Origin of the sequence: Rheinheimera sp. NSM, assembly GCF_052380015.1 — a bacterium.
Lineage (GTDB): Bacteria > Pseudomonadota > Gammaproteobacteria > Enterobacterales > Alteromonadaceae > Alishewanella.
This window is the reverse complement of the sequence record NZ_JBQTCI010000001.1, coordinates 230,687-345,020: the sequence shown is the minus strand read 5'-3', so window position 1 is coordinate 345,020 and position 114,334 is coordinate 230,687. Positions and strand designations below refer to the sequence as shown.

The following is a 114,334-nucleotide window of genomic DNA, read 5'->3' as shown; positions in this document are numbered from 1 at the left end:
GCGTAGCCGGTTTTCGTTTAGACGCGGTGCGCTTTGCCATGGAAGGTGGCCCGGATGCCCAGGCCGATACTGCAGAAACCATTGCCTACTGGCAGGACTTTAACCAGTACGTAAAAAGCGTTAACCCGCAAGCCTATTTAGTCGGTGAAGCCTGGGTAGATATTCCCATCGCCGCGCGCTATTACGGCGATGGCACCGGGCTGGACCAGGGCTTTGATTTTGAAGTGGGCTATAAAATTCTTGGCCTGTTAAAACCCGATGCCAGCGGTGAAGCGCAGTTTGGTACTATGCAATCCAACGCTAAACAAGCCGCTGATGCAACAGTGCTGCAGCAGAATGTGCAGCAGCGCAACGATTCTGTCGCCCCGCTAAGCTTCTTCGCGCCGTTTTTAACCAACCATGACCAGGAGCGGATTGCTTATCAGCTTGAGCAGCACGATGCCAAAGCCAAGCTGGCGGCAGCCATGTTATTCAGCTCACCCGGCACGCCGTATATTTACTACGGTGAAGAAATTGGCTTAACCCAGGATCGCAGCGGCCACGATGTGTTTAAACGTGCGCCCATGTTGTGGGATAACAGCAAGCAGGCTGGTTTCACTGCTGCAGATAACAGCTGGGTAGAACAGCTGGAATTGTTTGGTGATAACTTCCCGAACTGGTATCCGGATTTTCTTACCGCCCAGCTAAGCGCAACAGATCGCAGCGTAGCGGCACAGCAGGCGCAGCCGGACTCGATCTGGCAACTGTATAAGCTGCTAATTGCACAGAAAAAGCAGCGGCCGGAATTGGGTACCGATGGCAGCTATGATGTTAAACAGCTGGATAACGGTGTGGTACAGATAAGCCGCGAGCTTAACGGCAGTAAAAGCCTGTTTGTGCTGAATTTAACCGACAGCGCCGCCGATATCAGCGCCATTAACCGCGACGGCTTAAACGCCGGCTGGGCTTTTGATCTGGACGGTAATATGCTGGCTGCATACGGCTTATTGCTACTGCACAGCGCGCCCTGAGATTTAAAAGTTCTCCCTGAAACCGCCGGCTGGTTTAGCGGCGGTTTTTTCTATATATCTCAGACTAATAGCGCATACCGGCACGGCCCCCCATTTGCTAAACTAACACCAACTGTTCTGCTGTAGCGGAGTTGTGGTGTCTGACCGTTCTCACCTGTTTTCCCTACGCCTTGGCCATGCCCTGCGTGATGTGCTGGCCGAAGGCTATGATCTGAATAAACTCAGCAAAGACCTGCTGGCTGGCATTACCGTCGGCATTATTGCCATACCGCTGGCAATGGCGTTGGCGATTGCCTCCGGCGTAGCCCCGCAATACGGCTTATACACTGCTATTATCGCCGGCTTTGTTATCGCACTCACCGGTGGCGCGCGCTACAGCATCAGCGGCCCCACTGCCGCCTTTGTGGTGATATTGTATCCGGTAGCGCTTAAATACGGCTTAAGCGGTTTGCTGATGGCAACGGTATTATCCGGTTTTATGCTACTGCTGATGGCCATGTTTCGCTTGGGCCGCTTAATTGAATATATCCCCGAATCCGTTACCCTCGGTTTTACCGCCGGCATAGCCGTGGTGATTGCTACCTTGCAAATTAAAGACTTCTTTGGCTTAGCCATAGCGGATATGCCGGAGCATTATGTCGGAAAAATTACTGTGTTGGCGCAACATTTACCGCAGTTATCCTTACCCGCCCTGCTGGTTGCAGCCGTTACGCTGGCAGTGATGCTGTTATGGCCGAAACTTAAAACGGTGATCCCGGCGCATTTACCGGCGCTGTTTATCGGCACCCTGCTGGCGTTGTTGTTGCTTAATTTCGGCGCTGAGCTGGACACCATAGGCTCGCGTTTTAGTTACACTATGCCCGATGGCAGCAGTGGCAGCGGCATTCCACCCTACTTACCTTATTTCGACTGGCCCTGGTTACGGCCGGGCCCGGATGGCGCGGTATTGGGCTTTAGCTGGCAGCTGGTAAAAGACTTACTCGCCGCCGCCTTTGCCATGGCAATGCTGGGGGCGATTGAATCGCTATTGTGTGCAGTGGTGTTGGATGGCATGTCCGGCCGGCGCCACAGCGCCAATAGCGAATTACTTGCTCAGGGCTTAGGTAATATTATTACGCCGTTTTTCGGCGGCATCACTGCCACAGCGGCGCTGGCGCGCTCATCGGCAAATTTTAAAGCCGGCGCGCAATCGCCCATTGCGGCTATGGTACACGCCCTGGTGCTGCTGCTGGGTTTAGTGCTATTAGCTCCGGTATTATCCTATGTGCCGATGGCGGCACTGGCTGCCTTGCTGCTAATGGTAGCGTGGAATATGAGCGAAGCGCCCAAAGCAGTACATTTACTGAAAACGGCCCCGCGCAGCGATATCTGGGTGTTTATCACCTGCTTTAGCCTGACAGTGCTGTTTGATATGGTGATCGCCATTACCACCGGCATTCTGCTGGCGGCGCTGTTGTTCGTTAAAGAAATTGCTGAGATGAGCAAGGTGACGGATATCAGCAACAACCGTAAACAGGTAGAACAGCCGATACCTGCCGGCTGGCAGGTGCTGAAAATTAGCGGGCCGTTGTTTTTTGCCGCTGCCGAGCGTATTTTTGCCGATATCGCCCGCTTAACCGACCATAGCCGCGGCATAGTGCTGTATATGGACGGCGTGCCGCTGCTGGATGCCGGCGGCCTGGCGGCGCTGAATAAACTGATTAGCAAATGCACAAAAAATAGCACAGAGTTGCTGATCGCCGATCTACAATTCCAACCGCTGAAAACCTTAGCCCGCGCCGGAGTTAAGCCACTGCCCGGCGTACTGAGCTTTTACCCGACATTGCGCGAAGCAATGGAAACACTGTATCAGCAAGCTGCAGACACAGACGAGCAAGACGGCTGAGCTGCCGGCTGTAATACGCTGCCCAGCAGTGGTGATAACGGCAGGCGGTTAAGCTCACGCTGGGAAAAGCTTACCGCTGTCCAGACTATGCCACTTAATGCCAATGCCAGTGCCAGCCAGCCAAATACCCCCAGCCAGCGCGCCAGCTGCGGCTGTTTATGTTTGGTCCGCAGCCAGTGCATACGCATACCACCGGCCACCAAAATACACAGCCCGCTACCAAACAGCGCATAAACCAGCTTAACAGTCAGGCCGCTAAAGTTACCAAAGTGCAGTGGATCGGCCATATCACTTAGCCGCGCCAACAGACCCAACTCAGCTGCATATTGCCGGCCCAATAGTTGCCCGTTGCTGTCGAGATAAATCCGGTTAGCACGATCGCGTACCAGCACAGTATCATCCTGACCGCTCAGCACTATCGGCGCTTTAACATGGCTGTTATATAACACGGCGCGGATATCCAGCTCCGGCCGCTGTGCCTGCGCTATGGCAGTAATGCTGGCCAGCGATAAAGGCCCGTTAGCCGCCGTTGCCGGCGGCGCGGCGCTAAGCGCCGCTGTGGGTGGCGGCGGATAATACGCCAACTCAGAGCGTAACAACCAATGCTCGGCAAAGTACCACAACCCGGTAACGGTCATCAGCAGCACAAACCACCAACTCCACAGGCCAATCAGCTTGTGCCACGACGCCCAGCTGTTGCGCACCGCCCAGCGCCATGTACCGGGGCTGCGAAACCATTGCCGCCACCAGTTACGGTAGACAAAAAAGCTGGAAATGAGTGAGATTAACAGCAAAAAGCTCAGCGAAGTAACAACCACTTTGCCGCTGCTGCCCATGGATAAATACATATGCAAGTTACGCAAAAAACGCGATAGCCGGCCCCAGTCGCCACTGCCGGTTAAGGCACCGCTGGCCGGATCAAAATAGGCAAAGCGAAAACCCGCAGGCGTAGCCAGCGCCGCTTCGCCGGCCAGATAGCGCTGTTGATGCACCTGTGCACTGATCAGCTGGCTGTCCGGGTAGGCCGCCGCCAGGTTTTGCTCTAACTGTGCCCAGTTTACTGCCGCACTGCGTGGTGTCAGGGCGCGGTATTTGCTGTCACTCAGATATTGAATTTCATAGCTGAGCGTCGCCAGTACGCCGCTGATGCACACCAACAGCAGCAAAGCACCGAGCACAAAACCTGCCCAGGAATGCAGGGCAAACCACTGCCGGTTAGTCATATCAGAAGCTGTAGGTAGTAGTCAGATACAGCCGGCGCGGCTCGCCCGGAAAATGCCCGGTGCGGTCGATAAAACCGCTGCTGGCATAGGTTTTATCAAACAGGTTTTTCACGTTCAGTTGCACCAGCCAGCTTTGCCACTCGGTTTGCCAGCTGATATCAAACACCGTATAGGCTTTTACCGGCTGGCCGCCAATACTTTGCTGCTCGCTCACATAGTCGACTCCGGCGGCAAAAGATGAGTGCAATGCCGGCAATTCATAGCGGCTCCACAGGCCCAGCTGATGCCGCGGCGCATTGGCAAAGCGGCCGTTAAACGCATTGGTAATGCCATTATTGTCCTACATTACCCGGGTATCGTTATAGGCATAGTTCAGGTTCATTACCCAGTTGTCGGCTAAATCACCTAACACATCCAGTTCAAAGCCGCGGCTGCGCACTTCGCCTAAGGCCCGCAGCAGATCGGTATCTTCTCCGCCGAGAGGATCGGCCTGCAGAATATTTTTCCGGGTAATTTCATACACAGCGGTATTAAGCCGGACGCTATCATTTAGCAACGAAAAACGCACGCCGGCTTCATATAAACGCGAGGTTTCCGGCTCGAACGGCCCGCCCACTGCCTCTGCCTGCGACGCTGCCGCCTGCGGCACAAAGCCGGTAGCAGCAACCAGATAACCACGGGCATAGTCGGTTAGCTGATAAGTGGTACCCAGCCGCCACGAGGTATCGTTACCCGATACTTTGCTGCCATCACGCTTGTCGGTGTCTTCAAAGCTGTCCCAGCGCAAGCCCAGCAGCAGGTTCCAATTGTCCGACAGCGTTAACTGATCCTGCAGGTAAAGGCCCTTACGCACGGTTTCGGTATCGGTAATGTTTGGTGTGACGGCGTCAAGGTTATAATCAGCACCGCTGGTTAAACCGTATTGCGGGTTAACCAGGCTCAGGCCGGGCACCACACCACCGCTTTCAACCGGCTGCGCATTGCGGCCGGAAAAAAAGGAAGCCTGCTGCAGGTAGTCAGCTCCTACCAACAGTGTATGCTCAACACCTGCAGTGCTTAGCTCAATAATATTGTTCCAGGTCACACTGACAGAATCATTTTCGCGGTTTTGGTCGCGAAACTGCCGAGCGCAGTAATCAATAACACCATCACCATCGCGATCATAACTGCAAAACGGCTCATGATAGTTTTGCAGCTCCTGGTTTTGGTAACCGCGCACGGTAACATCGCTACTCCAGTAAGCGTTTATCTGCTGTTCCAAACGAGCCTGATACACTTCGGCGCTGAGTAGCTGAAAGTCGCTGCTTTCATTATGGTTCCAGCTGCGATCGGCCAGAAAGTTACCCTTAGCATCCACCACCACACCACGTAAACGCGCACCGGCGTAGTCTTGCTCTACGTCGGTGTATTGCAGTGTCAGCGTAGTGTCCTGCGTCAGGTCGATGGCATAGCCAAAGTCAAGGATCTGGTTTTCCACGTCGGTATTTTGCCGGAACGGCTGTTCGCTGTCTTTGTATATGCCGGCACGATAACGCTGGGCCGCATCGTCGGTTAACGGGCCGCTCAGCTCCAGCGAGCCACTGTAAAAACTGTCATTACCCAGCGCCAGTTTTAACTGCCTCTGCGCTAAGGCGGTCGGTTTTTTTGTGCTGTAGTTGATCAGGCCGCCCGGCGCCATACTGCCATACAGCGCACCGGCTGCGCCTTTTAGCACCTGAATTTCTGCTACGTTAAATAACTGCGGCACCGCGAAGCCATTAAACGGGTCGCCGCGTACACCATCATATAAGATTTCGTCCTGGCGAAAGCCACGAAAGGTCACGCCGGAATAACTAAAGCTGCTAACCCCGCTCATGCTGCGATACAAGTCGGTAATTTGCCGTGCCGCCTGATCGCGGATCAGGGCTTCGGGCAATACCTGAATATTCTGCGGCACTTCATCCAGTGCAGTATCGGTGCGGGTGGCCAGGCTGGAAGAATCAACCCGGTACAGGGTTTGCGCGCGGCCTTTTACTTCGATGTGCTCCAGCGCCGCGCCGGCCGTGGTTTCAGTATTGGCATGAGTAGCAGCAGAGAGTGCCGTGGCGCAGAGCAGACTGACAGCAGAGAGACGGAACTTCATAACACAACCTGTATCGCAAGAGGGATTAAACAGGTCGCGAAGTGTAAATGATAACAATTACCATTACAATAAAATTGAACTAAAAACTGTAAGGCAAAACGCTGCTACCATTGCCGGCAGCAGCGTTGACGGTGTTAGCCTTTATGCTCGGTTTTAATCAGTTTGCCGTGCTGATCAAAGTACTGCCAGTCGCCGGACGGACGGTTGCTGATATAGCCGCCCTGAGTACGTACCTGGCCGTTGGGCCAGTATTCCAGCCACTCGCCTTCTTTGCGATCGCGCAGGTAATCGCCCAGCTGCAGCGGTTTGCCGTTCGGATGAAAGTATTCGGCTTTGCCTTCTTTTAAGCCTTTAACATAGTGTTCCTGTTGCTGCGGCCGGCCGTTTAAATGGAACAGCTTATAGTTGCCATGCGGCTTGTCGTACTCGTACTCAATTTCGCTTTTCAGCTGGCCGTTGTCGTAATATTCCCGGGCTAAACCATGCTTACGGCTGGCATCGTAGTGTACCGCCTGCGCTAAAGTGCCGTCTTCAAACCACGACTGCCACAAGCCAAACCACTCGCCCTTTTGCAGTTTACCGGCAATTTTCGGCTCACCGTTGCTAACATAAAACTCTTGGTAATCACCGCTTTTTTCGCCGTTTTGCCACTGTTCAGCTTTATACAAAATGTTTTTCGCGGTGTAAAACTCCGCCTTGCCGTGTTGTTTATTGGCCTGCCAGTGTGTTCTGTATCTGATGGTGCCTTCCGGAATAAAGCCGTACGTCGGATCATCGGCCTGATAATAATATTCCAGCCACTCCCCGGTTTTTTGGTTGTTTTGGTAATAACCACTGTTGCGGCGCCGGCCCTGGTAGTAAGTCACAAAACGGCCTTCGGTTTTGCCGTCAACAAACTCCTGCTCTTTGCTTTTTTCACCCTGTGAATAACTGATCCAGTTACCATGGCGTTTGTTATTAACGTAGTTGCCTTCTTCGGTCAGATCGCCATTACTGGCCCAATACTGGTATTTGCCGTGCAGGGCAAACTTATACTCTGACGGCTTTTTCTCCGCGGCATAATGCTCCAGCTTTTGCGGCTTACCGCTATCGTAAAAGCTTTGGTAGCGCCCGGTCAGTTGGCCGTCTTTGCGCTCACCTTCTTCACGCAGGGTGCCGTTAATATGCCAGCTTTTGAAAGGTCCGCTGAGCTGGCCGTCAACATAGCTGTTTTGCTCGCGCGGCTCACCGGAGGAGTAAAAGGTTTTACTCAAACCATGGCGCTTACCGGCCTTATACTGCGATTCTTCTACCAGCTTGTCAGCCTGAAAGCGCTGATGCACGCCATCACGCTCACCCATAACATAGCCGGATAACTCTATTGCCCGGCCATTGTCCTGAAAACGCTGAAATACACCATGCAACGGGAACTGACCGTTAGCGCTGCGCTCTGTGGTGTGGTAGTTAATGCGCTGCGCCAGTTCACCGTTGCTGTGATAGTGCAATTGCTCGCCGGCTTGCATGCCGTCAATATAATGCAGCTTTTCCAGCAGTTGCCCCTCTGCGCTCAGCCGTTGCTGTTCGCCGTGCAATTTGCCCTGCTGATACAGCGATAACGCAATCAACTGGCCGTTAGCGTGAAACTCGCGGCACTCGCCGTGCTGTACGCCATGCTGATAATTACAGCTGCTGACCAGAGTACCATCAGTGCTGAACTGCTCACTGTTGCCATGACGCTTGCCGCTGACATAGTTAACCTTTGCAGCCGGCACCCCGGCGGCGTGAAACTGCTGCCACTGGCCGTGTTGCTGGCCCTTTGCATCGTACTCCCCCTGCAACAGCACGTTGCCCTGCTCATCGTTACTTTGATACAACCCGGTTAACTGATTATTGGCATAGGTCCACTGCTCGGCTACTGCACCGTTCAGGTGGAAGGTTTGCCAGGCGCCGTGACGCAGGTTGTTCTGATAGGTTTCAACACTCTGCAGCTTGCCGTTATCATAAAAGCGGCTGACATTAATTTTTTCGCCGCGCTCAAAGCGGGTAGTTTCCACTATTTGGCGTTGGCTGTTAAAGCGTTGCCACTCACCGCTGGCAACACCGGCTTCATAATGCTCAATTTGCTCAATGCTGCCATCGACAGCAAAGTATTGCCATTGGCCATGCTGCCGTCCGGCCTGGTAGTGGCCGCTAAGCACAGGCTGATTACGCTGATCAAATACCTGCCAACTGCCCTGTACCAGGCCCTGGTCAAAGGTGGCCAGAGTGTAACCCTGGCTATCGCGCACCAGCCGGTATTCGCCCTGCAGCGGCAAGCCGTTGCTAAGGTTGTAATACACATCGACGCCTTCAACCTGGCGTACGTCCAGCATCCGGTTGGCTAAGGTTTGGCTGGCCATGGACGGTGCGCTAACAAACAGACACAGCAGTAGTACAGCAGAGTAAAAACGGGCGGGCATGCTTTTGTTCCTGATTTACTGAATATTCCGGCGCGGAATATTAACACAAAGCTGCAGCAAGGTAAGCAGGGTTATGATTTGGTAAATGATGCGGTGCCGGCTGCAGCGGCCGGCCACTTAATTCAGATAAAAGCCGCAAGATTGGCGAATAATCAGTTTCGGTTCTATCTGGCTGACGCTGATAGGTTGGTTGTTGATCAATTGCAGCAGGTTGTTCACCAGCAACTCGCCGGCTTGGGTGGTATCTTGTTGAATCGTGCTCAGCGCCGGAGTAGCAAAAGACGCCACCGGAATATCATCAAAGCCCATTACGGCGATGTCTTCCGGCACACGCAAATTGCGCCGTTTCAGGCAACGCATTACGCCAATGGCAATAAGATCGCTGGCGCAGAAAATCGCATCCACCTGGTGGCCGGCGGCCAATAACTGTTCGGTGGCGCTATCGCCGGCGCTTTCGGTTGATATGGCATCAAAGTGCGGTACTTGCGCTTCTTTTATGCCGGCCATATTTAACGCATCAATAAAGCCCAAATAACGCGCGCTAAATTCCGGGCTGCCCTCAGAAGCATTGCCGATAAAAGCGAATTTCTTATGCCCGGTAGCTAACAGGTGCTCGCCGGCTAAGCGGCCGCCTTCGCGGTTATTGCTGCGCAGGGTAAACTCGGGATGGCCCAGCACTTCAGCGCCCCAGCAGACAAAATGCGTTTCCTGCGCCAGCAGCTTGGCCAGTTTTTCTTCGTAATCTTTATAATCGCCGTAGCCAAGCAAAATAATGCCGTCGGCTTTATTGCTGTCTTCATAGTCGGCGTGCCAGTCGTCGCTTAGCTGCTGAAACGACACCAGTAAGTCCTGGCCGCGTTTGGCGCAGGCACGGGTAATGCTGCCAAGCATAGATAAGAAAAACGGGTTAATCAGCGACTCATCTGTGGTGGGGTCTTCAAACAACAGCAAAGCCAAGGTGCTGCTACGCTGCTGGCGCAGATTACTGGCATTTTTATCGACTTTATAATTCAGTTGCCGCGCTATCGCCTGCACTTTTTCACGGGTGGCTTTATTTACCTGCGGGCTGTTACGCAGCGCGCGTGATACGGTAGACTGCGACACACCGGCCATATAAGCAATGTCGAATGAAGTGGCTTTGTCTTTCATCTGAGTGCTCTGCTGTGACAGCGAAATTACTGCATAATACAGCGCAGTCGGATCGAACTCTGACAAGCGCCTTATAATTGTTATGGCGGTATCATAGAGGGAATTGACGCTGGATTCAATTTCGTTCTGTGCCTGCCACCTGCAGTTATACCATACTGCACGCCGGCCCGATCACCCTTTGCCGTTAACAACTGATCATTTGTGGCTGCTCTGTGATGGCCAGAGGCTTATTCACTTTAGGAAACAGTACTAACAACCAGGGCTGCTGTACTATGGCAGGCTGCGGACAGCCTTCGGCGGCGTACTGCGGCTGCAGCGTAATGCTAACCTGCTGCGCCACGGCACTAAAGCTAACTGCATCCAATGTTAAAGCGGCAGGCTGCGCTCCTGACATCACCAGCAATACCTGATAATTGTTAAAGTCAAACGTCTCCGGCATACCGCTGCGGTTCAGTACACGGTAAAAAATATCGTCGTACGCGCTTTGGCTGCCAATCACCTGCAGACGTTTATCATCGCTTTGGGCAGAATTGCCTGTGGCAATAATCTGATATGCACTGGTGTCGTCTGCAGTCAGATCCTGCACACAACCACTCAGCAGGCATAACAACGGCAGCAATATGGCCGGCAAAACAGCTCTCATCAGGTATCCTCGATGCTTTTTTCCCAGTGTAGTCAGGCGGCTCTTGACTTACTGTGACTAATCACAGCAAATTGTGAAACATTGTTATGCCGGCTTATGTCCGGCGGTACAACTTGCTACACTCTCACAGCTGAAATTCTGTCTGAAAAAAGGTGCACCTTGCCATACTTGTTACTGCTACTTTGTCTGCTGAGTATGACGGCTAATGCCGATACAGCCGATACAACAGTTGGCTGCGATTTGGAATCGTTGTGCGCGACGGAGCAACAACTGCATTTAAGCTTTGCGCTGGGCTATGGCCAGCGCAGCAATCCGCTGTATGGCGGTGAAGAGCTGCCGCTGGTGCTGTTACCCGATATTTACTACTACGCCGAGCACTGGTTTTTTGATAACGGCAAGCTGGGGACCGGTTGGGCCTTGTCGGAGCAATGGCACCTGAGCCTGCTCGGCCAGTTTAATCAGGAGAAAGGTTATTTCCAAAAATGGTTTGGCGGCAATGCGTTTCAATTCAGCAGTGCCACACCGGGCCTCAGCATTACCGACGAGCGCTATGGCCCGCTGCAAGCCTCAGTGCGGGAAATCAGCAAAAGGCCCACCGCCTTTGATTTGGGCCTGCAACTGGACTGGTTTGCTACTAACTGGCAGCTGCAAGCCGTGCTGTGGCAGGATGTCAGCAACACCTACCAGGGCCAGCATGCCACTGTCAGTATGGCGCGTAACTGGCAAAGCCGGTTTGGTAATTGGCAACTGGGCGCTAAATTACACTGGAAAAGCGCCAAACTGATTGATACTTACTATGGCATTGATAATAATGAGCCTTTCTATCTGCCGCGCTACAACGGCAAGGCCAGTTGGCAACCGGAATTGCGCCTGAGCTGGCAAAAGCCGGTATCAGAGCGTGTCAGCCTGCTAACCTTTTTGCGCTATTTATCACTGGACGATGCCATGACTGACAGCCCGCTGGTTAAATCAGACAACGTTACCACCTGGTTCCTCGGCATAAGCTACCGGTTTTATTAATGCCCGGATTTTGGTTGTTGCTACTGCTTAACGGCGTAACACCACAAGTGCCGGCGGCGGCTTGTGCCGCCGCGATATGCTGGGATGTCAGCCCGCAAATTTGTGTCACAGAGCAACGCGATCAAAGCTGCCGCACCCAACTACAATTAAGTTGGCACAGCCATACCCCGCTTAGCGCCTGTTTATTCTTGGCTGAGCAAAAACTGCATTGCTGGCACGACGAAACCGTTGGCCACTGGCAACAACTGTTGGCCTGGCAAAACGCAGCCTTAACACTGCGTACTGCTGATAACCGGGTACTGCTGCATACCGATTTACAGGTATTAAGCCGCAAACCTGCCCGACGCCGATTAAGCAGCCCCTGGAGTATATTTTGATGGCAAAAATACTGTTGGTCGAAGACGATATCCGCCTGGCCTCATTAGTACAAAGCTTTTTGACCCAGCACGGTTTTGTGGTGCAGCTGCAAAGCCAGGGCGATGCCGTGGCAGAGCATTGCCGCCAGTTTCAACCGGATTTAATTGTACTGGACCTGATGCTGCCCGGCTTAGACGGCTTTGGTGTATGCCGCCAGATCCGCCCCTGGTTTAAGGGCCCGGTACTAATGTTAACGGCCAAACAAAGTGATATTGATCAGGTGTTAGGGCTGGAACTGGGCGCCGACGACTACGTAGTCAAACCTGTGGAGCCCCGGGTACTGGTAGCACGCATTAACGCCTTACTGCGCCGTACCCAAACTGCCAGCAAAACCGAGCAGCAAGAGCTGCAGTTTAACCGCTTATGGCTAAAGCAGCGCTCGCGCGAAGCCTGGTATGACAACGAACGGGTGGAGCTGACCAGCTACGAATTTGATTTACTCTGGATGCTGGCGAAGCACGCCGGCCAAACGGTTAAGCGCGAGGCCATTCACCAACAAATTATCGGCCGTGAATATGACGGCCTTGATCGCACCGTGGATGTGCGCATTTCGCATTTACGCCGCAAACTGGGCGACAACGCCGAAACACCGTTCCGGATAAAAACCGTGTGGGGCAAGGGCTATTTGTTTGTTGCTGATGCCTGGCACTAGCGCGGTTTGAACCGATAATATGCAGCGGCTGTTCTGGCATTTCTATTTATTTTTGTTTTTGGTGCTGCTGGGTATCGGCTGGGCCGTGGAACAATTATGGCAGCAATGGCAACCAGCCGCGGCACCGCCCTGGCTTGCCAGCTACACCAGCTTGCTGCAACAGCAGGTGCAACAACCGCAAACCAGCTGGCCGGCTACCATTCAACTGCCTTACACTGCCATAGCAGCAAACAGCATTGGTTGGCTGGAGCAGGAGCAACAGCAACTGCAACGCGGTGAAGTGCTGGCGCTGTTTGAAGATAACCAGGTGTATTTCTATTATCTGCAGCAACAGCAGCTCTGGCGTTTCGGCCCCTTGCCGTTAACGCAAAACGACGGTGCCACCTGGTTTACCCTGTTGTTCTTTTTGCTGTTGGCCATTGCCGTCGCCCTATGGCTGGGGCCGGTAGCCCGTGATATCCGCCGGCTGCAGCACAGTTTACAGCGCTTTACCGATAATCGAGATACTGAATTAACCTTACCGGCGCGCTCCTTTATCGCTCCCATAGCAAAAAGCTTTGCCGATATGAGTGAGCGCATCCGCGACTTGTTGAACCTGCAGCGCGAAATGACCCATGCGGTATCACACGAACTGCGCACCCCTATCGCCAGGCTGAGTTTTGCGCTGGAAATGGCGGAGCAGTTGCCGGCACAAGAGCGTCAGCTAATGCTGCAGGACGTGCGCGAGCTGCAGCAACTGGTCGATGAAATTCTGGATTATGCACGGCTGGAAACCGGCCAGTTGCCGCTGCAACTGCAACAAATTAACTTAATTGAGTTAATTAACAATGTACGGGAAAAGCTGGCCCCGCTGCCGGGCGCCGATATCAGCTTGCAGTTACCCGGCAGTGCCATCCTGTACGCCGATGGCCATTATCTGGAACGGGCGTTACAAAACGTGCTGGTGAATGCGAAAAAATATGCAAAGCAACATATCTGTTTATGCCTGACACAGCATAAACAGCACTGGCAAATTAGCGTCGACGATGACGGCCCGGGTATAGCACCGGAGTTACGGCAACAAATTTTACAGCCGTTTTTTCGCATTGAAGCCAGCCGTAATAAACAGGCTGGCGGCTTTGGTTTAGGCCTGGCGATAGTGCAACGGGTAATGCAGTGGCATCAGGGCAGTGTCACAGTGACAGAGTCAGCGAAGGGCGGCGCCCGTTTTGTGCTTAGCCTGCCGCAACGCCGCCCCGCTCAGTTATAAGCCCAGGTTCTTCATAAAGTCGTCGTCAACATCCATATCAACGCTAACGGTATTTTCCGGCTTGTATTGCTGCGCATTGGCCAAAATATCGTCCGGATGCTCCTGCTCGGCTTTGTCAAACTCATGCAATTGAATAAATTCGGTTTTATCCATTGCCAGCTCAAGATAAAAAATATTATGTTCCGGCGTACTGAAAGTGACCCGGCGCGCCTGCGGCTGGTCCAGTTGGGTATTAATCAGAATTTGTACCTGCTTATTTATCGCCATCATTTTCGGCTGGCTCTGATTAATTGAGGTTTGTAAGTCGTAACGCACGGTGTTGGTAAAGTCACCGACGATCTGGTTCATCAGCTCACCCATCACATTACCAACCTCGTCCGAGGTATGGAACTGTGCCAGCTCATCTTCCGGCATGCCCATGCTCATCAGGTATTTTTTATAGATTTCCATCGCCGCGGGGGCTGTAAAATTAATAATCACCAACCCGGAGAAACCGCCGTCAAACAACACAAAACAGCCAAGATCAGGCCGCAGGCAGGTTTTTTGAATTTTTTGCACCATCGGCGAGTAAGCAACATTGTGGTTACCGGCACCGGACAGTACCTTGGTAACAGACTGACATAGCGTCAGTAGTATTTCATCTGTAGTAATTATCTTGGTTTTTTTCATTCTGGCATCCTAACCTGCTTAGTTACATTAGTATAAGCGCAATGCTTACCGTTAAGCTATTTTGTTGCTACTGCAGCAGGTGCGTGCCACTGCAGAATAGCGGTTAACTCACCGCTTTGCGCCAGCTTTGCCAGCCCATGATCAAACGCCGCGGCGTGTTCCGGCAGCCAGCAGGCCGCGGGATAGGATTTGGCGTCAAATATCGGATGGATAGCGAGCCTGATGTGGGGTGCCAGCTTGGCCGCCAGATACAGCAGCACCCGTTGCTCCCCCACCACCAACTGCACTCTGTCACTGAACAGCAATTCCAGTTGCAACTCCCGCTCAGCCAGTTCCAGGTAAGCCGCCGTACTGACGGCCTGCGCAAAGTCTGCGCCCAATACCTGCTGCGCCTGTTGGTAGGCGGCGATACGCTTATCACGCAAATCGTGCAGGCTATTTACCGTCAAGCCGGTATCTTGCCGGCTAATAGCAACATCCTGAAAGGGTAAATAAGGTTGTGTATAGCTGGCCCCATCTACCGGTATCGCCACCGGTGAAGCGCAATCGAGTTTTTTATCGGCAAATTGCTTTAACAAGCGGCTGTAACTGTGAAACTCATACTGCACCTGATAGCCGGCTTCACTAAAGATGCGTGACACCAGCCGGTATTCATAGCCGTCCGGCTCACCTTGCGCATCGAAAAATGACCAGGGCGCGGACAAATGCAAGCCAACACGCAGTGGCTGTGCCGCCTGCAGTAACGGCAGCGGCAACAGCATGATCAACATCATCAGGTAGCGGCAACATTTCATAAAGGCACAACAGCTTTATCTAATTTAACGCATTACACTGCTTTGGGCCGGCAAATGCAAATTACGCTGCCTCTGACAGACATATTTAGTAACCCATTTTTACATTGCGTTGTTAGGCGGCAGCAGCAAAACCGCGTATTATATAGCGCCGCTGAATTAAGAGCCTGAAGCCCATGCCCCAAAAACCCGCCGGTTGGATCATTATATTACTGGCCGCTGTCGTTGCTACTACCCCTTTGGCAATAGATATGTACCTGCCGGCTATGCCAATCATGGCGCAGCAACTGAATACCTCTATTGGTATGGTGCAGCAATCGCTGAGTATTTTCCTCGCCTTCTTTGGTATCAGTATGCTGATCTGCGGCCCGCTGGCCGACAGTTTCGGTCGCCGGCCGCTGGCTATTTTCGGTTTAACCGGTTTTGTGCTGGCCAGCATAGCCTTAAGTTTAGTGAGTACCATAGAGTGGTTTTTGTTCTGGCGCGCGCTGCAAGCCTTGTGTGGCGCGGCGGCAACAGTAGTGGTGCCCGGCATAGTACGGCATATTTATCAGGAGCATACCGCTAAGGGTATGTCTTATGTATCAATGATCATGATGCTGGCGCCCTTGCTGGCCCCGGCTATTGGCAGCGGCGTGCTGTGGCTGGCTAACTGGCAGATGATTTTTGTCTCACTGGCGGCCTATGCCGTCATTATTTTACTGTTAAGCTGGCGCTACTTGCCGGAAATCAAACCAGCCGGCACAGTACAGAAAATGGCCTTTTTTGCCGGTTATAAGGTGGTATTTTCCCGTGTTTCTGCACGGCCGGATATTGCTACCTCAATGTTCGCCTCATTTTCCTTTTTTTGTTTTTTAACCGCAGTGCCCTTTGTCTATATCAAATTTTTTGGTGTAGACGAGCAGCAATTTAGCCTGCTGTTCGGCTTTAACGTGCTGATGCTGATGTTGGCTAATTTTATTAACAGTCGGCTGGTAACCCGTTTAGGGCCGCAACGTATGCTGCGTGCCGGCCTGGCGCTGGCAATAATAAGCGCCAGCGCGTTAACACTGTTTAACTTCTGGCAATTTGAATTGGTCTACACTGTGCTGTCAATTGCCCCGCTGATGGCCAGCTTAAGCTTAATTGCAACCAATGCCGATGCGATGATCCTGATGAAATTTCCGGATAACAGTGGCACGGCCACGGCGGTTATCGGCACCTTGCGCTTTGGCATCGGCGCCTTGGCCGGGCCATTGCTGGCGCTGTTTTATAATGGCACGCCGTTGCCGTTTTCATTGCTGATGCTGGCCGGCGTATTGTGTATTGCAGTAAGTCAGTTATGGCATAAACCGGTTAGCGCCGGCACCGGTTAAATCTTACAGGCGCCACCACTGCACTCGTCGTCTTCGTCGCCATATTGTGGTTCGTCAGCACGGTTAAGCTCATCCTGCTGCTGACGCTCTACATTTTGCTCAGCGGCAGCAAAGTCCAGATGATCCAAATCAAAATCCAGCTCAGACATAGTATTTCTCCTGCGTTAAACGCGTTTAGTGTAGCAAAGGCCGGCGGCAGACTAAAGCGGCCAGAACCATAAAAGTGCCGGTACCGACACCGACACCACCAGTATTTCCAGCGGCAAGCCCAGCCGCCAGTAATCACCGAATTTAAACCCGCCCGGCCCCAAAATAAGCGTATTATTCTGATGCCCTATCGGCGTTAAAAAGGCACAAGATGCGCCTATGGCTACCGCCATTAAAAAGCTGTCGCTGCTTACATCTAACTGCCTGGCAATGCTCACTGCTATCGGGCACATTACGGCAGCAGTGGCAGCATTATTCATAAAGTCGGACAAGGTCATGGTTAACACCAGCAGCAGGACCAACGCTATTACGGCGCTGCCCTGCGATAAGTATTGCAGCATAAACTCCGCCAATAAACCGGCAGCGCCGGTTGTTAACATCGCTTCAGCGACCGGAATTAATGCCGCCAACAGCACCACTACCGGCCAATCAATCGCCTGATACACCTTACGCAGCGGCACGGCTTTGAACAACATACTGGCCAGCACCCCCGCCGCGAACGATATCGCCGCCGGCACTAAACCCAAAGCCGCACCGCCTACAGCAAACAGCATAATACTGCCGGTTAACCAAATCCGTTTTTTATCCGGCACCTGAATAGAACGCTCGGCCAATGGCACACAACCAAACTCACTGGCAAAGGCCGCCAGCACGTCCATATCGCCCTGCATCAGTAACACATCACCGGCCGCCAGCTCAGTACGGCGCAGCCGTTTTATCGAGCGGTTGCCCTGGCGCGATAAGGCCAACAAATTAATACCAAAACGGCTGCGCAAGCTAAGGTCAGCCGCCGAACGGCCAATTAACTGCGCATCCGGCAATACCGCCAGCTCCAGCAAAATTTCTTCGCCACCACTCGAATTTACATTGCTCTCTGCGCCGCTGCCGGCCTCCGCTTTAACGTTCTCTTCCAGCGTCAGCCCCAGCTCTGCAAGAATATTACCGAGGGACTCGGGTTCAGCTTCTATTACCAGTACATCATCGGCTTTTAGCATGCGATAGCCGGTAGGCGCCGACACCCGCATTTTATTGCGCACCAGGCCCACTACCTGGGCATCGGCTTCTTCCAGCAGTTGCTCTAATGCCGCCAGGCGTAAACCATCGGCCTTGCCCTTTGCATCTACCCGCACTTCGGTTAAATAGCTGGCAGTATCAAAACCTTCCGCTCCGCTTTGCTGACGCTGCGGCACCAAACGCCAGCCTATCAGCGCAATAAAAGCCACGCCGGCAAGCGCCACCAGCACCCCCACCGGGCTGAAATCAAACATAGCAAAGCTACTGCCCTGGCTGCTGTGGCGAAAACCCGACACGATCAAATTCGGTGGCGTGCCAATCAGGGTAGTCATACCGCCGAGTATTGAACCAAAGGACACCGGCATCAGTACCTGGCCGGGCGTTAAATTCAACCGCGTCGCAGCCTGAATGGCCACCGGCATCATCAGTGCCATGGCACCAACGTTATTCATAAAGGCCGATAGCACGGTAACCAGCGCCGTTAATAGGGCGATGCTGGCCATCACGCCGCTGCTCGCAGGCAATAATTTACGCGCCAGTAAATCTACCGCGCCGCTGTGTTGCAACGCATAACTGAGCACCAACACACAGGCCACAGTAATCACTGCCGGATGGCCAAAACCGCTGAATGCGGTTTCTGCCGGCACCAAACCGGCCGCCACCGCCGCCATCAAGGTTGCCAGGGCTACGGTGTCATGGCGCCAGCGGCCCCAGATAAACAAGGCCACAGTGCTGAATAAAATAGCGAATAACAATCCTTGTTGCAGGGTCATTAACGGCTCCGTGTCGGCTAAATGGCAATACTGGCTAAGCTACGCTGAACCGGCACTTACTACAATAAGCCCCGGCGCAATTTCAGCGCGGCAGGGCGCAGTGCTGATTACTTAGCGGCCGTTACTTGATATCATAGCGCCACTTTTTTCGCCGCAGCAGCTGCAGGAGCGCCCCAATGACAACTCTTACCTTACAAACCCCGGATGACTGGCACTTACATTTTCGTGACGGCGATATGCTGCGCGAAACCGTGCCGGCCACAGCCCGCCAGTTTGCCCGCGCTATTGTTATGCCTAATTTAGTGCCGCCGGTAACCACGGCCGCCATGGCTTTGGCCTATCGCGAGCGGATTTTAGCGGCACGGCCGGCCGGCAGCGACTTTCAGCCGCTGGTAACCTTGTTTTTAACCGATAAAACCAGCGCTGCCGATATCAGCGCCGCCAAAGCCGCCGGAGTGGTAGCCGCCAAGTTGTATCCGGCCGGCGCCACAACCAATTCCAGCGATGCCGTCAGCGCGCTGGGCAGTTTGTATCCGGTGTTTGAAGCCATGGCAGAGCAAGGCATGTTGCTGTTAGTGCATGGCGAAGTGACTGATCATGACATTGATATTTTCGATCGCGAAAAAGTGTTTATCGACCGCTACCTGCAGCATATCGTGGCGCGGCTGCCAACACTGAAAGTGGTGTTTGAGCACATTACTACCGCTGATGCCGCCAGTTTTGTTGCCACGGCTTCTGCCAATGTCGCAGCCACTATTACGCCGCAGCATTTATTATTAAACCGGAATGATTTACTGGTTGGCGGTGTACGGCCACACAACTACTGCCTGCCGGTACTAAAACGCCGTACGCACCAGGAAGCTCTGCGTGCTGCTGTAGCCAGCGGTTCGACTAAGTTCTTTTTAGGCACAGATTCCGCGCCGCATGAAAAACACCGTAAAGAGTCAGCCTGTGGTTGCGCCGGCTGTTACAGCGCCCACAGTGCAATAGAGCTGTATGCCCAGGTGTTTGATGATTTAGGTTGCCTGGATAAGCTGGAAGGCTTTGCCAGCCATTACGGCGCCGACTTTTACGGCCTGCCGCGCAACAGCGGTACGGTAACGCTGCAAAAACAGCAGTGGCAGGTGCCACATGAAATTACCCTGCCAAACGGTAACCCGATAGTACCGTTTTATGCCGGCGAGACCCTGAACTGGAAACTACTATAACCCTGAGGCGCTGCAGCATCAGTTGAATGCTACAGCGCCTTTTCATACTCCAGACAAAACTGATCAAATTCGCTGGCAGACATCTTTATTACTTCATCTGCTGCCGAAAAATACAGTTCGCCTAAATTTTCAAAGTATATCGGTTGGCCAACATCTGCTGGCGAGACAACCCGCTTGGTTTCGGTGTGGCACAATAATCCGTTCTGTCTAATCCACATTTATCTGTCCTTAGATAAAACATAATTCTTTAATAACCGCCGTCAATATTGTTTTGCTACCGGCGTGCCTAATGCTAAAGCCAGATTATTTTACCCAATAACGTCACAATGTAAATGTTATGATGCCATTTAATATATTAAATTAACTTTTAAGGTAACTTAGTAGTCGCTCCAGCGCGCGATAACTTAATGCCTCCATTAAATGCGCGCGGCTTATTTGCGCTTGTTGCTGTAAGTCTGCAATGCTGCGCGCGACTTTAATAATCTTATGGTAGGTGCGCGCCGACAGCTTAAAGCGGTGAATAGTATCTTCCAAAAATTGCGCGTCGGCTCGCTGTAACGGGCAAAAATCGGCGATTTCGCTGCCGCTTAAGCGGGCATTAGCCTTACCCTGGCGCGCCAGTTGCAACTGTCTGGCAGCCAGCACCCGCTCGCGCACACTGGCACTGCTTTCCTCCTGCGTCTGCTGGCTTAGCATACCTTTAGGCAATAGCGGCACTTCAATTTGCAATTCAATGCGATCGATAAAAGGCCCGGATAAGCGGTTTAAATAGCGCATTACTTGCTCAGGTGTAGCACGGCCGTCCTGATGGTGCCCCGTTGGGCTGGGGTTTAGTGCTGCCACCAGCTGAAACTGTGCCGGAAACTCGGCCTGGCGCGCTGCGCGGCTGATATGTACCACCCCGGTTTCCAGCGGTTCGCGTAATACATCCAGCACCTTACGCGGAAATTCCGGTAACTCGTCTAAAAATAAAATACCATGGTGCGACAACGATATTTCGCCCGGCCTGGGTACAGAACCACCACCTACCAATGCCACTGCAGAGCTGGTGTGATGCGGCGATCTGAACGGTCGTTGCTGCCAGTCAGTTAAATTACGCTTTAACCCGGCAATAGAATAAATGGCCGCTGTGGCCAGTGCTTCCTGTTCTGTCAGCGGCGGCATAATACCGGGCAAACGCTGCGCCAGCATTGATTTACCGGTACCGGCCGGGCCCAGCATTAGCAGGTTATGCTCACCGGCGGCGGCAATCTCTAACACCCGTTTGGCATGAGCCTGGCCTTTTACATCAGCCAGATCCGGCAAATGTTGTTGTTCGCGTGCCGGTAAGACGGGGATTGGCGGCAGCGGTTGTTGTGCCAGCAAAAAGCTGTGTACCTGCAGCAAATGCTCCGCGCCATGCACCGCCACCTTGGGCACTTGCTGCGCCTGCTGTGCGTTTAGCATTGGCAGCACCACTTCGCGGCCGGCATCACGGCAGGCTATAGCCACCGGAATTTCGCCTACTATGCTGCGGATCTCACCGGACAGCGCCAGCTCGCCGCAAAACTCATAGCCGTGCAGGCTTTTCTCTGCCAACTGGCCGGAGGCAACGATGATGCCCAACGCTATCGGCAAATCAAACCGGCCGCCTTCTTTGGGTAAATCGGCCGGGGCTAAATTTACGGTAATTTTACGGTCGGGAAAGGCAAAACCACTGTTCACCATGGCACTGCGCACACGGTCACGTGACTCCTTTACTGAGGTTTCCGGCAAGCCGACTAACTGAAATGCCGGCAAGCCATTACTGATATGCACTTCCACCGTCACCAGGGGGGCATCCAGGCCATGGCGGGCGCGGCTGTAAACAACGGCCAGTGACATCCTGTCTCCGCTAGCAATCAAAAGATAACTAATATTTATTCAATTGTTAAATATATGCAAGCAAATGGGTGATTTATTAGCTTGTTATGCCACAAAGAAGCTTAATCTGCCGGATCACAGCGGATAAAAACGGTTATGCTAAGCTTGTTGCAGCAAACCCGCGGCAGCCGTTTTTTGCCGTACCCCCAACACCCATAATACGGAGGCCGGATGACATCGCCAGGCTTACACCGCTGCTTGCGCCACCCCTGGTGGGCACTGTTTTTCTCACTGCTGTTAATCGCATTGTGCAGTGTCGGCATGGGCAAGCTGTACTTTCGCGGTGACTACCGTATTTTCTTCTCGCCCGAGAACCCGCAACTGCTGGCATTTGAGCAAATGCAGTATGATTTTAATAAAAGCGATAATTTGCTGATTGCCGTAGTGCCAAAAAGTGGCGATGTTTTTAGTCCTGAGACCCTGACGCTGCTGCAACAACTGACGGAAGCAGCCTGGCTTACGCCCTACACCATCCGCGTCGATTCCATCACTAATTACCAGCACACCGAAGCTGAAGGCGACGATTTGCTGGTAGCCGATTTACTTTACGACCCGGCCAGCTTAACGCCGGACAGCATAGTACGGATTAAACAAATTGCCTTGCACGAACCGGCACTGGTAAACCGGCTGGTCTCCGCCAGCGGCGCCGTGGCGGCGATTAATATTACCGTGCAGCTACCGGAGAAAGATCAAAATAAAGAAGTACAGGATGTGTGGCAGTACGTACGCCAGCAAACCGACGACTTTGCCACACGCTACCCCGGGGTAGAATTTCACCTGACCGGTGTTATCGCCATGAACCACGCCTTTGCTTCCGAGGCAGAGAATGATGCGAAAAAACTGGTACCGCTGATGTTGTTGGGTATTTTACTGATGCTGGCCTGGCTGCTGCGCTCGGTTGCTGCCTCTTTTGCTACCCTGGTCATTATTATTGTTACCGTAACCTCAGCTCTGGGTCTGGCCGGTTGGGCCGGCATCTTCCTCAGTACCGCGACTATTAATGTGCCGACTATTTTAATGACACTAGCCGTGGCCGACTCGGTGCATATTATTGCCTCGGCACAATTTGCCCTGCGCCGCGGCGACACTAAACTCAGCGCGTTGCACTACAGTATCCAACGCAACCTGAAACCGGTATTGATTACCAGTGTTACCACCGCAATAGGCTTTTTAACGTTGAATTTTTCTGAAGTGCCGATCCTGCGCGATCTGGGTAATATGACCGCCGTGGGCGTTATGCTGGCCTGCCTCTACAGTCTGGTACTGCTGCCGGCGCTATTACTGTTTTTGCCGCTTAAAGCCGGTAAGGCCACTGCCGACACGCACGGCGCCATGGACTGGCTGGCCGACAAGGTTATCCGCTATCAGCGGCTGCTATTGCCGGGCCTGAGTATCTTTATTCTACTTTGCACTGCCCTTATCAGCCTGAACAAAGTCAATGATGAAGCCATTAAGTATTTTGCCAAATCGACAGAGTTTCGCCAATCGAATGACTATCTGGAGCAAAACCTCAGCGGCTTTACGCTGATGGACTTCTCCGTTAACGCCGGGCAAAGCAATGCGGTAAACCAGCCGGCGTTTTTAGCGGCGGTGGCCGATTTCAGCCAATGGTTATTGGCGCAGCCGGAGGTGACCCATGTCAATACCATTACTGATGTGATGAAACGGCTGAACAAAAGTATGCACGGCGATAGTGAAGCTTATTACCGCCTGCCGGACAACAGCGAACAAGCGGCACAGTTTTTATTGATGTACGAGATGTCGCTGCCGTTCGGGCTGGATCTCAACAACCAGCTTAATATTGATAAAAGCGCTACCCGCATCAGTGCTACCTTGCTTAACCTCGGCAGTAAAGAGCTGACCGGGTTGGAGGCGCGGGCACTGCAGTATATGACAGAGCAGTATCCGCAGTATCAGGTCAGCGCTGCCAGTGCCGCCCTGATGTTCGCCCATATCGGCGAGCGCAATATGGCGTCGATGTTAAAAACCTTGCCACTGGCTTTAGTGCTGATTTCATTGCTGCTGATCCTCAGCCTGCAATCTTGGCGGCTGGGCTTGCTCAGCATAGTGCCGAACCTGGCCCCGGCACTGGTGGGTTTTGGTCTGTGGGGTTTGATCAGCGGCGAAATTAATCTGGCATTGTCGGTGGTAGCCGGTATGAGCTTGGGTATTATTGTCGATGACACTGTGCATTTTCTCAGTAAATATCAGCATGCCAGACAAGAAGGCCGCGATGCCGAAGCCGCCGTACGTTATGCCTTTCACAGCGTTGGCCGCGCGCTGTGGATCACAACCCTGGTACTGGTGGCCGGCTTTGGCGTGCTGATGTTTTCCGGTTTCCGGCTAAACTCAGATATGGGCATGCTGACGGCACTTATTATCTTTATCGCCTTAATTATTGATTTTCTGCTGCTGCCGGCTTGCCTGTTGCGCTTTGATAACACCACGGAGAAACACCATGTATAAGCCACTTTGCCGCACCACTGCTCTACTGTGTTGCCTGCTGCTGACAGCAACGGCGCTGGCAGACGATGCCGCCAAAGGTCTGCAGATAGCAAAGGAGCAGAAAGCGCGCGACAGCGGCTGGGGCGACAGCGAAAGTGAACTGATTATGGTACTGCGCAATGCCGCCGGCCAGCAAACCGAGCGCCGTATGCGCACCCTGGCATTTGAAATGGCAGAGGATGGCGATAAAGCTCTGACCATTTTTGATGAACCGCGCGATGTGCGCGGTTCGGCCTTTCTTACCCATTCGCACCCCACCGCAGAGGACGACCAGTGGCTGTATTTGCCCAGCCTGCGCCGTACCCGACGCATAGCCACCCGCAATAAGTCCGGCCCCTTTATGGCCAGCGAATTTGCCTATGAAGATATGACCTCGTTCGAGCTGGAAAAATTTGCCTTTCGTTACCTGCGCGAAGAAGAGTGTAATGACCAGCAGTGCTATGTGCTGGAGCAAACCCCTACCGACAGCTTCTCCGGTTACAGCACTACCCACGTTTGGCTGGACCAACAGCATTACCGCGTCCAAAAAGTCGATTACTACGACCGGAAAAACAGCCTGCTGAAAACCCTGACTATGCACGACTATCAACAGTATCTGGATAAGTACTGGCGGCCACACAAAATGACCATGCACAATCACCAAACCGGCAAAAGCACCGACTTGCTGTTGCAAAATATCCGCTTTGGTACCGGCCGCACCGAAGCTGACTTTGATGTTAATGCGCTGGAGCGTGTGCGGTGATGCACAGCACAGCCATAATTAACCGCCTACTGTTAACCCTGCTGGCTGCCGGCCCGGTATGGCCGCTTAACGTTACAGCACAAGATAACCCGGCGCCCTGGTATCAGGACATCAACGCCGATTACAGCCTGCAACTGCAGCAGCGTTATTACCCGCAGCAAGGCGAACCACCGCAGGCACGGCACTACAGCAGTGCCGCCTTTAGCGCCGACTGGTATTGGCAAAGTGCTGACCGCCGGCATCAGTTGGCGCTGCAGCCTTACCTGCGTTGGGATCAGCGTGATAGCGAACGTAATTTGCTGGATTTACGCCAGGCTTACTGGCAATACGTCGGCGACGGTTTCGACATTAAAGCCGGCGTCGACATAGTGTTTTGGGGCGTGACCGAATCACAACACCTGGTCGATGTAATTAATCAAACCGATGCTGTGGCGCATATTGACGGCGAAACCAAACTGGGCCAGCCGATGCTGAACTGGAACCTGCATGGCAGCGGCGGCAGCCTGGCGTTGTTTTTGCTGCCGTATTTTCGTGAGCGCAGCTTCGCCGGGCCCGATGGCCGCTTAAGGCCGCCGCTGTTTATCAACCAGAGCCAACCGGAATACGAATCGGCACAGGCAGAGCGCAACCTTGACTTCGCGCTGCGCTGGAGCCAGCGTTTTGATGCGCTGGAGCTGGGGTTGAGTTACTTCGAAGGCAACAACCGCGAACCGTTATTACAACCCACAGCACAAGGTACGCTGCAACCACTGTACCTGCACATGCAGCAGCTGGGGCTGGATAGCTTATGGCTTAGCGGCAGCTGGATTTGGAAACTGGAAACGATTTATCGCAAAACCCGCCGGCAAGACTTTGTTGCCGCCACCGCCGGCTTTGAATATACCCATGTCGGCCTGTTTGGCAGCAATTGGGATTTGGGCTGGATAGCCGAGTACCAATACGACAGTCGCGGGCAACAAGCGCCGCTCCCCGGCCAGAACGATATTTTTATTGGTGGCCGCTTTGTGGTCAACGACGCCGCCGGCACTGAGATCTTGCTGGGCGTAGCGCAAGATCTGGATAACGGCAGCAGCCAAAGCGGCAAACTGGAGGCGTCAACACGGCTTGGCAACAGTAGCCGCCTGAGCCTGGATGCATGGTTTTTCCGCGCTAAGCACAGCGAAGATCCGCTGTACTTGCTGCGCCGTGGCGATTTCCTGCAACTCAGCCTGGATTACTATTTTTAAGCCGGCGTATAACAATGTTAAGGCACCGGCGCTTCCAAAATCAGTTTCAGGTTGTCTAAGCCTTGCTGTAAATCGTCGGCGATCATGCTTTCGACATCAATAAACAACAGCATTAAATTCATCGGGTACGGCATATGGCCGGCAAAGCCCCAGCGAACCAGGGTTTGGTTATCGTTAATGGCTTCAGTTTGCATATAAGCCGGCGACACGGCAGTAAAAGGCTCATAAAAGCGCAGCTCCAGCTCTATTCGCTGCCCCTCAGTGATGGCGATAATTTCCTGTTCACCGGTGCCGACATCCGGGTTCTCACTGTGCCATGATGAGACAAAGCCGACTGTGCCATCCACGCCGCGTGATGCTGTTTGCATATTCGGGTCCAGCGCCGCCCAGACACTGAAGTTTTGTTGATTACTGACAAAGCGCACATAGTCAAATACCAGCATTACCGGTTGGTTAATCTGCACCCTGGCTTCAACCTGATAATCCTGTTTGACAAACAATGCCGCCAGCAAGGGGATCGCCAACAACGCTACCACTACAACCAATACTTTCTTTAACATAGTGAACAATCCTTATTATGCTGCGACATTATTCTGCTGTAATGCCTGATGGCGCTGTTACCCTTTGTTTAAACAGCGCATGTTTAAACCCGGCCCGCTTAAACATAGCCCGCTTTTTGTTAACACTCCAGCAGTGGCGGTTATTGTTAGCAAAAGCCTAACCGGTATCGTCAATTCAGCCATATAGTGGTCACAATCGCCAAGCTTTAATGCCACTTTAAAATATAAATGTTTAATTACAATAACTTAAATTCAGGCATTTATTTTGCACTGCTGTTGTTAAACGCTTTGGCAAACTTAGCCATTATTGAACAAACCAGACAAACAACAAGGAAATCATATGAAAAGCACTGTTATTACTGTACTCGCTGCCGGCTTACTCAGTGGCTGTGTTATTTATGTTGGCAATGGCCACGCCGGTGACTTACAACATGAAGAACGCAAACTGACATTAGATGGCGCAGCCTTAACACAGCTGGTGGCAGATACCGGCGCCGGGAAACTGGATATTATTGGTGAAGCCGGCCGCAGCGAAGTGGAAATGGTCGCCAACATTTATTACTACAAGGCTGACGATATTCGCTTGAGCCTGACAAGCCGTGGCAACAATGCGGTGCTGGAGGCCGGGTTCGATAAAGCCTTTTACAGCGGCAACAGCCCCTATATCGACGTGGTTGTTAAAGTACCTGAACACTTCGGCCTGACGCTGGATGACGGCTCCGGCGACACCGACATCCGTGGCCTGCAGGGCGATTTACAGGTAGAAGATGGTTCCGGCGATTTACGCATTAGTGGCGGCGCCAATGTGAAGGTGGAGGATGGCTCAGGCAATCTGCTGATTGAGCAGGTTAGCGGCAAACTGACGGTAGATGATGGCTCCGGTGATCTGACTATCCGCAATGTGGCCGGTGATGTAACCATTGAAGATGGTTCCGGCGATATCGTCGTCAGCGCAGTGGGCGGTATCGTTACTATTGATGACGGCTCCGGCGATATTAACGTAGACGGTGCCGGCGGCCTGACCATTCTCGACAGCGGCTCCGGTGGTTTAAAGCTGAATGCCATAAACGGCCCGGTAAAAATTAACGATTAAGCCGGTTAACCAGACAAATTTTGTTTATTTCACGCTACCGCATTTGGCTTCAGGCAAAACTGCGGTAGCATTACGCCTTTGTGCTTAACATTCAGGCGTTATGACAACAGATACAGCGTTTCCCCTTAGCCAGCAACAGTTGGAACTCTGGTTTGACGCGGTGACTTTTCACCGTGCTCAGGCTTACCTGCAGGCCGGTAAAGTGGTAAAGCTGGAATACAACAGCGACTTATCCGATATCAGCGCCCAGGTGTGGGGCGCTGCTTTTACGCCGTACCGGCAATATATCAGCCTGAAACAACACAGCGACGGCTGGCAACTGCAAAACCGCTGCACCTGTCCGGTGGGCGCCAACTGCAAGCATGTGCTGGCGGTATTGCTACGGCTGCAGCGCGACTACCAGCAACATAAATTACAGCTGGAGCAGCAACCGCTGCGCGCAATAAACCAGTGGTTTGAGCAGGTAGAACAGTCGCTGGCACCGCCACAGCAGGATAAAGACATAGTGCTGTATTTGCTGTCTTACGGCCAGGCGGGCTTGCAGCTAAGCCCGCGCCGCGTGCGCGAAAGCAAAAAAGGCGGTTTTACCAAGGGGGTGGCTATTGGCAAGTACGATTTAGTCAGCCCCAGCGTGCCTTATTGGATAGAAGAGCAGGATTACCGCCTGCTGAGTTATTTCCGCGCCCAAAGCCTGCGCGATTTGCCGCTGCTGGAAGGCGACTGGGGTTACCAATTGCTGCAACAGTTGCTGCAAAGCGGCCGCTGCTTTTTCTCTGAAGCGCGCTATGCGGTTGAGCGCGGGCCGAAAAGGCCGTTAAACTTTAGCTGGCAAGACAGCGCCGGCGGCCAGCAACTGGGTTGGCAGCTGGATGATAACGAGCGCGATTTTGAGCTGGTGTACACCGATCCGCCTTGCTACCTCGACACCAGTTATTACCAACTGGGCGAGCTGGACACCACACTCAGCAGCCAACAGCTTAAGTTGCTGAATAAAATTCCGCCTATTCCGCAGCAGGCCTTAGCCGGCGGCATCAGCCGTTTGCAGCAGTTGTTTAAGCAAACCAGCCTGCCGCTGCCCAAAGCAGCCGGTATCAAGCAAGTCAGCACCGCCCCCAAGCCGGTATTGCAGCTGAAAATGCTGCCGCACAAAGCCAAAGGCCGCAGCGAGCCCACTGCCGTACTGCAGTTTCAGTATGCCGACTATTTGCTGCCGCTGGATTTAAGCCAGGCGCAAACCGAGCTGACGCGCGACAGCAACACCATTTTTATTAAACGCGACCGCGCCACAGAAACCACGGCGCTGGAGCAGCTGCTGCAACTGGAGTTGTTGCAACTGCCGCCGCTGCCACCGCCTTATGCTGAACAAAGCGCCTTTGCCGTGGGCGAAGGCCCGGACAACCCGTTGTTATGGCAACCGCTGCTGGATGCGCTGCCTACGCTTGAGCAGCAAGGCTGGCATATTGCACGCGATGAGAATTTTAACCTCGACATTTTAACCGGTAATCCGTATTTACAGGTGCAGGACAATGCCGTGGGCGGCTTTGCGCTGGCGATACAGGTAGATATCGACGGCACCCAGGTACCGCTGCTGCCGCTGATCAGCCAATGGCTGCGCCAGCACGGCCTGCCGGACGCGGACAAACCGATTTGGTTGTCGTTACCCCAGGGTAAACTGGCTTTGCCGCTGGCGCTGATCCAGCCGTTTATTGATACCATTATTGAACTGCTAAACCCGCATAAACCGCAGTTCAGCCTCGACTTACCGGCCTTTAAAGCGGCGCTATTGCCGCCGGAAACCGCCAAAGACATTCAGTTTTTAAATGCCCAGCGCGTACAACGCTTAAGCAATTTGCTGCACAATTTTGCCGGCATTACGCCCTGCCTGGTGCCGCAGGGCCTGCAGGCATCGCTGCGCGATTATCAGTTACAGGGCTTGAGCTGGCTGAACTTTCTGCGCGAATATGGTCTGGGCGGCATTTTGGCCGACGATATGGGCCTGGGCAAAACGCTGCAAACCTTAAGCTTGCTGTTGCTGCAAAAACAGCGTGGCGAGCTGCAACACCCGGCGCTGATTATCTGCCCTACCAGCGTATTAGGTAACTGGCTGGCCGAAGCCGCCCGCTTTACGCCGCAACTGCGGGTGCTGCAAATTCATGGTAATAAGCGTCAGCCACTGTTTAATGAACTGGCCGATTATGACTTGCTGGTGACCAGCTATCCGCTGGTAGTACGCGACCATAAGTACTACCAAAGCCAGCCGTTAAGCGCAGTCATTCTGGATGAAGCCCAGCATATTAAAAATGCCGGCAGCCTGGCCGCCAAGGCTGTGCGGCTGTTAAAAGCCGACATGAAACTGGCGCTGTCGGGTACGCCGCTGGAAAACCATTTGGGCGAGCTAAAGTCGATTTTCGATTTTGTCTTGCCCGGCCTGCTGGGCAACGATGCCCACTTTAACCAGGTGTACCGCAAACCGATTGAAAAACACGGTGATGCCGAACGCGCCCATGCGTTAAAGAGCCGCATTGCGCCCTTTATGTTACGCCGCACCAAGGGCCAGGTTGCCGCTGAGCTACCGGATAAAACCGAGATCATTCAACTGCTGGAACTGGAGAGCGATCAGCGCAACCTGTACGAAAGCATCCGGCTGGTGATGGAAACCAAGGTGCGTGAACTCTTTGTGCAAAAAGGCGTTGCCGCCAGCCAAATTCAGTTTTTAGATGCCTTATTAAAACTACGCCAGGCCTGTTGCGATGCCAGACTGGTGCCGGTAGAGCATGCCCGCTCGGTGCAAAGCAATGCCAAGTTACAATGGCTGCGCGATACCCTACCGGAAATGCTGGAAGAAGGCCGCAATATTTTACTGTTCAGCCAGTTTGCCAGCATGCTAACGCTGATAGAAGACGAGCTGCACGCGCTGGGCATCAGCTACAGCAAACTGACCGGCCAAACCAAGCACCGCCAGCAGCAAATAGATGCCTTTCAAAGTGGCGAAACCCGGGTGTTTTTAATCAGCTTAAAAGCCGGAGGCACCGGGTTAAACCTCACTGCCGCCGATACGGTAATTCACTACGATCCGTGGTGGAACCCGGCCGCCGAAGCCCAGGCTACCGACCGCGCCCACCGCATTGGCCAGAAAAAAGCCGTGTTTGTGTACAAGCTGATTGCCAGCAATACGGTAGAGCAAAAAGTACAGTTGTTACAGCAGCATAAGCGCCAGCTGGCTTATCAACTGTTTGCCGGTGGTAAAGGCCAGCCGTGGCAAGGCAGCGCCGACGACTTACTGACGCTGTTCAGTGCTGACTGACGCTGAAGCACAGTGTTAATCGGCGTACCACATTCTGGCCTGGCGTGCCGGAATGCTGAAGTTGTAACTGCCGCCGTTGATATACACCAGGTTGGCGCCGCTTAGTACGTCGCGGTAATTGCGGTACCAGTAAAAGCGGCCATGAGTATTAATATTAAAGCTCTGGCTGCTGCCGCATTTATTAATGCCCACTACGCCTTCCTGGCCACGGCGGAATAGTATGGCGCAATCATTCCACGCCAGCATTTCCATGCCCTGGCCCTGCATGCGGTTATGAAAGTTCAGCATCTTACTAATATGGTCTGCCTTATAGGCGTTAACCCAACGGCCGTTATCGGTGCCGGTGCTGTCACTGAAAATAAGCGGTTTACCGCCGTCGCGCCCCATTACATAGGCATAGGCCAGATATTCGTCGGTCGGGTCCATGATCAGATAACGAAAGCCATCATTGGTAGGAATATCATGCGTAACGGTAAAGGTCACAGCGCGGCTGTTTTGCAACGCCTGGCCCGCGCTTAGCGGGTTAACCAACTGGCTTAAACTGCCGCCGAAACCAAAGGCACTGCGAATGGCGCTAAATAGCGGGAAGTCGTAGGCTTTATGGTCGGTGTAGGCTAAATAAGGTGCTAAAAAGCTGTCGTATTCGTTATTCCCGGCGCCGCCGCTGGTAATAATTTCACCAAACAAATACATACCGTTTTTAATGCCGGCGGTGAAGATTTCATTAATATGCCAGATGGTCATATGTTTGGCGGCATCCACGCGAAAGCCTGCAACACCCAGGTTTTTCAGCGCCGTTAAGTAACTGCGTTGCTGCTGTACCACCCAGCTGTTCGGGTTGAGATCCGGCAAACCGGTATCACCACCACCGCCGCACAGCCGCCAGTTTTGTACCTGCCACACATCGTTATAATTGCTGATGCAATTGGCCGGATTAAAATCACTGCTACCAAACAAGCCCTGGCTTAAATTGCCAAACAGGCGTTGGTTGTTCCAGTAGCTGCTGTTATTGCCATAATCATTCAGCGCGCTTTGGCCCGGAAAGTCCGTAGCGCCATTACGCTCATTCGCCATATGGTTCAGTACGATATCGGCGTACACCGCTACCTTACGCGCCGGGTTGGCATCGTTCAGCGCATTAATCATATTTACAAACGACTGCTTATTGCCTTTGCAGTGATCAATCACGCGGATATCCTGCGGCTGATAGCGTTGCCACCAGGCACAGTTAGCCGCATTAGACTTCAGCGGCGGCGCCACCAGCACGGCTTTGTAGCCCAGATCTTTTATTTCCCCGGCTTTGGCAGCCACTTCATCATAATGCCAGTCGAAGGCATGCAAAATAGCATCGGCGCTGGCGCCGGGTGTAAATAGCGTTGAACTAACAAGCAGCGCCAGCCATACCAGCCGACGCTGTAACAAGGTACTGATTACTTGCATGAGTCTATCCTTTATTTTCATTAGTTTATGCAAGTCATCCGTGAGTGGGCAGCAGTGCGCTAATCGCAGCACCACTAAGTGTTATTGACTACCAGCTCCGTTAACACACAATCAGCCTACGCCTTTAACCGCACAATTTATTGCCCATATACGCCAAATTTACAACTTAGCTACAACGGGAACAAAGTATCTCATTGACCCCGTGCTACAGTGGATTTAGGCTTAGTAATTACTTACTTTATATCGTACAACTGCAGGTAACATAAGCATGAAAAACCTGACCGAACATTTAAGCCAGTACGCGCGCTACCACCGCGACGAGCGCAATATTCTTACCCACTATGCCGGTATACCGCTGATATTGGTGGCGGTATTTTCACTGCTGTACTGGCCGTTATTCAGCCTGGCCGGTATTGTTATTACCCCGGCGTTAGTACTGTTTATCGGCGGTATGGCGTTTTACCTGCGGCTTGATCTTCGCTTTGGCCTGGTGATGTTTATTTTCAGCGGCATTAGCCTGCTGCTGGCGGCACAACTGGCAGCTTTGCCATTCTGGCTTTGGCTTGGCAGCTCTGTCGCGTTATTTGTCGTAGGTTGGGTGTTGCAGTTTATCGGCCATTACTACGAAGGCAAAAAGCCGGCCTTTGTCGATGATTTAGTTGGTTTGCTGGTTGGCCCGTTGTTTATTGTCGCCGAACTGAGCTTTAAACTCGGGCTGCGCAAACCGCTGCAGCAGGATATTGAACAAAATGCCGGTAAAACGCATTAAGTCAGTTGCTGTTCAGCGCGATTAACTAAGCTACAGCAAATTCTGGCTGTTCTCACTGAAGTAAGTGGTAGTGAATGAAGTTTTTATCCTTTTGCACCGGCAGCTTTTTGCTGCTGTTTTCTGTATTTGCTTTAGCTGCACCCGCCAATTTTGACCAGGCCAAACGTTTAGCCCAGCGCATTCATGCCCCGGAGGCAAAAAGCTTTTATTGCGACTGCGACATTCGCTGGCAAGGCAATAAAGGCATCCCCGATTTAGCCGGTTGTGGTTATCAGGTCCGTAAAAACGGCCCGCGTGCCAGCCGGATAGAATGGGAACACGTAATGCCGGCGCACCACTTTGGCCACCAGCGCCAGTGCTGGCAAGACGGTGGCCGCAAGAACTGCGTAAAAACCGACAGTGTATTTCGCGCCATGGAGGCCGATTTATACAACCTGGTACCGGCCATTGGCGAGGTAAACGGCGATCGCAGCAACTACCGCTTTGGTGTATTACCCTCCACCACTGCAAAGCACGGCGCCTGCCCGGTAAAGGTCGATTTTAAACAACAGGTATTCGAGCCCGCCCCGCCGGTGCGTGGTGATATAGCACGTATCTACTTTTACATGGCAGACAAATACAACCTAAACCTGTCCCGCGCCCAGCAGCAGCTGTTTATCGCCTGGCACAAGCAAGACCCGGTAACAGCGCAAGAGCGCGAGCTAAACCAACGCATCCAACAACATATGGGCCACGACAACCCCTTTGTCAGCGGCAAGCGCGAGTGGAATTTAGGCTATAAGCCAACGGGTTATGGGCTAACCGCCAGCCAGTAGTTGTGACAGTGTTATCCGGCCAAGATTAAATAGTGCGGTTGACAATTGCAGTTTACCGGCGCGATGTTACTGCAACCCTGCTTTTACTAAACCGGTAAACTCCGTTTTGCTCATGCCATTGGCATGAACTGTCAAAATGTATTCAGATGCTTTGTATTTTACCACATACGCCAGGCAGCGCTGTGTTTTGCATAAGCTGTAAAGTGTCCAGCCCTGCAGTTGTTCAGTGCTGACATCAGACAAATCGAAGCTGTAATTAATCTCTTCTGCTGTGTTGCTAAACAGCAGCGCATTCTGTGCATTTAAGCCGCTGACAGCTTTGAGCTTCAGCACATATTGCGGATATAACTGCATATCAAAGTCGGCCGGTAACTGCTCAGACTCAGCCGACAGCACTTTGCCGGAAAACAACTGCCCGGACGCTGTCTTGACTGACAGCCCATCTGCTGCAAACACCGTAGCGCCGGCAAATACCGACGGCGGTAAAGCAATTTTAAAATCAGCACTAAAAGACAAGGTCGTTGTAGCTTGCGCAGCACAAGCAGCTAAGCTGCCAACCAGCATTAGCACAGATAGTTTTTTCATACACAATTCCCTGTTACAAAGCAGGCATAATAACCATTATTCATCAATAAATTACCATGCTGGCGAAAAGCCAAAAGCTGATCTTGTCTTGAAATACCCACTAAAAGCATGCAGAGTTGCAAACAAATAATAAGCAGCATCAATTGCGCCGCATATACAGGATACGTACGATGGACATTATTCACATTGATGGTGTGGCAGTAACCCCGGCGTCGCTGCGGATATACGAAGAACTGATAGATATTGAATTGCGGCATGCTGAAGAAAACACGGTATTTCCGAAAAAGGCCAACACACTAAGCTATGCCTTTGCCAAAGACGGTATTGCCATGGGTTACTATAAAATACTGTCTGCAAAAGCCTCTGAAGCAGAAGGGCTGACATTATTTACGCTGCATAAACAGTAACAAAACCTGAAAATTCTTCTATGGTTTGTCAAACTACGCCTCAGCCGTTTATTTATATGGTGAGAGCCGGCAATGACGCCACAGTTGGAGACTGACAATGACAGATCTGGTCCTGACAACTTTTGATTGGGTTCCTGAGCTACCACGCGGCTATGTGCGTGACCTGCGCATTCGTTGGGCGCTGAAAGAGGCCGGATTGCCCTACCGCGTTAACAGCGTGCCATTTCGCCAGCGGACCGCCGGCCATTTCTCCCACCAACCATTCGGTCAGGTGCCTTGGCTGACAGACGGTGATATGTCCATCTTCGAAAGTGGCGCTATTCTGCTTCATCTGGCCGGACGCAGCGAGGTACTGATGCCGGCTGACGCGCGCCAGCGCAATGATGTTATTACATGGTTGTTTGCAGCACTTAATTCCGTTGAGATGGCCAGCCTGCCCTGGTCTATATTTAAATTCTCCGGTGACAATGAAAGTACGCAGGGACGGCAACAGCTGAACAAGTTTTTGGCGTCCAGGCTACAGCAGCTGGAGTCGGTTTTGGCCGGACGTGAATGGTTAACCGCCACCTTCTCAGTTGCCGATATTGTAATGGCGGATGTGCTGCGGTTGGTCGACCGGTTCGATGGATTGACAGAGTACGCAGCCTGCCGACGCTATGTTAACCGCGCAACAGCGCGCCCGGCTTTCGTGTCAGCGCACGCAGAGCAGATGGCCCATTTTGCAGCAGCCGATTAGTCAGCAGTATTACACCCAATATTAAACAGCATGGATACCGTTAGCATTGTTTTATGACTAAGCACGACATCTCAGGAGGAATATGATGCAACGTTTTGACTCTAAGAAAGACTTCTTGTTGGTCTTTATCCTAATTGCAGTTGCCATCGTCTGTACGCTGGCTGCGGTAAATGTAATTACCACCAGCGCCAGCTCGTATCTGTTATTTGCCATTATCAGCATCATGGGGGTACTGCTGCCGCTGTGGCTGCTCACATCAACTTACTATCTGGTAGATGGCACAATGTTGAAGGTAAAAAGTGGCCCCTTTCGCTGGACGATTCAGCTGTCAGAAATAGCTGGCGTTAAACCGTCTGATAACCCAATTTCAAGCCCTGCTTTATCTTTGGACAGATTAGAAATTAGCTATGCTAATGGCAAAAAACTCTTGGTATCGCCGAAAGACCAACCGGCTTTTATCAACGCCCTGCAGCGTTAACAGCCTGCTGTGTTGTTACATACTGCATAATATTCAGAAAGGTATCAGTCCAGTAAATATCGCGGTTGGCAGCCAGATAGGCCAGCAATTGGGCGTGGGCTTCGGCCGACACACTTAAGTGATCGCCCCCGACGCCATGAAAGGTAAAATTAACCATAGTGCCGTACTGCGCGGCCTGTTTAACCAAGGCGATTAACTCTGCGCCACTGCTGCCCACCGGTGCTATTACTTCTACTGCATGCACATCCAACTTTGCCATATCAGCGATAATAGTGCCTGTTTTGGCCTTTATCGCCACAAAATCATGATAAATTAACGGCAAATATGGCTGACCACCGGCAAGCTCGTCACCGCAAGGTGCGGTAAAGGTGCGCCCGGTTTTGCCGTCGATGGCAAATAACATGCTGTTGGCTAAACGAATTTGCTGTACCAGCTGCGCAGCGCTGAGGTTGTCTAAGTCATTTTCTGCCGCCACCCATTCTCGGCCGGGTTTGGAGGCCGAGCATTGATGAAACAAGGTATGGTTACCCAGCTCATGGCCCTGCGTGGCAGCAGTGCGCCAGTCGCTTAAACGCGCCGTTAACAGCGGGCTGGACAACTGCAGGTAAAAACTGGCTTTAAGACCGTGCGCATTGAGTGCCGGAATGGCAATATCCAGCTGCGAGGCCAGCGTATCGTCATAGGCCAGGCTGACAGCCGCTTTAGCGCCATGCGGCCAGCTGAATTCCGGCTGTGTCTTACTGGCCGCACTGTTCAGGAAGGCACAGCAAGCTAACAAAAAAATAATCCGTGCCAGCATATTCAAGCTCCGAAGTGTAATACATCAGCCTAAACCAGCTGGCGTCAGCAGTAAATACCAGCAAGCGCGGGCATTATTTCAGCGCATGTAACAGCGCTGGCCAGAGTGAAATTACAAGCTGGCGATACACTCTACTTCTACTTTGGCGTTCAGCGCCAGGCCGCTGGCGGCAAAGGCGCTACGCGCCGGCAGCGGTGCGGCAAAATAGCCTTTATAAATCTCGCTGGCTTTGGCCCAGTCGTTGATATCTGCCAGCATCAGCGTGCATTTTGTTACATTTTGTGCTGTTAGCTGGTGCTCTTGCAATACCGCCATAATATTGTCCATTGTCTGCATCATCTGACTTTCGATATCAGCGCCGGCCAGTGTCATAGTACCGGGGAAATTACCAATCTGCCCCGACAACCACAGCATGCCGTCAGCTTTACGCGCAGCAGAAAACGGCAGCCGGTTGTCATCGCCGCGATAAACAAAGCGGCCATTTTTCAGCACATGAGCAATATCGCTGCTGTTGCTGATATCGTCAAATGGGTTGGTATTCAGGATCAACAAATTGGCCTTTTTAGCCACGCTAACAGTACCCACTTCGTCGTCGATACCTATGGCTTTTGCACTGTTCAGCGTAGCGGCCTGCAATGCCTGCGCCGGTGTCAGGCCGGCCAGTTTTACCAGTAACTTTAACTCGTGGTGTAGTTCAGGCAACGGCGCGGCATCATCAAAAGCATCGGTGCCTGCCGCTATGGCTATGCCGTATTGTACTGCCAGTTTGGTCAGAAAGATGCCGTGCTGAAACATCAGTTCGCGGTTAGGGCCCTTATCACGGTGTTGTTCAAATACTGTCAGAGTGGCGTCCAGCACTATGCCTTGCTGCTGTATGCTGCGCAGTAAACTGTGGTAGTTATTGCTGTCAAACGATGCCGTTTTAACGGCTTCACTGATAGTGCCATCTTTGCGCCGCCAGGCTTTATAAGCCGGAATAACTTCAGCTGATAAATCCGGTACATGTGATATCGCCTCAACCCCGGCTGCCACCACTGCAGAGGGTTTATCCGGGCCGATATAGGCATGCGACCATACTTTTATACCGGCCTTTTTCGCTGCTGCAGCCAGCTGCCTTACCTTACTGGCCGGGACATCGGCATAAATTTTAATACCGCTGGCACCGGTGCCGAGCGCACGCTGCATCAGGGCATCAAAATCGGTATTATCATCCACCGAGCGCATCCAGTCGGTGTCACCGGGCGTTTCGCCTTTTGCCGCTGCTGCGGTTCTCGGGTCGCTGAAAAATTCCGGCCCACCCAGAATAACAGCATAGTAAATATCCGGTGCCTGGATCAGATCCAGCTGTGCGCTGCGTTTTAACCCCGCCAGCACGCGCACATCACCGGCCATATCCCGTACCGAGGTTACCCCGCCGCGCAGCAGTTTTTGCAGGCGCTGACGTGTGATGGCCGCATTGTTGTAGCCTTCCGGTTCAGTCGCATGATGCACATGAGCATCAATTAGGCCCGGCAGCACATACTTGCCGGTCAAATCTATCTGCACATAGTCTGCCGGTACCCGCTGGCTGCCGGACAAAATGGCGCTGATTTTGTCATCGTGCAGCAAAATAGCCTGATCGGGCTTTACGGTCAGGCTTTCCACATCGGCCAGATTGACGTTAGTTAACGCGATCTTAGCTGCCAAAGCCGGCAAACTAATCAGAGTAGTAACCAGTAAGCTGGCACCGGACAGCCATTGAAGTAGGCGCATATTGTTATTTCCCGCTGTTATTATCATCAACACTATATAACCGGCCATACGCGCTTAGTAGGGTATTTAACCGTTAAAAGCTGTCGCCAGTCGATAAAACAGCCGGCTTTAGCCGTAGCTGCTTATGCCACTGCACTAAAGTACTAAACCACTTTTGCTATCAAGCACCTATAGTTTTTACCACGCTGAGGCCTGCTGCTGCGGTTGCCATAACACAGACAGGGAGAGGCTGCGTCGCTTCGGTGTTCAATACAACAATAATGATAAGGAACAGACGACGTGAAAAAACTTCACTACAACCTGGCCGCCATCCTGGCGCTGGGTATAGCGGCCACACCAGCTTTGGCCGGTAGCTGGCAGCAGAATGTCGCCATTGGCGGCTTTAACAAAGTGCATTTGTATACCCCGGATTCAGTATCCACTGTCGGCCAGGGTCGCGGCTTGCTGCTGGTGTTGCATGGTTGCACTCAGTCGGTGGATGCCTATTTAACTGCTAACCTGGCGCAGGCAGCCGAACAATATGGCCTGGTTATCGCGGTACCGGATGCGATGAACAAAGCCGGCTTTAGCTGCTGGTCTTACTGGCAAGGCACTAAAGCCCGCACCGCAGGTGACTACAAAAACCTGATTAACCTGGCCGGCGCACTGACGGCCAACAGCAGTTATCAGATAGACCCGAACCAGGTGTATATTGCCGGTTTATCCTCCGGCGCGGCTTTTGCCAACACGACCGCCTGCCTGGCACCGGATGTTTTTGCCGGTATGGGCATTAGCGCCGGCCCCAGCATAGGCACAAGTTCCGGCGGCGCTATAGGCCCTTGTGAAAACGCCGACGTGGCCGCGCGCTGCGCTCAGTACGCCGGCAGCTACGCCAGCCATTTCAGCAGCCAGATTGCCTCTGTTGCCCATGGCCGCAGCGATACTACGGTGAACCTGTGCTACAACGAGCAAAATGCTACCGGCATGGCCGGTTTGTACAACGTAGCGCGGATTAGCGGCGAAAACCTGATTAGCGAAGGTGCCGGGCGCAGCGCCGATGAGACGCTGTGGCAGGACGGCCGGGTATCGATGCTGTGGTTTAATAGTGTCGACCATGCGTGGTCCGGCGGCCAGGGCGCCAGCGGCTCTTACATCAATGGCAACAGCATCAACTACGCCAGCTATTTAGGGCAGTACTTTCGTGATAACAACCAAAGGGTTAACCGCAACAGTGCACCAGAGCTGAGTAACGTCAGCATCAGCCAGGCGGCTAATCAGATCAGTATCAGCGGCAACGCTACCGATGCTGATGGCGACAGCATCAGTATCCATGCCGGCTTTACTGACAGCCTTAACCAGACGCAGACTGCCAACAGCACACCAGACGCTTCAGGTGATTTCAGCCTGGCCAGCCCGCCGCTGGCCGATGACTGGTATCAGGTGAGTGTCAGTGCCAGCGACAGCAATGGTCTGGTCAGCGAGGTGTACAGCACGTCGGTGCTGCTTGGCCCACCACCAGCGGCAGCTGCGCCCCAGCTGAGCGATCTTGCTGTAAACATTGACGGCCAATGCGCCACGGTAAGCGGTAGCGTATTTGATGTAAACCGCGATCTGGCGTCGGTAACGGTTGAATTCGACACTGCTACTGTCAGCGCTACCTTAAGCGGTGATGTGTTTAGTGCACAGCGTTGTAATTTAGCCGGTGGCACCAACACCGCACTGATTACCGCTACCGATGCTACCGGTCTGTTCAGCACTGAACGGCTTAGCTTTACCATTGATGCCGGACAAAATGGTACCCTGGACCAGCATATCAGTGCCGGCAGGCTCGATTACACCAATTACGCTAACTGTTATCTGGAATACAGTACAGCCAGCTTTATTTTACGCGAACAAGCCCTAAGCGGCGGCCAATGCCGTTGGCAGGACGATGACGGTAGCTGTTTTGGCCCTGGCCAAAGCTGCAGCACTGGTGGCGGTGATGGCGGCGAAGAAGAGCCGCCGGCACCGGCAGACTGCGTGCAATTCAGCACTAACAACTACAGCCATAAGGTGGCAGGGCGTGCCTACAGCACCGGCAATCCTTATGCACCGGACTACTTTGCCAGCGGCAGCAATGCCGCACTAAGCGGTTCTACCTGGGGCATCAGCCTGTTGTCCTCAACCAGCAGTGGTTACTGGCAACCAGGCGCCTGCCCACAGTAAGTTGCTGTAAATTGGTTTAAACAGCGCTATGCTAAAGCCCGTTCCGGTAGAACGGGCTTTTTACTAATAGGGAATACTATGATCACAGCTTTGTATGCCGCCCTGCTCGGGCTAATGTTTATTGCGCTAAGTATTAAAGTGATAGCTAAGCGCCGGCAGTTTCAGGTTGGCATTGGCAGCAAAGGCGAAATGGCGCTGGAACGTGCTATTCGGGTGCATGGCAATTTTGCTGAATATGTGCCCTTTGCGCTGCTGTTGCTATTTTTGGCCGAATACAGCGGTTTAGCGCCGCTGTACCTGCATATCTTAGGTATTACGTTGCTGCTGGGCCGGTTAAGCCACGCCTGGGGCGTACGCCAGCTGAAAGAGCCACTGAAATTCCGGATGTTTGGCACACTGGTGACATTCGGCGTTATGCTGCTGTCTGCGCTGGCAATTATTGCACTGTACAGCTTAAAGCTTTTAGTTGCCTGAGCCGGCAAAAGCAACCGGCTTTAACCGATACTACAAGACAGCCAACATAAGAGCCCGGTATCAGTCTACCGCTATCGCTTGCTGCCGCAGTAGTTCCAACTCCTCTGAACGCTGCCGGTAGATGATGTATTGCTCCGTGCCCAAGCTATTAAGCAGCTTGCCAAGCGGGTTATATAACCAGCTGTACCACGGAGGTGTTGGCGCAATATCTCCGTCAGCCTGCGCCAGCAACATCCGGGCCCGCTCATTACTGGTAGCTTGAATTAACAGCAAAGGCTTTAGCAGCATTAAACTGAGCCGTTCTGTAGCGGAGCTTTCTGTAGCATCCGCCGCTGGCTGTAACACAGTTTGTATCACATTATTACCAAATACCCACTCGCCGGAGAATGCCCGTAACATACTCAGCTCCTCTGCAGTAAAGGGCGCTAACCAGCTTTGCGGCATCATAGCGGCTTGCTGTTGGGGTGCAATCTGTTGTTTTAATACAGTGGCAAATCTCAAGTGTCTTTTCACCGCTGCAGTGCTAATCATTTTGCTTAGTAAAAGGTTATTTCTCTGCAACTGTGAGCGCCAAAAATGCAGATCTTGCTTCAACACATGCTGTGCCGTCACCATATCCTGCTGCTGCACCGCCAGCCACGCTTGCAGTAATAGCAGTTGCTGCGCGTGTAACAGGCTTTGATAAGACGGCATAGCTTCAGCTGTATCAACCGGTATCGGCTCATACCAATGGCTGTAGCTGCGTACCTGCTGATAAAAATCTGCCAGCGCCCGATGCTGCTCAACAAGCTGAGCTAACTGCGGCTGTGCCATTAAAACCGCATGGCAGTCTGATACGTCGCACTGACGCATCAACAGGGAGAAATCCTCTGACACCAGGTGTTCGGCAGAACCGGCATGTTGGTGAAAATATAAATAGCCATTGTTGTCAGCATTCATATCTGCAACTGGCTGCTGCAGCGCCTGCATAGTTAAAGCAGCTGCTGATGGCGTCTCATCCTGCAAATTAATAATCAGTAGCAAAATATAGATCACCGTTACGACTGACAGCAGTATCGCTAACGCCAGACCCAGCACTTTCGTCAGTTTTAACAACAACTGCATCCTTGGCACCCTGCTTTGCTAAATCAATGAATTACGATGTTAATACTCTTACTATTTAATAACAATATCCGCCGCACTGAGGGGGTGCTACGCTTTTCACAGATTTTTCTTTGTCTGTGCTTCGCCGCATATTCCCTGCGATGCCTAACTAAGGTATAACGGCGCAATGAAAATACCGAAACGTATTCAGCCGCTGGTCGACGAAGGCCTGGTGGATGAAGTAATCCGCCCGCTGATGAGCGGCAAAGAAGCTTCTGTGTATATCGTCCGCTGTGGCGAGGATATCCGCTGCGCTAAAGTGTATAAAGAAGCCGACAAACGCAGCTTTAAACAAGCGGTGTTATATCAGGAAGGCCGTAAAGTACGCAGCACCCGCCGCAGCCGTGCGATGGAGAAAGGCTCGAAGTTCGGCCGTAAGCAACAGGAAGAAAGCTGGCAGAATGCCGAAGTAGACGCGCTGTTTAAACTGGCCAAAGCCGGCGTGCGCGTACCGCAGCCTTTTGGCTGCTATGACGGTGTACTGTTGATGGAGCTGGTGTGCGATGACGAAGGCATGGTGGCACCGCGCTTAGCCGATGTGGCAATGGATGCCGATCTGGCCCTGGCCGACCACGCAACCATGCTGCACTACATTGTCATTATGTTGTGCGAAGGCTTGGTGCACGGTGATTTGTCGGAGTTTAACGTGCTGGTAGACGACCACGGCCCGGTGGTGATTGACCTGCCGCAAGCGGTTGATGCCGCCGCCAACAATAACGCGAAATGGATGTTCTGCCGCGATGTAAACAATATGCGCGATTATTACGGCCAATATGCTCCCACGCTGCTTAACACCAACTACGCCGAAGAAATATGGGCGCTGTATGAAGCCGGTGAATTACACCCGGAAGTGGAGCTAAGCGGCGAGTTTATTGCCGACACCAGCGAAACCGATGTCGATGCCGTATTAGAGCAAATAAAAGCCGCCTTTGCCGAAGCTGAAGAGCGCAAAGCACGCGCACTGGAGCAGGACGATTAACACCCACGGCTAACCTCCACAAAGCTGTTGCCTGGCAGCGCATTTATGTTTAGCTTAAATAACGTACTCAGCGCCAGGACACTATTTTGCAGCAGGCCCGTTTTCTTAGCGACAAGCGTTTAATTAATACCTCAGACTACCTCAGCGCAGCAGAGCACTATCGTGGCCTGTTGCTGTGCCCGCTATGTGGTGAAAAAGCCTGGTTTATTAAAGCGGTGAACAGCGACAACATAAATCGCGCCGCCTGCTTTGGCGCGCACCATCAGCACGGTTGCGAGGCCGCCACCTTGCGCCTCAACGCAGAAGAAGACACAAGCCAGGCACCAAAAGCAGATACCGTACGTGAAGCCGCGACCCGCTATGCCCCGGCCGGCTTGTGGCAAGGCATCAGTGCGCCGCAACTGGGCGGCAGCGACGGCTACGAGGTAAACAGCGCACTGCGGCAGTTATTAAGCCATCTATGCCGCAATGCGGATTTTGCCGCTCAGGGCCAGAAACTCCGGGTGTTGGCCGCCTCCGGCCGCGAGTTGATGGCCGGCAAACTGGCCGATTATGTGGTGCATGTAAATGACATCAGCGATAAGCATTTAGAAGCGTTGTATATTTTTTGGGGCCAGATCAATAACGTTAACGAGCGCGAATTTGACAACCCGGATGACGACGAGCTGTGGCTGAATATCGGCGACTACCGCAAAGAGCCGAGCATTTTCATCGACGCCGACCTGCGCCGCAGCCTGGTCAAACGCTTTAACCTGACCGACTTAGATGCCCTGTGCGGCGCAGATTTTATTCTGCTGGGCCATGCCGGCAAATCGGCACACGGCAAATTTACCCTGCATATTGCCATGAGCAAATATATTGCCTTTCGGCTATATGGAGTGGGTTAAATATAACAGCTTGTCCGGCAGTAACACCGGACAAGCTGTTATTTCATTGCTATGCCACCATAGCATGGCAGGCCTGAGCACAGTCACGGCAAGCCTCGGCGCACTCCATACAGTGATCATGTTCATGCTTAGCGCATTCAGCAGCACAGGCCTCGCACAAGCAGGCGCACAAGCGGCAAATATCGCTGACATGCTCACTGCTACGTGCCATGGCTGCAGCAGCGAAGCGACACAAGGCCGCACAATCAATATCTAAGCGGATACAACGCTGCATCCGCGCGACATTATCTTCCTGCAAACACGCGGTAGAACAGTGATCACAAGCGTTAGCGCAACTGCTACAGGCATCAATACAGGCATGATACTTTTGGTGGGACATGAGTGTTCCTCCCTGGCTTGCTGTCAGTTAATGGCCGCTGAATTTCATCGAAATATCATTCAGCACTTTACCCGCCGTTTCCGGCCGTAAATACTTAGCAATGTCACCCAAACTGACTACCCCCACCAGCCTTTTTTGCGCATTAACTACCGGCAAGCGCCGCACCTGCTTCTCGCCCATATTGCGGGCCACCTCTTCCACATCCTGCTCTTCACGGCAATACAGCAGGTCATCTGTCAGTATTTCATCTACGCTGGTGTTTTCGATATCTTTTCCGGTCGCCACAGCGCGCAATACTATGTCGCGGTCGGTTAAGGTGCCTTTTAGTTCGTCGTCCTCTCCGGCCAATAAAAAGCCGATACCTTCACGGGCCATGCAGGCTGCAGCGTCTTTTATCGTCGTGGAAGGTTTAATTAATACCGGATTGGTAGTCATAATGTCTTTAATGTTCATGCCAGTCTCCTTTAGTCGTAGTTTGATTGAACTGTCAGGCTTCGCCTGCCAGGGACAACGGAAACTAAGCGAACATCATGCCAATGCCGGCCCGGGTGGCTAACGTCACAAAAAAACCGCTGGATGCTTAAAACCCACCGCTGAAACGCCGGTGGCACCGCCCGCACCAACCACGCCGACTGTATAAAATTTACCGCTCCCGGTAAAAATTACGTACGCCGGCTATACTCCTGCCATACCTTGTCAGCAGTAAGCGTTACTATCTTTTTCAGGCTGACATGTTGTCGGAGAAGCAGCTGCCCTTAACCAGACAAAGGAGATACCAATGAAACAAACTTATACCGGCAGTTGTCATTGCAACGCCGTACAGTACGAAGCAGATATTGATTTAACGGCCGGCAGCGGCAAGTGTAACTGCTCTTTTTGCACCAAGATGCGCAATTGGAATGTGGTGATTAAACCGGCAGATTTTCGCCTGCTAAGCGGTGAAGACGCGCTGAGCGATTATCAGTTTGCCGGCAAGTCCTGCCATCATTTGTTTTGTCGTCACTGTGGCATTCATCCGTTTAGTAAAGGCTATGTTGAAGCAATCGGCGGCGATTTCATTTCAGTACAGTTGGCCACGTTAGATAACGTTGCGCCTGAACAGCTGATCCACGCTGAGGTACGTTATGCCAATGGCCGCGATAACCTGTGGTGGCAACCACCGGCAGAAACCCGTCATTTGTAAAACCGCCGCAGTCAGCAATTCGTCATTTTCGCTACAATGTGGCGAAAATGACAGTCCACCGCCAAGCCAGTATAGAATAAACTGATATAATTCAATAAATTAAAACTGGCAAAGCTTTTGCAAAACCTGTGGCAAGCTAACTATAAAAAGGACATCACCATGAAATTATCTCAATTTGTTGCCACAGTAAGTTTAGTTATCGCATCAGGTTGTCTGGTTAATGCTTATGCTGCAGAGCATGGCAGTATTGATAAAGTACTGGGCTCAGCATCAGTAAGCAGCAACCAGCACTACGGCGATATATCACTGGTAAACGGCAGTATTCAAATGGCCAGTAATAGCAGTGCCAAAACCGTTTCTACCGTTAATGGCAGCATAGAGCTGCGCGACAACATAAAGTTGCACGGCGCCAGCACCGTAAACGGCAGTATAGAAAGTGGTAGCGGCTTGCAGGTCGCGGATGAACTAAGCACCGTTAATGGTAAAATTTTACCCGGTAGCAATGCGGTAATTGGTGGCAATATCAGCACAGTGAATGGCGATATTGTGCTGGATAACAGCGAAGTAGGCCAGGATGTCAGCACAGTAAACGGCGATATTAAACTAAGCGGTAACACCGTAGTAAAAGGTGACCTGATATATAAACCGCGCGGTAAGAAAAGCTCCTTCTTTGGCTGGAGCAATAACAGCAAACCGACGCTGTATATCGCTGCCGATGCGGTAGTGCAAGGCAACATTATTCTTGAGCAGGAAGTTGAACTGCAGATTGAAAACCCCGCCATGCAGGCAAAGGTAATCACACGGATTAACGACGGCCGCTAATTGTTGTACAGCAGCGCTGATAGCTCAGTGCTGCTGTGTTTCTTCCAGCAAGCGCCGCATAATTTGGTTATTCCGGTGCTGAATAATAATTTGTGAGCGAAACAATGCCCACAGCTCAACCACGCTGATCAACACAATAAGCACTACGCCCAACCAGGGCCACGGGCTGAATAACAATACCAGCCCGGCAATAAACACCAGCAGGTTAAACAAGCCGCGCCGCCATTGGCCAAGGTAAAAATGATGCAAGCCGGCGAGAAAACACCAGTTCAGTGCCGCGTAGGTATCGGGATCGCGCAGTTCACGCTTTAACTGCTGATAAAACTGCTGACGCTGCTGATCCGGCAAGGCTGCCGCCAGGACGCGCAGCCGTTCTTCTTCGGCATCAACCTGTTGTTGTTCTAACATCTGCGGCCTCCGGCACCGGTTCAATACATTTACAAAAGCTGTCACGATGCGAGCAGCGTTTAATACGCTGCCAACCCATCACCACACCACGCCGTGCACCAAAACGCGCAATGGCGGTATAGGTATAAGCAGAGCAGCTGGGTTCGAAATTGCAATCAATGCCAAACCAGCGCATGCCACCACCGGTATTGCGATACCGGCTTATCGCCCATAACAACAGGCGTTGCACCTTAGCGCCCCAGGGTAACGATCATGGCTTCGCGGCTCCAGAACAACCAAAAACGCTTATGTTCAATCACCTGAAACACCACCTGCCAGCCCTGTGCAGCCTGAGCATTCAGCTCCGCCTCCACTTTTTTCAGCGGCAAGCCCGACGCGCCCAGCAAAATAGTGCCACAGCCGCCTTCGGCAATATGGATAACTTTGTATTCTTTATAAGCTGTAGCCATGTTAACGCTCCTTAAAATACATCAGCAAAGCTTTTGCAGATGTTGCTGATAACACTACTGTTTTACAGCCCGGTTGGCAAGATACAACGCTCCGCGATAGCTGTACCCCAAAACAGGCTGGCTTATCAGCAGTATCCACGGTAATACTATAATAACCATTACCAGTGACACCGGCACATCATAAGGTGCCAAACACGGGAAAACCCACTATGTTGCACAAGGTATTGTTACGCGTGGTATACCTGCACACCATGGTCTTATTGTTAAGTCTTACTGTCTGCGCACACGAGGCAAACACCGGGCAGCAAAGCGCTTTAATACCACTGCAACTCAGCGCCGGTGAATGGCCGCCCTTTCTTAGCGAAAGCTTGCCGCATCAGGGCGTGGCGGCACATTTGCTCCGCGATACCTTTGCTGCCGCCGGTTATCAGGTCAACTTTACGTTTTTACCCTGGGCCAGGGCCTATCACGACACCGCCAACGGCAAGTACGCCGCTACAGCGGTATGGATGTTCAGCGAAGACAGAACACACGACTTTTTGTACAGTGACGCTGTATTAAACGAACAATTTGTGTTTTTTCATCGCAAACAACGCTTGTTCGACTGGCAGCAAATGGCCGATTTACGTGGTCTGCAAATTGGCGGCGGTTTGGGCTACAGCTATGGCCCGGCGTTTGATCACGCCGTTAATTCAGGTGTATTTAAAGTGTCGCGCGTTGCCAGTACAGAGCAAAATTTCCGCCGTCTGGCGGCAGGCCGGATAGATGTTTTCGCCGAAGAAATCAGTGTCGGCTACCATGTGCTGAATCATCAACTGCCGGAGTTGGCAGCAAGCATCAGCCACCACCCCAAACCACTGTTAACCAATCAGAGCTTTTTGCTGTTTCCGCAACAAACGGCAGACAGTACCCGGTTGCTGGTGCTGTTTAACCAGCAGTTGTTGCTGTTTAAACAAAGCGGGCGCTATCAAACTTATTTCGACCGCCTGGCTGAGGGCGAATATCAGTAGTTGCAACTTTGACAGTAACGACACCAAAATGGCGGGCAATCCAATGTCTTGTTTAGTCTGGCTGCAGTGCCGTTCTGAATGCCTCTTTATAACGGCGGGACAGCGCCAGCTGCTGACCGCTTTTCAGCAAAATATCGCCATCACCACTGCTGTCGTAACTAATGCTGTCAATTGCATTATGATTAACCGCCAGACTACGGTGAATACGGCTAAAGCCTTTGCTGCTTAGTTGCGTCAGAGTATTACTTAACGTAGCACGCAACGGATAAATACGGCCTTTACTATGCAAATTAACGTAATTGCCACTGGCTTCCAGCCATTCAATATCATCTACCCGGATTAAAAACTCTTTATCCAGCTTTTTTACCAGAAAATGCTCCGGTGCTTTTAGCGACAGGGTTGCAGCACTGTCTTCAGCATTATCTAACTGATGCGCCTCGCCTTTGATCCGGCTGTAAACAAACTGCGCCAGTTGGTATCCCAGTAAAAAGAACAGATAGCCCCAGGCATCTTTACGGTACTCATAGAAAAACTCGCGCAGCAGTGGGCCAAAGTTGTAATTCCAGCCGTGCCAGTAATAAATCAGCTCGCGCAGGCCAACCATAATGGCCACATGGCAGACAGAAAACACCAGGCTGCCGAATAAATGCAGCAGTAGCTGGCGGCGTATACCTGTTAGTTGCAGCGGGTGGCGGCTAAACCAGCGGAAAAACAGCGGGCACAGTAATAAGGTGCTTACAGCACTACTGTATTCCCAGACTATTGGCTCCCACAACTGCAGCGTATTGTTGCTGCTTCTGTTGTGCTCCATCCAGACGGAGCTGGCGTTAATAGCGGCATTAACAAAAAAATATGCTGCCAGTAGCAGATAGCTGAATAATTGCGGATGCCTGTCAAACCGCGCAAACAGACTTTTTGCTTTACCGTTCGTCACACTGTGCCACCTGTTATCCCCAAACGCCGCCGGTGAGTCATTCTGCGGTTTCTCATGCTAGTGCAGCAACGCACTATAGCGCAACAGTAATAACGGAGCACACTCATGACAACCACACCTTATCAGCGCCACTACGACCTGGACTGGCTGCGCACCCTGGCCTTTGGCCTGCTGATCTTGTATCACATTGGCATGTACTATGTTGCCGACTGGGGCTGGCATATTAAAAGTGACGTGACCAGCGAAGCGCTGCAAAACCTGATGATTTTAACCAACCAATGGCGTATGTCGCTGTTGTTTTTTATCAGTGCCATGGCGCTGGCCTTAGCACAGCAACGCAGCAGCCGGCTCAGCCTGTTTGGCCTGCGCAGTAACCGTTTACTTATTCCGCTGCTGTGCGCCATGTTTATTGTGGTGGTACCGCAGGTGTACTTTGAAGCCTTGTCACAGCAGCTGATTGAACCGGGTTATCTGAGCTTTTGGTGGCAGTATATCAACCCTAATACAGAGCTATTGCGTAATCATCACAGCCCTATTGGCCTGCTAACCTGGAACCATCTGTGGTTTTTGCCGTATTTATGGTGCTACAGCGCACTGGCGCTGTTGTTCGCCGGCCCGTTAAACCGGCTTGCTCAGGCTAACTGGCTGCAAGCGCTAGCCGGACGCTATGCATTTTTACTAATCGTCGGCAGCATGATGGTGGTCTGGCTGACATTACGCGCGCATTTTCCGTCTACCCATGCTCTGCTGGATGACTGGTATAACCATGGCAAATATATGCTGGCGTTTGTTGGCGGTTACCTGTTTGCACAGCAAGGGAACTGGTGGCAGCAGGTTATCCGTTGCCGGCGTTACTTCCTGCTGGCTGCTTTGCTATGCTACAGCCTGATTATTGCTGATCGTAACGGTGTATTTGGCAGTACACCGGACAATGAAATTACCTTTATGCTGCGGCTGGTTTTCTCTGCTGTACTTTCGCTTAATCACTGGTGCTGGATCCTGGCATTAGTTGGTTACGCAGGCCGCTACCTGAACCGGCCTACCAATAAACTGGATAAAGACGGCAGCCTGCTGCACTACAGCAATAACGCTATATTGCCCTGGTATATGCTGCACCAGACGCTGATTATTGTATTTGCCGTATGGTTAAAACCGCTGGCCCTGCCAATAGGTATTGAGGCCATAGCGTTGGTCGCGCTGACCTGTTTCGGCTGCTGGGCCGGCTACGAGCTAATCAAGCGTTTCTGGCTTAGCCGCTGGCTGTTTGGTTTAAAGGTGAAGCTGCCGGCCAGTAGCGGCCGCCAAAGTACTGCGGTGCAATAAAACAGTAAACCTGTAGAGTTAAACCTGCGTATAACTGCCAAATATCGCGGATAAACCGGATAATGAAAGCCTTTATCTTGCTGTTATTTATGCTAATGCCCGCCATCGCCCAAGCATTTTTCCGCGCTCGGGCGAAGCGGCTATTATTGCACTGCCGCTAACACGATCAGCTACCGTGCTGGCTCGGATAACCGAACCCTAACAGCCCGCCAGCACAGAGCCTGACAAGCCTCAACCGCCTCGTTTACTTTATTAATACAGTAATTTACACTCTGGCCAAATTTGACAACGCCGATAACGGACAATGAAACTACTTTTACTCGCGATAATAATGAGCCTGACCGCCTGCGCTACAGTAAAAACGCTGCCTTCAAGCACCACCCATATCAATATTGAGCATCATGGCAAGCGCAGCTATTGCCAGAGCATACCGCGGATATACAGTGGCTTCAGTTACAACTTATGCAAGCTGCACGGTGAGCCCAGTCGCCGGGAGAACCTTGGCGACAGTTTTAATAATGTGCCGTTTTTTATTATCGACGGCGGTTTTTCTTTAGTCGCTGATACAGTGGCTTTGCCTTACACCCTGTATACGCAAAGTAAGCATGGCAGTATTGACGTAAATTAAGCCCGCCAGAAGCCACTAAAAAGTGTAACGCTAACGCTTATGGCTGAGATTGTTTTGCTCTGTATTGTGCCGGTGTCAAGCCGGCGTTGCTTCTAAAGGCTTTATAAAATGACGACCGCGCGTTAAAACCCACTGCCATCGCTATGCATAGCACGCTGTCTTCGGTTTGCTGCAACAGCTGCTTCGCAGCAACAATTCTGGCTTCGTTAATATAGTCATAGAATGATTGCTGCAAAGTTTGATTCAGCGTCTGCGATAAATACTGTGCCGACACGCCAATATGCTCAGCCAGTTTGTATAAGGTTAGCGCCGGGTCCAAATACAGCTGTTCGCTATACACTGCCTGTTGCACCTTAGCAGCAATACGCTGTGCCTGGGCCTCACCTAAGGCCGAGCGCTGATACTTTGCATTATCGGTTGTTGCCTTTGGCTCGTCTGGTTCAGCTGCTTCGGTCTCAGCCCGGGGTATTGCAGTTAGCTCAGCAAAACCAGGTTGCTGATTCAGGCCGCATGAACACAGCAACCATACCAGTAGCAGTGCCAATAACAGCACGCCGGCCTCACTAAGCCAGGGCGATGGCTCTGCCAGCAAAAACACCAGTACGGCATAACTCCAGTTCAGCAGCAATATCAGCATTAGGGCGCTCAGCCAGCCAAGGCGCTTTCCGCTGTCTGCTGCAAATACCTGTTTTAGTTGCTGCCGGTAACGCTTAATTAGCCGTGTGATACGCAGCAAGCTAACCAGGCTCAACACCAGCCATAACAAGGTGGCGATAAAAAACAGCACAGCAGTGAGCAACAACTGGCCCTGTAGTTCAGTGTCATCGGCAAAAAACAGTGCTTGTTGCTGTTCGGCTGGCAGGGTAAGGATCAACAGCGCCAGTGGTATTGCCAACAATTGCGACCAGAACATTCGGATGCAGCGCCATTGCCAACGCCAAGGCGTGCTGGCAGTCAGCGCCAGGGCGTACAAATACAAACCGGGCAGCAATAGCAAAAACGTAACCGGCAAAGTAGCAATGTATATAAAGTTTAAGCCCGGAAACACACTAAAGACTATCGGGCCACTGATAATCAGCGCTAATGCAATTAGCACCAGCAGCAGTGGCTGCAGAAAACGGCGTTGAGTCAATTGCGGCAGCAATTGTTGAATAGTCAGGCCAATAACAGCCAGCGCGGCAGCACTTAAGATCTGTTCAAGCATTTATCTGGTTAACCTGTTTTATCAGCAGCCTCAGTGTACGACGTTTCCGGCTGGTGCAATAGTAAAAACCTGTCCGGGCTTATCGTCACGGACGACATAATGCCATTGCTTACATAGCCTTAAAGCTGACACCGATCGTCAGTTATTTAATGAGGGCTGTATAATGCACAACAGTACAACATCAGACCGGGCTATGTATAAAGCTAGTGGCTACGCCGCTATCGGCATGGCACTTTGCTATATCAGCGTGGCGGTAATTTTCTTTGGCCTGTTAGCCGTGCCAGCGGGGCTGGACAACCTTGGCCGGCTGCAGTTTTACCTGCAGCAGAAATATAGCTTGGTCGCCATCGGCTGGGGCATTGGTTATCTGCTGTTTGGTGTGCTGTTGGCAATTTTGCTGCAAGCGTTACAACAGGCTTTGCCAGCTAAGCAATCTGCCGTGGCAGGTTTAGCAGAGCGTTTTGGCAATGTCTGGCTGGTCCTGATGATGGCATCTGGTATGGTGGCGTTAATTAGCATGGATATGACTTTACGCCTGCTCGACACCAGCACTGAGCAGGCGCTGGCGCTTTATAACACCGGCAACCTGCTTACCAATGCACTGGGCGGCGGCATCGAGCTGGTGGGCGGGTTCTGGGTATTATTGTTCAGTATTGCCGGCTTGCAACAACAGCGCTTTGCCAAAGCACTGCATCTGCTGGGGCTGTGGGTTGGTAGCTTGGGTATTCTCACCGTACTGCATACTGTGCCCTATCTGAAGGATGCTTTTGGCATCAGCCAGCTAATCTGGTTTATCTGGTTAGGTATCACTCTACTGCGCGTCGGGCGCCAAACAGCAAAAACTGAGTTGTGACGCAGTAGCAGACTAAACTTGTCGCTGCTGTGCGGCGTAGTACTTTGTAACCGAGTAAACCGCACACCGTTAACGGGACCCTGCCAGATGAAAGTGTTATGGCTTACGTTGATATTATTGCTGCCGGCAACCAGCCTTGCCGATGGCGACGCTTGGCAAGCCTGGCGTGAAGGTAAGGCCTTGCTGCTAATGCGCCACGCTTTAGCACCCGGCAGCGGCGATCCGGCCGGTTTTGTGTTAGAGAACTGCAGCACACAGCGCAATCTTAACGACGAAGGTCGGCAGCAAGCCGAACGCTGGGGGGATTTGTTGCGTGCGCAGCACAGCGGCGCAATATCAGTTTACAGTAGCCAGTGGTGCCGTTGCCTCGACACCGCCAGGCTAATGGCACTGTCTGCACCACAACCGCTGCCGCCACTTAATTCGTTTTTTGCTGGCCGCGGTGATGTCGATAAACAAACGCAGGCGTTAGTTCAGCAGTTTGCCGCAGCACAACTGCCGCAACCGACAGTACTGGTAACCCATCAGGTTAATTTCACCGCCCTTACCGGTATTTTCCCCCGATCCGGCGAAGCCGTTATTATTGGCCTGCCATTAACACAACAAGTAACCGTACTGGCGCGGATAGCAGCGCCGTACAGCCCGCCGGGTAACTCATCAGGCAGCTTTTAACGCAATGCTGATATCACGGATAAGCAGCAACTGGTTCATGCTGCTGGCCGGCGCTTCATCGCGCATTATGGCAAACATCTGCTTTTCCTCCACAGGCAGTGCCTGGTATTCAGCAATGATTTGATACAGCCAAATTTCGCTGTCCCACTCAAGTTGCTGTTGGGCAAGATAATCCAGTGCACTCAGTTTGCCACCGTGGTCAATTACCCTAAGATAAAAATTCTCGACATCGGTTTTCAGTGCCTGCTGCCGGGCGGCGATGGCTTCATCCTGCCATTGCTGAGCAAAACTGGCTGCCGGGGTGGCGCTAAGCTGCACTGCTTTATGCCGTGGCAGGGCGCGCACTAATTCGGCTAAGATCTGCCGCTCGCTGGCTTTATCCAGCGCTATCGCGGCCTGCGGTTTAATCGCGGCCGCCTGGTTAAACAGTTGTGGCAGCTCGCTGCGATTTGGGTAATCGGCCGGTTGGTACTTCGGATGCTGGCGCAAAAACGCCGCCATATTGGTAATTAACATTGAGCGGGCTTGCTGCTGGCGGAATTTGGCCAGCAGTTCAACCAGCCGTTTTTGCACTTCCAGCAAGCTACTGTGATGCGAGCTGAGCTGGTTTTGCAGCTGGCTTACCAGCAGCTTACGTAAATGGTTATTGCCCTCGGCCAGCTCAATTAATTCGCTGAAATCGAGCAACACCAAGCCATCGAGCAAACGGCGCAATTGCTTTTGCGCCCGCTCGTTTTCGCGGATTTTATCATCCAGGCTGGCGACAAAGCCAAAGTCACTGTTCAGCCGGTGCCATAAACTGTCTATCGCCTCTTCAAACTGGCCGCTTAAATCATGCACATGCTCGGTTAACCGCTGCAGTTGCAGCTCGGCCACGCTGTAATCGCCTTTGTATTGCGCATCACGGTAAGCCTGCACGCGGTTACGGATTTGCTCCAGCTTTTCCGCCACATCAGCGTTAATCTGGCGGCGGTTTTCATCAGCCACCATGCTGGCGATCAGCTCGCTGACCAAAGGCCGCAGCGCCAGCGCTTGCTGCTCGTCCGGCCGCCATAAAATCCGCGCCGCGATCAGTTTTTTCAGCGCAGCTTCGCTAAAGGCGGTTTCATCAATAAAACCATCTAAATAACCCTGCATCAGCGCTTTGTGGTGCTTGCCCAATAAGGCTAAACGCTCAGCGCCGATAGTAAACAGGTTAGACGCTGTGCTGCTGCCCGGATCTGTAGGCGCCATCAGATTAACGCCTCCTGCGTTGGCGTATCGTCCACCGGCAAATGCTCTTCATCGCGGATAAAACGAATAACATCAATTAAATAATCAATTTTACCGGTAACGATATAGTACTGCCGGTCGTGGTGCGGCTGCAGCAGGTAGCCATGCTCTTTTAAACGGCGGAAAATCAGCTTTATCTGATTATCCAACTGCTCGCTCTGGCTGTTAAAAAAGCGGTCGCTGGCCAGCTGGTTCAGGCGCTGACGCAGACTCTGGTTATCTTCGGTGCGCAGGATAAACTCCTGCAACTTAATGGTATCACCGGCGGTTAAGGCGCTGTCCCGCCCCATAGTTTCCTGCACCAGTTGTAACCATTCCAACAATGGCAGCAACGACTGCACCGTTAAGGCAAACTGGCTGCTTAGCTGCTCGCGCGCTTCTTTAGTTAGCTCGTGGAAGCCGAGAAAAAACACGCTGCTGTCATCATTGGCCACTAAACGCCGGTTTAACGGCCGCAGGTAGTGGTTAATCTCCTGTTGGGTTTGCTCGTTGCTTAAACGGCGAAACGCATCTTCGTCAGTAACCTGACAAATAAAATCGCCGGCCAGCAGGCGCTCCAGTAAAGGTCCGTGTTGCAACATCAGCTTGCCTCCTGCTGTTTGCCGGCCAGTCGCTCGGCTAAGCGGCTGATTTTAGGTTGAATACGTTTTAACTGGCGTTTGCTTGGATCTTGCTGGCTGGGCTCAATTAAATAGCGGTGCGAAAACAGCATTAATACGTCTGACTCCGGATTCGGGAAGGCGCCGACAATGACAATATTGTTGCTGCTGCAGGCAGCAAACAGCTTTTCCACGTTGTGATACGCCAGGGTACCGATTTCATCTATCGGCCAGTGGATAGCCACTTTGGCCTCACCACGCAGTAAGCGGGTAAAAGCCAGCAGGTACTTACATAAAATCAGGTAGGCCATACCGTGGCTGGAGGATTCCAGCAACTGGCGATCGTTTTTAATCACCAGCTCAGAGCCACCTTCGCTTAAATGCAGTTCGAGCCGCAGCAAAGACTCAATGCTGTATTGCTCATCGGCGCGCAGCAGCTCAACCACATCGGCCAGCGCATTCAGGTACTGCTCCGACGGCAAGGCTTTGCCTGAGGCGGCCCAGTCGTCATAAAGTTTGGCGAAATGCTTTAACGGCTGCCAGAACCCCAACTCGTCAATGGTGGATAAAATACGCACCTCTGAGCGGCTGATACCTTCGAGCACTAAATCATCGGCTACCGCTTCGCTTAAGCGCCGGCTTTGCAGCGCTATACGGCGATTAATATCGCTGAATACGGTGAAGAACTTTTTCAGGTCGCCGCCAATGTTCTCGCCCATTTCCAACAACTGCTGCTGCGCATCTTTTAAAATCTGCAGCAGGCTGTGCAATATCGGTAACTGCCGGCGTTTACCGGCAAATTCCGGCAGTTGCCGCCTCTCGTGCTGCAGCCGATCTAAAAACTCCGGCCCGGCATCTTTGCTCAGCATGGTTTCAAACTGCTCCAGCGCGGTTTTTAATGCGCTGTCGAGTTTGCTGCGTTGCTCCAGCGCTTCGTTGGCACGGGCCAGCCGTTCGATAATATCGCCCGGGGCAGTAAGCGCGGCCGGGCTGATGCCGGACAAATGCAATTCGTTAAAGCGGGCAAATACCGGCCTTAACTGTGCCAGCAACTGCTCGGCCTGGCCCATCAGCTCCTGCTGTTGGCGTTTTTGCTCGTCGAGTTTTTTCTGGTTAGTGCTGTAATCGGTTTTTTGCTGCTCCAATGCCTGTTTTACACTACGCAGCTGCTGTTTTAACTCAGTTTCTTTTGCCAGCAGTTCCGGACGTAATTGTTGCCAGTCCAGTGCGATAAATTTCTGCCAGGCGGTCAGTTCATCCTGGCGGCCTTCTACCGCTTTAATGTCGGTTTTTAACTGCTCCTGCTTTTGCTTCAGCTCGGTTAAACGGCGCGGATCTATACCCTTGGCCGATAACTCTTCGTTAAACGCCTGCTGCAGTTCTTTGATCTGGTTCTTATTGTCGTCGCGCTTATACTCCAGCTGGCGCTCCAGCTCGTCGATTTGCTCGTCAAACACCTGCAGTTCGGCCTGCCAATCGGCTTTATGTTCCAGTTTCTGGCTGTTATGGTCGGCTTTCAGTGCTTGTAAATCGGCCTGTTGCTGCTGTTTTAGTTTCTCCAACTGCTGTTGCTGCGCGCTAAGCTCTGCCTTAACGCTGGCCTGGCGTGTTGCCACCAGTTCACGCTGCTGCGCCTGCAGCCGGTTGCGTGCATCACGGGCGTATTCGATGTTCTGCTCATACTGGGTCAGCTGCCACTGCGCCTGCTCCAGCTGACCACGGCTAAGCTCAGCCTGCTCATGCAACTGTTGCAGTGCTTTTTCCGCCTCGGCTTTATTGGCAGTAGCCTGCGCCAATTGTTGTTCAGCCGCGGCAATGCGGTGGCGGATGGCAGCTTCATCCTGAGCATAGTCCGGCGTGTCTATCGCCGTCAGCTCCAGTTGCAGGCCATACAGGCTGTCGCTCAGCTGTGCCAAATGCGGCTGTAAATCCTGCCGCTCTAATAAGCGCTCGTCCAGTACCTTGCCCAACTTTTGCTCCCAGCCGTTATAGTGCAGGCGCAGAAAATGGCGCAAACTGCCCTGCTCCGGCGTCAGCTGGCGGTGCAGCTGTTGCAGTTGCTGCGAGGCACTGTGCAGCGCTTTGCGGCTGTGCTCCAGTTGCTGATCAGCATTATCCCGCGCGGTACGGGCCTGCTGGTGTTGCGCTTGTAACTGCTGTAACTGACGGCCTTGTTGCTGTGCCTGTTGCTGCGCTTGCTCTAAGCGCAGCTCAGCACTACGCTGCTGTTCTAACTCTTCTTCCGTCAACTGTGATGCGGCTAACTGGCTATGCAGTACCGCTATGCTGCTACTGATACTGCTTAGCTGATCAGCAAACTGCTGTTGCGCCTGCTGTAAGCGGCTTTGAAACGCCTGCTCCAACGCCGCCAGCTTGTTGTCTTGTTGCTCACGGGTAGCATCTTTTTGTTGTTGCAGCTGGCGGGCTTTGCCGCGGTGCTGCTCGCTTAAGCGGTTAAAGGCTTCGGCCAGCTTGATTTTACGCTGCTCCAACTGGCGCTCTAAGTCGCCGTGCTGCTCTACCATCAGTTGGTATTGCTCCAGCGTTTCTTCTAACTGCTCGCGCCACAGCGGCAAGGCATCGCTGTCGCGTTGTAACTTCGGCATATCTTTGCTGTCAAAGTCGTCATAGCGCTGTTGCAATTGATCTAAGCGCGCACTGGTTTCATGTAAACCGGCTTCGGCTTTTACCAGGCTGCTGTTTAGCTCCAGTTGCTGCTGGCTGAATTGCTCTTTTAAACTTTGCAGCTCACCGCGCAGCGCATTAACCTGCTGTTCGGCATCGGCTTTGCGTTGCTTTTGTGCGCTTTCATCTTGTTGTAGCAGCGGCAGTAAGGCTGCTAACTGCGCCTCACCAGCGTCCAGTTGCTGCGCCAGCTGTTGCAAGCGCTCAAAGTCCTGTTGCAGTTTGTCCAATCGCATAGACTGGCGCATTTGCAGGATCCACTCGCGCGCCTTGGTATTCTTTACTTTGGTAGTAGGCAGAGTTACGCCGTCTTCTTCAAAAATGGCCGCCAGCATCGCTTTTAGCGTGTCCATTTTGCCTTCTTTGGCGTGCACGGCACTGACCAGCTTTTCAATATGGCGCAGCTTATGGCCACTGCTGACCAGGCTAAAACCGGCGGCTAAGCGGCGTAATTTAACGCTGTCGGCATTGTTACCACGCAGCGCAGCGGCGTCGTTTTGAATAATGCTGCGATACTCGCTGGTAGCACTGATTTTGGCCGACACCTGCACCTCAGGCCGGCTGCGCATACTGGCCGCCCAGTCGCTGTAGCTCATGGCTTTTACGCCATCTTCGCTTTGCGTCAGGTAAAAATCACTTTGATAGGCTGCGCCAACAAAACGGTAATCCACGCCGCCATCGCTTTTACGCGTTAACACCACCTGGCACACGGCGCCGTCTTCGCGCTGATATTCATAAATCAGGTAGCTGTTGGAAAACGGCAGATAAAATTCATCAAATTTTTTGCGGGTTTTCGGCACCACGCGGTTGGGCTGCTCGCCATAAAATACCGGCACCAAGCGCTGCAGCGTGGTTTTGCCCGAGGCATTGGTACCGCAAATATTGGTGTGCTGATCCAGTTGTAGCTCCACCACACCGGGCAGATGAGTGTGCAGCAGCACAATACGAAGTAATTGAGACATAGCGCATCCTGTCGGCGGCGCAAACGCAAAGCGCCGCTATCGTTTTAATGCGGCTTATTATCCATGGAATGGCGATAAACGCCAGCATCACGCGCGCGGATGCTGGCGTCTGCGGCATTAGTCGTCGCTGGCAGGCGGATTTTGCCCTGCATCGCTGCCACTTGCCGCCACGGCATGCTCTGCGACGGTACTGTCCGCTTCTGCATTATCTGCTATGGCACTTTCCGCTTCGGCTGGCTCGGGCTGCTTATCCAGCCAGGCGCTTTCATCTGTGCTTAGCTCAAAGCGGTTTAATGCTACCTTGTAAATAGCATCATCGCCGTCGGCGCGCACATACAGCTGGCGAAACGCCGGGCTGTCGCCCAGATACAGCGTATGCAACACAGTGTCCCCCTGCTTTAGCAGCAGCTTTTGCTCAAACTTATCCTCTGCCACACTAAAGCGGCTGTGCGCTTCGCTGCTTTGCGCCACCGGCCAGCCGGTTTTCAGCGCGGTTAAATCACGCAGCAAAGCATCCAGCTTGCTCTGGCTCACCGGCAGGCCGCTAGTTAGCTGCCAGCTATCGCCCTGTTTAGTCAGGGTCAGCTCGCCGTCTTTACTGCTTAGCAGCAGGGTGTCAGCAGTTGCCAGTTGCGGCAATAATGGCTCACTGACAATCTCATCGTTGCTGCTAAACAGCCACAGTGCCAACAGCAACTGCGCCAATAGCAGTACGGTTAAATTACGCATTAAGGGTGTCATAACGCCTCCTGTTACTGAGCCAATTGCCGCAGCCAGGCCAGCTGACGGCGTTTTTGTATACTACGTTGCGCCAGAATAAACCCGGCCAATAGCAGCAGTGCTAAGCCATAGTTCAGGTATTCCCAGAATTGCTGACGGCCTTCGTCCATTGGCAATAGCGTGCGGTTAAACTGGCCACGGGCACGGATGCTGGTTAGCGCGGCATCGTCCAGCGCCCAGTCCAGCGTATTTGCGACAAGCTGCAAGGCGGCTATATTCTGCACACCGCTGGCCGCACCACTGAGATGCAAGGCGGTGTCGCTGATAAAGTCGTTTGAGCTCAGGACGATTAAGCGCGCTGATGCTGGCGAACGTGTTAGCACCGACGACAAATTTAGCGTTGGCTCTGTCTCCTCATTGGCGGTCGCCTCATTAGCTGCCGCTAACAGCGGCGAGTCTTTACCGACAAAGTAGGAGCTAAATTCGCCTTCAACCACAGCCCCCAGCAAATAAGACTGCTGTTCGCCTTCTGGCGTAAAGCTAAGCTCACCGTATTGATTTAGCGGCGGTAGCACGTCGCTACTGTCAGACAACCAGGACCGATTAGAGCTGTGGATCAGCTCTGTCACTTTGCGGCCACGGTTTTTATCGCTATCGATACTCAGCGGCGAGGCCCAGTTTAGCGTCAGTTGCTGCAGGCTGGCGCTGGCCGGATGCTCAGTATTTAAGCCGTTTTGGCGTACATCAATAAAGTACGGGTAATCCAGCATCCGCACTTCCTGCACCCTAAAACCACCCAGATCGCGCGTTACCGGCAGGGGCAGTGCCGCGCTTTGCTGATCCAGCACTAAGGTTTTTTGCTGGCTGATGCCATGATGTGCCAGCCAGTCTGCCAGGCCGGATTCAACCGTTTTCAGCTTCAGGCTGCGGCCGCTAAAATCGCCACTGTACGGCGAACTGGCCAGCAGCACAGTGCCGCCCTGCATTAAAAACTGATCGACAGCGAACAGCGCCTTGTCGTCCAGTTTTTCCGGCGCCGCCAGCAGCACAATGTCAGCATCGCTGGCCACTGTGCCATCAGTTAGATCTTCGGTTTTTACGTTTAGCTCATCGCCGAGGTATTGCTGCAGCTGGTTAAAACTGACACCGCCGCCATAAGGGTTAGCCGCCGGCGCCACCAGGGCTACCGTTTTGCGATAACCGCTGGCAAAGCGTTTTACCGCCGCGCTGAAATTGCGCTCAAAGCTGTCGGCAGAGAAATCGTCCAGCGGAATTTGCAGCAGCTGTTCACCATCACCCAGCAGCAAATGAAAGTAAAACGGGTTCGGGTCTAACAAACCGGTCACCAATGGGCTGATGCCGTAATCATTGGCCAGTTGCTGCGCCAGCTCACCGCCGTTAGCGTCCGGGTCCAGCGTCTGGCGGCTAAGCTTATCACCGGCCTTTGCCGCCAGCCGATCCAGCACGTCGTTAATCTCAGTGGCAAACTGCTGCAATTGTGGGGGTAACTTGCTGCTGTCTGAGATATAGGCAGTAAAGCTTAGCGGTTTATCCACCGCAGTAAACAGCTCTCCACCGGCTTGATAACCCTGCAGCACAGCACGGATAGTGCGGGTAATATCCAGCTCGGGGTTACGCAGCTGCACATTGATATCGGCCTCGCCGCCGGTTTTCACTTCAATAAGATCGCGAAAACCCAGCACTTTGTATTCGCTACCGTATTGTACCAGCACATTAAAGTAGCTGCTGACGATAGACGATTGATAGCGGTCGGCCACCTGAAACGGCACCGGCTCGATGCCAAACTCCTGATTGGCCTGCTTTTCTGCCTCAGCGGAGCTTAACGGGTCAACCAGCTCCAGCTTAACGCGGCCCTTGCCGGCTATTTCATATTCACGCAGCAGATCACTTAACTGCGGCACCAGCGGCGCTAGCAGCGGATGGGTTTTACTGCTGAAGTAACCACGCAGCAGCAATGGCTCCTGCAATTGTGCCAACTGCTGTTTGCTGGCAGGCGACAAGGTAAATTGCTGGCCGGCCGTACTGTCAAAGCGTAGCGCAGATAGCTGCCCGAGCCATAAATTCAGTGCCAGTGCATTAACGATAATCAGGCTGGCTGCCCACTGCCAGCGTTTGCTGGCCTGGCTTGGCTGCTCGCTCCAGCGGCCGCGTTCCAGCGCCAGCGTATTCAGGGTTAAAAACACCAGTGTTAAGCTGACAAAATACAACAAGTCACGCGCATCCAGCATGCCGCGGCTTATCGCCTCAAAGCGGCCCGAGGTAGACAGCAAACTTAGCCACTGGCTGATATGCTGGCCAAACAGGCCGGCAATTATGCTGCTGCCAACTAAATAAAACACACCGCACAACAGCACTGAGACCAACAGCGCCACTATCGGATTATCACTGCGCGCTGAGGCATACAAACCAATGGCCAGATACAGCATGCCCAGTAGTAGGGTAGCCAGATAACCGGCCCAGACCGGGCCCCAGTCCAGCTCGCCCAGCATCGCCACCGTGAACGGCAGCGGTAAGGTCAAAAGCAATGCCAGTAACAACAGCAGGCTGCAACCGATAAATTTACCCAGGACAAACTGCCATAGCGGCGCGCTTTGGGTAAGCACGTGCTCCAGCGTGCCGCTGCGGCGCTCTTCGCTCCACAGCCGCATAGTTAAACTGCTGGCGAGGAAAATCAGCAGCAGCGGCATAGAGTTAAACAACGGCCGCACATCGGCAATATTGCGGGCAAAAAATGCCTCGCCCCAGAAAAACATAAACAAGGTGACAGCCAGAAAGCTGCCTAAAAACAGATAGCTGACCGGCGAGGCAAAAAACAGACTGATTTCTTTTTGCGCTATGCGCCACAGCATATCGCGGTTACTCAGGCTCGTTTCAGGCCGCATCTTTCACCTCCGTTGTGCTGTTAAGCTGACGAAATACCGTTTCCAAATCGCGCTGTTCAATAAATAACTGGGTCAGATTAGCGCCGGCATTAAATACCGCTTTTGCCGCCGTCTGACATAAGGCTGTTAACGGCTGGCTGACGGTTTGTTTATCGCTCAAGCTTAAGCGGTACTGCCCCTCAGCCAGACTGCTGATTTCAAGCCCGTTAAATTTGTTATTCAGCGCGTCACGCAGCGCCGACAGGCTAATATCACTAAGCAGCTGTACGCTATTGCTCTGACGCAAAGCGCTCAGGCTGCTGTCCAGCACCAGCTCGCCGGAGCGCAGCATTAACACCTGGCTACACAGCGCATCGACTTCCTGCATAATATGGGTAGATAAAATGACTGTGGCATCTTTGGCCAGTTCGCGGATCAGGTTACGCATAGCTTCGGTTTGTGCCGGATCCAGGCCATTGGTGGGTTCATCTAAAATCAGCAGTTTTGGCCTGGTCAGTATCGCCTGCGCCACGCCAACCCGCTGTTTAAAACCGCGGGACAACGTCGCAATAGGTGCCAGCAGCTTGCTGGCGATATCGGTAGCGGCAATGGAATAACGCATGGCGGCGGTTTTATTATCGCCACTAAGCCCTTTTAACGTAGCGGCGTAATCAAGATAATCGGCGACCGTCATATCCGGATACAGTGGCAGGCTTTCCGGCAAATAGCCAATTTGCGCCTGTATCGCCGCGCGATCCCGGCTCATTTCCAGGCCGTTTAGCCTAATACTGCCGCTATCGGCCTCCAGATAGCCGGTAAGCATTTTCATAATGGTGGTTTTACCGGCGCCGTTATGGCCTAACAGGCCAACAATTTCGCCCGGTTGAATAGTAAAACTGACGTTATTCACCGCCAGCATAGCGCCATAACGACGCGTTAAATGGGATACCTGTAGCATAATATTCTCCGCAGCATAGTTAATTCTGTTTAGAAATATGCGAAGAATAAGGCGGCGGCTGAGCCACCAACGGGGCGTGGATAAGCGTAAACATTGTTTTTACCTTCCTCTTTGGTTGCCGGGGTCATTCCCGTAAAAACAGTGTGTTAGTGCAAAGCCTGATGTATATAAGGCCGCTTGCTAAGAATTCAAGCGGCAAAAAAAGTTCCAGTTACCCGGACAAACCGCGCCGCTGCAGTTGTTTCTGGCTTGACATTTGTTAACAATATCACTATAAATGCGAACCATTATCATTGCATTTAATGTTAACAAGGTACCCATGTCTGCATTGCCCCGTTTTACCCCGTCTCGCATCGCTTTGGCATTGGTATTATGCAGCCCGCTGCTGCAAGCCAACGACGATGCTATAGAGCATATTCAGGTTAGCGCTACGCGCAGTAACGCGCCGGTGAGCACAGTACCGGCCACCATTACCGTGATCAGCCAGGAGCAAATAGCCAGCCAGCTGGCGTTTACCCAGGATATTTCGGCAATTTTGGGCAACCTGCTACCTGGTTTTTCACCCAGCCGGCAGAAGCTGACCTCGGCCGGTGAAACACTGCGTGGCCGCGAGCCGCTGTATATGATTGACGGTGTGCCGCAGTCTAACCCGCTGCGTAACGGTTCGCGTGATGGCAAAACCATTGACCCTGCGATGATAGAACGCATTGAAGTGATCCGCGGTGCTAATGCCATTCAGGGTATGGGTGCCAGCGGCGGCATTATTAATATTATTACCAAGTCGGCCGGTGACAACCGCCATCAGCTCAGCGCCGGCTTTACCACGCCAACTGCCGGCGGCAGCGATAGCCAAAGCTATAAAGCCAGTTACTTACACAGTTACCGGCAGCAGGAGCTGAATCTGGTGGCCGGCGCCGCCGTCAGCGACACAGGTATGTACCGCGATGGCAACGGCAAGCTGATTGGCGTTGATGGTACCCAGGGCGATACCATGGACTCACGCAGTATTGACGTGTTTATCAAAGCACGGCAGCAATTAAGCGCTGAGCAAAGCCTGCAGCTGATGGTAAACCATTATAAGTTGCGCGGTAACGGCGACTATGTGCAGGTTGCCGGTGATGTACAACAGGGCATAGCTGCCACCTCAGTACGCGGTGAAACGCAAGGCCGCGCCCCACAGAATAAAGTAACTACCGCTACGCTGGACTATCAGCACCAGGCGGTGTTGGGCGGCAGTTTAAGCTGGCAGCTGTTTTTGCAGGACTTTGCCGCCTTATACGGTGGCGGCACCTTCGCAGCCTTTCAGGACCCGGCCTATGGTGAGAACCTGTATGATCAATCGCAGAATAAATCCACCAAGTACGGCAGCCGCTTAACCTGGTTTAAACCTGATTTGGCATTGCGCGGGCTGGATTTAAGCACCGGCGCCGATTGGCTACAGGATCAAACCTATCAGGAACTGGCGCTGACCGGCCGTAACTGGGTGCCCGAGGCGAAGTTCACTAATCTGGCGCCTTTTGCCCAGTTGCGCTACAGCGCAATACCCGACTGGACCTTCAGCTTGGGTGGCCGTTATGAATACGGCAAATTAAAAGTAGCTGATTTTACTACCCTGGCGTCATACAACAGTACCTTTGTTGCCGGCGGCGAACCGGACTTTAACGAGCTGCTGACCAATGCCGGTGTGGTATGGCAATTTCACCCTAATATGAGGTTATACGGCAGCTACAGCGAAGGCTTCAGTATGCCGGACGTGGGCCGCGTGCTGCGTGATATCAACACTCCGGGGTTATCGGTAGACAGCTTTCTAACCCTGCAGCCGGTAATCTCCGACAACCTGGAGTTGGGGGTAGAGTTCAGCTTTGATAACTGGCAACTGCGCGCCAGCGCCTATCGCTCGGATTCTGCTTTAGGCTCGCGCTTACAACCCGATGCCGACGGTATTTACAGCGTAATGCGCGAGAAAACGGAAATAGACGGTATTGAAGCTGAAGGCCAGTATTACTTTGGCAACGACAATTTGCTTGGTTTTAGCTACGCCCGCACTAATGGCCGCTTTGATAACAACGAAGATGGCAGAGTTGACACTGATCTGGGCGGCGTGAATATCGCGCCGGAGCGGTTAAACCTGTACTGGCAACAACAATGGTTGCCGGCACTGAGCAGCCGTTTGCAAGCCAATATTTTATTTAGCCATACGTTGAGTATTGGTGTAGATATAAATACCGGTGCAGCTATTTATGAGCACTTTAACGGCTATACCACGCTGGATTTCAGCAGCAGCTACGACACAGCTTATGGCCGCTGGACCCTGGGTATAGAGAACCTGAGCGACAAACAGTACTTTACCTATTACGCCCAAAGCACCCCGGCAAATGCACGCTATTTCGCCGGTATTGGCCGCACGCTGAACTTAAGCTGGAGCCACAGCTTTTAATGAGCTTATTTTAAATGGCTTTAACCGCGGCGCGGCTGCATCGCTACCTGAGCTGGGCCTTGGGTATCTGGTTGGTGTTGCTCTGCGTTAGCGGCGCAGTGTTGCTGTACAAGAACCCGCTGTTGCGCTGGCAATATCCGCAGTTGCAGCAGATCCAGCCGGTGGCCGATATCAGCCATTGGGGGCCGCTGCTTAACCGGTTACAGCAAGATGCACAGTTTCGTTATGTAAAATTCCCGGCGGCTGATGCGCTCTGGCTGGAAGCGGTGACGTTTGACAATAGCCGGCATTATTATAATGAACAGCAGCAACTGCTGTTAACCCGCAGCATGCATAGCGACTGGCTGGATTGGCTGTACGATTTTCATCTGCATTTACTGGCGGGTGAAGGCGGCCATACCGTAAACGGCGTTATCGGCCTGCTTAGCCTGCTGCTGTTACTCAGTGGCCTGTGGCAATGGTGGCCGCGCCGCTTTAACCGCCGCCTGTTTAAGCTGCCCCGCCCTGATAAAAGCCTGCGCAGTGTCCGCCAGTATCACAGTGTGTTGGCACTGCTGTTGTTGCCGCTGTTGCTGCTCACCAGTGCCACCGGCGCTATGATGGTATTCAGCCAGCAAACGCAAACGCTACTGCACACTTTGTTGCCGCCATCCGGCCCTGCGCCGCAACCGCTGCGTAGCATAGCGGCGGTGCCGCTTAGTGCCACCAACTGGACAGCTGCACTGCAAAGCGCGCAGCAACACTGGCCGATGCAGTCGCTACGGCTGGTGAGCCTGCGGCAAAAGGATACTGATCCGATAAGCTTTCGCGCTAAGGCCGGCGACGAATGGCACCCGAATGGCCGCGGCGTACTGCAACTTAACCCATTGGATAACAGTGTGCTGTACGCCGTACCGGCGGCGGAGCTGGCAACGGCAGAGCGGTTGCGTAACAGTTTTTACCCGCTGCATCTTGCAGCAGTGGGCGGCACCTTATATCAGCTGGCGTTGCTGCTAACCGGCGTGCTTAGCCTGGCGTTACTATTACTCGGGCTGTTGTTCAGCTGGCGCCGGCTTAAGGCTCGTTCAGCTCGTTATGATGCTTGCTGAACACGGGTATGGTTAGCTGCCATTTCATCGCCGCTAAGCGCAGTAATAACAACGCCAACATGCCGCTAAGCATGGCCGGCAACTGCGCCACACCCAGCGCCAACAAGCCGGTGTAAACTACGCCGCCGAAGATGCAGGTTACCGCGTATAGCTCACCGCGAAACACCATCGGGATATCGCGGCACAATACGTCGCGGATCATGCCGCCACAGACGCCACTCATGGTACCGAGCAAAATGGCCACCATGGTTGAGGTGCCATGATCCAGCGCCTTTTGCGTACCCATAATAACAAAGAACGCCAGCCCCAATGCATCGAACAATTGCAGGGTGTTATGCGGTATGGTTAAGCGGTTGCGTACCAGTAAGATGGTGGCTGCAGCGGCGATAAAGATAGCGTAAAAATAGCTGTTATTGTTGATCCAGATCACCGGCGCATTAAGGATGAGATCGCGCAGCGTACCGCCGCCAATAGCCGTAACACTGGCCAGTACTATTACGCCAAAACCGTCCATTTGTTTGCGCCAGGCTGCCAGGGTACCGGACACAGCAAACACGGCAATGCCGAGTAAATCAAACCAATGAAAATAGTGTTCCATATCTGCCGCCGCTGCCTGGTTTCAGCCGCCAAATTAACAGGCTTTATAAACAGCGTAAATAGGTCGCCTTCTATAAAAAAGCCGGCTTGTTTACTATTCGGCCAGCGCCGCTTGTGTTAACATTTTGCCGTTTTATTAACAAACACACTTAAAGGATTAGTATGAACAAGTCAGTGATAGCGTTGGTTGTAGTAGCGGCGGCAGCCGGCGGCGCTCTGTATTATGCCAATGGCCAGGCAGAAAACGCCATCAAGCAGCAAATTGCACAAGCTAACCAAAGCTACCGCGACGTGGCCGACAGCGGGCTGATGCCGCAAATCGAATTAAGCTATAAAGATGTATCGGCCAATGTGCTGACCTCCAGCTACAGCATCAGCGGTCTGGATGTATCTTTCGGTGAAATGGGCACTGTTGCTACCATCGAGCTTATCACTGCCAAAGGCGTGAAACCGCAAGGCTTAGCCGACAAAGGCAGTATGCAATTGGTCGGCGCCAAAGCCGCCCCGGCCGTGTTACAAATACTGCCGCCGCACGCCAGTGCCTTTTTGCAAAGCGTGGCATTGCACGGTGATTACAGCTACGAATACCAAACCGACGGCCAGCTGTTATTCAGCCAGCAAACCCGTATTAACGACGAATTCAGCCTGGGCTACAACTTTACCCTGGCGCAAATGCAGCAGTTTTGGCAATACGCGCGTGAGCTGAGCGAATTACCGCCGGAGCAGCAGCAAGAGCTGGTAGGCGATGAAGCCTATATGGAGCAAATGCTGGCCAAGCTGGTTACCGGTGCGCTAAGCAAAGGCACGGTTACCATTGAAAACAATGGCTTTATTGAACGCGCCGTTGCCATGGCTGCAGAGCAAGGCCAGGCGCCGGATCTGGATACCGTAAAAGGCATGGCGTTGATGAATATTGCTATGCTGGAGCCATTACCACAGAGTATGAAAGACAGCCTGACAGCCTTTGTCAATAACCCCGGCAAGCTGGAACTGAGCTTTAACTTTGCCGAGCCATTACAGTTTGAAAAGCTGTATACCGGTGAGCCGATAGCCGGGCTGGATACACCAGAAGCCATTATCGAGTACGCCAACCTGCAACTGACTGCTAACTAAGCCGGCAGTATAAAACCGCGGGACTCTGTTATGCAGCTATAAGTTTGTTACCACTAAGCGCACTGTTACTCTGCGCTTAGTGGTATACGCGCATATGCAGAGTTTTACCTTTGCTCTTTACTACGACGCGCGGTCAGCTCTTGTTTAAGTTCAGCACTAAGTTGTTGAATTTCCGGCATCACGTCTTTCATCATCTTTTGCGAAAGCATCATAGATTCACTCATTATTGCCGGCATTTTTTCCACCAGTGAACGCCCCGTTGCGGAACGATAGAAAATCAGCATGTCTTGAACTTCTTTTTCAGTGTAGTGCTTTAAATATATATCTATCATCGGGTCTTTCATTTTTGCCCAAGACATCTTTTCTTTAACTACAGCGCCAACTTGCTGCATAAAATTATCAAAAATATCCTGTTCAGACGGCTTTACGCCAATCTGCTGCCCCATACCAGCAAACATTTGATCCATTTGGGCATAGATACCGTCAAGCATTGAATCTGCGTTTGTTAGCTGCAGCAGCTCTTCGATGCTCTGCCTGTTGCTTGATTCAGCATAAACTGACGTATGCATTACCAGACATAAAATCCCTGCAATCAATCTTTTCATGTTACTTCCTTAGCGTAAAATTCATATAACCAAGCGATAAAACAGCTTTTCCGGCACAGTAACAGTGCTTCTGCCGGTGACCAATGCCAGTGTAGCACTACAACATTATAGCGCCATGACGTTACGTCTCCCGCGCAGGCTGGCACAACTCAACGGCCGGCTATGACAACACAGCGTTAACTCTCGCCCTTAACTCTGGCAACAGCTGCTCTGCAAACCAGGGGTTGCGTTTCAACCAGATATTATTGCGCGGGCTGGGATGTGGCAGCGGGATAATATCCGGCCAATACTGCTGCCAGGCTGCCACGGTTTCAGTGAGCGAGGTTTTAGCTGTTGGCAAATGCCAGGCCTGCGCATATTGGCCAATCACAATCGTCAGTTGCAGATTTTTTAACGGCTGCAGCAGTGTCTGGCGCCAAGTGGCGGCACATTCCGGCCGTGGCGGTAAATCACCACTTTTACCGGTACCGGGAAAGCAAAAGCCCATCGGCAATATTGCCACCAGTTGCGGGTTATAAAATTGCTCAGCCGTTAGTCCCAACCAGGCACGTAAACGCTCACCACTGGCATCGGCAAATGGCACGCCGGCATCATGCGCTTTTTGCCCCGGCGCCTGGCCGGCAATTAAAATGCGTGCTTGCGGGTGCCATTGCAAAATGGGCTTCGGCGCCAGCGGTAAATGCGGTGCACACAGGGTGCAGTGGCGCACATCGTCAAGCATGCTCAGCTGCCGCTGAACGATACGCATCGAAACGGCTATAGTACAACGGCAGAGCTTTAATTTTATCCGGGCAACTCACTGACATGTATCCTCCTGTGATCTGATGCTATCAGTTAATAAACACGGCAGGAATCAACAAACTGTTGCCTCTGGCCGTATATACGCCGCAAGCTCTTCCGGTTCGCCTGTTGGAAAGGCTTCCTTCAGATGCTCAAGAAAAGCTGAAACCCTTGCATTGAGTAAACGACGTGATGGGTATAGCGCCCACAAGGCAATCTCCGGAGCTTCGGCTTCGCCCCAACATACAAGCTTTCCCGATTTAATATCCTGATTAACTAATGAGACCGGCAGCAAAGCTGCGCCCGCGCCGGCGCATACTGCATCGCGTACCATAATCATCGACGAAAGCTGAAGCACGGGATTTACGGCTATGCTGGACTTTACGCCCCCGGAAATCAACTCCCATACAGTTGGCTGTTTTCCAGCTCCACGCACCACCACCGGAACGGAGTGATTGCCGGCTGGCCGCACCAGATTACGGCTCGCAACAACTACCAATCGATCCCGCAAAATCGGGCGACCGTAAAGGTTTTCATCCTTTGCCGGATTGACTCTGATCACCAGATCATATCCCTGGTCGACCATATCGACAGACTGATCGTCCGACGTGACTTCAAGTTGTACATCCGGATGTTTAATGGCGAACTCTGCCGCCAACCTTCCCATTGCAAGCTGGCAGAATAGCAACGGGGCACTGACGCGTAAGCGGCCTCGTGGCTGGGCCACACCGGAAGAAATTGCCAGGACGGCTTCATCTAATTCGCTAAGCAAGGCTCCCGTTCGCTCATAAAGTGCCATCCCCTCTTCGGTCAGTTTGAGCTTGCGGGCTCCACGTTCGAACAGCCTCAGTTGTAGACTATTCTCCAATTCAGCGACACGTCTGGATAACGTTGCCTTTGGGCGCCCGCTCTCCCGGGCTGCACGGCCAAAACCGCCATGTCTGGCAACCAGGTTGAAATCGGCAATAGCGGCTAAATCCATAAAAGTGTTCCACCAGTGAGACAATGCGTCCAACTTTATCATCTATCTGAACCAATTTGAAACACATAGAATGGGAATCGTCAACAGACAACACATTCACCTTAATAAATTGGAGTTAACCATGACTATTCTCGTAACTGGCGCCACCGGCCGGGTTGGCCAACACCTTGTAGCACAACTCGTTAAACGCGACGCTAAAGTGCGCATCCTCACCCGCAGCCCTGACAAAATAAAATTTCCTGACTCTGTAGAAATAGCGAGCGGCGATCTGCTTGATATTGACTCCCTGCGCGCCGCATTCAGGGGTGTTCGCAGCTTATTTCTGCTCAACGCAGTAACAGGAGATGAGTTTACGCAGGCCCTGATTACTTTGAACATTGCCCGGGAAGAGGGCGTCGAACGGGTCGTCTATCTGTCGGTATTCGATGCAGACCAAGCCGTTAATGTGCCCCACTTTGCGGTCAAGTACGGTGCAGAGCGCATGCTTGAACAAATGGGCTTCAGCGCAACCATCCTGCGCCCTGCCTACTTCATCGACAACGAACTTATGATCAAAGACGTGATTTTCAATCATCATGTTTACCCGATGCCGATAGGTAGTAAAGGTATTGCGATGGTCGACGTTCGTGACATCGCTGAAGTCGCCGCACTCGAATTAATCCGTCGCGATAAGGCACCAAATATATTGCCGGTTGAGACGATTAATGTAGTTGGGCCCGACACCCTGACAGGCTCAGACATTGCTGCAATCTGGTCTGAAACACTCGGCCGCACAGTTAACTATGGTGGCGACGATCCGAGCGGATTTGAACAGAATATGGCATCTTTCATGCCTAAATGGACCGCTTACGAGATGCGTTTGATGGCCGAACGCTATGTCAGCGACGGCATGATCCCTAAAGCGGGTGATGTTAAGCGTCTAACCCGGCTCCTTGGCCGTCAGCTACACAGTTATCGTGAATTTGCACAAACATTGAGCTCACTAACAAACTCAACTACCTGAACACCCAAACCATCAGTAAACCACAGAGTTTTTATTGAGTTCTTTGGGTCAGGCCCTGTGTTTTGCTTTACTGCCAGGCAAAATCAGGACCTGCCCCAATCCTTTTGTAATATTACCCGTCAAGCAAAAGAGTGCTTCACCGCTGCAGCTATCAGCATAACAGCAACCAACGCTGTTATAACAACCAGTGACGACACCGCTGGCCAGCCAAAAGCGCCGGCAATTGCACCCGCGGCAACGGGGCCAAGCAACAGGCCGATATTATTGCCCTGCATCGCAAAACCCAAGGTGGCACCGAGCAGCTCCTTGCGGGGCGCAAAGCGCGCTGCACCGGTGAAAATAACCACCGGCACTAAACCGCCGGCAAAAGAAAACACTATACATAAAGCGTACATTACCGGCCCCGGTAACAGCGCGCTAAATGCGGCCACAGCACAGACCGCCATGCCGGCAAAGCTAAGCAACAGCAGCCGCGCCGGCTGCACGCCACGTGCCAGCCATTGACCACAAACAAGGTTACCCACGCCACTGGCGGCAATGGCCACTGCACTGAGCATGTTGGCCGCTTCATTGCTGATGCCAAGCCGCTGCGTCAGCAGCATCGGTAAAAAGCCAAACAGCGCAAAAAACAACACTGAGAAGGCGGCAAACAAGCCGCACAGCAACCAGGGGCCGGGCGCAGTCATAGCCTCAGCTATATCGTTCAGTACAGACCGCGGTGTTACTGTCGCCGCTTTTACCGCAGGCAAAACCCACAGCAACAGCATGGCATAGCTTAGCAACACTGCACCGTTCAGCAGCCAAAAACCGCGCCAGCTCAGCCAGTGCAGCAGCGGTGCCGCCAGCATTGCTAACGTCATACCGACCGGCATAAACGTGGCCCACAGCGCCATAGCGCGGTTACGGCTTTGCTCTGTAGCCACAGCAACAATCAAAGCCGGTGCCGCGACAACAAGACCAAGAAAGCCAAGCCCTTCCAGCACACGGCTTGCCATCAGGCTGCCGGCGCCGGCTGTTATTGCGCCCAGGGCAGAGCCCGCCGCCATTAGCAATAGGCTCAGCACGACCATTTGCTTTGCACCGACACGGTCGACAAACAGTCCGACAGGCGCGCCGGCAAGTGCGCCTACCACAGCGAATGCTGAGATCAGCCAGGATGCAGCACTCAAACTAAGGCCCAATTCCTGCTGCACCGCCAGCATGGCCATTGGCGCCTTGCCAACCTGAAAAGCCGCCAGCACGCCAGCGCAAAATAGCAATATTATGCTCAGCCACATGCTGCGATAACTACGCATCATTAATGCAGTCCACTTAGCTTGTCTGGGTTACGCACAGCATAGATATGCTGAATGCGCCCGGCGTGAGTTTCAATGGTAAAGGCAGTGGCAAGCTGCTGATCTTCAAACACTAACACACCAACTGAGCCATTAAAGCGTTGCGGTTGAAAGCAGATTTCAATGCCATTTTGCCGGTAAGCCGAGAAAATTCCGGCCAGAAAGCCTGCCACTTCGCCGGCGCCCCGCATCACTTCTGCCAGCGCCTGCACCTTGCCGCCGCCATCAGAGTAGAGCTCCACATCCTGCGCCAACAGCGTGAGCAACTTACCGCTATCATGTTGTTGCGCTGCAGCTATAAACCCCTCCAGCAAGGCGCTGTGCATCTCTGGCGTGGTGACAAAACGGCGGCCCTGCTGACGAATACGTTTTCTGGCCCGCGTTGCCCACTGCCGGCATTGCACAGCAGACTTCTGCAGCACTTGGGCAATTTCAGCAAAACTCAGCTCAAAAATATCATGCAGTAAAAATGCGGCCCGCTCCAGTGGCGACAGCTTTTCCAACGCCAGCAATAAGGCAAATGACATGGTATTGTTAAGCTCTGTCTGCCATGCCGGGTCATCCGGTTGCATGGCAACCTCATCCAAAAAGGGTTCAGGCAACCACTCGCCGCTATACATTTCCCGCTGCTTGCGGGCTGACTGCAACTGATTAAGCGCAATTCTGCTGCATACGGTAATTAACCAGGCCCGTGGCCGCTCTATAGCCGTAATATCAGCATGGTGCCATTTCAGATAGGTCTCCTGCACCGCATCATGGGCTTCGGCAAGGGTGCCCAGCATGCGGTAAGCCAACCCTTCTATGGTTTTACGATGCTGTGCAAAAATTTCTGTTCTTTGATCAGTCATACCCGCTACTCATTTGGATTAGACATTAACACGGCAAAGCGCCAGCCACGGCTGGTATGGCGGAAGATATGTGTATACTTTTGCCTTGCGGCATAAACGCCGGCGGCATCTGCCTGGTTTTTCATTTGTACCTGCTGCACGCCCACTTCGTAGGCCAAATCACCACTACGCACCACCAGCGCCGGCTGTTTTACAAAGCCAATAAAACTGGCAGTACGAAACAGTGCCTGCTCTACCTGCAGAAATGCGGTTTTACCTGAAACCGGCTCTTTAGATGGGATCAACAGCTGTATATCATCGCTGCAAAGCTCAGCATAGGCGTTGGCATCACCGGCGACTATAGCTGCCGCCTGGCCGGCACGCAGCTGTTCAATATCGTGTTTATCTTGTTCGCTAAATTCGCCCTGCCACTGCACAGCTGGCACCGGCTGGAACAAATGATCAATTGCCTGCTGCGCGCGCGCTACAGCAGCCAGAAGTCGGCCAGGCTCTGCAGCTGTGCCTGCTAAGGCGATAACATCAACTTGCGTAATACCGATAAAAGCAAAGATCTGCTTAAGGTAACTTGCCTGAAAGTCGTCCGCACTATCAGCTGAGCTGTCCCCGCCCCGGGCGGTAATAAAGCTTGCCCGCTTATGCCGCAACAGGCCCTGATAATCGCCTTGTTTAACATCAAAAGTCTGGCCGGCGCGTACAATATAATCAAGATACGCCTTTAGCCCGGAGGAAACATTAAAGTTGTACAACGGGCTACCAATGACAATATGATCAGCAAGTTTTACTTCTTCGATTAACTCAAGCGATAAATCACAAGTGCTTGCAGGCTCTGCATTGCGCTGGAAAGTGGCATACACTTCTTGCGAAAGATGCGGAACCGGGTTCGTAACCAGACAGCGTCGTATTACCTCCCCTTGCGGATTGACCCGCAGCCAGGCTTGTTCAAAATAATCGGTCAATTTGCGCGTGTTTGACCCAGTCAGCCGGATACTACAGTCAATTCTTAATAGCGTCTTCATAGCAACTCCCTACATTGTTAGTGCCAGTAAGACAAAACAGCCCGGAAGAATGTGACAGCAAAGCATTAAAATCGACGAGCGGATGTGGAGCTAATGGCCAGCCGTTTGATATAAGACAACAGTAAAACCCTTGCAATGACTGTTGCTATGCTCTGTTACACTACCAATCTGCTTAAGGTGTAACTTTCACCGTCCGCCACCACACGAAGGGGATAATCTTTTGCCTGCGCCACCAACTCTGCGGCTGATAAGTCGACTTTGCTCAGGTCTACCATTGCCTGAGGCAGCCCCCCGGCAGAGATAGCCTTTCGCTTATGCGGTTCCTGAATAATCTCTTTATTGGTAATATCTACCCGCCCCGCCATCAGCAGCCGCATATCCTGAATCAGGTAAGCCGCAAGTGCCTCATCAGCAATATGCTCGTCGGCAATATCGAGCCGGAAATCCTGCGCGGACAAACTGCCACCATTGGTGAAATACACAACGAAATCAAACTTAACCCGGTACTGAGCCATATTCACCTCTGTTGCTCTGCATAACACTGATCAAATTTCAATTAACGGCCCCTATTTGTTCGATTTTCTCCCAACCCGGGGCGGTACTAAAAACCAACTGACTAACACCAGACAACCAAAGCTGGTATACAGCAGCATAAATACCCAATCCGGTGCGGTGTAATACAACAGTTGCTGCAGCCAGTGCTGAATAAAAGAGCCACTATAGGTTGCTGCGCCGGCCTTATCGCGCAGTGCCATTTCCCAAATGGTTAACGGGCAAATTAATCCAAACCATGACTGCAGCGCTACTATGCCGATAGCGGCTAAATGCAAAATACGAAAAGTGCGGTTTTTTACCCAACGCCACTGCAGAACATAGCCGCAGTAAATGGCCACCAGGCCAAACACCACGAATAACACAAATAAGAAGTGAGCAACTAAAATGGTATCGGCCAGCACTATAAGTAACGAGGTTTTTACCATGTTATTTCACAATAACCCCAGCAATTTCAGGCTAGCTTTCCCCAGCGTTACCCGCTTACCTGCATCGGACGCGTTTTTAATATCCAAATTTAACGCAAACGTATAAATGCGCCCTTCTTTTTGTACCCAGCCAACCCACCAGCCTACGCCGGGACCTGGCACATTTTCCCAACCGGTTTTGCCATATAGCTGCCAGTTCTCGCCGTGTTCCAGTAAGATAATTTCATGCACATTTTGCTGAATGTGTTTAGGTAGAGGTAACTGGTTTTTAGCCAGTTTTGCCAAGAACAGTGTCTGCTCAGCTGCGCTTATTTTCAGCGGCCCTTGCAGCCAGAAGGTATCAACCGTTAAGCCAATATCGGCATTACCAAAATCAAATGCCGAAACATATTCACGCATGCGTTCAAGACCAGTGCGCCGGGCCAGCTCCTGATAAACCGGCACATTGGATACGGTAATCGCATCACGCAAAGCCATGTCTTTTTCCCAGGCTGCAAAAGGTTGTGGCTGGCCGCCATAAGGCAGAATGTCGTCAACATTTTTTACTGAGCCTACTGCCAGACCAATCAGGCTATTGGGGATCTTAAACGTCGACGCAGGGATGAATCGTGTTTTGCCGCGAGTCTGGTTGTAACCAATAAACTGATCAGCATCAACATCATACAGTACAAAAGTGCCGGCTATACCCGCCTGCGTGAACAAAGCTTCAACTTCTGAGTTGTCACGCCAGTCAGATGCGAAGCCAGGCCAGGTAACAAGTAGCAATATGGCAAATAGTGATTTCATCTTGGCTCCTTAAGTCAGTACTATGCCAAACATCGTTAAATAAGGTCTGCTGCTGCATAAATCCAGCACTCGGTGCCGGACTTTAGCGTCGCTTTTACGCGCACATAAGCATCCACTTCGTAGTCATCGGCCAGGGCCAGTTCAGCGGCGGTCAGCTCAAATACGCTACCGGGTACTTCATCCAAGCTATTGCCGCTAAAGCGCAAAATCGGGTGAATTGCCTTGCCGCTTTCGCGTAGCACCCGTTCGTCAGTAATTTCCACCTCGCCGATAATATAGCCCTGCAGAATATCTTTACTGCCGCTTAGCTCGCGGCCAAAGTTGGCTAACTGGACGTTTTTTTGCTGTAAAGTGCCGTAAGAGAATAGTTTAGCCATGGTTAACCTTGCTCAGCGTTGAGTGTTGATTGCGATAAGTTTACTGCCGCGGTGGGCTAAGGTACAGCGTCTTTCGGGCTGAAAATCAGGATCTTACGCCAAGCTAAACAAATGCTATCCAGCGGCCGGCAGTTATAGTGGCAAGCCATAGCGTGAGTGAGATTAAGGCGGTGAGTTTCAGCAGCAACGTGGCTGGCTGGCCTGCCAGCATGGCGCGCCAGCAAGACAGATAATGCACCACAGTTACATTAATTAACGCCAGGCTAATCAATGACAATTTCAGCAGAAAAGCGCTGTTGCCCAGATAGTGTGCCGGCTGCACGCTGAATAACAGCACCCCGGTTAGTATTGCCAGCATAAAGCCGCCCGCTGCAACCCGGCTTAACAACGGTGCCAGTTCGCTAAGGGTGCCACGCTTAATGATGCTTAAAATACGTAAGTCGAGCGTGACGATACTGCCAGCCAGCAAACCCAGGCCCAGAATATGTGCTGAGGCTACCAGCGGATAGCCGATATCAGACTGGCGCAGTGCCGATGCTAAAGCCGTATCTCCCAAACTCAGCAACAACGCCGTCAGCATTACTGGTTAGTCCTCACGCAGCAGTTCCGGATAAAAGGTATATTGCTTGTTATTAATAGTGGCACGTACAGCTTTGATAATATGTTCAGCTTTGTTGGCTGAGCGGTGGCCACGGATCAGCACCGTGTCGCCCGTTTTGGCTTCGCCTGCAACAAAACCGGCAGCTTTGGTTTGCCGGGGGTTACCTAAATCCACCTGCCAGGGGCCGGTATCGGTTTCAATCATCAGCCGGGGGTGAGGCGGGCCGATAAACACTTCGGTGATAGTGCCGGTCATTTCTGTTTGCTTATCTTCGGTCCAGGCCCAGCCATGGTGCGCTGCCACTTCGGGTAACCAAAGCAGTATCGCCGCCAGAGCACTGATAACCGTAATTGCCGTGTTTTTGCTACGCATATATTTTACCCCCGCCGCTAAAATAAACCGACCTTAAGTATACAAAGCTGACAGGGTATTGCCATGTTGTCAGCAAGAATGCTGAAACCAGCAGGCGCTCATTGAGCATGAGGTAAGAGAGCCCCGATATGTGTTTGTTGCAGGCTATCGCCTGACAACCATGATGACAGATGAAGCAGTCTATCTCGCTGATGGACAAACAGACTGGCCGCTAACGCGGCCAGAAGAGCGGCTTTACCTACTGACTCCGGGAAGGCTCATATGTGTTAGGCCTATTCAGCTCGATTTGAAGCGGCTAATTTCCTAGCGAGTAGACTAGCAAAAACGAGGTACTGTGCTGTACTGACCGCATTCAAGTCGGTCTCCAACCGGTGCGCTTTAGGGTTCCGAATACCCGCATACGCTCCTTTGAGCATATCGATAAACCCCACTTGGATGCTTCGTCCTGATTGAGATTTAATGTCGGCTAGTTGCAGGATCGGATTTTCGAGAGATAGAGCTTGAGTGACTAGTGCTGCTCCATCAAGGTCAAGCCCGCTCTTTTGTCGAAGAAGATCAAAGACGGCCATGACAGCGTTGAGAGCCGCCTCACGGTAATGCCCTGCCAGATAGTGTCGGTACGCAGCTTGCTCTACAGCAGGATCAAGGAGCTCTTTCAATGCAGTCCTTATATCAGATGAAGGCTGTTTTATGAAAAAAGCATCAAGCTGATCTTCGGCTGCGGAGGCAAGTTTGCGAAGCTCCCACCCATCGATCTTCTGCTCAGCGATAATGCTATCCATCGCATCCAATACATCGTTGCTAATGCCCTCGGGCCAGATCAAGCGAAGCTCTCGCAGATCCCGTTGTATGTAGTCTGAAATACAACCCTCAGCATAGCCATCCGCATCATGAACACCGGTCAAATCTGAAATACGTTCGCGAAGTGCTCGAAGGTGTCTATTTATCGTTATGTAATCTCTCATGGAACCCCGTCATACCAACGCTTCAATAATCGGCGTAGGCGCAAAGTTGATTGACTTGATATTCATTGCGCCCTCTCCCAGCCCAACCAGATTGGCTAAGCTGGAAGGCAACCAGACCAAAAAGGAGAAGACCTAATAAAATTTTATACTACACAACATCCGTACTATTGTGGAATTGATTTGCATATCCGCTCTTTCTACGGCTGTATCCTGTACTCTACCGGTGAAACCATCTTAGAATTATTAGGGTCAGATAAAAATTAAACCTTAAACTCATCAGCTATTTAATTTTTATCTGACCCTGTTAATTAATTACTGGTCAAACCTAAAAATTTCTTTAAAACCACACTGCACACGCTTTTGAGTGACTTGGTGTATGCCGTTATACAATTCATCAAACTGCTTTTTATGCCGAATGACAAAATCCATATTTTCCATGTTGTTATCAATAAAGTGAAACAGCTGATTATTGAGCACGGAGCTTACTACGCTAATATTATCCAACGACTTATTCATGGCCTCATAGTCTTCAGAAAACACATCTGTGAGTTTTACATTCCAAAACTCCAGTTCGCGATGTGACTTATATAAGCTTCGTCGAGCTTGATACAAGTAACTCCAAACATTATTTAAATGCTCAATACGCTTTACTGATATGTCTTTTCTCTCCACTAGTAATCCAGGAACTGGACATAAGTGGTTGTACTGGAACAGCAATTCATGCAAGTGCTCTTCAATTTCATCTATTGAAGCAACGTACTTTTTAGCAGCCAAGTACGCATCTTCTTTACGCTTACTACTTAGCCATTGAAAATAAGTGAAAAAGCCGAAAGCAAAACCAAAAAAAGTTACAAGAAGCGTGCCTATATCAGTCCACTTCACGCCTGAGAACATGTTTTTATGTTCAGTAGTACCAATACAATATCCGATTACCAATAAACATATTGCTACAAGCAACCCAATTCCATATTTCATCATTTTTTAACTCGAAGTGTTGCAGCTTAGCTCAAACTAACATCCACATAAAAGGCGGAGCGTTAGCGACGTCAAACGAAATGAATTGGAGCGATTTTTGATGTGTCTGTTAGCTCATTTCCAAATGAGCACGATTTTTAATCCAAGCACTGGAAACGAATTTCAGTTTTAGGGAAGTTTCCAAAAATATATGGTGGCTTCGCATCAATTGTTTCTATAACTTCAACACGCTTCCCTGTTTTCTGACACTGTGCATACGCCTCTCGCATTGCGTCGGCCTTCAGTGTACCCATGCCAGAAAATCCAGTGGCAGCCTGACGTGAAACCATATATGTATCGTTTCCCATTGGGACTACGCCAGAATTTGATGCGCAACCAGCTAAAAGCAAGACGGGAACGAAGTATTTTAGTTTCATAGGTAATTCCTGATTATTTGTAGCCCTAACATTTTATTCTTGAGCATGCTCACCAAAAATTCCTGCAACGGAAACAAAAATTGATAATTTATTGAAAAATAACCATAATTATTCAATTTCTACTTTCTCGATTTGGAAAAACAAGCATGCGTTATATTTCTAAACTAGGCGGCTTTAAGTTCCTAATTTATAGCAGGTAGATAGCACAGGCAACAATATAAAAAAACACCTCAGGGCAGATATGCCGCTGAGGTGTTTTTGTTAACTGTCAGCCCGTTGGATCGCAGCTGATAGAGCCTTAGTGTTTACCCCAACCATGGTTGGCTGGCTTTGCGGCTTTGCTCGTAATCGGCAATTTGCGAGTTTAGCTGCTCGCTACTGCCGATAAAATCCAGCCCGGATAACAGCCGCTGTTTAATATCGGCGTCGATATTAAAGCCCATAGCCGCGTTATTGCCGAACATAATCTCCTGGCTGGCCAAGTCAATTTGCCACTGCTGCGGCCCTTGCTGGCAGCGGTTAAACAGCAAGTCGATATTGGTTTTGCTCAGTTGAATTAACAACATGGCGTTATTAACACTGTTATTAAAGAAAATATCGGCAAAGCTTTCGGCAATAATCACCGAAAAACCGTACTGTTTAATCGCCCAGGGTGCGTGTTCTCGGCTGGAGCCACAGCCAAAGTTAGCCCGCGTCAGCAATATACTGGCGCCCTGATACTCAGGTTTATTTACGACAAAATCCGGGTTTGGGCTGCCATCGGCTAAATAGCGCCAGTCATAAAACATCGCTTCGGCAAAACCGTCACGGCTAACACTGGTTAAAAACTGCTTTGGGATAATCTGGTCGGTATCAACGTTGTTTTTATCCAACGGGCACACCAGGCCCTGTGCAAATATCTTACTCATGCCCGATCTCCTTTTTCATTGGCAATAGCGGCAATATTAACAAACTTACCGGCAATCGCCGCCGCCGCTGCCATCGCCGGGCTAACCAAATGGGTGCGCGCTCCGCGGCCCTGGCGGCCTTCAAAGTTGCGATTTGAGGTAGAGGCGCAGCGCTGGCCGGCTTCCACTCTGTCATCATTCATACCCAGGCACATACTGCAGCCGGGCTCGCGCCATTCAAAACCGGCGTCGGTAAAAATAGCCGCTAAGCCTTCGGCCTCGGCCTGGCGTTTTACCACGCCTGAGCCTGGCACCACTAAGGCGCGCACGCCGGCAGCCACCTTTTTACCCTGCACAACCGTTGCGGCAGCGCGTAAGTCTTCTATCCGGCTGTTGGTGCAGCTGCCGATAAACACCACATCGACTTTACAGTCTGTCAGCTTTTGCCCTGGTTCCAGCCCCATATAAGCCAGCGCGCGTTCGGCCGCATCGCGTTTGGTGGCATCGGTAAAACTATCCGGTGAGGGTACGCTTTGATCCACTGCCATTACCTGCTCGGGGTTAGTGCCCCAGGTAATTTGCGGCGTAATAGCAGCGGCATCAATTTCCACCACAGTGTCAAACAGCGCATCAGTATCGGAATACAGGCTTTGCCAGTAGGCTACTGCACTGTCCCAATGTTCGGCTTTGGGCGCATGCGCTTTGCCTTTGATGTAATCGAAAGTAGTTTGATCCGGTGCAATTAAACCAGCTTTGGCGCCCATTTCAATGCTCATATTGCACAGCGTCATCCGTCCTTCCATGCTCATGGCGCGGATAGCACTGCCGCTAAATTCGGCGACATAGCCATTACCACCGGCAGTGCCCAGCTTGCCTATTACCGCCATGATCACGTCTTTTGGCGTAACATGACGGCTTAACTCGCCGTTTATCTCTACTTTTAATGTTTTTGCACTCTGCTGCGGCAAAGTTTGCGTCGCCAGTACATGCTCTACTTCTGAGGTACCAATACCAAAGGCCAGGGCGCCAAAGGCACCGTGGGTAGAAGTGTGCGAGTCACCACAAACGATAATCATACCCGGCTGGGTTAAACCCTGCTCCGGGCCAATCACATGCACTATGCCCTGATCCGGATGGGTTAAATCCAGCAGTGGAATGCGGTTTTCGTCGCAGTTAGCGGCTAAGGCTTCCAGCTGCTTGCGCGACGTTTCACCGGCGGCGTCGATACTGCGGCGCTGGGTAGAGACGTTATGGTCCATGGTAGCAAAGGTTAAATCGGGCCGGCGCACACTGCGGTTGGCCAGTTTTAAGCCGGAAAATGCCTGAGGGGACGTGACCTCGTGAATTAAGTGCCGATCAACATATAACAAGTCGGTACTGGGGTTTAACTTACCCACTACGTGGCTGGCGTAGATTTTTTGATATAGCGTTTTAGCCATTAGTTCTGCTCCTGGCGCAAAGTGGCAACAATGGCCGCGCCAACCGCAGCCGTGCCATAAGTGGATTTCGGATTTATATCGCGCGTTACTATGTGCTGCTGCAGGCAATGCTGCACCGCCTGCTCAATGGCGCGGGCGGCGTCTTCTTCGCCAAAGCTGTAGCGCAGCATTAAAGCAGCACTTAAAATTTGCGCTATCGGGTTAGCAATGCCCAAACCTGCAATATCCGGCGCACTGCCACCGGCCGGCTCATACAAGCCAAAGCCGTTACCGTTTAAACTGGCCGATGGCAGTAAACCTAAAGAGCCGGCAATAGCGGCAATTTCATCAGATAAAATATCGCCAAACAGGTTATCGCACAGCAACACATCAAACTGCTGCGGGCTACGAATCAGCTGCATAGCCGCATTATCGATATACATATGCTCCAGGGTTACGCCGGGGTAATCTTTGGCCACCCGCTCTACCGTTTCACGCCATAAAATACTGGTTTGCAGCACATTGGCTTTATCAATTGAGGTGACTTTATTGCTGCGCTTTGTTGCGGCTTCAAAGGCTACTTTAGCAATGCGTTCAATCTCGCGCACGCTGTAGCGCTGGGTGTCAAAAGCATCAGTATCGCTGCGGCCTTTTTCGCCAAAATAAATGCCACCGGTCAGCTCGCGTACGCACAGTACATCCATGCCTAAGCTGCTAACACGCGGGTGCAGCGGCGATAAATCGGCAAAGGCCGGGTAAATTTGACCGGGGCGTAAATTGCAGAATAAATCGAAGGTTTTACGAAGTGGCAATAAGGAGCCACGCTCGGGTTGTTTATCCGGCGCTAAACCGGTCCACTTTGGCCCGCCGACCGAGCCAAATAAAATGGCATCGCTTTGTTTGCACAGTTCCAGCGTAGCAGCGGGTAATGGCTCGCCGCTGGCATCTATCGCTGCACCGCCGACTAACGCCGGTGTTAGGGTAATACCAAACTGAAATTTATCGGCTACGACCTGTAATACTTTTTCCGCCTCGGCCATCACTTCCGGGCCTATGCCGTCACCGGCCAGTACGGCAATGTTGTAGTGTTTGTTTATCTGTTTGCTCATTGCTGCTCACCTGCTGCTATTTTTGAAACGGTTTGCCTGGCGTGTTTATGCGCATCAATGGTTTGCGCACGCTGGATCATATTCAGCACATGCACATAGGCCAGCACCGAGCTGCGCACTATGTCGGTAGCCAAACCGGCGCCATGAAAGCGGCGGCCTTCATGTTCGGCAATAATATCCACCTGGCCCAGCGCATCCTCGCCGCTGCCTTTGGCTTGTAAGTTAAAGTCGACCATCTTGATATTCAGTTTACTGATACGGGCAATGGCACTGAATGCGGCTTCTACCGGGCCATTGCCGGTAGCGGCTTCGGTAAAGACTTTATCGCCACAGCGCAAGCCCACAGTAGCGCTTGCTACATGACCGGTATGGGTAGACGAGCTTAAAAACTCCAGCGCGTAATAGTCGTTTTGCTCCTGCATGTTTTCAAAAAACACCAGCGCTTCTAAGTCATAGTCAAACACCCGGCCTTTTTGGTCGGCCAGCGCGACAAAGCTTTTGTATACCGCTTCTAAATCGTAATCGCCGTTGGTATAGCCTAATTCGGCTAAACGGTGCTGGATAACATGCCGGCCCGAGCGTGAGGTTAAGTTCAGCTCGTTCTGGCGAATGCCGACTTGCTCCGGCGCCATAATCTCATAGGTGTTTTGTGCCTTTAACACACCGTCCTGGTGAATGCCGGAGCTGTGCGCAAAGGCGTTTTCACCGACAATGGCTTTGTTCGGCTGGATCGGCATATTACAAATCTGGCTGACTAAGTGAGAGCTGCGGTAAATCTCGGTAGTTTTAATATCAGTGTACAACGGCGCCAATACGTCTTTGCGGGTGTTGATAATCATCGCCACTTCTTCCAGCGAACAGTTACCGGCGCGCTCGCCAATGCCGTTTACCGTACATTCAATTTGCCGTGCGCCGGCCTGTATCGCACTGATGCTGTTGGCTACTGCCAAACCTAAATCGTTATGGCAGTGCACGCTTAACCGCGCTTTATCGATATTCGGCACCTTATTGCGCAAGGTACTGATAATGGCAGCAAACTCATTCGGGATGGTGTAACCGACGGTATCCGGAATATTGATGGTGGTAGCCCCGGCAGCAATGGCGCGCTCGACGATCCAGCATAAATCGTCAATCGGCGTGCGGCCGGCATCTTCACAGGAGAATTCGATATCGTCGGTATAACGGCTGGCCAGTTTAATACAGGCTACGGCTTGCTCACTGGCCTGGGCCAGGGTTTTACGCAATTTATACTGTAAGTGCAGCGGTGAGGTGGCAATAAAGGTATGAATACGGCGGCGTTCGGCGTCTTTTAATGCTTCGCCACAGGCTTCAATATCAGCGCTAACCGCGCGGGCCAGGCCGCAGATAACCGGGCCTTTTACTTCGCGTGCAATGCGCTGCACTGAATCAAAATCACCCGGGCTGGACACCGGAAAACCCACTTCCATTACATCAACATTTAACCTGGCTATCGCATGCGCCAGCTGAATTTTCTGCTTTTGGCTTAAGCTGGCGCGCAATGCCTGCTCGCCGTCGCGTAAGGTGGTGTCAAAGATCCAAATTTTATTATCGCCGCTCATCTTGTGTATCCTGTTCCGTTATCTCGGTTTAGGTTGCAACCTGTGGCGGGGGCTAAAATGCAAAAAACCCCGGCCAGTGGCACGGGGTTTTTGCTTTATCGGTTCGTTACGTTTTTACCAATAAGCGACACCCCGCGCGCCGGTGAGGAGCACGAGGAGGCTAATTGTAGAAACGCGACGGTTAAAATTCATTAATTGCTCTGTTGGTTATATTGGTTAGCAAAACGCCAATAGTAATAGCATGGTTATTTTTTAACTGCAACAGTATAGATGGCTAAATGGCAAAAAACTTTGCAGTAAAACAGCGTGGCATCGCAGCTTTAAACCGGATAGCACACACTCACACGCCGTGAACCCATCCCTGGGGGCTCGATTATAAACTTCATCCATGAAGTTTATCCTAACGGACCAGCAGAGCTGTTCAAATTCGCTCCGGGCGAATTTGTCAGCATCCTGGCCTGCAACGGTGAGTTTAGTGCTAACCGATTCGCGCGCTGCCAGTCTCTACTTAAAAATGCGCCTTTACCAGCAGGTTTATATTCGACTCATGGGTGCGAAACTGCGGGCTGTCGGCAATACCGTATTTATTGCGCCAATACACATACTCCACGCCAACATAGAGTTTAGATTTCCAGTTAAACAACGGGTGCAGCGCCCATTTCAGTTGCGATGTCATATTCATACTGGCGCGTTGATCATCAGTGGTACTGTACCAGTCGAGAAAGCCGTCATACAAAAATTGCTGACCACCCAGCGTAAACGGCACCGCCCAGGTGGTGGTAAGTTGCCAGTTATCGGCCAGGCCGTCGTTATTGCGACGGTAAAAATTCAGTTTCAGGTAGCTAAAGCCCGGTACGCTAAGATCGGTGGCGACACCGTATAAAAAGTCCGTCCTTAGTGATGACATCTCAACAGTACTGGTTAGTAGCACATCTTTGATCAGGCCATATTGCAACGGCTTACCACTGAGCTTGCTCAAGCTTAGCCGGGGCGACCACTCGGCATAGTTACTGCGGCTGCCGTTATCGCCGCGTAAATGGTCGAGAAAGAAAAAGCTGTCGCCCCAGCTGGTACCGGCAACATGCTCCAGCGTCAACACTTGCTTATCCGGACCATCTACACGGTAATTGCTGCCGTTTAGGTAAGTGGCACTGAAATCCTGCCATAGCACTTCGGCGCACAGCGGCAGGCAGCTAAAACCCGACAATATCAACACTATGATTTTCTTCATTGTTTACACCTTAAACTGCGTAACCAGAGTGCGCAGTTGTTCTGCCCGCTGTTGCAACAGGCTGATAGCTTTAAGTTGCTGCTCGGCATTGTGGTGAATGCTGGCGGCACTGTCGGAGATTAAGTGCGCCGACTCGTTAATATGCTCTACCACTGTGCCCTGCTCTTCTGTCGCGGCCGCAACCTGATGATTACCGGCGCTGATCGCTTCAAATTTCTGTTTAATACTCAGCAGTGCCGCGGCCGACTGTTCCGTACGCTCAGCAACTTGCTTACTGCTGGCCGTGCCCTGCTGAATAGCCGCGGTAGACTGCTGCGCGGTTTGCTGCAGCCGCGTAATTTGATCGCGAATTTCCAGCGTCGACTCCTGAGTGCGCTTGGCCAGGTTACGCACTTCATCGGCCACCACCGCAAAACCACGGCCCTGCTCACCGGCACGGGCAGCTTCTATTGCCGCATTCAGTGCCAGTAAATTGGTTTGCTCTGAGATGGCGTTAATCACTTCTACTACCGAGTTAATGGCGGCCGCCTGGTTGGCAAAATCGACAATGGTTGTTTCAATATCGCCCATTACCGTATTTAGCTGCTGCATGGTGCGCGAGGTCAGCGCCATATTATCGTTGGTACTGTGGGTGTCGTGCACGGCGGCTTCAGTGTCGCTGGCGGTGCGATGGGCAATGCCGGACACTTCAGCAATAGTCTGGCCCATTTCGGTAATGGCGGTGGCTACCTGATCAGTTTGCGCCCGCTGTAACTCAGTCGAACTAAAAGTGTCGTTGGCCAACTGTGCCAACTGCTCAATACCGGCTTTCATTGCCGTTTCTGTATGTTGAATTTCGGCGACCAACTCGCGAATTTTGCCGATAATGGCGTTAAAGCCTTTAGCTAAATGGCCCAGCTCGTTGTCATGGCTGTCGTCGAGCCGTTTGGTTAAGTCACCGCCGTCCCCCGACATCTGCAGCAGGTTTTCCCCCACCTGACGAATGGAATTGCTCAGCGAGTTAGCAAACACCACCGTCAACGCAATAAATATAGCCGCCAGCACAATACTGGCTATAACTGAAAACGAGATCACGCTGTTAATGGCACCACTGATTTCCGCCGACGGCAACACCGCCACCAGCTTAAGCCCGGTGTCGCGGATATCCTGCACACCGATATACACCGGTTCGTTATCCAGTTCAGTTTGCTGCAGGCTAAAGCCGGTGCTGTGCTGCGTAATTTGTTCTGCCACGGCCTGATACTGCGGCAACTGCTGAATATTTTGCCGTGCCAGCGCCAGGTTGCGGTGCACCACTATCATGCCGTTGGCATCGACCAAAAACAAAAAGCCGTTTTGGCCCAGCTTATAGCCCGACACCAGACTGGCGATGGCCGATACGTCATAACCCAGCCCGGCCACACCGGCACGCTTGCCCTCTACCTTAACTGCGGCATTGACAAATAGCGTAAGCTTGCCGCTGCGCTCATCGGCATCTATCGCCAGTTCACGCTTAGCCGTGCCGTTTAGGAAAGTAAAAAACCAGCTGTCACGTGGCTCGCTGGCTGAAATAGTCTTAAACACGCCGCCTTCGGTGTAATAGGTTTTGCTGTAGTCCGATACCCAAAACAGCGTAGACGCACCGGCATCTTGTTGCTGCTGCTTAAAGTAGCGCAATACCTCAGCATGATTCGCCGCGGCGGTTTCACCTTCACGCATCCAGTTGTGCAATAAGCTGTTGGCGGCTAAATTCTCCGACAACGTAATCGGGTACATCAGCTCTGATCGCACCTGCTCGGCAATACGGCCAACGCTGTTAGGCAAATATTCTGCCTCTGTCTGGCCGTAATACAGGCCGGAAAACTGGTTAATATTAATCAGTGTGGCTACCAGCGTTAGCAACGCCAGCGCAAGGCCAACAAAGGCAATAAATACCGTACGCAGTTTAAATTGGTGCATGGTTGCTCCGTCAGATGCAGGCTGGATGACAAAGTTTTAGTAGCAACGCGACGTTAACCGGCTGCGACTTAAACACAACTTGTGAAAATAAGCATAGCAGCGCAATTCAATAAAGCTTTGAAATATAAGTAACAAAAATGCGGCATTAGTGGTTAACACTAATACCTGAAGTAGAAAACCACTTGCATATTGTTGCAAGGTTACATAAGATGCGCGCCGTCTTACCAAGCGCATTCGCGCGAACGACTCTGCCCGGGTGGTGAAATCGGTAGACACAAGGGATTTAAAATCCCTCGCTCGAAAGGGCGTGCCGGTTCAAGTCCGGCCCCGGGCACCATTTATCTGCTCTGTTGCCAATCGCCGGTTTCCGGCCGACATAAAAACATATCTTTACCCTGCCGTGGCCAAGCCGCGTAAATTTGCTTTTCGCTGTCTGACAAATGGCTATGCAGCACCGGCATGTGCCGTGCTGCCGCCTGCGCTTAACGGGCGGCAACACCTGATAGCAACACAAACCGCTGAAAGCCTCTGGCTGTCACACCGCCTGCACCGGAGCTTACTTTGTGTATAATGCCATGCTGCTGTGACGCAGTTTGCACCGTACTGGCGTGAGATTGCGCGTTTACCCATTCCGCCACATTAATCACCTTGCTGCCATCGTGATTAATATGAAAATGCGAGGCTATATTACCTGATTTATCATTTACCGAAGTGGCAGCTGCAATGATGCTGTCGACCAATTGGCGCTGCCGCGACGGGCCGTCGACATCAAAGCTGGTCAGCACCAGGCAGCCTGTGGCTGAACCTGCAGCCGCTCCGTCCATAGTGCGGTAAATCCGGAAGCGGTCGATACTATCCCGGGAAATACCTGCCGGATCAGCCTCTATCCGGCGGGCGCGTTCAGGTTGACCACCGGCCAGGTAAGCATCGAAGGCGGCATCATCACGCCACTGCGAGTAATTCAGTACGGTTTTACCATCATCGGCGCCGTAAACATGGTGCGATAACATGCCATCAGGCCAATCGGTGTCTTGCCATAGCTGCATCGCAAGAGCGGCGGCATGGCGTTGCAGCCCGGCTGTCGGAACAGTCCAGTAGCTGATCAAGATAAGGCCGGCGTCAGCTCTTGCTATAACAGGAGTAGCAGTATTGGCTAAACTCATTAGTCAAAACTCCTCATCAGGCTGGATAGATCGCTTTAGCTTTGGCGGCGATTAACGCATTAGCCCACCACACCAGCTGGGCAAACATTGCGTCGACAGAGTTGTTATAACGCTCCGGCTCAATAAAATTGCCTTGCTCATCGAACAGCTTCCACACGTTGTGTAAGCTGACAGTGTTACGGATACTGGTGGCATGAACCTCTGGCAGTACTGCTCGCAGATGCTCAACCGACCGGATACCGCCCCCCATGCCGCCATAAGAAACAAAGGCCACCGGCTTAGCATGCCACTCAGTTTGCGCTACATCGATAGCTTGTTTTAACGACGCCGGAAAGCTGTGATTGTATTCCGGCGTTATCATGACAAAGGCTTCTGCTTTAGCAATGCGCTTAACGTAAGCCGCTGTTGCCGGGTCGTTGTCGTAGGGTAACACAGCGGGCAGGCAGGCCTCTGCCAAATCGATAACATCAAGCTTCAGCCCTTGCTGAATTTCAGCCCGACTGACAAACCAATCTGCCACAGTTTTAGCAAAGCGTTGCTCACGCGTGCTACCAATAATAATTGCAATTTGAATGTAAGACATCGTTACCTCCACAAGTTAGACGGTACGGCTCGTCTCGTTTTACATCTTATAGCAACCTGTGTCAACATACTAATCGAGACGTATCGTCTAGAGATGGGAAATAACATGCCGCAACAAAACAGATCCAGGCAAAACGAGAAAGTAAGAATAGCCATACTCGACGCCGCATTTTCGCTGGTAAGAGAAGTTGGTTATGACAAATTGACAATAGAGGGCATTGCGAAACGCGCAGGAGCGGGTAAGCAAACCCTTTATCGCTGGTGGTCTTCTAAGGCGCTGATCTTGCTGGAAGCTTTGGTTGAACACGTTAAAGATGAGTTGGTTTTTGCCGATACCGGTAATATCCGTGATGACTTGTTGGCCCAGATGCTGCGGGTAGAAAAGCTGTTAACCAGCAAGGATACCGGTTGTTTATTTATCGGCCTGCTGGTAGAAGCTCAGTTTAATCAGGACGTTGCCAACGCGATGAATGTGCAGATTTACCAGCCTACTTACCGTGCTGCAACAGAGCGGCTGGCTATTGCCCAACGCCACGGCGAGTTGCAGCCCGGGCTCGATCCGGTAATGATGGTTGAGTTGCTGTACGCACCAATTTATTACCGGCTTATCGTGCCATGTACCAAGCTTACCGCTGCCGACATTCCAAAGTTTCTCGATATGATATTGGCCGGCATCCGGTTGTAATTTGCGCTAAAGCCATTGCTAGTCGTTCCATGAGCGTGCCAGAAAGCGGCCTTTACCACCCGACAGCACATGAATGGCCAGTTGGCAGTTGCGCGCCTGTGCCTCTGCTGATTTTAACCGGGCCAGATAGCGCAGAATTTCTTTTTGCATACCAGGAGTAAGTTTGTTCCAGGCTTCGCTGGCAGGCTGATGTTGCTCTAATGCTGCACGAAACCAGTCTGGCATTGGGTCGGCCGGCCCGGCTTTATACTCTGCATCAAATTGCAGCTCTACACGGATCTCGCTACCCACTGTGACGCCGGACGCTTTAAGCACTGCAGCGTTCAGGTACAAATAAAAACTACCATCACCAACCGGCATCATATTTATCCGCCATGGCAGCTCTGGTGTCGAGTTCACCCGTAACAACACCGGCAGGGGTTTGCGCCAGTTTTCTTTAAGTTGCGAAGCCAATTCAGAGCCGACCAGAACATAGGGGTTTATACCGCGCTTTTTGATCGTTGCGCTAAATGTTATGTTCATCGCTCAAATCCCCTATGGTTGCGGTATAAATTGGATAATCAGGCAATGATACCGTAACTTTGGGTATCCATAACAGCACTCCACACCATTAGCATAACAGGCATCGGGGCAACCCGTATTAACCAGCCGTATTGCCTGTTTATCTATAAAGGAGTCTTGTTATGACAACTAATAAAGCCAAAGTAATTCTGATCACCGGCGCCAGTAGTGGCATCGGCGAAACCACTGCTAAAGTGCTGGCAAAAGCCGGGCATACGGTTATTGTTGCAGCTCGCCGCACTGAGCGGCTTGAGGCACTAACCCGGATAATTAAGCAAGATGGCGGCCTTGCCAAAGCCTATGCTTTGGATGTGACATCACGCGACAACTTCAAAGCTGTGGTTGCTGCGGCAACGGAGGAGTTCGGCCCGATTGATGTACTGGTTAACAACGCCGGCTTAATGCCGCTGTCACCCATGGCAGCCCTTAAAGCGGACGAATGGAACCAGATGATCGACGTTAACATTAAAGGTGTGCTAAATGGCATTGAGTCTGTTTTAACCGCAATGGAACAGCGCGGCGGGCACATTATTAATGTGGCCTCTATCGCCGCCCATAACGTGTTCCCCACCGCTGCGGTGTATTGCGCCACTAAGTTTGCCGTGCGCGCCATTTCAAACGGCCTGCGCTTAGAAACCAAAAAAGTACGGGTTACCACCGTTTCGCCCGGCGTAGTGGAAAGTGAGCTGGCTCACACCACAACAGATAGCGCAACAAAAGCCTGGTTGGAAGATTTTCGTAAAGTAGCACTAAAACCCGAAGCCATTGCTAACGCTATTGCCTATGCCATTGCGCAGCCGGACGATGTTAATGTGGATGAGCTGATAGTACAGCCCACTCAGTCCGGCTATTAGGCTGACTAAAACCCCGGCGGCACTGCGCCGCCGGTTTTCTTCTTTCAAGCAAACTGGCGTTACAGCGCCAGCGTGAGAATTTGCCGGGCTTTGGTCAAATCAATGTCGCTGTGTTCACCCAGGGCGGTCATGCCGTTGCGCTCGAGGTTGGCGATAAGTTTATCGATATCGGCCGCTGCCAGATTGTAATCTGACAAGCGGGTTTTTACGCCCATATGCTCGAAAAAGTCCTGAGTGGCTTTAATGGTTTTATCGATGATCTCATCTTCGCTGCCACTGCTGATAGCAAACACCCGCTGGCCAAACTGCAGCAGCTTTTGGCGCTTTTGCTCACGCTGCACGTACATTAACGTAGGCAGCACTATGGCTAAGGTTTGCGCGTGATCGAGGCCAAACAATGCCGTTAGCTCGTGGCCAATCATATGCGTAGCCCAGTCTTGCGGCACGCCTTTACCAATCAAACCATTCAACGCCATGGTGGCAGACCACATTACATTGGCACGCACGTCGTAATCTTCCGGCGTGGCCAGCGCTTTGGGGCCTTCGCTAAGCAGCGTTTGTAAAATACCTTCGGCAAAGCGGTCTTGCAGCGGCGCGTTTACCGGGTAAGTCAGGTACTGCTCGATAACGTGCACAAAGGCATCGACCACGCCGTTACCCACTTGCTTTAGCGGCAACGAGAAGGTGTACACCGGGTCGAGCACGGCAAATACCGGTTGCACTAAATCTGAGCCAAAAGCGCGCTTTTGTGCCGTGGCTTTGTTGGTAACGACTGAATTGCCGTTACTCTCTGAACCGGTGGCCGGCAGCGTTAACACAGCACCTATAGGTAACGCGCTGGTAAAAGCAGCGCCTTTGGCCAGAATATCCCACGGCTCGCCGTCAAAATGCGCTGCAGCCGCAACAAACTTGGCGCCGTCGATTACGCTACCGCCGCCGACAGCCATAATAAAATTAATGCCTTTGCCACGCACCAGCTCTACCGCCTGCATCAGGGTTTCCAGCGTCGGGTTGGGTTCAACACCGCCAAACTCGTGATAACTAACACCTTCCAGCAGCGCTACCACATCGTCATATACGCCGTTGCGTTTAATTGAGCCGCCACCGTATAACAGCAACACTTTGGCGTCTTTGGGTAAACGGCTTTTCGCTTCTTTAATCTGGCCTTTGCCAAATAAGATTTCGGTTTGATTTTTAAAATTAAAATTCAGCATAGCTACTCCGGTATTTGCTTAAGACAATTAACGCTGTTGTTGCAGTTGCGCTAACACAGCTTGCGCCAGCGCTTTATCGGAAAACGGGTTTTGCCCGGTAATAAGCTCGCGGTCCACCACTACATTGGGTGTCCAGGCCTCACTGTATTGCATATCCCCACCGGCTTGTTGCATGGCCTTACCCGGGTAATATTGCAGCTTGTCGCCGTTTAACGACGCTTCAAACACCGCTTCTTCTGCGTTAGAAAAAATCGTCATCTTGTAGCCGGCATAAATCCAGCTATTGGCAGTAACCTCACTTTGCTGTACCAGCGCTTGCTGAAAAGCCTGCGGATTTTGTTGGGCCGATAACAGCGCTATAGGGCCATGACAAATAGCAGCGGTGGGCTTAGCTTCAGCATTAAAATGCGTAAGAATGATGCCAACTTCAGGGTTATTGGCTAAATCAATTAACGGTGCGTGGCCACCCGGGATAAATACCGCCTCGTATTGCGCCAAACCGCCGTCTATTACTTCTTTTAATGACAACGTATCGTCAATGCCGGGGATAGCTGCAACGACCTGGCTGATGCGCTGCATTTCAGCTGCATCACCGGCGAAATACTGCACTGTTACCGATTTCTGATCTACTACCGGGGCATTGCCTTTCGGCGTGGCCAGTACCAGCTCGTAGCCGGCCTTAATAAAAGCATCGGCCGGTACGCCAAATTCATTCAGGTAATAGCCGGTAGCCAGGGTTTTGCCATCCTGCAGTTGCATTTGGCTTTCGCTGGATAACAACACCAAAATTTGGCCTTTGCTGTCTGCCGCTACAACCGTTTGACTAAAAGTGCCCAGCAGGGCCACTGCTAACAGAGTTTGCTTAATCATCAATTTTTCCTCATCAGGGGGTAGGGCTAAGCCGATGCTCAGCGCTGTATTACGGTGGCCAGCTTAGGCCGTTTCGCTTGTAGTTAGAACTCAGCTCTTTTACTATCAGCCATCACATTTCTGATGGCTTGAGGCTTTATGTCGTACTTTGTACAGTTACGTACCTTCGTTGAAGTGTATCGCTGCGGCACCATTACCAAAGCCGCCGCTAACTTAGGCTTGTCGCAACCGGCGGCGACAGCACATATTCAAAGCATAGAATCACTGGTGGGTTTTGCGTTATTTGAACGCAAAGCCCGCGGCGTAGAACCTACAGCAGCCGCACACGATTTAGCCCTGCAGGTGTCTGCTCACCTGGATGCGGTAGAGCAAAAACTGGCCTCGGTGCGTAACCGCAGCAATGCGGTATACGGCACGCTGAACATTGCCGGCCCTGCGGAATACATCAGCCATATTGCCGGGGCACAGTTTGCCAACTTACTGCAAGCCGGTGAGGTAAATCTGGTGGTGCATATCGGTAATAAAGAGCGCATTTACCAATTGTTAGCTGACGGCACAGCCGAGCTTGCTATTACTGCTTCAACTCCGGATCCTGCAGTCTATGACTACCAAATCATTGATAGTGAGCGGCTGATGCTGGTGGCCAACCGCTTTACCGGCGCACATTTGTCGCAGCAAGCCGTCAGTGCAGAGCGGCTGCGACTATATCCGGTGGTCAGTTATGATCAAACTCTGCCGTTGATCCGGCATTACTTTAATACCGTGTTTAATGAAAGCTGCCAGTCGCCGATCGCCGCCATTTGCCCCGACATTCGTGCCATTGCCGGCATAGTGAAGGCCGGTATAGGTTACAGTGTGCTGCCGGATTACTTATGCCGCGATGCCATAGCTGCAGGTGAACTGATCCACATTGGCGAACCCGGGCCGGAAAATTTTATTTATTTAGTTTGGCGCAAGGGCGCGCTTAAACATCCCAGAGTCAGCTACGCCAAAGACATACTGATGGCTTTTGCTAATATCAATAAGTACGCGGCAGGTTGAATCTGTTAAACCACAGTAAAACACGGCGACCATTGTTTAATTTCCCATCAACTGCAGTCGGCGGTATAGTAAACACCATGCAGTGCTGTTGTTTGAAAAAACAACTGCGATTCGGGACAGGACATGACAAAAATTTCAACTGAAACTCAGCCACTGCCTGAAACAACGCCAACGCAAACAATAGCCGATGTAGTGACAAAGGCTGCTGTTGACGCAACACTCAAGCGTTATTCCGCCCATATCGAAGATGCTGCCACTCAGGCGGCAATGCAACCCTGGATTGCTATGGAGTGCTATCAGTTGAGCCACGGCCGATGCCTGGCGAAAATGGACACACTAAGCCTGGGCGGGCAACAGGTTGTACGGGAAACGCAATTGGCAGCAGTGCAAAAGCTGGGTGTTACACCGCCCGGCCTCTGTACCTTGTCTTACTGTACCGCCGCGCCAAATTTCCGTTTTTCTGAATATGCCGCCAGTTGCGCCAAAACCATCTTTTTTATGCCGGAATGTACAGAATTTGATATTTATGTGCCGGCAGGCCAACAAACCGCCTATATCAGCTTTAACCAGGAAGATTTTTTGCAAGATGCGCGGGCATTGAATCCTGCACAATGGGATCTGCCACAGCAACAACTGCTATCGGACAACAGCGGCCAACAACCGGCTTTAGCTGCTGTAGTAAAGCATTGGCTGCACAACAGCGAAGCGTTAAGTAAGCTGCCGGAAACGCACAACAAGATGCTCAATGAGCAACTATTGCAACAAGTGCTGCACATCGCTACTGCAAGCGGAGCCTGTCAAACGGCACCTTCAATGACAGAGCGCACACACGCCTTTCACATTTGCCGCAAAGCACGGGTCTACATTACAGAGTGCTTTGTATTGGATATTATCCCTACCATCAGTGCTATTTGTATCGCTGTCGGCGTTTCAGAACGCAGCTTGCAATATGCCTTCCGGGCCTACGTTAATATGTCGCCGCTGGCTTATCTGCGCTCTTGTCGTTTAAGCCGTGTACGCTCTATGTTAAATATTGCAGACCCCAAAATCACTACTGTAACGGCAATTGCCATGCGCTTTGGCTTTTTCCACCTTGGTCGCTTTGCGCTCGACTACAAACTGGCGTTTGGTGAATCACCCTCTGTTACGCTGGAGTCATACCGCTAAACGCATTTTGCGGAAACCGGATAGCCGCCTCTGCCTCCCTGTCTTTATACTTTCGCGTTATTCAGCATACAGCACCCGCAATAGCCATTACCCCCGCTTGCGGGAGGGAGAACTTTTTATGACATGGTGTCAACAACAAACACCCCGGCAAATAAGCAACAAAGTTGGTATCTGCAAGCAAACACTGCCAGGGCTATGCCTTATTTTACTGACAGCCTGCGGCGGTGGCAGCAAGGAGAGCGATAACGACACAGGCACAGACAACGGCGGACAAGTACCGCAGCCACAGCCAAACTTTACCGTTAGTGCTACTGCAGCAGCCGGCGGCAGTGTCAGTCCGGTAAATACTGTTGTTAGCAAAGGCGAAACTGCCCGCCTGAGTATTACGCCACACAGTGGCTATAGTATTGCCAATGTCAGCGGTTGTGGTGGTGCGCTGGACGGCAACCAGTTTACAACGGGGGCAATTGAGGCTGATTGTGCCGTCAATGCGGGGTTTAGCCGCATCAGCTATACCGTTACGACCACATCGACCGAAAATGGCTCAGTAAACCCGGACAGTGTTGCGGTGTTTTACGGCGAGACAGCCAGCCTTACCATCACCCCGGACAACGGCTATAACATTGATGCCGTCAGCGGTTGCGGCGGCACACTGCAAGGAAATGTTTATACTACAGCTGCTGTTACGGCTGATTGTGCGGTTAATGCCGGCTTTATCCGCAGTTATAGCGTCAGCACTAATACAGACAACAGAGGTTTAATGTCACCGGTCTCGGCCCGGGTAAGTCAGGGGCAAACGGCCACCTTCACCATTACAGCCAACAACGGTTACAGCATTGCCGATGTTAGCGGTTGTGGCGGCGTGCTCAACGGCACTGAATTTACCACCACCGCAATAACAGCTGACTGTACAATCAACTCAACTTTCACAGTATTGAGCGCGCAAAATGTCAAAGCAAGCGCATTGCACCGGCAGGCGGCCATTGCTTGGGATGCTATTGTCGGTGCAACAGATTACTGCCTGTACAGCAGCAAAACCCCGGGTATCAGCCTTGCGGATCCGGCCAGTTACGATGCCGATTTATCTGTCTGCATGAACGCCGATGTAAACAAATACACTATCGCCGGACTAACAAATACCAACGATTACTATTTTGCCCTTAGTACGAAAGTTGGTAATGATGAAAGCGCGCTCAGCAATGAAATGCGCGCCCGCCCCGGCAAAAAAATCAACGACTCAGGTAACGCGGCAACCTGCACGACGATACAACTCTTTTCCGATCCCAGCGACGAATTTCTGGATTGTTCCGAGGCAGGCGCCACGGCCACGCAGGATGGCCAGGACGTCGATGGTAATCTGGTGCCTAAGGGGCAAGATGCGCTTTTCGGCCGCGATGCGGATGTCAATCTGGTTAAAGCCGGCGGCGGGCATGACAGCATGGACTTTACCCGTATTTGCAACAATGGCGCAGCCGAGGGTGAAGGCGATTGCCCGCTGAACATGACGGCAACTAACATCGGTGATGGCCCTAATCAATGGGCGTGCAACTACGACAATGTCACCGGCCTAATGTGGGAAGTAAAAAGTTTAGAGTCAACGCACCTGCGCAGTAATAAACACACCTACAGCTTTTTCAAAGAGGTAATATACGGCCCCGGCAATACAGGCAGCTTTGGCACTGAAAATGGTGGCGTGTGCTTTGATGAGGTTAACTGCGATACCGACAAGTTTGTCGCTCAGGTTAACGGTAGCGGCGGTATTTGCGGTTACGGCGATTGGCGTATGCCGCTGAAAGCAGAATTGCGCAGTATTATGCTGTTAGATGAAAGCTTTCCGTCTATCGACGCAGATTATTTTCCCGACCTTGAGCCGGTTATTGTTCAAGCTGACAAAAAACGACACTGGTTTTGGTCAGCCAGTGTATCTCCCCGCGGTGATGTAAACAGAGAATTGGCTTTTGTAATGTTTTTTTTAAATGGTGGCGAAGACACGGCCTATATTAAACATGATTCATTTACCCTTACTCCCTATAAAGCCCGTTTAGTGCGCTCGAACACCCCCTCTGTTTTTTCGGCGCCACCTCCGCCGGAACATGCAGACGAAGAATATGCCGCCAACGACATGAGTATGCAGTGGGTTGAAGATGACATTCAGGCCGTGCTGCTTGACACCGGTTACTTCTCTGCGGATATGATTGTTACCCGGCCGGTACGCATGTACACAGACCATGGCGACGGCACAGTAACCGACAAAGCCACAGGGTTAATGTGGAAAAAATGCTCTGAAGGGCAAGTTTATCAGCCGGAGGAATTCTATCAGCGCCAATGTGGTTTTTTAAGCGATTCGCTGCTACTTAACTGGGTAGCCGCGCTTAACCGTGCCAAGGCAGTAAATGACGGTGTTGCCGGCGAATCGCTGGGCTACAACGACTGGCGCCTGCCCAGCATTAAAGAGCTGGACGCTCTTATGATGACCAGCATGGCCAACCCGGGTATGAACGCTGTACTCTTTCCGGGCAAACATCAAAGTGATCCGGGCATTAATGACTACATGAATTTACTTTTTTGGTCGTCGACCCCAGCTTACTCCTGGAACTGGAGCAACAAGGCCTACTCTAAACGCGCAGCCTGGGCAATCAGTTTGATCACCAGCCAAATTATGGCACCAGATACTCAGGTCGGTGAATTTTATGTTCTGCTGGTGCGCGACCCCAGGTAATATTTAATGACGTGGCAGAACGGCGCCGCCGGTATTTTTTTGAAGGCGGCAGATAAAATTGCGATACACTTAGCAGCAAGTATTTGTTAAGGAGCCGCTATGCCACGTTATTCTGCTGAATTTATAAAAGAGATGCCCAAGTCTGATTTACACCTGCATCTGGATGGCAGCCTGCGCCTTAGCAGTTTAATTGAGATGGCCAAACGCACCGGCACCAAGCTGCCGGCCGACACGGTGGACGGCTTAAAGCAGTTGGTGTTTAAAGACAAGTACAACAACCTGGCTGAATACCTGCACTGCTTTCAATGTACCTGTGCGGTGCTGCGCGATATGGAAAATTTAGAGCGCGCCGCCTACGAGCTGGCAATAGACAACCAACTTGAGGGCGTTAACTACATTGAAGTGCGCTTTGCACCGCAGCTGTTGATTGACCTGCCCAACGGTATCGATTTTGACCGTGTTATGCATGCGGTTAACGACGGCTTAAAGCAAGCAATGCAAGAGTATAACCGCTCTGAGCCGGTATTAAGCGGCGCTAAACCGCCATTTGCTTATGGCATTATTAACTGCGCCATGCGCATGTTTGGCGACAAGGGCTTTTCGCCTTACTACACCAACCTGTTTCAGCTGATGCGCGACTTTGCCCCGATAGACGTAATTAAACTGGCGGCGATGGAACTGGTGCGCGCCAGTGTGCGGCTGCGCGACGAAGAAGGCATACCGATTGTCGGGCTGGATTTAGCCGGCCAGGAATCCGGTTATCCGGCCGGTAAATTTAAAGAAGTGTACGAATATGCCCACCAGCACTTTTTGCTGAAAACCCTGCATGCCGGCGAAGCCTATGGCGCCGAGAGCGTGTTTGAAGCCATTACCGAATGCTATGCCGACCGCATTGGCCATGGTTATTCGATGTTTATCCCCGAAATGATTTCACACCCCGACATCGTCGATAAAGCCGCCTATATCCGTAACCTTGCCTCCTATATTGCCGATAAACGCATAGCGGTGGAGGTATGCTTAACCAGTAACCTGCAAACCAACCCGGCCATTAGCGATATTAAGCAGCATAAGTTTAAAGATATGCTGGATAACCGTATTGCCACGGTAATTTGCACCGACAACCGGCTGGTATCAAACACCACGGTAAGTAAGGAATACCAACTGGCGCTGGATAACTTTGATATTCCGCTGAAGCGGTTAAAAGACATTGTTGCCTACGGTTTTAAGAAGAGCTTTTTCCCGGGGACTTATGTGGAAAAACGCGAATATGCCAAGCACTGCCTGGAGTATTTTGATCGCGTAGCAAAACGTTATGGTTTTATTTGATAAAAATCAAATAGATAAGCATAGTGTCGCAAAACACCTACACAATAAATCATTGAAAATTATCATTATTTTATTTAGTCCAGATTAACTGTCGCCAAACAGCGACAGTTAATCGCCCCCTTTGCATCTCACGCCCCACGTCAAACATTTAAAACATTGATTAATAACGTTAATAATTGAATTTAAAAAGTTGGCACAGGCCTTGTATATGTTATAGCAAGCGACGCTACAGGAGAATGTCGCAAGCGCAATCAGTACCACGCAAGCTGCCTTTGCCACATTCTCCTCTAAACCGTCTTAACGCAGCAAAATGAAGTAAAGGCTGCACCCTACGGAGGTTGTTATGGACTTATTCTTACTTGGTACAGTGTTATTTTTACTGGCTAATGTTGCTGTAGTAGTTCGCATGCTGGGCCGTGTTAACCTGAATAATGACAGTGTACTGGCATGGGAACAGGCTCAAATCGCAGCAACACAACCGGCTTATGTGCAACCGCGTCCGGTTAGCCAGTATCAACCGGACTATATGGCTAAAGCGGCTTAAGCTGTTTTAGCTGACGATCCCATGAGTTCAGCGGGTTTCGCTGAATTTTTGTAAGGCCGGAACCCCACCGGCCTTTTTTTTTTGCCGCTAAAATAGGGTATGCTTAGCAGCCCTGCGGCTAAGACAGAACATTATGCGCTTTTCGATTCAAACGGCTTCGTTGCGCCAACTGGTATTGCTGAGCTTCTTTCTTGCCTTAATTCCGGTAGCGGTATTAATGTGGCAAAGCCATAAAGCCTTAAGCGGCGTGAGCCGCAACGCGGTGGTTGAAGCTGAGGCTTCTGTTGCCAGCGTGCGCCGCGCCGAAAATATGCAAAACCTGGTGGTGGATATTGAGCGTGCGGTACGCCAGCATGCAGTGGTAAAAACCGATGCGTTGGCACGCGTGGCCCGCAGCCACCTCGACAGCTACGGCACCCTGCTACAACAAGTGTGCGACAACATTGGCCAACCGCAACTGTGCCAACAGCAACAATACCAACTAACCCTGCTACTGGATAACTTTGCCAGCCTCAGCGGCGCGCAACTGGAGCCGGTGGTACAGCAATTTCGCCAGCAACAACAGCAGCTGACGCAACAAATCTGGTTACTGCTGGAGCAAAACCTGCAGCAACAACAACGTTTTGTGGTTGAAAGCCAGCAACAACTGGCGTGGCAAACGGTAGCTCTGGTGCTGCTGACACTGCTGCTGGTGTTGTGGGCATCGGGCCGCATTACCGCACCGGTACATAAGCTGGATAAGATGATCCGCGCTATTGGCCAGCAGCATCAGTTTCCTGATGAAAAGCTCACCGGCCCGCGCGAGCTGACCGAACTGGGTGAGCAATTGCGCTGGCTCAGCTCACGTTTACAGCAGTTGGAAGCGCTGCGGCTGATTTTGCTGCGCCATGCCTCACACGAATTAAAAACTCCGCTATCCAGCATCCGCGAAGGTTGTTCTTTACTTAGTGAACAACTGGTTGGCCCGTTAAATAAACAGCAACTGGAAGTGGTAGGCCTGCTTAATGGCAGCGCCGACCGCTTAAGTGTACTGACCGAGCAACTGCTGGATTACAACCGCCTGCTGCAACAAGCCAAGCCCGAGCCCGACTGGCATTCACCACAGCAACTGTTCAGCGACTGCTTTAACGATCATGCGTTATCACTGCAACAACGCGGCCAAAGCATAGAGCTTAGCTGCCAGCTGAGTGCAATTTATACCGATGCCACCTTGTTCCGGCGTATACTGGATAACCTGATCAACAATGCGCAGGCCTATGGCGGCCAGGATAGCCCGGTATGGGTAAAACTGTACCAGCAGGAGCACCAACTGGTACTGGATGTTGCCAATAACGGCAACCCGATCCCCACCGCGATGCGGGAGAAATTGTTTGAGCCGTTTCAACGCGGTACTACCGCACGCTTTGATGCGGTGCAAGGTTCCGGCTTAGGCTTATCTATAGTGGCAGACTGCGCCAGGTTATTGGGCGGCCATGCCGACATTGTTGATGTAATTTATGCCGACGTCTGTATTCGGGTGCGGCTACCGTTGTTAGAGGAAAAAAGCGGATGAAAACCGGTGTTATTATTAGCTTATTGTTGCTGCTGAACGGCTGTCAGTTGCTGCCACCTCCGACGCCGGCTGAAACACCGGCAGAGCCGGTCACCTCACTGGAGCCGCCGCCGTTAACCTTACCGGTACCGGAGCCGGTTAGCGCGCCGTTGGCGATTGCCGACGATGCCGCCACTCTACAGGCTTGGGTAAACTACCGCGCGGCCATGTTAGGCCGGATGAACGAAGAGCGCGACCTGCTGCTGGCCGATACCGGGCAGGACGAAATCTGGGCCCTGAAACGCACCATATTGCAGCTGCACCCGGACACTCCCTATTTAACCCGGCTGCGGGTACAAATGCAGTCGGCCGAGCAGCTGGCACAGTTACCGGCCCCTCTGGCCGCGTTACTAAGCTGGGACCTGGCGTTTAACCAAAAGCTGCTGGAGGCGGAGTCTGCAGTAAGCGCGCTGACCCGGTTGAATGCCCAGCAACACGACAACCTGGAACGCTTGCAAAAGACCAACCGGGAGTTACAGAAGAAGATAGACGCGCTGACACAAATTGAAGCCCAGCTTAATCAACCGGTACAGGTACCAGAGCCGGAGGACAACAATGGCCAGCCCTAAACCACGCTTACTGCTGGTTGATGACGACCCCAGCTTACTGCGGCTGTTAACGCTGCGCCTCGAAGGTGAAGGTTATCAGGTGATCAGCGCCGATTCTGCCGAAGCCGCCTTGCCGCTGCTGAGCAAACACAGCGTCGATGTCGTGCTGAGCGATCTGCGTATGCCGGGACTGGACGGCATGAGCCTGTTTGACGAGATAGCCAAGCGCTACCCCGGCTTACCGGTAGTGCTGATGACAGCGCACGGCTCTATTCCCGAGGCGGTGGCAGCTACCCAGCGCGGCGTGTTTGGCTTTTTAACCAAGCCACTGAATACCAACGAGCTGCGCGATATTCTGCAAAATGCGGTGCATCAATCCGTACCCGAGCAAGCCGGCTGGCGCGCTGAGATTATTACCCGCTCACGCCTGATGGAAGAGGTGCTGGAACAAAGCTACCGCGTGGCACAGCGTGATGTCAGTGTATTGATCACCGGCGCCAGCGGCACCGGTAAAGAGCTGCTGGCCAAGGCTATTCACAACGCCAGCCCGCGCTCCGGCAAACCTTTTGTAGCAATAAACTGCGGCGCCCTGCCGGAGCATTTGCTGGAATCAGAATTATTTGGCCATACCAAAGGCGCCTTTACCGGGGCGGTAACCGAACATGGCGGCCTGTTTCGCGAGGCCGACGGCGGCACGCTGTTTTTAGATGAAATCGGCGATATGCCGGTATCGTTGCAGGTTAAATTGCTGCGCGCCTTACAAGAGCGGCAAATCCGCCCGGTGGGCAGTGCCAAAACCATGCCGATCAATGTGCGGGTGTTATCGGCGACGCACCGCGACCTGCAACAAGCCATGGCCGACGGCAGCTTTCGCGAAGATCTATACTACAGGTTAAATGTAGTTAACCTGCAGCTGCCCACCCTGGAGCAACGGCCGGAAGATATCCCTTTGCTGGCACGCCACGTATTACAGCAGAGCGTTGAACGCCACCAGGTAGATGTTACGCGCTTTTCCGATGATGCCATGCAGCTGCTGGCTACTGCCAAGTGGCCGGGCAATGTGCGCCAACTGGTAAACGTGGTCGAGCAATGCGTAGCACTGACACACAACCCGGTAATAGGTGCCGCTCAGGTAGAGCAAGCCCTGTCACAAGACAGCAGCTACTGGCCCAGCCTGACCGAAGCGCGTGATCAGTTTGAGCGGCAATACCTTATACGGGTGCTGCAAATGACCGAAGGCAATGTTACCCGCGCTGCAGAGCTGGCCGGGCGCAACCGTACCGACTTTTATAAATTACTGAAAAAGCATGAGCTCAGCGCCGCCCAGGTAGCTGAGCAAGGCGATGAAACTGAGTAAGCCATTTATGACGATAACCACACCACCCGATGCCCATCTTATTGATGACGAGCACAATCCCGAGCTGATCAAAGCAAAAATTGTCAGCGAAACCGCGCGGATTAACTGGCTGGAATTGCAAAAATTTTATGCTGCCGGCGCAGTGATCAGCGTAGAGCCTGCACTGGATCTGGTTGAAGCCGCTTTTGCCTTTAGCTGTGATGATAAAGCCCGCGTTGCCGACTGGCTGGCCGCTGGCATGCTGGGCCGCACTACAGAGCAGCAGGCACAGCTGTGGTTTGATAATAAAACCGAGCTGTGGGCTGTGGTGATTTCGCCCTGGGTATTAGTGCAGCATAAACCGCTGCCTAACGAGCTGAACTAAAGCTCTGCTACACTGAAGCTAACCTATTGTACTAAAAGGCAAACAGACTATGGCAGATCTGTATAAAAAGAGCAGCAGCTCCCGTGTTACCTTGTCGCAGCTGATGCTGCCGTCACATTCTAACTTCAGCGGCAAAATTCACGGCGGCTATTTATTATCGCTGATGGATCAAATCGCCTTTGCCAGCGGCTCTAAATTCAGCGGCAAATATTGTGTTACCGCCTCAGTAGACCGCGTTGATTTTCTCAACCCGATTGAAGTGGGCGAACTGGTAACACTGAAAGCCTCAGTGATCTTTGTCGGCAACAGCTCGATGGTGGTGGGTATTCGCGTCGAAGCGCAGAATATTCAAACCGGTAAAGTTAAGCATTGTAATTCATCGTATTTTACGATGATTGCCAAAGACGAACAGGGCAATAATGCCAGGGTGCCACGGTTGATTTTAACCAGCAAAGAAGAAGTGCTGCGCTTTGTTAAAACCACCCAACGGCTAAAACTACGCCACAGCTACGCCGAATTATGCGCCGATTTTGACGGCGATATGCAGCAAGCCATAGCGCAGATAAGCCGCGACTATCAGGTACAGGTGCAGCTGGCTTAGCGCTGTATCAGACTATTTCAACTGCGCGGCTAACCAGCGCTGCAGGCCCTGCGCCAGTTGTGGGGTCATTTCACCTAAAATACCTTTAGCCTGAGCCGGCAAATGTGCTGCCGGGTCGCCGTTTTCGGCAAACAGGTAGTGTTGCAGCATATATTGCCAGGCTTGGCGTTGGCCATCCGGTAGATGCTTAAATGCCTGAATCGCATGCAGCAGCATAGGAAACGGCAAGGCACTGGCGACATAAACATTACTCCACCAGTAATTTATCAGCACATTAAACGCCGATAACGACTGCACATGGTGCCACCAAGGCGTCGGAATATAGATAGCATCGCCGGGGTGAAGCTCTACTGACAGTGCTGCAGCGTAAGCTTTGGGGTAATTGGGGTGGGCGGTTAAATCCGGCGCTAACATATTCACCATACTCACCGGCTGGCCTGCCGGGGTTAAATCCAGCGGGCCAATATATAAATTCGCCAGCTGCTGCGGTGGAAACAAGGTAAAACGGCGTTTACCGGCTACGACTACGGCGATATTGCTGGCTTCATCAAAATGCGCCGGCACTGTAATACCGTTGCCCAGCCAGATAAACGACTTAGTATCAGCACTGAGCAACGGGTTATCCAGCATCAGCCCGGCAAAATTATCCTGCACCGGCACGCACTGCAGGCAATAGCGATCGCCACCCGGCGTCGCCTGCAACATCCGCTCTATCGCCGCTGTCATACGTGTCTGGCTGCCGCTGAAGTTCATGCCGGTTAAGCTGTCATTGTAAAACAAGCGGCCATTCAGACCGGCCGGCAACTGCAGTAACACCTGAGGTTTATCCAGGCTGTGTTGCTGTAAATAACGGCCGGCGTCTGCATCTGACTGCTGCCCCGCCTGCACCAGTGGCCAGTGGCTGGCAAAACCGCGCAGCACCGCCGGCTGATAAATATCGGTAATTTCAGCGGCGAAATTGTCTGCCGTTACACCGCTGACTTCACGCGGTGACGGCAGCGCGGCCAAATCCAGTGTCATACTCAGTAGCCTGCTGCCTGGCCGTCTTTACGTGATTCCGATGCACCAACCCAAACGCCGTTGGCATGGTCGCGCATAATGGCCTGGTAACCGCCATAGCCGCCTAAGCCATAGCGTACATCGTGGCCCTTTTTCATCAGCTCGCGTACGGTGTTATAAGGTACACCGCGCTCTACTTCTATATAGCCGCCGTTTTGCAGGTACATATCGCTGCCGTCTGTGGGTTCGGTGCTGCCCAGGTGTTGCCAGCGCGCGGCGTCGCCGGCTTCCTGCAGGTTCATGCCGTAATCAGCCATATTGATCAGAATTTGCACATGGCCTTGTGGCTGCATAGCGCCGCCCATTACACCGAAGCTCACCAACGGTTTGTTATCTTTAGTAATAAAGGCCGGAATAATGGTATTAAACGGCCGTTTGCCGGGTTCGTACACATTGGCGTGTTGCTTATCCATCGAAAACAGCTGACCACGGTCCTGAAACACAAAGCCCAACCCGGGCACCACGACACCTGAGCCCATACCACGGTAATTGCTTTGAATTAACGACACCATATTGCCGTCTTTGTCTGCGGTGGTCATGTAGATAGTGTCGCCTTCGTACAGATTAGGATTGCCGGCATCAACGCGTTTTGCCGCCTTATCGGTAATAAGTTTAGCGCGCTCACGGCCGTATTCTGCGGAGATCAAACCGCGGATCGGTGCTTTATTAAAATCCTGGTCAGCATAAAACTTGGCTCTGTCTTCAAAGGCCAGTTTTTTTGCTTCCACCAACAGGTGCAGGCTTTGTGGTGTATTAAAACCGCTGGCTTTTAAATCAAAGTTTTTCAGGATCTGCAGCATTTGCAGCGCCGCTATGCCCTGGCCATTCGGTGGCAGCTCCCACAGCGTGTAGCCTTTGTAATCTACCCCCACCGGCTCAACCCAGCTGGAGCGGTGGTTGGCAAAATCGGCAAAGCGTAAATAACCGCCGTTAGCACGCATAAAACGGTCAATTTCTACCGCGATATCGCCTTTGTAAAACGCATCGCGGCCCTTGCTGGCCAGCTGTTTCAGCGTATTGGCCAGCGCCGGATTTTTAAACATTTCGCCCTTGGCCGGCGCTTTGCCGTTCAGGGTGAAGGTACCGGCAAAATCGCCCGGTTGCGGACTTAACACCGGCACACTACGATCCCAGTAATAAGCAATTAATTCGCTGACCGGGAAACCGGCTTCAGCATAACCAATAGCCGGTTGCAAAATATCGGCCATCGGTAAACTGCCGAATTTTTGGTGCAGCTCAAACCAGCCGTCAACGGCGCCAGGTACGCTAATCGGTAACATGCCGTGCGGCGGCAAATCGGTGCGGCCAAGCTTTTGCAGCTCATGCGCCAGCATGTCGTAACTTAAACTCAGTGGTGAGCGGCCCGAGGCATTTAAGCCATGCAGCTTTTGTGTTTTGGCATCCCAAACAATAGCGTATAAGTCGCCGCCGATGCCGTTGCCGGTGGGTTCCATCAACCCCAGCGCGGCATTGGCAGCAATGGCCGCATCAATGGCATTGCCGCCGCGCCGCATAATATCCAGCGCAATTTGGGTAGCTAAAGGCTGGCTGGTGGCCGCCATAACATTAGGCGCTATGACTTCAGAGCGGCTGGCAAAATCCGCGCCGGTAATACGGTCATAGCCGTGTGCCACTGTGGTCATTACCAAACTTAAGCCGGTAACAACACCGATAAACAGGCTTTTCATAGCAGACTCCGTTATTTTTGTTATCTTGACCATACTCAGCCACGGCGTACCATACCAGAGCTTTACGACCAGTGAAACGCTGCCTGCGATGTTTACGCGCTGTACAGGTGCAGATTAAGCTGTTGTTTTTGCTCAGCCGTAATGGCGACAGCTTTATTGCCAGTATAATCAAACTGTACCATTACCGCCGTGCCGGACACGGTTTTCACTCCGGCTTGCCAGGCCTCCTGATACACATCAAACGAGCTGCCGCCAATGCGGCTGATATAGGTGCGTATTTCTACCGCTGTGCCGTAGTGCGTTTGGGCGTGATAATCCAGTTTTACGCTGGCCACAATCAGCGGCCACTGCTTTAAATTAAGTTGCGGGGTAAAAATTTCAAAAACGCCTTGTCTGGCGCCTTCAAACCACACGGCAAACACGGTATTGTTGATATGTCCGAGCGCATCCGTGTCAGAAAAACGCGGAGAGAAAATGTCTTGCCACATAACAAGGTTACCTGATGACTGATTTTATTGAGGTGTACGATAATGCGTTAAGCAGCGAGTTTTGCCAACAGCTGATTGATGCCTTTGATGCCAGCCCGCATACCACCGCCGGCCGCACAGGTTCTGGCGTAGATACCAGCAAAAAAATCAGTACTGACTTGTATTTGTATCAGCACCCGGAGTACCAGCCGTTTTTAAAGGTTATTTGGGAGGCAACCACGCGCTATGCCTGCGAGTACTTTAAAAAGTACCATTTCGCGTTGATTGGCCCATTGGGCTTAACCATCGCCCATCCGCAAACCGGCCAACCTATTGCTATTACGCACGACAACTTTGCTGAGCTGGGCGAGCCGAAAACCATGGATTTTATCCGCGCTTTGTTTCGTTTGGGGAACATTCAGGCGCAAAAGTATCAGGCCGGTTTAGGTAATTACGGTTACTGGCACAGCGAAGTATACCCGCAGCAAGGCAGTACCGAGCCGTTACACCGTACTTTATTGTTTATGTTCTATTTGAATGACGTAGCCGAGGGCGGCCAAACAGAGTTTTATTACCAGAACAGAAGTATTACACCCAAAGCCGGCAGTATGGTAATAGCACCGGCTTACTTTACCCACACCCACCGCGGTTGTATTCCGGTATCGAATGACAAGTACATTTTAACCAGCTGGATCCTGTTTAATACCGCCGAGCAAATTTACGGCCCGCCGCAGCGTTAAGCCGGCTTAAACCCGATGAAAAAAAGCCCCTGCAATGCAGGGGCTTTGTGTATTGCTCTACCACACCGGCTTAGAAGCTGTAACGTACACCCAGCTCGAACGAACGCTCCGGCCCCACATAAATGCCCTGACGTAAACCGGCGATATAGCGTTTATCGGTAAGGTTTTTCACGGCACCAAACATGCTGACATTAGCTGCCAGCTTGTACTGCGCAGTTAAATCCAACACCGTGTAAGATGGAATTAACCCACCCCAGATGCCGCCGGCGGCATTAGCCGGAATATCTTCACGGTTAGCAGCGTCGCCGTACTGCTCACCACGGTGATGTGCACTTAACGCAGCACTTAATTGCTCTAACTGATAATTCAGTGCCACGTTAGCAATAATTTTTGGTGCATAGGGCAGACGGTTACCCTGGTTGTCACCGGTTTTAAACTCTGAGGTGGGCACCCAGGTAGCATTGGTATCCAGGCTGAAACCGGCACCTAACTCATAGCCCAACATAAATTCCATACCGCGGTGTTCGGTTTTGCCGGCGTTAGATTGCGACAGGTTTGGATCACTGTTACCAGTCACCACCTGATTACTGAAATCCATCGCGAAAGCGGCCACTTCATAAGATACAGTGCCAGCCTTACCGCGAATACCGATTTCATAGTTGGTAGAACGCTCACCGTCTAATTGCTGATCGGTCAAACCGTCTAACGCCACACCATTAGATGCCGGTGAAAAGGCGCGATACACGCCACCGTACAACTGAGTTGATGCACTCAGATTGTATGTAGCACCAACACCCGGCAACCACTCAGTATTGCTGGTTTTTGCAGTGTCGTTATTACTACTTAAAACGACACGTTCTTGCTGATACGATTCAACCCGCAAGCCAGGTGTTACGGCAAAACGCTCATTCAGCTCGATACGGCTTTGCGCATATCCAGCCACACTGTCGGCAGAATCAATAATATGGCGGTCATTTACCCCGGTGCGGTCGGCGCTGCGCTGAGCCCGAATGCGGGTATCGTTGGCTTCTTCCTGCATAAAGCGCAAGCCAAACTCGCTGCTGGCGCCAGTACCGAATAAGTTGTGCTCTACTGTTAAGCGGCTTTCTACGCCAACACGATCAAACGAGCGGTTATTGCCGGTGAGAGCATCAGTATATACCCAACGGCCGGCAGTATTGGAGGCCTCGGTATCGACGTTATAACGCCAATAATCGCGCGTCATTTCGCTCCAGTAAAACAGCGTTTTCAGCGTAGCCTGACTCGACAAGGTCCACTCATGGTTCAGATCAATTGCTGTACGGTCGGTCAGATAGTAATCGTCCGGCGCCGGGTTGTAATCAGCACCGGCCTGATAGTCTGCCAGCAATAAGCCACGGTAAGAGATGTTGGCATTATTTTCATGGTGAGAAGCTTTAATACCCAGTTTATGGCTGTCACTAAATACCACACCGGCTTTGGCCATGACGTCGGTCATTTCATAGCCTTTGTCCATAAAACCGTCGCTTTTAGCATGGGTTGCCACTACCCCGGCAAAGGCGTCACCTGAGGTACTTTTGCCACCCGCTTCCAGCCCAACTTCACGCAGGTTAAAGGAACCCACCCGACCGGTTAATTCAACACCATCGTCCGGCGTTTTAGTTTGGTAATTCACCACGCCGCCAATAGTAGAGGGCCCGTAGCGTAAAGAAGCAGAGCCTTTTAGCACTTCTACCTGCTCAACACGCTGTACCCGTGGATTAAAATAACGATCGTTACCGATAAACAGGCCCGGTGCTACCGGCACGCCATCTTCCAGTACCAGTGATTTTGATTCGCTGGCTGATAAACCGCGCATGCCAAAATTCGACACAATAGAGGTTTCTTCTTCGCTTGTGACATTAATCCCGGCAACGCGGCGCAAAATGTCCTCAGTAGAGAGTGGCTGAATAGCTTCTATTTGCTGGCGATCTATCACCACAACACTACCGGTTTGCTCCAGCAGTACCGGTGCCGCTTCACCCACTACGCGGATCACTTCCAGCGTCGGCATAATACTTTTGCGCTCTACACTGCGCTCAGCCGACGCTTGCTGCTGTGCAAAGGCGTTTATTGATACCGATGCCAGCGAAACGGCAAGAGCCAGGCGCGATAATTTAACGTGCATAAAAACTCCGTTTATTAACAAGTAAACTTTAATGCGCGCAATTAGAACACAGTAAAAAATACGAATCAATCGTATTCAGGTCATGTTTCTGTAAGGGTTACAGCCAGTTACTGTAACACGCGTAAAAGTTAATTAATTGATAATTTAAAGTTTGCGTAGCCATTCTATCTCTGACGGCGTTGAATAAAGCCGATTATATTGATTGATCTTACCAATGATAATAATTATCATTCGCCACACTATTTACAAATCTTTTCGTTCCAGCCCGGCATCCCTGCCTGAATAACACTGTTAAAGGAGTTAAAAATGTTGTTTCGCCCCACCACTCTGGCTTGCGCCATGGCCGCCGTTTTTGCGTTACCTTCAGCCAACGCTAACCTTGCTGCCGCTGCGCCGGATTACAATATGGAAGTTATCGTGGTTACCGCTTCGGGCTTCGAGCAAAAACTGGTGGACGCCCCGGCCAGTATTTCGGTTATTACACAGGAAGAGTTGGCGAAACGGCCTTACACCACTTTATTAGATGCGGTACGCGATTTGGAAGGTGTGGATATTGGTGAAACCAGGGATAAAACCGGCCAGGGCAGCATCAGTATGCGCGGCATGGGTTCAGACTATACCTTAATACTGGTGGACGGTAAGCGGCAGAATAACCATGGCGATATTTACCCGAATAACTTTGGCGGTAACCAGTTTGGTCATATACCACCGCTGGACGCGGTAGACCGCATTGAAGTGATCCGCGGCCCGGCGTCTACTTTATACGGCGCGGATGCTTTGGGCGGCGTTATTAATATTATTACCAAAAAAGTTACCGATAAGTGGATGGGTTCTGTCAGCCACAGCCGCACAGTGCAAACCGATGACGCCTTTGGCGAAGATATCACTACTGACTTTAACGTAATGGGCCCGCTAATCCCTGGTGTGCTGGGTATGTCACTGCGTGGCAGTTTTTACAATCGCATGGCATCAACACCACAGTATGCGCCTATTGAATACCCTAACGGCGAAGTACGTAACCGTTCTCTGGGTTTCGGTAGCGGCGGTAAAACCGTCGACAA

General features: G+C 51.9%; 107 protein-coding genes, 1 tRNA gene and 1 pseudogene (2 of these 109 cut by a window edge). 48 read left to right on the top strand and 61 right to left on the bottom strand.

The features are described 5' to 3' along the window. Together ACTZWV_RS01520 and dauA are read left to right on the top strand one after the other, a co-directional pair. Positions 1–1,010, top strand: partial view of an alpha-amylase family glycosyl hydrolase gene (locus ACTZWV_RS01520; RefSeq protein ID WP_444784843.1) — the 3' portion only. The gene continues 712 nt to the left of window position 1, outside the view; the window shows 1,010 of its 1,722 coding nt (coding positions 713–1,722); its start codon lies beyond the left edge, outside the window; it ends in the stop codon at positions 1,008–1,010. Between the two features lie 136 nt (positions 1,011–1,146). Next, positions 1,147–2,895 carry a C4-dicarboxylic acid transporter DauA gene (dauA, locus tag ACTZWV_RS01515; RefSeq protein ID WP_444784842.1) on the top strand — a complete coding sequence of 583 codons (1,749 nt, stop codon included), beginning with the start codon at positions 1,147–1,149 and terminating at the stop codon, positions 2,893–2,895. Here the strand turns inward: dauA and ACTZWV_RS01510 are convergent. The 5 genes and pseudogenes from ACTZWV_RS01510 to ACTZWV_RS01490 form a co-directional block, all read right to left on the bottom strand. Beyond that, positions 2,859–4,118, bottom strand: a complete 1,260-nt coding sequence (locus ACTZWV_RS01510) for a PepSY-associated TM helix domain-containing protein (RefSeq protein ID WP_444784841.1) — start codon at positions 4,116–4,118, stop codon at positions 2,859–2,861. The genes dauA and ACTZWV_RS01510 overlap by 37 nt on opposite strands. 1 nt (position 4,119) lies before the next feature. Next, positions 4,120–6,240: pseudogene (locus ACTZWV_RS01505) on the bottom strand (TonB-dependent siderophore receptor). A 134-nt stretch (positions 6,241–6,374) separates the two neighbouring features. After that, positions 6,375–8,678: a toxin-antitoxin system YwqK family antitoxin gene (locus tag ACTZWV_RS01500; RefSeq protein WP_444784840.1), complete on the bottom strand. Its 2,304-nt coding sequence runs from the start codon at positions 8,676–8,678 to the stop codon at positions 6,375–6,377. A 117-nt stretch (positions 8,679–8,795) separates the two neighbouring features. Beyond that, on the bottom strand, positions 8,796–9,827 hold the full coding sequence (locus tag ACTZWV_RS01495; RefSeq protein ID WP_444784839.1) for a LacI family DNA-binding transcriptional regulator: 1,032 nt from the start codon (positions 9,825–9,827) through the stop codon (positions 8,796–8,798). A 184-nt stretch (positions 9,828–10,011) separates the two neighbouring features. Next, positions 10,012–10,470: a hypothetical protein gene (locus tag ACTZWV_RS01490; RefSeq protein ID WP_444784838.1), complete on the bottom strand. Its 459-nt coding sequence runs from the start codon at positions 10,468–10,470 to the stop codon at positions 10,012–10,014. A 159-nt stretch (positions 10,471–10,629) separates the two neighbouring features. Between ACTZWV_RS01490 and ACTZWV_RS01485 the strand changes: the two genes are divergently transcribed. The 4 genes from ACTZWV_RS01485 to ACTZWV_RS01470 are packed head-to-tail and all read left to right on the top strand — an operon-like array spanning position 10,630 to position 13,808. Beyond that, positions 10,630–11,490 (top strand): MipA/OmpV family protein, encoded by an 861-nt coding sequence (locus ACTZWV_RS01485; protein ID WP_444784837.1) that lies wholly within the window; start codon positions 10,630–10,632, stop codon positions 11,488–11,490. Beyond that, complete coding sequence (locus tag ACTZWV_RS01480; protein WP_444784836.1) at positions 11,490–11,867, top strand: DUF3019 domain-containing protein; 378 nt, start codon at positions 11,490–11,492, stop codon at positions 11,865–11,867. Before ACTZWV_RS01485 ends, ACTZWV_RS01480 begins: the two co-directional genes overlap by 1 nt. Then, positions 11,867–12,559, top strand: coding sequence for a response regulator (locus ACTZWV_RS01475; RefSeq protein ID WP_444784835.1), 693 nt, complete (start codon positions 11,867–11,869; stop codon positions 12,557–12,559). Before ACTZWV_RS01480 ends, ACTZWV_RS01475 begins: the two co-directional genes overlap by 1 nt. A gap of 19 nt (positions 12,560–12,578) precedes the next feature. Further along, positions 12,579–13,808, top strand: coding sequence for an ATP-binding protein (locus ACTZWV_RS01470; protein ID WP_444784834.1), 1,230 nt, complete (start codon positions 12,579–12,581; stop codon positions 13,806–13,808). On the opposite strand, the gene ACTZWV_RS01465 is transcribed toward ACTZWV_RS01470, so the two are convergent. Together ACTZWV_RS01465 and ACTZWV_RS01460 are read right to left on the bottom strand one after the other, a co-directional pair. Further along, positions 13,803–14,477: a DUF3334 family protein gene (locus ACTZWV_RS01465; protein WP_444784833.1), complete on the bottom strand. Its 675-nt coding sequence runs from the start codon at positions 14,475–14,477 to the stop codon at positions 13,803–13,805. The two genes, ACTZWV_RS01470 and ACTZWV_RS01465, sit on opposite strands and share 6 nt — an antisense overlap. A gap of 56 nt (positions 14,478–14,533) precedes the next feature. Then, entirely contained in the window at positions 14,534–15,271 is a 738-nt protein-coding gene (locus ACTZWV_RS01460; protein ID WP_444784832.1) for a substrate-binding periplasmic protein, read from the bottom strand. A gap of 173 nt (positions 15,272–15,444) precedes the next feature. On the opposite strand from ACTZWV_RS01460, the gene ACTZWV_RS01455 reads away from it, so the two are divergent. Continuing rightward, on the top strand, positions 15,445–16,623 hold the full coding sequence (locus ACTZWV_RS01455; RefSeq protein WP_444784831.1) for a Bcr/CflA family efflux MFS transporter: 1,179 nt from the start codon (positions 15,445–15,447) through the stop codon (positions 16,621–16,623). Here the strand turns inward: ACTZWV_RS01455 and ACTZWV_RS01450 are convergent. Both ACTZWV_RS01450 and ACTZWV_RS01445 read right to left on the bottom strand, forming a co-directional pair. Then, entirely contained in the window at positions 16,620–16,772 is a 153-nt protein-coding gene (locus ACTZWV_RS01450) for a hypothetical protein (RefSeq protein ID WP_444784830.1), read from the bottom strand. The genes ACTZWV_RS01455 and ACTZWV_RS01450 overlap by 4 nt on opposite strands. A gap of 51 nt (positions 16,773–16,823) precedes the next feature. Beyond that, positions 16,824–18,617 (bottom strand): SLC13 family permease, encoded by a 1,794-nt coding sequence (locus ACTZWV_RS01445; RefSeq protein WP_444784829.1) that lies wholly within the window; start codon positions 18,615–18,617, stop codon positions 16,824–16,826. 176 nt (positions 18,618–18,793) lie between these two features. Between ACTZWV_RS01445 and pyrC the strand changes: the two genes are divergently transcribed. Then, positions 18,794–19,825, top strand: a complete 1,032-nt coding sequence (pyrC, locus tag ACTZWV_RS01440) for a dihydroorotase (protein WP_444784828.1) — start codon at positions 18,794–18,796, stop codon at positions 19,823–19,825. Between the two features lie 29 nt (positions 19,826–19,854). Here the strand turns inward: pyrC and ACTZWV_RS01435 are convergent, their stop codons facing one another. Beyond that, positions 19,855–20,043: a hypothetical protein gene (locus ACTZWV_RS01435; protein ID WP_444784827.1), complete on the bottom strand. Its 189-nt coding sequence runs from the start codon at positions 20,041–20,043 to the stop codon at positions 19,855–19,857. A 142-nt stretch (positions 20,044–20,185) separates the two neighbouring features. Next, entirely contained in the window at positions 20,186–21,688 is a 1,503-nt protein-coding gene (locus ACTZWV_RS01430; RefSeq protein WP_444784826.1) for a YifB family Mg chelatase-like AAA ATPase, read from the bottom strand. A 210-nt stretch (positions 21,689–21,898) separates the two neighbouring features. Here ACTZWV_RS01430 and ACTZWV_RS01425 point away from each other — a divergent pair, with 210 nt between their 5' ends. The 3 genes from ACTZWV_RS01425 to ACTZWV_RS01415 are packed head-to-tail and all read left to right on the top strand — an operon-like array spanning position 21,899 to position 26,200. Beyond that, positions 21,899–24,193 carry an efflux RND transporter permease subunit gene (locus ACTZWV_RS01425; protein ID WP_444784825.1) on the top strand — a complete coding sequence of 765 codons (2,295 nt, stop codon included), beginning with the start codon at positions 21,899–21,901 and terminating at the stop codon, positions 24,191–24,193. Then, positions 24,186–24,974, top strand: a complete 789-nt coding sequence (locus ACTZWV_RS01420; RefSeq protein WP_444784824.1) for an outer membrane lipoprotein-sorting protein — start codon at positions 24,186–24,188, stop codon at positions 24,972–24,974. Before ACTZWV_RS01425 ends, ACTZWV_RS01420 begins: the two co-directional genes overlap by 8 nt. Next, entirely contained in the window at positions 24,971–26,200 is a 1,230-nt protein-coding gene (locus ACTZWV_RS01415) for a hypothetical protein (RefSeq protein ID WP_444784823.1), read from the top strand. Before ACTZWV_RS01420 ends, ACTZWV_RS01415 begins: the two co-directional genes overlap by 4 nt. A 17-nt stretch (positions 26,201–26,217) precedes the next feature. Here ACTZWV_RS01415 and ACTZWV_RS01410 read toward each other — a convergent pair whose 3' ends face one another. Further along, positions 26,218–26,760 (bottom strand): SRPBCC family protein, encoded by a 543-nt coding sequence (locus ACTZWV_RS01410; protein ID WP_444784822.1) that lies wholly within the window; start codon positions 26,758–26,760, stop codon positions 26,218–26,220. A gap of 340 nt (positions 26,761–27,100) precedes the next feature. Between ACTZWV_RS01410 and ACTZWV_RS01405 the strand changes: the two genes are divergently transcribed. Both ACTZWV_RS01405 and ACTZWV_RS01400 read left to right on the top strand, forming a co-directional pair. Next, positions 27,101–27,853: a hypothetical protein gene (locus ACTZWV_RS01405; RefSeq protein WP_444784821.1), complete on the top strand. Its 753-nt coding sequence runs from the start codon at positions 27,101–27,103 to the stop codon at positions 27,851–27,853. A 100-nt stretch (positions 27,854–27,953) separates the two neighbouring features. Continuing rightward, entirely contained in the window at positions 27,954–31,157 is a 3,204-nt protein-coding gene (locus ACTZWV_RS01400) for a DEAD/DEAH box helicase (RefSeq protein ID WP_444784820.1), read from the top strand. A 15-nt stretch (positions 31,158–31,172) separates the two neighbouring features. On the opposite strand, the gene ACTZWV_RS01395 is transcribed toward ACTZWV_RS01400, so the two are convergent. Beyond that, a complete protein-coding gene (locus ACTZWV_RS01395; protein ID WP_444784819.1) occupies positions 31,173–32,597 on the bottom strand; it encodes an alpha-amylase family protein in 1,425 nt (474 codons plus the stop codon). Between the two features lie 268 nt (positions 32,598–32,865). Here ACTZWV_RS01395 and ACTZWV_RS01390 point away from each other — a divergent pair, with 268 nt between their 5' ends. Next, entirely contained in the window at positions 32,866–33,366 is a 501-nt protein-coding gene (locus tag ACTZWV_RS01390) for an Mpo1 family 2-hydroxy fatty acid dioxygenase (RefSeq protein WP_444784818.1), read from the top strand. A 74-nt stretch (positions 33,367–33,440) separates the two neighbouring features. Next, complete coding sequence (locus tag ACTZWV_RS01385; protein WP_444784817.1) at positions 33,441–34,181, top strand: endonuclease; 741 nt, start codon at positions 33,441–33,443, stop codon at positions 34,179–34,181. A gap of 66 nt (positions 34,182–34,247) precedes the next feature. Here ACTZWV_RS01385 and ACTZWV_RS01380 read toward each other — a convergent pair whose 3' ends face one another. Next, on the bottom strand, positions 34,248–34,766 hold the full coding sequence (locus ACTZWV_RS01380) for a hypothetical protein (protein ID WP_444784816.1): 519 nt from the start codon (positions 34,764–34,766) through the stop codon (positions 34,248–34,250). A 170-nt stretch (positions 34,767–34,936) separates the two neighbouring features. Between ACTZWV_RS01380 and ACTZWV_RS01375 the strand changes: the two genes are divergently transcribed. The 3 genes from ACTZWV_RS01375 to ACTZWV_RS01365 all read left to right on the top strand — a co-directional run bounded on the left by ACTZWV_RS01375 (position 34,937) and on the right by ACTZWV_RS01365 (position 36,387). Next, positions 34,937–35,173: a hypothetical protein gene (locus ACTZWV_RS01375; protein WP_444784815.1), complete on the top strand. Its 237-nt coding sequence runs from the start codon at positions 34,937–34,939 to the stop codon at positions 35,171–35,173. A gap of 97 nt (positions 35,174–35,270) precedes the next feature. Next, positions 35,271–35,909, top strand: a complete 639-nt coding sequence (locus ACTZWV_RS01370) for a glutathione S-transferase family protein (RefSeq protein ID WP_444784814.1) — start codon at positions 35,271–35,273, stop codon at positions 35,907–35,909. Between the two features lie 82 nt (positions 35,910–35,991). Next, on the top strand, positions 35,992–36,387 hold the full coding sequence (locus tag ACTZWV_RS01365; protein WP_444784813.1) for a PH domain-containing protein: 396 nt from the start codon (positions 35,992–35,994) through the stop codon (positions 36,385–36,387). On the opposite strand, the gene ACTZWV_RS01360 is transcribed toward ACTZWV_RS01365, so the two are convergent. Both ACTZWV_RS01360 and ACTZWV_RS01355 read right to left on the bottom strand, forming a co-directional pair. Continuing rightward, a complete protein-coding gene (locus ACTZWV_RS01360) occupies positions 36,368–37,186 on the bottom strand; it encodes a polysaccharide deacetylase family protein (protein WP_444784812.1) in 819 nt (272 codons plus the stop codon). The genes ACTZWV_RS01365 and ACTZWV_RS01360 overlap by 20 nt on opposite strands. Positions 37,187–37,297: 111 nt before the next feature. Beyond that, complete coding sequence (locus tag ACTZWV_RS01355; protein WP_444784811.1) at positions 37,298–38,938, bottom strand: amidohydrolase family protein; 1,641 nt, start codon at positions 38,936–38,938, stop codon at positions 37,298–37,300. Positions 38,939–39,217: 279 nt separating this feature from the next. Here ACTZWV_RS01355 and ACTZWV_RS01350 point away from each other — a divergent pair, with 279 nt between their 5' ends. Both ACTZWV_RS01350 and ACTZWV_RS01345 read left to right on the top strand, forming a co-directional pair. Then, on the top strand, positions 39,218–41,122 hold the full coding sequence (locus ACTZWV_RS01350) for an extracellular catalytic domain type 1 short-chain-length polyhydroxyalkanoate depolymerase (protein ID WP_444784810.1): 1,905 nt from the start codon (positions 39,218–39,220) through the stop codon (positions 41,120–41,122). 78 nt (positions 41,123–41,200) lie between these two features. Then, positions 41,201–41,596: an MAPEG family protein gene (locus ACTZWV_RS01345; protein WP_444784809.1), complete on the top strand. Its 396-nt coding sequence runs from the start codon at positions 41,201–41,203 to the stop codon at positions 41,594–41,596. A gap of 60 nt (positions 41,597–41,656) precedes the next feature. Here ACTZWV_RS01345 and ACTZWV_RS01340 read toward each other — a convergent pair whose 3' ends face one another. Continuing rightward, positions 41,657–42,700: a hypothetical protein gene (locus tag ACTZWV_RS01340; RefSeq protein ID WP_444784808.1), complete on the bottom strand. Its 1,044-nt coding sequence runs from the start codon at positions 42,698–42,700 to the stop codon at positions 41,657–41,659. 166 nt (positions 42,701–42,866) lie between these two features. On the opposite strand from ACTZWV_RS01340, the gene ACTZWV_RS01335 reads away from it, so the two are divergent. After that, positions 42,867–43,718 carry a PA4780 family RIO1-like protein kinase gene (locus tag ACTZWV_RS01335; protein ID WP_444784807.1) on the top strand — a complete coding sequence of 284 codons (852 nt, stop codon included), beginning with the start codon at positions 42,867–42,869 and terminating at the stop codon, positions 43,716–43,718. Positions 43,719–43,804: 86 nt separating this feature from the next. Beyond that, entirely contained in the window at positions 43,805–44,605 is an 801-nt protein-coding gene (locus ACTZWV_RS01330) for a hypothetical protein (RefSeq protein ID WP_444784806.1), read from the top strand. Positions 44,606–44,654: 49 nt separating this feature from the next. Here ACTZWV_RS01330 and ACTZWV_RS01325 read toward each other — a convergent pair whose 3' ends face one another. Further along, positions 44,655–44,984 carry a four-helix bundle copper-binding protein gene (locus tag ACTZWV_RS01325; RefSeq protein WP_444784805.1) on the bottom strand — a complete coding sequence of 110 codons (330 nt, stop codon included), beginning with the start codon at positions 44,982–44,984 and terminating at the stop codon, positions 44,655–44,657. Positions 44,985–45,011: 27 nt separating this feature from the next. After that, complete coding sequence (locus tag ACTZWV_RS01320) at positions 45,012–45,437, bottom strand: CBS domain-containing protein (RefSeq protein ID WP_444784804.1); 426 nt, start codon at positions 45,435–45,437, stop codon at positions 45,012–45,014. A gap of 325 nt (positions 45,438–45,762) precedes the next feature. Between ACTZWV_RS01320 and ACTZWV_RS01315 the strand changes: the two genes are divergently transcribed. Both ACTZWV_RS01315 and ACTZWV_RS01310 read left to right on the top strand, forming a co-directional pair. Further along, a complete protein-coding gene (locus ACTZWV_RS01315) occupies positions 45,763–46,167 on the top strand; it encodes a GFA family protein (protein ID WP_444784803.1) in 405 nt (134 codons plus the stop codon). A 159-nt stretch (positions 46,168–46,326) separates the two neighbouring features. Next, on the top strand, positions 46,327–46,989 hold the full coding sequence (locus ACTZWV_RS01310; RefSeq protein WP_444784802.1) for a hypothetical protein: 663 nt from the start codon (positions 46,327–46,329) through the stop codon (positions 46,987–46,989). Between the two features lie 24 nt (positions 46,990–47,013). On the opposite strand, the gene ACTZWV_RS01305 is transcribed toward ACTZWV_RS01310, so the two are convergent. From ACTZWV_RS01305 to ACTZWV_RS01295, 3 genes are read right to left on the bottom strand one after another with little or no spacing between them, the layout of a single operon-like run. Then, positions 47,014–47,397 carry a TM2 domain-containing protein gene (locus ACTZWV_RS01305; protein ID WP_444784801.1) on the bottom strand — a complete coding sequence of 128 codons (384 nt, stop codon included), beginning with the start codon at positions 47,395–47,397 and terminating at the stop codon, positions 47,014–47,016. Continuing rightward, positions 47,375–47,626: a membrane protein insertion efficiency factor YidD gene (gene yidD, locus ACTZWV_RS01300; protein WP_444784800.1), complete on the bottom strand. Its 252-nt coding sequence runs from the start codon at positions 47,624–47,626 to the stop codon at positions 47,375–47,377. The genes ACTZWV_RS01305 and yidD overlap by 23 nt, the downstream gene beginning before the upstream one ends. 1 nt (position 47,627) lies before the next feature. Further along, positions 47,628–47,846, bottom strand: coding sequence for a DUF4177 domain-containing protein (locus ACTZWV_RS01295; RefSeq protein WP_444784799.1), 219 nt, complete (start codon positions 47,844–47,846; stop codon positions 47,628–47,630). A gap of 209 nt (positions 47,847–48,055) precedes the next feature. Between ACTZWV_RS01295 and ACTZWV_RS01290 the strand changes: the two genes are divergently transcribed. Continuing rightward, a complete protein-coding gene (locus ACTZWV_RS01290) occupies positions 48,056–48,856 on the top strand; it encodes a substrate-binding periplasmic protein (protein ID WP_444784798.1) in 801 nt (266 codons plus the stop codon). Positions 48,857–48,908: 52 nt separating this feature from the next. On the opposite strand, the gene ACTZWV_RS01285 is transcribed toward ACTZWV_RS01290, so the two are convergent. Then, positions 48,909–49,790 carry a LytR/AlgR family response regulator transcription factor gene (locus ACTZWV_RS01285; protein WP_444784797.1) on the bottom strand — a complete coding sequence of 294 codons (882 nt, stop codon included), beginning with the start codon at positions 49,788–49,790 and terminating at the stop codon, positions 48,909–48,911. A 105-nt stretch (positions 49,791–49,895) separates the two neighbouring features. On the opposite strand from ACTZWV_RS01285, the gene ACTZWV_RS01280 reads away from it, so the two are divergent. Both ACTZWV_RS01280 and ACTZWV_RS01275 read left to right on the top strand, forming a co-directional pair. Continuing rightward, positions 49,896–51,113, top strand: a complete 1,218-nt coding sequence (locus ACTZWV_RS01280; protein ID WP_444784796.1) for an acyltransferase family protein — start codon at positions 49,896–49,898, stop codon at positions 51,111–51,113. A gap of 331 nt (positions 51,114–51,444) precedes the next feature. Further along, positions 51,445–51,741, top strand: coding sequence for a YceK/YidQ family lipoprotein (locus tag ACTZWV_RS01275; protein ID WP_444784795.1), 297 nt, complete (start codon positions 51,445–51,447; stop codon positions 51,739–51,741). A 37-nt stretch (positions 51,742–51,778) separates the two neighbouring features. Here the strand turns inward: ACTZWV_RS01275 and ACTZWV_RS01270 are convergent, their stop codons facing one another. After that, the gene (locus ACTZWV_RS01270) at positions 51,779–52,945 is read right to left on the bottom strand and encodes a helix-turn-helix domain-containing protein (protein ID WP_444784794.1); all 1,167 of its coding nucleotides are present in this window, start codon (positions 52,943–52,945) and stop codon (positions 51,779–51,781) included. Positions 52,946–53,138: 193 nt separating this feature from the next. Here ACTZWV_RS01270 and ACTZWV_RS01265 point away from each other — a divergent pair, with 193 nt between their 5' ends. Then, positions 53,139–53,798, top strand: a complete 660-nt coding sequence (locus tag ACTZWV_RS01265; RefSeq protein WP_444784793.1) for a hypothetical protein — start codon at positions 53,139–53,141, stop codon at positions 53,796–53,798. A gap of 87 nt (positions 53,799–53,885) precedes the next feature. After that, positions 53,886–54,470, top strand: a complete 585-nt coding sequence (locus ACTZWV_RS01260; protein WP_444784792.1) for a histidine phosphatase family protein — start codon at positions 53,886–53,888, stop codon at positions 54,468–54,470. Here the strand turns inward: ACTZWV_RS01260 and ACTZWV_RS01255 are convergent. The 6 genes from ACTZWV_RS01255 to ACTZWV_RS01230 all read right to left on the bottom strand — a co-directional run bounded on the left by ACTZWV_RS01255 (position 54,456) and on the right by ACTZWV_RS01230 (position 64,548). Beyond that, a complete protein-coding gene (locus tag ACTZWV_RS01255; RefSeq protein WP_444784791.1) occupies positions 54,456–55,703 on the bottom strand; it encodes a hypothetical protein in 1,248 nt (415 codons plus the stop codon). The genes ACTZWV_RS01260 and ACTZWV_RS01255 overlap by 15 nt on opposite strands. Beyond that, on the bottom strand, positions 55,703–56,323 hold the full coding sequence (locus tag ACTZWV_RS01250; protein ID WP_444784790.1) for a hypothetical protein: 621 nt from the start codon (positions 56,321–56,323) through the stop codon (positions 55,703–55,705). Before ACTZWV_RS01250 ends, ACTZWV_RS01255 begins: the two co-directional genes overlap by 1 nt. Then, positions 56,323–59,988 carry an ATP-binding protein gene (locus tag ACTZWV_RS01245; RefSeq protein ID WP_444784789.1) on the bottom strand — a complete coding sequence of 1,222 codons (3,666 nt, stop codon included), beginning with the start codon at positions 59,986–59,988 and terminating at the stop codon, positions 56,323–56,325. The genes ACTZWV_RS01250 and ACTZWV_RS01245 overlap by 1 nt, the downstream gene beginning before the upstream one ends. 117 nt (positions 59,989–60,105) lie before the next feature. Beyond that, positions 60,106–60,729, bottom strand: coding sequence for a DUF4340 domain-containing protein (locus tag ACTZWV_RS01240; RefSeq protein ID WP_444784788.1), 624 nt, complete (start codon positions 60,727–60,729; stop codon positions 60,106–60,108). 11 nt (positions 60,730–60,740) lie between these two features. Then, complete coding sequence (locus ACTZWV_RS01235; protein WP_444784787.1) at positions 60,741–63,611, bottom strand: Gldg family protein; 2,871 nt, start codon at positions 63,609–63,611, stop codon at positions 60,741–60,743. Continuing rightward, positions 63,601–64,548 carry an ABC transporter ATP-binding protein gene (locus tag ACTZWV_RS01230; protein WP_444784786.1) on the bottom strand — a complete coding sequence of 316 codons (948 nt, stop codon included), beginning with the start codon at positions 64,546–64,548 and terminating at the stop codon, positions 63,601–63,603. Before ACTZWV_RS01230 ends, ACTZWV_RS01235 begins: the two co-directional genes overlap by 11 nt. Before the next feature lie 319 nt (positions 64,549–64,867). Here ACTZWV_RS01230 and ACTZWV_RS01225 point away from each other — a divergent pair, with 319 nt between their 5' ends. Further along, positions 64,868–66,985, top strand: coding sequence for a TonB-dependent receptor (locus tag ACTZWV_RS01225; RefSeq protein ID WP_444784785.1), 2,118 nt, complete (start codon positions 64,868–64,870; stop codon positions 66,983–66,985). A gap of 14 nt (positions 66,986–66,999) precedes the next feature. After that, complete coding sequence (locus tag ACTZWV_RS01220; RefSeq protein ID WP_444784784.1) at positions 67,000–68,073, top strand: PepSY-associated TM helix domain-containing protein; 1,074 nt, start codon at positions 67,000–67,002, stop codon at positions 68,071–68,073. On the opposite strand, the gene ACTZWV_RS01215 is transcribed toward ACTZWV_RS01220, so the two are convergent. After that, positions 68,039–68,671: a trimeric intracellular cation channel family protein gene (locus tag ACTZWV_RS01215; protein WP_444784783.1), complete on the bottom strand. Its 633-nt coding sequence runs from the start codon at positions 68,669–68,671 to the stop codon at positions 68,039–68,041. The genes ACTZWV_RS01220 and ACTZWV_RS01215 overlap by 35 nt on opposite strands. Positions 68,672–68,832: 161 nt before the next feature. Here ACTZWV_RS01215 and ACTZWV_RS01210 point away from each other — a divergent pair, with 161 nt between their 5' ends. After that, positions 68,833–69,783, top strand: coding sequence for a hypothetical protein (locus ACTZWV_RS01210; protein ID WP_444784782.1), 951 nt, complete (start codon positions 68,833–68,835; stop codon positions 69,781–69,783). A 104-nt stretch (positions 69,784–69,887) separates the two neighbouring features. Here ACTZWV_RS01210 and ACTZWV_RS01205 read toward each other — a convergent pair whose 3' ends face one another. The 3 genes from ACTZWV_RS01205 to ACTZWV_RS01195 all read right to left on the bottom strand — a co-directional run bounded on the left by ACTZWV_RS01205 (position 69,888) and on the right by ACTZWV_RS01195 (position 72,150). Next, positions 69,888–70,388, bottom strand: a complete 501-nt coding sequence (locus tag ACTZWV_RS01205; RefSeq protein WP_444784781.1) for a DUF2059 domain-containing protein — start codon at positions 70,386–70,388, stop codon at positions 69,888–69,890. A 160-nt stretch (positions 70,389–70,548) separates the two neighbouring features. Continuing rightward, on the bottom strand, positions 70,549–71,136 hold the full coding sequence (locus tag ACTZWV_RS01200) for a uracil-DNA glycosylase family protein (protein WP_444784780.1): 588 nt from the start codon (positions 71,134–71,136) through the stop codon (positions 70,549–70,551). Positions 71,137–71,241: 105 nt separating this feature from the next. Then, on the bottom strand, positions 71,242–72,150 hold the full coding sequence (locus ACTZWV_RS01195; RefSeq protein ID WP_444784779.1) for a LysR family transcriptional regulator: 909 nt from the start codon (positions 72,148–72,150) through the stop codon (positions 71,242–71,244). A 121-nt stretch (positions 72,151–72,271) separates the two neighbouring features. Here ACTZWV_RS01195 and ACTZWV_RS01190 point away from each other — a divergent pair, with 121 nt between their 5' ends. Continuing rightward, positions 72,272–73,153, top strand: coding sequence for an SDR family oxidoreductase (locus ACTZWV_RS01190; RefSeq protein WP_444784778.1), 882 nt, complete (start codon positions 72,272–72,274; stop codon positions 73,151–73,153). Between the two features lie 119 nt (positions 73,154–73,272). Here the strand turns inward: ACTZWV_RS01190 and ACTZWV_RS01185 are convergent, their stop codons facing one another. The 18 genes from ACTZWV_RS01185 to ACTZWV_RS01100 all read right to left on the bottom strand — a co-directional run bounded on the left by ACTZWV_RS01185 (position 73,273) and on the right by ACTZWV_RS01100 (position 89,986). Next, the gene (locus ACTZWV_RS01185) at positions 73,273–74,451 is read right to left on the bottom strand and encodes an MFS transporter (RefSeq protein WP_444784777.1); all 1,179 of its coding nucleotides are present in this window, start codon (positions 74,449–74,451) and stop codon (positions 73,273–73,275) included. Next, entirely contained in the window at positions 74,451–75,335 is an 885-nt protein-coding gene (gene sigJ, locus ACTZWV_RS01180; protein WP_444784776.1) for an RNA polymerase sigma factor SigJ, read from the bottom strand. Before sigJ ends, ACTZWV_RS01185 begins: the two co-directional genes overlap by 1 nt. 5 nt (positions 75,336–75,340) lie before the next feature. Then, positions 75,341–76,351: an NAD(P)H-dependent oxidoreductase gene (locus tag ACTZWV_RS01175; RefSeq protein WP_444784775.1), complete on the bottom strand. Its 1,011-nt coding sequence runs from the start codon at positions 76,349–76,351 to the stop codon at positions 75,341–75,343. Between the two features lie 155 nt (positions 76,352–76,506). After that, positions 76,507–76,866 (bottom strand): hypothetical protein, encoded by a 360-nt coding sequence (locus ACTZWV_RS01170; protein ID WP_444784774.1) that lies wholly within the window; start codon positions 76,864–76,866, stop codon positions 76,507–76,509. A gap of 51 nt (positions 76,867–76,917) precedes the next feature. Then, the gene (locus ACTZWV_RS01165; protein WP_444784773.1) at positions 76,918–77,331 is read right to left on the bottom strand and encodes a DUF2784 domain-containing protein; all 414 of its coding nucleotides are present in this window, start codon (positions 77,329–77,331) and stop codon (positions 76,918–76,920) included. Between the two features lie 6 nt (positions 77,332–77,337). After that, positions 77,338–78,117 carry a class D beta-lactamase gene (gene blaOXA, locus ACTZWV_RS01160; RefSeq protein WP_444784772.1) on the bottom strand — a complete coding sequence of 260 codons (780 nt, stop codon included), beginning with the start codon at positions 78,115–78,117 and terminating at the stop codon, positions 77,338–77,340. Positions 78,118–78,152: 35 nt separating this feature from the next. Beyond that, on the bottom strand, positions 78,153–78,494 hold the full coding sequence (locus ACTZWV_RS01155; RefSeq protein WP_444784771.1) for a gamma-glutamylcyclotransferase family protein: 342 nt from the start codon (positions 78,492–78,494) through the stop codon (positions 78,153–78,155). Between the two features lie 103 nt (positions 78,495–78,597). Beyond that, positions 78,598–79,074 (bottom strand): DUF6644 family protein, encoded by a 477-nt coding sequence (locus ACTZWV_RS01150; RefSeq protein ID WP_444784770.1) that lies wholly within the window; start codon positions 79,072–79,074, stop codon positions 78,598–78,600. A gap of 6 nt (positions 79,075–79,080) precedes the next feature. Next, a complete protein-coding gene (locus ACTZWV_RS01145; RefSeq protein WP_444784769.1) occupies positions 79,081–79,467 on the bottom strand; it encodes a DUF6152 family protein in 387 nt (128 codons plus the stop codon). Between the two features lie 272 nt (positions 79,468–79,739). Beyond that, complete coding sequence (locus tag ACTZWV_RS01140; RefSeq protein WP_444784768.1) at positions 79,740–80,432, bottom strand: TIGR02391 family protein; 693 nt, start codon at positions 80,430–80,432, stop codon at positions 79,740–79,742. Positions 80,433–80,744: 312 nt separating this feature from the next. Then, positions 80,745–81,410, bottom strand: coding sequence for a hypothetical protein (locus ACTZWV_RS01135; protein ID WP_444784767.1), 666 nt, complete (start codon positions 81,408–81,410; stop codon positions 80,745–80,747). A 134-nt stretch (positions 81,411–81,544) separates the two neighbouring features. Further along, the gene (locus tag ACTZWV_RS01130) at positions 81,545–81,823 is read right to left on the bottom strand and encodes a hypothetical protein (protein ID WP_444784766.1); all 279 of its coding nucleotides are present in this window, start codon (positions 81,821–81,823) and stop codon (positions 81,545–81,547) included. Positions 81,824–82,128: 305 nt separating this feature from the next. Next, on the bottom strand, positions 82,129–82,731 hold the full coding sequence (leuD, locus tag ACTZWV_RS01125) for a 3-isopropylmalate dehydratase small subunit (RefSeq protein ID WP_444784765.1): 603 nt from the start codon (positions 82,729–82,731) through the stop codon (positions 82,129–82,131). Continuing rightward, positions 82,728–84,149: a 3-isopropylmalate dehydratase large subunit gene (gene leuC, locus ACTZWV_RS01120; RefSeq protein ID WP_444784764.1), complete on the bottom strand. Its 1,422-nt coding sequence runs from the start codon at positions 84,147–84,149 to the stop codon at positions 82,728–82,730. Before leuC ends, leuD begins: the two co-directional genes overlap by 4 nt. After that, the gene (gene leuB / locus ACTZWV_RS01115) at positions 84,149–85,237 is read right to left on the bottom strand and encodes a 3-isopropylmalate dehydrogenase (protein WP_444784763.1); all 1,089 of its coding nucleotides are present in this window, start codon (positions 85,235–85,237) and stop codon (positions 84,149–84,151) included. Before leuB ends, leuC begins: the two co-directional genes overlap by 1 nt. Then, positions 85,234–86,817, bottom strand: a complete 1,584-nt coding sequence (gene leuA / locus ACTZWV_RS01110; RefSeq protein WP_444784762.1) for a 2-isopropylmalate synthase — start codon at positions 86,815–86,817, stop codon at positions 85,234–85,236. The genes leuB and leuA overlap by 4 nt, the downstream gene beginning before the upstream one ends. 508 nt (positions 86,818–87,325) lie before the next feature. Continuing rightward, complete coding sequence (locus ACTZWV_RS01105; RefSeq protein ID WP_444784761.1) at positions 87,326–88,048, bottom strand: DUF5020 family protein; 723 nt, start codon at positions 88,046–88,048, stop codon at positions 87,326–87,328. Positions 88,049–88,051: 3 nt separating this feature from the next. Next, the gene (locus tag ACTZWV_RS01100; protein ID WP_444784760.1) at positions 88,052–89,986 is read right to left on the bottom strand and encodes a methyl-accepting chemotaxis protein; all 1,935 of its coding nucleotides are present in this window, start codon (positions 89,984–89,986) and stop codon (positions 88,052–88,054) included. Between the two features lie 250 nt (positions 89,987–90,236). Here ACTZWV_RS01100 and ACTZWV_RS01095 point away from each other — a divergent pair. Next, a tRNA-Leu gene (locus ACTZWV_RS01095) sits at positions 90,237–90,323 on the top strand. Between the two features lie 145 nt (positions 90,324–90,468). Here the strand turns inward: ACTZWV_RS01095 and ACTZWV_RS01090 are convergent. After that, positions 90,469–91,149: a hypothetical protein gene (locus tag ACTZWV_RS01090; protein WP_444784759.1), complete on the bottom strand. Its 681-nt coding sequence runs from the start codon at positions 91,147–91,149 to the stop codon at positions 90,469–90,471. A gap of 16 nt (positions 91,150–91,165) precedes the next feature. After that, on the bottom strand, positions 91,166–91,732 hold the full coding sequence (locus tag ACTZWV_RS01085) for an NADPH-dependent FMN reductase (RefSeq protein WP_444784758.1): 567 nt from the start codon (positions 91,730–91,732) through the stop codon (positions 91,166–91,168). A 105-nt stretch (positions 91,733–91,837) separates the two neighbouring features. On the opposite strand from ACTZWV_RS01085, the gene ACTZWV_RS01080 reads away from it, so the two are divergent. Further along, positions 91,838–92,416 (top strand): TetR/AcrR family transcriptional regulator, encoded by a 579-nt coding sequence (locus tag ACTZWV_RS01080; RefSeq protein WP_444784757.1) that lies wholly within the window; start codon positions 91,838–91,840, stop codon positions 92,414–92,416. A gap of 18 nt (positions 92,417–92,434) precedes the next feature. On the opposite strand, the gene ACTZWV_RS01075 is transcribed toward ACTZWV_RS01080, so the two are convergent. Then, positions 92,435–92,938, bottom strand: a complete 504-nt coding sequence (locus ACTZWV_RS01075) for a YdeI/OmpD-associated family protein (RefSeq protein ID WP_444784756.1) — start codon at positions 92,936–92,938, stop codon at positions 92,435–92,437. Between the two features lie 161 nt (positions 92,939–93,099). Between ACTZWV_RS01075 and ACTZWV_RS01070 the strand changes: the two genes are divergently transcribed. Continuing rightward, positions 93,100–93,831: an SDR family oxidoreductase gene (locus ACTZWV_RS01070; protein WP_444784755.1), complete on the top strand. Its 732-nt coding sequence runs from the start codon at positions 93,100–93,102 to the stop codon at positions 93,829–93,831. Between the two features lie 59 nt (positions 93,832–93,890). On the opposite strand, the gene ACTZWV_RS01065 is transcribed toward ACTZWV_RS01070, so the two are convergent. Together ACTZWV_RS01065 and ACTZWV_RS01060 are read right to left on the bottom strand one after the other, a co-directional pair. Then, complete coding sequence (locus ACTZWV_RS01065; RefSeq protein ID WP_444784754.1) at positions 93,891–95,045, bottom strand: iron-containing alcohol dehydrogenase; 1,155 nt, start codon at positions 95,043–95,045, stop codon at positions 93,891–93,893. Between the two features lie 27 nt (positions 95,046–95,072). Continuing rightward, on the bottom strand, positions 95,073–95,915 hold the full coding sequence (locus ACTZWV_RS01060) for a type 1 glutamine amidotransferase domain-containing protein (protein ID WP_444784753.1): 843 nt from the start codon (positions 95,913–95,915) through the stop codon (positions 95,073–95,075). A 138-nt stretch (positions 95,916–96,053) separates the two neighbouring features. On the opposite strand from ACTZWV_RS01060, the gene ACTZWV_RS01055 reads away from it, so the two are divergent. The 10 genes from ACTZWV_RS01055 to ACTZWV_RS01010 all read left to right on the top strand — a co-directional run bounded on the left by ACTZWV_RS01055 (position 96,054) and on the right by ACTZWV_RS01010 (position 107,173). Further along, positions 96,054–96,956 carry a LysR family transcriptional regulator gene (locus ACTZWV_RS01055; protein ID WP_444784752.1) on the top strand — a complete coding sequence of 301 codons (903 nt, stop codon included), beginning with the start codon at positions 96,054–96,056 and terminating at the stop codon, positions 96,954–96,956. Positions 96,957–97,079: 123 nt separating this feature from the next. Further along, entirely contained in the window at positions 97,080–98,123 is a 1,044-nt protein-coding gene (locus tag ACTZWV_RS01050; RefSeq protein WP_444784751.1) for a helix-turn-helix domain-containing protein, read from the top strand. A 118-nt stretch (positions 98,124–98,241) separates the two neighbouring features. Then, positions 98,242–100,842 carry a DUF1566 domain-containing protein gene (locus ACTZWV_RS01045; protein WP_444784750.1) on the top strand — a complete coding sequence of 867 codons (2,601 nt, stop codon included), beginning with the start codon at positions 98,242–98,244 and terminating at the stop codon, positions 100,840–100,842. A 99-nt stretch (positions 100,843–100,941) separates the two neighbouring features. Continuing rightward, on the top strand, positions 100,942–102,168 hold the full coding sequence (locus ACTZWV_RS01040; protein WP_444784749.1) for an adenosine deaminase family protein: 1,227 nt from the start codon (positions 100,942–100,944) through the stop codon (positions 102,166–102,168). A 343-nt stretch (positions 102,169–102,511) separates the two neighbouring features. Continuing rightward, complete coding sequence (locus ACTZWV_RS01035) at positions 102,512–102,712, top strand: hypothetical protein (RefSeq protein ID WP_305551905.1); 201 nt, start codon at positions 102,512–102,514, stop codon at positions 102,710–102,712. A 133-nt stretch (positions 102,713–102,845) separates the two neighbouring features. Next, positions 102,846–104,264 (top strand): sensor histidine kinase, encoded by a 1,419-nt coding sequence (locus ACTZWV_RS01030; protein WP_444784748.1) that lies wholly within the window; start codon positions 102,846–102,848, stop codon positions 104,262–104,264. Continuing rightward, complete coding sequence (locus tag ACTZWV_RS01025; protein ID WP_444784747.1) at positions 104,261–104,872, top strand: hypothetical protein; 612 nt, start codon at positions 104,261–104,263, stop codon at positions 104,870–104,872. The genes ACTZWV_RS01030 and ACTZWV_RS01025 overlap by 4 nt, the downstream gene beginning before the upstream one ends. Beyond that, positions 104,859–106,208 carry a sigma 54-interacting transcriptional regulator gene (locus ACTZWV_RS01020; RefSeq protein ID WP_444784746.1) on the top strand — a complete coding sequence of 450 codons (1,350 nt, stop codon included), beginning with the start codon at positions 104,859–104,861 and terminating at the stop codon, positions 106,206–106,208. The genes ACTZWV_RS01025 and ACTZWV_RS01020 overlap by 14 nt, the downstream gene beginning before the upstream one ends. Further along, a complete protein-coding gene (locus tag ACTZWV_RS01015; protein ID WP_444784745.1) occupies positions 106,195–106,572 on the top strand; it encodes a DUF2288 domain-containing protein in 378 nt (125 codons plus the stop codon). The genes ACTZWV_RS01020 and ACTZWV_RS01015 overlap by 14 nt, the downstream gene beginning before the upstream one ends. 49 nt (positions 106,573–106,621) lie before the next feature. Continuing rightward, positions 106,622–107,173, top strand: a complete 552-nt coding sequence (locus tag ACTZWV_RS01010) for an acyl-CoA thioesterase (protein WP_444784744.1) — start codon at positions 106,622–106,624, stop codon at positions 107,171–107,173. Between the two features lie 12 nt (positions 107,174–107,185). Here the strand turns inward: ACTZWV_RS01010 and ACTZWV_RS01005 are convergent, their stop codons facing one another. The 3 genes from ACTZWV_RS01005 to ACTZWV_RS00995 form a co-directional block, all read right to left on the bottom strand. Then, complete coding sequence (locus ACTZWV_RS01005; RefSeq protein WP_444784743.1) at positions 107,186–108,193, bottom strand: cupin-like domain-containing protein; 1,008 nt, start codon at positions 108,191–108,193, stop codon at positions 107,186–107,188. 2 nt (positions 108,194–108,195) lie between these two features. Further along, positions 108,196–109,920 carry a gamma-glutamyltransferase gene (ggt, locus tag ACTZWV_RS01000; RefSeq protein ID WP_444784742.1) on the bottom strand — a complete coding sequence of 575 codons (1,725 nt, stop codon included), beginning with the start codon at positions 109,918–109,920 and terminating at the stop codon, positions 108,196–108,198. Between the two features lie 92 nt (positions 109,921–110,012). Beyond that, positions 110,013–110,408: an acyl-CoA thioesterase gene (locus tag ACTZWV_RS00995; protein WP_444784741.1), complete on the bottom strand. Its 396-nt coding sequence runs from the start codon at positions 110,406–110,408 to the stop codon at positions 110,013–110,015. Between the two features lie 14 nt (positions 110,409–110,422). Here ACTZWV_RS00995 and ACTZWV_RS00990 point away from each other — a divergent pair, with 14 nt between their 5' ends. Beyond that, positions 110,423–111,127, top strand: coding sequence for a 2OG-Fe(II) oxygenase (locus ACTZWV_RS00990; RefSeq protein ID WP_444784740.1), 705 nt, complete (start codon positions 110,423–110,425; stop codon positions 111,125–111,127). Positions 111,128–111,197: 70 nt separating this feature from the next. On the opposite strand, the gene ACTZWV_RS00985 is transcribed toward ACTZWV_RS00990, so the two are convergent. Next, on the bottom strand, positions 111,198–113,273 hold the full coding sequence (locus tag ACTZWV_RS00985; RefSeq protein WP_444784739.1) for a TonB-dependent receptor family protein: 2,076 nt from the start codon (positions 113,271–113,273) through the stop codon (positions 111,198–111,200). Positions 113,274–113,579: 306 nt separating this feature from the next. Between ACTZWV_RS00985 and ACTZWV_RS00980 the strand changes: the two genes are divergently transcribed. Further along, positions 113,580–114,334 carry the 5' portion of a TonB-dependent receptor domain-containing protein gene (locus ACTZWV_RS00980; RefSeq protein ID WP_444784738.1) on the top strand. It continues 1,669 nt past the right edge of the window, so only the first 755 of its 2,424 coding nucleotides appear in the window; its start codon is at positions 113,580–113,582; the stop codon falls past the right edge of the window.

Excerpts from the sequence above, each read along its gene's own strand:
- pyrC (WP_444784828.1), top strand. The coding sequence starts at position 18,794 with ATGACAACTCTTACCTTACAAACCCCGGATGACTGGCACTTACATTTT.
- ACTZWV_RS00995 (WP_444784741.1), bottom strand. The coding sequence starts at position 110,408 with ATGTGGCAAGACATTTTCTCTCCGCGTTTTTCTGACACGGATGCGCTC.
- ACTZWV_RS01185 (WP_444784777.1), bottom strand. The coding sequence starts at position 74,451 with ATGATGCGTAGTTATCGCAGCATGTGGCTGAGCATAATATTGCTATTT.
- ACTZWV_RS01225 (WP_444784785.1), top strand. The coding sequence starts at position 64,868 with ATGTCTGCATTGCCCCGTTTTACCCCGTCTCGCATCGCTTTGGCATTG.
- ACTZWV_RS01270 (WP_444784794.1), bottom strand. The coding sequence starts at position 52,945 with ATGCTTGAACAGATCTTAAGTGCTGCCGCGCTGGCTGTTATTGGCCTG.
- ACTZWV_RS00990 (WP_444784740.1), top strand. The coding sequence starts at position 110,423 with ATGACTGATTTTATTGAGGTGTACGATAATGCGTTAAGCAGCGAGTTT.
- ACTZWV_RS01385 (WP_444784817.1), top strand. The coding sequence starts at position 33,441 with ATGAAGTTTTTATCCTTTTGCACCGGCAGCTTTTTGCTGCTGTTTTCT.
- ACTZWV_RS01265 (WP_444784793.1), top strand. The coding sequence starts at position 53,139 with ATGTATAAAGCTAGTGGCTACGCCGCTATCGGCATGGCACTTTGCTAT.
- ACTZWV_RS01295 (WP_444784799.1), bottom strand. The coding sequence starts at position 47,846 with ATGGCTACAGCTTATAAAGAATACAAAGTTATCCATATTGCCGAAGGC.
- ACTZWV_RS01040 (WP_444784749.1), top strand. The coding sequence starts at position 100,942 with ATGCCACGTTATTCTGCTGAATTTATAAAAGAGATGCCCAAGTCTGAT.
- ACTZWV_RS01105 (WP_444784761.1), bottom strand. The coding sequence starts at position 88,048 with ATGAAGAAAATCATAGTGTTGATATTGTCGGGTTTTAGCTGCCTGCCG.
- ACTZWV_RS01495 (WP_444784839.1), bottom strand. The coding sequence starts at position 9,827 with ATGAAAGACAAAGCCACTTCATTCGACATTGCTTATATGGCCGGTGTG.
- sigJ (WP_444784776.1), bottom strand. The coding sequence starts at position 75,335 with ATGACTGATCAAAGAACAGAAATTTTTGCACAGCATCGTAAAACCATA.
- ACTZWV_RS01255 (WP_444784791.1), bottom strand. The coding sequence starts at position 55,703 with ATGGCGCCTACAGATCCGGGCAGCAGCACAGCGTCTAACCTGTTTACT.
- ACTZWV_RS01025 (WP_444784747.1), top strand. The coding sequence starts at position 104,261 with ATGAAAACCGGTGTTATTATTAGCTTATTGTTGCTGCTGAACGGCTGT.
- ACTZWV_RS01075 (WP_444784756.1), bottom strand. The coding sequence starts at position 92,938 with ATGAACATAACATTTAGCGCAACGATCAAAAAGCGCGGTATAAACCCC.
- ACTZWV_RS01190 (WP_444784778.1), top strand. The coding sequence starts at position 72,272 with ATGACTATTCTCGTAACTGGCGCCACCGGCCGGGTTGGCCAACACCTT.
- ACTZWV_RS01030 (WP_444784748.1), top strand. The coding sequence starts at position 102,846 with ATGCGCTTTTCGATTCAAACGGCTTCGTTGCGCCAACTGGTATTGCTG.
- ACTZWV_RS01405 (WP_444784821.1), top strand. The coding sequence starts at position 27,101 with ATGAAAAGCACTGTTATTACTGTACTCGCTGCCGGCTTACTCAGTGGC.
- ACTZWV_RS01390 (WP_444784818.1), top strand. The coding sequence starts at position 32,866 with ATGAAAAACCTGACCGAACATTTAAGCCAGTACGCGCGCTACCACCGC.
- ACTZWV_RS01015 (WP_444784745.1), top strand. The coding sequence starts at position 106,195 with ATGAAACTGAGTAAGCCATTTATGACGATAACCACACCACCCGATGCC.
- ACTZWV_RS01260 (WP_444784792.1), top strand. The coding sequence starts at position 53,886 with ATGAAAGTGTTATGGCTTACGTTGATATTATTGCTGCCGGCAACCAGC.
- ACTZWV_RS01375 (WP_444784815.1), top strand. The coding sequence starts at position 34,937 with ATGGACATTATTCACATTGATGGTGTGGCAGTAACCCCGGCGTCGCTG.
- ACTZWV_RS00985 (WP_444784739.1), bottom strand. The coding sequence starts at position 113,273 with ATGCACGTTAAATTATCGCGCCTGGCTCTTGCCGTTTCGCTGGCATCG.
- ACTZWV_RS01320 (WP_444784804.1), bottom strand. The coding sequence starts at position 45,437 with ATGAACATTAAAGACATTATGACTACCAATCCGGTATTAATTAAACCT.
- ACTZWV_RS01480 (WP_444784836.1), top strand. The coding sequence starts at position 11,490 with ATGCCCGGATTTTGGTTGTTGCTACTGCTTAACGGCGTAACACCACAA.
- ACTZWV_RS01250 (WP_444784790.1), bottom strand. The coding sequence starts at position 56,323 with ATGTTGCAACACGGACCTTTACTGGAGCGCCTGCTGGCCGGCGATTTT.
- ACTZWV_RS01455 (WP_444784831.1), top strand. The coding sequence starts at position 15,445 with ATGCCCCAAAAACCCGCCGGTTGGATCATTATATTACTGGCCGCTGTC.
- ACTZWV_RS01080 (WP_444784757.1), top strand. The coding sequence starts at position 91,838 with ATGCCGCAACAAAACAGATCCAGGCAAAACGAGAAAGTAAGAATAGCC.
- ACTZWV_RS01355 (WP_444784811.1), bottom strand. The coding sequence starts at position 38,938 with ATGCGCCTACTTCAATGGCTGTCCGGTGCCAGCTTACTGGTTACTACT.
- ACTZWV_RS01280 (WP_444784796.1), top strand. The coding sequence starts at position 49,896 with ATGACAACCACACCTTATCAGCGCCACTACGACCTGGACTGGCTGCGC.
- ACTZWV_RS01200 (WP_444784780.1), bottom strand. The coding sequence starts at position 71,136 with ATGCGTATCGTTCAGCGGCAGCTGAGCATGCTTGACGATGTGCGCCAC.
- ACTZWV_RS01005 (WP_444784743.1), bottom strand. The coding sequence starts at position 108,193 with ATGACACTGGATTTGGCCGCGCTGCCGTCACCGCGTGAAGTCAGCGGT.
- ACTZWV_RS01490 (WP_444784838.1), bottom strand. The coding sequence starts at position 10,470 with ATGAGAGCTGTTTTGCCGGCCATATTGCTGCCGTTGTTATGCCTGCTG.
- ACTZWV_RS01380 (WP_444784816.1), bottom strand. The coding sequence starts at position 34,766 with ATGAAAAAACTATCTGTGCTAATGCTGGTTGGCAGCTTAGCTGCTTGT.
- ACTZWV_RS01150 (WP_444784770.1), bottom strand. The coding sequence starts at position 79,074 with ATGCTGACGGCGTTGTTGCTGAGTTTGGGAGATACGGCTTTAGCATCG.
- ACTZWV_RS01290 (WP_444784798.1), top strand. The coding sequence starts at position 48,056 with ATGTTGCACAAGGTATTGTTACGCGTGGTATACCTGCACACCATGGTC.
- leuD (WP_444784765.1), bottom strand. The coding sequence starts at position 82,731 with ATGAGTAAGATATTTGCACAGGGCCTGGTGTGCCCGTTGGATAAAAAC.
- ACTZWV_RS01220 (WP_444784784.1), top strand. The coding sequence starts at position 67,000 with ATGGCTTTAACCGCGGCGCGGCTGCATCGCTACCTGAGCTGGGCCTTG.
- ACTZWV_RS01430 (WP_444784826.1), bottom strand. The coding sequence starts at position 21,688 with ATGTCACTGGCCGTTGTTTACAGCCGCGCCCGCCATGGCCTGGATGCC.
- ACTZWV_RS01065 (WP_444784754.1), bottom strand. The coding sequence starts at position 95,045 with ATGCTGAATTTTAATTTTAAAAATCAAACCGAAATCTTATTTGGCAAA.
- ACTZWV_RS01420 (WP_444784824.1), top strand. The coding sequence starts at position 24,186 with ATGTATAAGCCACTTTGCCGCACCACTGCTCTACTGTGTTGCCTGCTG.
- blaOXA (WP_444784772.1), bottom strand. The coding sequence starts at position 78,117 with ATGAAATCACTATTTGCCATATTGCTACTTGTTACCTGGCCTGGCTTC.
- ACTZWV_RS01340 (WP_444784808.1), bottom strand. The coding sequence starts at position 42,700 with ATGCAGTTGTTGTTAAAACTGACGAAAGTGCTGGGTCTGGCGTTAGCG.
- ACTZWV_RS01510 (WP_444784841.1), bottom strand. The coding sequence starts at position 4,118 with ATGACTAACCGGCAGTGGTTTGCCCTGCATTCCTGGGCAGGTTTTGTG.
- ACTZWV_RS01275 (WP_444784795.1), top strand. The coding sequence starts at position 51,445 with ATGAGCCTGACCGCCTGCGCTACAGTAAAAACGCTGCCTTCAAGCACC.
- ACTZWV_RS01035 (WP_305551905.1), top strand. The coding sequence starts at position 102,512 with ATGGACTTATTCTTACTTGGTACAGTGTTATTTTTACTGGCTAATGTT.
- ACTZWV_RS01410 (WP_444784822.1), bottom strand. The coding sequence starts at position 26,760 with ATGTTAAAGAAAGTATTGGTTGTAGTGGTAGCGTTGTTGGCGATCCCC.
- ACTZWV_RS01010 (WP_444784744.1), top strand. The coding sequence starts at position 106,622 with ATGGCAGATCTGTATAAAAAGAGCAGCAGCTCCCGTGTTACCTTGTCG.
- ACTZWV_RS01325 (WP_444784805.1), bottom strand. The coding sequence starts at position 44,984 with ATGTCCCACCAAAAGTATCATGCCTGTATTGATGCCTGTAGCAGTTGC.
- ACTZWV_RS01170 (WP_444784774.1), bottom strand. The coding sequence starts at position 76,866 with ATGGCTCAGTACCGGGTTAAGTTTGATTTCGTTGTGTATTTCACCAAT.
- ACTZWV_RS01365 (WP_444784813.1), top strand. The coding sequence starts at position 35,992 with ATGATGCAACGTTTTGACTCTAAGAAAGACTTCTTGTTGGTCTTTATC.
- ACTZWV_RS01450 (WP_444784830.1), bottom strand. The coding sequence starts at position 16,772 with ATGTCTGAGCTGGATTTTGATTTGGATCATCTGGACTTTGCTGCCGCT.
- ACTZWV_RS01130 (WP_444784766.1), bottom strand. The coding sequence starts at position 81,823 with ATGAAACTAAAATACTTCGTTCCCGTCTTGCTTTTAGCTGGTTGCGCA.
- ACTZWV_RS01475 (WP_444784835.1), top strand. The coding sequence starts at position 11,867 with ATGGCAAAAATACTGTTGGTCGAAGACGATATCCGCCTGGCCTCATTA.
- ACTZWV_RS01205 (WP_444784781.1), bottom strand. The coding sequence starts at position 70,388 with ATGAAAAGATTGATTGCAGGGATTTTATGTCTGGTAATGCATACGTCA.
- ACTZWV_RS01195 (WP_444784779.1), bottom strand. The coding sequence starts at position 72,150 with ATGGATTTAGCCGCTATTGCCGATTTCAACCTGGTTGCCAGACATGGC.
- ACTZWV_RS01370 (WP_444784814.1), top strand. The coding sequence starts at position 35,271 with ATGACAGATCTGGTCCTGACAACTTTTGATTGGGTTCCTGAGCTACCA.
- ACTZWV_RS01235 (WP_444784787.1), bottom strand. The coding sequence starts at position 63,611 with ATGCGGCCTGAAACGAGCCTGAGTAACCGCGATATGCTGTGGCGCATA.
- ACTZWV_RS01140 (WP_444784768.1), bottom strand. The coding sequence starts at position 80,432 with ATGAGAGATTACATAACGATAAATAGACACCTTCGAGCACTTCGCGAA.
- ACTZWV_RS01230 (WP_444784786.1), bottom strand. The coding sequence starts at position 64,548 with ATGCTACAGGTATCCCATTTAACGCGTCGTTATGGCGCTATGCTGGCG.
- ACTZWV_RS01090 (WP_444784759.1), bottom strand. The coding sequence starts at position 91,149 with ATGAGTTTAGCCAATACTGCTACTCCTGTTATAGCAAGAGCTGACGCC.
- ACTZWV_RS01070 (WP_444784755.1), top strand. The coding sequence starts at position 93,100 with ATGACAACTAATAAAGCCAAAGTAATTCTGATCACCGGCGCCAGTAGT.
- ACTZWV_RS01305 (WP_444784801.1), bottom strand. The coding sequence starts at position 47,397 with ATGTTAGAACAACAACAGGTTGATGCCGAAGAAGAACGGCTGCGCGTC.
- ACTZWV_RS01060 (WP_444784753.1), bottom strand. The coding sequence starts at position 95,915 with ATGATTAAGCAAACTCTGTTAGCAGTGGCCCTGCTGGGCACTTTTAGT.
- leuA (WP_444784762.1), bottom strand. The coding sequence starts at position 86,817 with ATGAGCGGCGATAATAAAATTTGGATCTTTGACACCACCTTACGCGAC.
- ACTZWV_RS01135 (WP_444784767.1), bottom strand. The coding sequence starts at position 81,410 with ATGATGAAATATGGAATTGGGTTGCTTGTAGCAATATGTTTATTGGTA.
- ACTZWV_RS01210 (WP_444784782.1), top strand. The coding sequence starts at position 68,833 with ATGAACAAGTCAGTGATAGCGTTGGTTGTAGTAGCGGCGGCAGCCGGC.
- ACTZWV_RS01020 (WP_444784746.1), top strand. The coding sequence starts at position 104,859 with ATGGCCAGCCCTAAACCACGCTTACTGCTGGTTGATGACGACCCCAGC.
- ACTZWV_RS01045 (WP_444784750.1), top strand. The coding sequence starts at position 98,242 with ATGACATGGTGTCAACAACAAACACCCCGGCAAATAAGCAACAAAGTT.
- ACTZWV_RS01055 (WP_444784752.1), top strand. The coding sequence starts at position 96,054 with ATGTCGTACTTTGTACAGTTACGTACCTTCGTTGAAGTGTATCGCTGC.
- ACTZWV_RS01215 (WP_444784783.1), bottom strand. The coding sequence starts at position 68,671 with ATGGAACACTATTTTCATTGGTTTGATTTACTCGGCATTGCCGTGTTT.
- ACTZWV_RS01085 (WP_444784758.1), bottom strand. The coding sequence starts at position 91,732 with ATGTCTTACATTCAAATTGCAATTATTATTGGTAGCACGCGTGAGCAA.
- ACTZWV_RS01445 (WP_444784829.1), bottom strand. The coding sequence starts at position 18,617 with ATGACCCTGCAACAAGGATTGTTATTCGCTATTTTATTCAGCACTGTG.
- ACTZWV_RS01345 (WP_444784809.1), top strand. The coding sequence starts at position 41,201 with ATGATCACAGCTTTGTATGCCGCCCTGCTCGGGCTAATGTTTATTGCG.
- ACTZWV_RS01175 (WP_444784775.1), bottom strand. The coding sequence starts at position 76,351 with ATGAAGACGCTATTAAGAATTGACTGTAGTATCCGGCTGACTGGGTCA.
- ACTZWV_RS01460 (WP_444784832.1), bottom strand. The coding sequence starts at position 15,271 with ATGAAATGTTGCCGCTACCTGATGATGTTGATCATGCTGTTGCCGCTG.
- ggt (WP_444784742.1), bottom strand. The coding sequence starts at position 109,920 with ATGAAAAGCCTGTTTATCGGTGTTGTTACCGGCTTAAGTTTGGTAATG.
- ACTZWV_RS01155 (WP_444784771.1), bottom strand. The coding sequence starts at position 78,494 with ATGGCTAAACTATTCTCTTACGGCACTTTACAGCAAAAAAACGTCCAG.
- ACTZWV_RS01050 (WP_444784751.1), top strand. The coding sequence starts at position 97,080 with ATGACAAAAATTTCAACTGAAACTCAGCCACTGCCTGAAACAACGCCA.
- ACTZWV_RS01435 (WP_444784827.1), bottom strand. The coding sequence starts at position 20,043 with ATGTGGATTAGACAGAACGGATTATTGTGCCACACCGAAACCAAGCGG.
- ACTZWV_RS01100 (WP_444784760.1), bottom strand. The coding sequence starts at position 89,986 with ATGCACCAATTTAAACTGCGTACGGTATTTATTGCCTTTGTTGGCCTT.
- ACTZWV_RS01360 (WP_444784812.1), bottom strand. The coding sequence starts at position 37,186 with ATGCTGGCACGGATTATTTTTTTGTTAGCTTGCTGTGCCTTCCTGAAC.
- ACTZWV_RS01310 (WP_444784802.1), top strand. The coding sequence starts at position 46,327 with ATGAAATTATCTCAATTTGTTGCCACAGTAAGTTTAGTTATCGCATCA.
- ACTZWV_RS01470 (WP_444784834.1), top strand. The coding sequence starts at position 12,579 with ATGCAGCGGCTGTTCTGGCATTTCTATTTATTTTTGTTTTTGGTGCTG.
- ACTZWV_RS01240 (WP_444784788.1), bottom strand. The coding sequence starts at position 60,729 with ATGACACCCTTAATGCGTAATTTAACCGTACTGCTATTGGCGCAGTTG.
- ACTZWV_RS01245 (WP_444784789.1), bottom strand. The coding sequence starts at position 59,988 with ATGTCTCAATTACTTCGTATTGTGCTGCTGCACACTCATCTGCCCGGT.
- ACTZWV_RS01145 (WP_444784769.1), bottom strand. The coding sequence starts at position 79,467 with ATGCGTAGCAAAAACACGGCAATTACGGTTATCAGTGCTCTGGCGGCG.
- ACTZWV_RS01400 (WP_444784820.1), top strand. The coding sequence starts at position 27,954 with ATGACAACAGATACAGCGTTTCCCCTTAGCCAGCAACAGTTGGAACTC.
- ACTZWV_RS01165 (WP_444784773.1), bottom strand. The coding sequence starts at position 77,331 with ATGGTAAAAACCTCGTTACTTATAGTGCTGGCCGATACCATTTTAGTT.
- ACTZWV_RS01395 (WP_444784819.1), bottom strand. The coding sequence starts at position 32,597 with ATGCAAGTAATCAGTACCTTGTTACAGCGTCGGCTGGTATGGCTGGCG.
- ACTZWV_RS01315 (WP_444784803.1), top strand. The coding sequence starts at position 45,763 with ATGAAACAAACTTATACCGGCAGTTGTCATTGCAACGCCGTACAGTAC.
- ACTZWV_RS01335 (WP_444784807.1), top strand. The coding sequence starts at position 42,867 with ATGAAAATACCGAAACGTATTCAGCCGCTGGTCGACGAAGGCCTGGTG.
- leuB (WP_444784763.1), bottom strand. The coding sequence starts at position 85,237 with ATGAGCAAACAGATAAACAAACACTACAACATTGCCGTACTGGCCGGT.
- ACTZWV_RS01425 (WP_444784825.1), top strand. The coding sequence starts at position 21,899 with ATGACATCGCCAGGCTTACACCGCTGCTTGCGCCACCCCTGGTGGGCA.
- ACTZWV_RS01465 (WP_444784833.1), bottom strand. The coding sequence starts at position 14,477 with ATGAAAAAAACCAAGATAATTACTACAGATGAAATACTACTGACGCTA.
- leuC (WP_444784764.1), bottom strand. The coding sequence starts at position 84,149 with ATGGCTAAAACGCTATATCAAAAAATCTACGCCAGCCACGTAGTGGGT.
- ACTZWV_RS01500 (WP_444784840.1), bottom strand. The coding sequence starts at position 8,678 with ATGCCCGCCCGTTTTTACTCTGCTGTACTACTGCTGTGTCTGTTTGTT.